Here is a 106,674-nt window from a genome sequence, read left to right on the forward strand (position 1 = left end):
GCGGGCACGGACGCGTTGAACGTCGCGGCCGGCTGCACGACCGGGAGCGCGGATGATCCGCCCAAGGTGTCGTCGCTGGCGAAGGCGAAGTTCGTCATCTTCATCGGCTTCACGCCCGGCAGCGGGCTGTAGGCCTGCGTCGACTCGGAGCCGTCCTCCATCGGCCAGTAGGCGATCAGCGTCGGGTCCGACGGGATGCGACGACGGAGCGTGGAGGCCAGCGGCTTCTTGCCCTGGTTCAGGCGCCGCAGGATGCCGCCGCCCTCGCCCTCCACGGTGATGAGGTGGCCGCCGCGGCCTGCCTTGGTCGGCCAGTCCGAGTACTCCCCGACGAAGCGGATCCGCCGGTTGCTGATCGCCGCGCCGCCCGCCAGCGTCCACGTCAGGCCCGTCGTGTCGACGAAAGTCGTGGGGCCGATGGCCGGGGCGGTGAAGTCGGTGTTCGCCACCAGGGTGGTGTTGTTGCGGAGTTGGAGGGCGTAGACCGACCCGGCCGCCGCGACGCCGGTCACGATCTCGATGTCCCCGACTGTCAGCGGCTGTGTCGAGGAGTTGATGGTGCCGCCCGTGCCGGCGATCGTGCCGCCGAGCTGCGTCCACGGTCCGGCGATCGACGGCCCGGTGTAGTGGGTGGTGACGCCCGTGGAGTTGTTCCACGTGCTGCGCAGGGCGATCCGGCCAGAGGACGGAATGGGAACCGGAACGGTCGAGACGCCCGGCTGAATCGTTGTCCCGTCCAGCGTGAGGCGCATGTTGAGGCGGCCGAGCCCGTCGATGTACATGATCCATGACCGGTCGGGGGCGGTGCCCCACTTGCCGACCAGCTCCAGCACGGTGCCGACGCCAGCGTTGGTGAGGCCGAGGTCGATGCGGACGTCGAGGCTGCCGCTGACGTTGAGCGCGGTGGCGCTCGGCGTGGTGACGCGGGAGCCGTTCCCGTCCGGCAGCATGAGCCGCTGCGTGCCGGACAGGACGGAGACCTCCATTGGCGTGTTCTTGCCGAGGAGCCCGTAGTAGGGCGACCGCGGATTGCGGCGAGCGAACCGTCCGTTGGGGCTCTTGAGGGTGATGGCGCAGGTGGCCGGCGCAACCGCCTCCCGCTCCGCCTTGCGTCCCCGGGTGTGGGCGATCCCGTCCGCCGTCATCGCGTACTGCGTGACGTCGGTCCACACCCCGCCGATCTGGAAGCGGACCATCGTGCCGAGCGGGTCCTCCGGAAACGCCATCAGCCAGACCTCCGTCCGGTCAGTGCCAGGCTGACGTCCTTGCCCGCCGTCTTGCGGATACCGCGCTGGAGGCGGCCCATCAGGTAGTCGTCCTCGGGCCTGCCGGACGAGCGCAGCTCCAGGACGGCCCTCTCCGAGACGCCTGCGCGAGCGCGCGCGGACGCGCTGTCCCACGAGCCGGGAGCCGGGGTGTCGACCAGCGACTGCATCGTGGAGTTGACCGCCCCGCGCTGGCCCTCGACGCCCTTGATGAGGCCCTGCGCGGTGTACTGGCCGACCAGCGCCATGACCCGCGAGGGGGACTTGATGCCGAGCGCCTTGCGGATCGCGGAGGACATGCCCTTCGCGATCTTTAGCATCTGGGACTCGATGGCCTTCTGCTGTGACGCGAGGCCCTTGACCAGGCCTTGTGCGGCGTGGATGCCCGACGCGTACATCGCGTCGCCGGCAGTCGTCCCAGCCTTGTTCGCTGCTGTGACCAGCGCCTTCTGCTGGCTGTTGATCTGCTTCACCTGGGTGGCGTTGGCGTTGGCCAGCGCAGCGGCTGCCGATGAGCCCTGCTCCACTCCCGCCTGCGCGATCTGCGCGACCAGGTCCGCCCGCACACCCTTCTTGCGGAGCGTCGCCAGGTTCTTCGCGAAGACCTGCGCCGCGGCCGTGTCCTGCCGGAGGCCTGCGAGGATCGTCTCCGCGGTCTGGCCCCAGCCGCCCGTCTCCTGCTTGGTGATGTTCGCCGAGTCGAGGACGCCCTTCGCGACGTCCGCGGCGAGCGCCTTCCGTGCCTTGCGGAGGTCGTCCAGTTTCTTCGTCGCCGTCTTCGACTTGGCGGCGAGGGACTCCTCCTGCTTGGCCAGCCTCAGCAACTGCTTTGTGCCGGCGCCGAGCTTGCTGAGCGCTGCCGAGCGCCGCTTACCGGGCTTGAGCGCGTCGGCAATGATGTCCGACAGCTTCATCGACGCAGCCTTGACCTGCTTCGTCGAGCCGGTGAGGCCCTCGATCAGACCGCGTGCGATCCAACGTCCCTGCGCGGTCGTGACCTTGGACGGCGAGTTGATCCCGAGAGCCTTCGCGATCGGGCCAGGGATCGCGCTCTTCGCCCACGACATGAGCTTCGAGCGGATCCAGCCGCCCATCCCCTGGATGCCCACCCAGAGGCCCTGTACGACGTTGCGGCCCTTCTGGGTCAGCAGGCCCGACAGGGAGCCCATCGAGCTGGCGATCCGGGCCGGGAGGCCGTGCATCCAGGCGACGAACTCCACGGCCTTCTTCGCGGACGCGTTCCGGAAGCTGATCCACGCGGTAAGGGCTCGGGCGACGATCGCGGTAGCCAGGCCGGACAGGGCGCCAGACGCGCGCCCGGGCAGGCCGCGCACGGTGCCGATGAACGAGTTCCAGGCGCCACTCACGGGACCCGCGACGTAGTTGGACCACAGGCCGGAGAACCAGTGGCCGATCACGACGCCGAGGACCGACATGACGGTGCCCGCGGTCGCGGACTTCGTGGACACCCATGTGGTGAAGGTGTTCCACCAGCCGGTCAGCTTCTCGTCCGTCGCCTTGATGAGGTGGTCGACGAATCCGCCGATGATCAGGTACGCGGCGGTAAGGAGCAGCCCGGCCATGATGGTCGGCAGGTTGGCGATAACCACCGCCAACGCACCCGCAATCGCCGCCATTTTGAACACGGCCTCGGGGTTCGCCGTCACATAGTCGGCGATTTTCTGGCCCATTCCGATGAGCCCCTCGATCACCTTGGGGCCCATTTCCTTCAACTTGTCGACGAGTCGCTGGCCGATAAGTTCGGCCGTTTTGACGACGCGATCGATGCCCTTTTCGCCGCCCTTACCGGCGTCATCCCATGCGGAACCGAAGGCTTTTCCGACCATGGACCGCAGTCCCGTCAGGGCAGGGAGCACCTGACCGCCGAGGAAATCGACGACCCTCTGCTGCATCCCCCGCTTGAAAGCCTCCAGCTTGGTGCCCGCATTGTCGCGAAGGGTGTTGCCCATCTTGTCGGCAGCGCCGCCGACTTTCCCGAGCGCGTCCGTGGCCGTCGACGGGTCGAGCGCCATGAGCGCCTTCTGCGTGTCTTCACTCTTGGTGGCGAAGAGAGCCATCGCGACGTTATTGCGGTCGACGCCCGGCTTCATCTTCCGCAGGCCGTCGAAGGTCTTGTCGAGAGCGGCCGCAGCCTCCGGGCCGCCCTTGATGAACGCGGCTTGCATGTCCTTGCCGGACAGACCGATCTTCTTGAACGCGGCGTCGACCTTGTCCCCGCCCCCCTGTGTGATCAGGGTGAATTCCTTCAACGCGTCAGCAACGACGTCGGTATCGCGCGCGCCCGCCTTCATTCCCTGAGACAGGAGGCCTGTCGCGGTAGTCGCGTTGAGACCCATCTGCCGGAAAATGGTCGAGTATTCGTTGAAAGTATCGGCGATGTCGTCCGCGCGCGGACCCATCTTCTGAAGCCCGACGGTCAGCGCGTCGACTGCCTCGCCACCGTTCTTGGCGAGCCCCGTTTTGATCATCTGGCCGACAGCATTCGCGGTCTGGCCGAGGTCCAATTCGAAGGTGTTAGCCAGGTCGGCGACGTTCGTGGCGATCGACTGGATCTGAGCATTCGTCGCGCCGGGCGGAGCAATTCCCGCACGCATAGTCACCGAAATGGCGTCGGCCGCGCCCTGGAAATCCTCCGTCACCGCGCTCGCGTAGAGCTGGCCGGCCATCTTGCCGTAGCGCCGGGCCTCCTCCGGGGTCTTCCCGAGCTGCGCGCCCAGGCGCCCGGTGATCTGGCCCTGCTCCATGGCCGTGCCGATCGCGGCCATCAGTGCGGCGCCCGCGGCCGCGCCGACAGCGGCCAGGCCGAGCTTGCTGGCCAGTCCCTCGCGGATGCTGCCGGCGAGGTCGCTCACGCCCGCGGACCCGCGCTCGCGCATCCGCTGCATGAACGACTGGCCACCGCTCTCGCCGGCGTCGCCTGCCGCGTCGTCGACCTCGCCGGAGCCACGCCGTACGCCGTCACCGAGGCCCTCGCCTGCCTGCTGCCCGGCACGGACGAACCGGCCGTTCAGCGTGCGAAGGCGGCCGTCCGCGCCACGGACGACACCTTCCCCAAGGTCTTCGCCAGCCCGCTGGCCAGCTCGCTCGGCGTCGTCGCCCATGGTCTGCCCGGCTGTGCGGATCGCGTCCTCCGCACGGCGCAGGGCAGGGTCCACGGCCCGGTCGTCGACGGAGAGAACGGCATTCAGCTCGCCGACGGTCAGCGCCATGGCTACCTCCTGGCTTTGCGGGTCTTGTCGTCAGGAGGTGGCGCGAAATGCCGGCGCAGGCGGGAGTCGGCCGAGAGCAAGCCGAGGACGCGCGCCTGGAACCAGCGCCAAGTCCGCTCGCGGAGGATGCCGTCGCCGACGTCGATGCCGTACTCGGAGTGGAGGTCGGCCTCGATCAGGGGCCAGAGGCCGAGCAGCATGGCCCAGCTCAGGTCTGACGGGACGCCCTTCCCTGCCCGCCCCTTCGTCGACGGGAGCCCCTCGTACCACTCGTAGAGCCCGGTGACCGGGTCGAATTCGCCGCAGCCGACTCCGAGGTATCGGGCTTCGCCTGCGCTCTGCGGGCCGCCCGATTCGCTTTTCCCGGCTGGTTACCGGTGCGCCAGTACTCGCGCGCGGTGTCCTTGTCAGTGGTCACCCAGAACATGACGGTGAGCGCCACGTGCTTGAACGGACCCCACCGCACCTCCTTGAGGAGCGGCCCGTACGCGGCGCCGAGGCACATGCGGTAGAGGTCCAGCTCCTCCTCGTCGTTGAGGAGCTCGACGCTCGGGGACGCCTTCTGTCCAGCGGCGAGGCGGGCCGCCATCGCAGTGATGCGCTCGATCTTCATGCCGTCCTCGGCCGAGGGATCCTCGATCCGATAGACGCGGGTCTCGCCGTCCTTGCCTAGGACCGGGAGGTCGAGGTACTCGTCGAGGAAGGCGTCGAGCGCGGCGAAGTCCTCGCTGCTCCCGGCCGCCATCAGGCGAGCGGGTTCGTGATCGGGGTGAGCGGGCCGTCACCGGTAAAGGTGATCTCCGTCTCGCCGAGCGCGGTGTACTCGCCGCCCGAGGGCTGCCAGTTGGGGATGGCCTTGCCCTCGTACGCCTCCGGCAGGCCGTTGCGGTTCATGTACCGCAGGTGGACCTTGTTGTCCGCGCCGTACGCGTAGTGAGCCAGGCGGATCTTCTCGTGCACGGGCGAGTAGACCTTGACGCTCTTGTTGGCCTTCCGCCGGATCGTGACGCCCAGCTCCCAAGACTGGCCCGTCTTCTCGTTGCTCGCCCAGCCGTCGCCGTCGTAGTCCGACGCGTCCTCGATGTTCGGCTCGGAGGCCGGCTGGAACTCCCTCACTCCAGGGCAGAGCTGCCAGTCCGGCGTATCGCCGATGGCAGCCATGTTGATCTCCAGCCGCCACTCGCGGGCAAGCTCGGTCTCTTCCGTGGGGGTCGACACAGGGGTCCTCCTAGTCGTTCAGGTGGGATCCGGGCCGCACGGACCGGACGTAGTAGTTGGCGGTCTTCTCCATCCGCCCGCGCGCGTCCTGGCCGATCCAGGCCTCGGAGTTGCGCCAGGAGATCTCCACCCGCACGCCGTGGGCATCCCAGCCCTGCCGGTTGTGCAAGACGGTGAAGACGTCGTTCGCCAGCTGCACCAGGTCGAGCGCGTTCACGCCCGCCCGCATGCGCACCTGGACGGCGGTCACGGAGTCCGTCGAGTCGTCGTCCGAGACCGGATACGGGGTGAGGCCGACGGCACGGTCCGGACCGTCCGGCATTCGGCCGAGGACGATGCCCGTCCCGCCTGCCGGCAGAGCTCCCGTCGGCGAGTAGACGCCGACGCTCTCGGCCGCCAGGAGCTCGGCGACACCGACCAGGAGGTCAGCGTCGTGCGTCTCCCCGCTCACCGCAGGGCCCTCCGGACCTGCGCCGCGATCAGTGCTTGTACAGTCGCCGCGTTCTCGTTGAGCGGGCCTTCCAGGTACTTTGCGGTCCGCCCGGGCGCATGCCGGTAGTCCATCTCCTCGTGCTGCCTGATCGCGTATGGGGTGTCGTACGAGACGACCGCGGTCAGGCTCGCCTCGTCGACGCTCGCCGTGCCCGAGTGCTGGAGCGGTCCCTCGTCCAGCGGCACGACTTCCTGCGCCCGCGCGAGGACGTGCTCCGCTCCGAGGTACAGGCCCCGGGCCGCGCCTGCCCGGATCTCCCGCGCGGCGGCCGTCCCGTCGAAGCGCATCCTGAAGTTCTGCGGCACGCCGATCACCTCATTCGAGCTGGATTTCCAGGTGGTTGGGGGTGCCGAGTCGCTTGCCGTCGCGCCGCTTCGCCTGAATGACGGTGGTCGTGCGGCCATCGGGGAGCGTCACTCGCGACAGGGCCGGCGCCGTCGTGCTGAGGTTGGCGTAGGCCGTCGATGTGCTCGTGACCTGCTCGCCGCCCGGCGTCCGTACCGCCCGGGTCTGCTCGTCGAGCAGGCACGGGACCGGGACCGGCGCCCCGTACAGGGAGCCGGTGCTGGACTCGCCCGCGTACGGCTCCACGGTGACCTCGTGGATCAGGTACCGAGCGGGAAGCCGACCCATCAGCAGCCTCCGGAGTACGCGATCCACCGGAGCTTGTCGCCGGGGATGCTCGCCAGCGCGCGGGTCAGCCCGGGCGCGTAGTAGTCCGGTCCGCTGCGGTTCGCGCCAGCGCCGTACTGGAGCTGGACACTGCCGATGACGACGCCCTGGAGGGGGCCGGACACGTCGGTTTCGACTCCGACCTCGCCCCAGAACTCCACCTGGCTGCAGACCGCGTCGGCGAACGCCGCCTGGACTACGGCGTCGGTCGGCATGCCGTCGTCGTCGACGTCGTAGACCGCGGCCTTTAGGAAGTCCGAGTCGAGGAGCCGAGTCGCACGCTCCAGGAGCTCCACCGCGTCCAGGGGCGGCGCCTTGTGCAGCGCGTTCGCGAGCTGCGTTGTCGTCGCGTAGGAACGGACGTCCGCCATCGTGGCGGGCGCTGGACCAACGGACACCAGCTCGTGCTCGACGCTCGCGCCCGTACCCGTGACGGTCCACGACAGACGCCAGATGCCAGCCACCGTGTAGATGACCGGGGCCGTCCAGGTCGAACCCCCGTCAGCACCCGTCACGACGGGCGTCACGACGACCCCGTCAGGACGCGTCACGACCAGCGTGGCGCCCGTCGTGACGTCCGCCGGATCTACCGCCAGGCGTGCCGTGACGAGGTCTCCCGCATCGGGCATCGTCAGCCTCCTCGTGTGCTGGAGGCCGCCAACCGCGGCCCGCTGGTGGATGCCGTGAGTGACGGCCCGCTCGTGCTCGGGGTGAGCGCAGGCCCGGCCGTGCTCGCGTCGAGGGCGCCCGCCGGCTGCTGCCGGTGGCCGACGAGGACGAGCGCCTGGCCGTGCTCGATCGCCGGGACGAGCCGGACCTTCGGGCCGATCAGGGCCCGGCTCGTCTCGACCGCGATCCCGAGCGCCTGATGCTTGGTCTGCGTGAGCGGCCGCGCGGCATCGTTGCCAGCCGCGGCCGCGAGGGTGCGCCGTTTCAGCCGGCCGAGTGGGAGCCCGGTCGCCGTCTCGACGGCGCGAACGAGGGCGAGCTGCGCGCGCGTGCCGAGGGGCTGCGCCTCCTCGAGGACGCCTGCGCCCGCGAGGGCCTGCGCCTTGGCCGTGCGGATCGGGCGGGCCTCGACGGTCTCCTCGGCCGTGACGAGATGCCCGGGGATGAGGAGCCGCTGCGCCTGGGTCGCCTCCGCGGCCGGGGCCAGGGTCACGCGCTTCGTCCCGGTGAGGGGGCGGGCGGTGACGGTCTCGCCAGCGGTCGGGAGCAGCTCGTGCTTGCGGCCGGTCAGCGACTGCGCAGCCTCGGCCACCACTGCGGCGGTCAGGGCTTGCGTCTTGCGGCCGGTGACCGGCTGACTCGTGGACGTCTCCCCGCTGGGGGAGAGGGTGCTGGTGGATCCACCGGTGAAGCTCAGTGCCTCACTGGTCTCGACCGCGTGCGGGAGCGCCCGCGCCCTCGCGCCCGGGAGGAGACGCGCCGTCCACGTCTCCTCCGCCGGCACGAGGGCGAGGGTCTTGCCGCCGCCCAGCGGTCTTGCGGCGGCAGTCTCGACCGCGAGGCCGAGACTGCGCGCCTTGGCCCGACCGAGTGGCCGGGCCGTACCCACCTCACCCGCCGCATTCCCTGCGGTGGTCTTCACACGGCCCAACGGGCGGGCCGTGCTGGTCTCTTGAGCGCCCTGGAGCCCGGAGGCCGGGGACAGCGTCAGCGCCGTCCCTGTCTCCTCGGCCGTCCCGAGCGTGAGCCTCTTCGCCCGGCCGAGCGGCCGCGCGGTGCTGGTCTCCTCGGCCGGCTGCACTCCGGTGGCCGGGACGAGCGGCATCGCCGTGCTCGTCTCGACGGCCGTCCCGAGCGCGCGCGCCCGGGACAGACCGAGCGGGCGCGCCGTGTCGGTGCCGGAGGCGAGGCTGAGCGGCTGTGCCTTGCGCCGGCCGAGTCCCTGGCCGGCGTCCGCCGCCAACGCCGTGGCCAGCGTGCTGCGCTTGCTGCGGGCGAGGGCCTGGCCCGCGTCCGTCTCGACTGCGACACCGAGCGTCTTGCGCTTCGCCCGGGCGAGCGGCTGTGAGACGTCGCTGCCAGCCGCTACGGCGAGGGCCTGGCGCTTGGCCCGGGTGAGTGCCTGCGCGGTCGACGTCTCAGCGCACCGTGCGAGGACGGCCCGCTTGGCGAGCGGCTGCCCGGTGTCCGTCTCGCCGGCGAGGCCGAGCGTCCGGGTCTTCTGCCGTGCGAGGGCCTGCGCCGTGGCGGTCTCGGCCGCGACGGTGAGGGCCTTCGTCTTCCTGCGGGCGAGCGCCTGCGCGGTGTTCGTCTCGGTCGCGGTGCCGAGGGCCAGGGTCTTGCGGCGGCCGAGGGCCTGCGCCGTCCCGGTCTCCGCGGCGAGGGCGACCGCCTTCGCCTTGACCTTGCCGAGGGCCTGCCCGGTGTTCGTCTCCGAGGAGAGGGTGAGAGCGGCGGTCGTCGGGGGGACGAACTCGACCAGCGCCCACAGCGTACTGACGCGTCGGGCGGTCGACTGGCTGACGTTCGACCGGTACCCGATCTGCGCCGAGTCCAGCGTCGTCGGCGTCCACGCAGTGCTCGTCTGGGGGTTGGTGTACGCGGTGAGCTGGTACGGGAACGGCGAGCCGACCTTGTGGACGGACCACGTGTTGATGGACGCCACCGAGACGGACGCCGACTCGACTGTGGTGCCGCTGGCCTGCCCCTTGATGCGGTAGACGATCGAGGCCGCCGTGGCAGCCGTTGATCCGACCCGGCCCCCGACTTGTACGAGTGTGATGCTGTCGGACGCGCCGATGCCCGCGGATGACGAGGAGGCGATGTTGAAGTCGTCGATCCCCGTTGTGCCGGTCGCCGTGGTGGCGTTGTAGGAGGTCGCGTCGTCGGGTGTGACCTCGGAGACGCGCCCCCAGTTGTTCGCGGCGCCGGCGGTTCCGCCCACGACCGTGGTCCAGAGGTTGTTGTCGCCTGCCGCGTTGGGCCGCAGGTGCACGACGCTGCCGGCGCCCGGGAGTCCGGCCTGGACGCTGCCGGTGGTGTCGTTGACGGCGACGTCGTCGATGTAGATGTCGGTGGTCGCGGCGAGCTGCACGCCCATGCGCACGCGGGAGAAGCCGGTGATGTTGGAGCACAGGGTGTCGGCGAAAAGGGTCCCGTTCAGGTAGCCCTTGAAGGCGGAGAGGCCCGATGCGATGACGCCGCCGTTGTCGACGTCGGTGAAGTCGAGTTCGATGCGGTGCCAGACGCCCGTCGTGAGCGCTGCCGATGTGCCGGTGAGGGTGGTCTCGGTGAAGCCGTCGCGGAGCACCAGCGTGCCGTCGGTCTGGAGCCGGAGCAGGCCAGGGAAGTAGCTCGCCTGCCCGATGCCGTAGACGTTGGTCGCGGTGCTGGGGAGCGTGTCGACGCGCAGGTAGAGCCGGTGCATCGTGCGCATGACGACGCCGCTGGTGAGCTGGTGCTCGACGAACGAGGTGGCGGCGGTGGGGTTGCAGCGCAGGGAGGCCGCTCCGGCACGGTGGACGGAGGTGGAGATCGACGGCGACCCGGTGACGACCGCGCCACTGTTGACCGCGAACTCCAGGCTGGTGCTCTGAAGCTCGAATCCCGTCGTCCACATCCGCGCCATGAGCTGGCCTCCCCGTGGATCAGGCTGCCGAGCTGGACCGCACGAAGTCGGCGATCGTCAGCGTGAAGTCCGACCCGTCGGGCGTCATCGTGACGTCGTGCTTCGTAAGCGGGATCAGGTCCGAGTCGGTCCCGGTCGTCGTGTCCGGGTCGTAGCAGATGACCACCGCCGAGATGGCGTTCCCGGACGCTGCGGTCCACGTGATGTCGGCGGAGTCGATGTTCCACCTGTCATTGGTGTCGTCGACCGCCGAGGTGACAGACGCGAGGGTCTTGCGGCCCATGGTGGTCTGCTCGTTGGACGCGCCCGCGAGGAGCGTGGACAGGTCGTCGTAGTCCCGCATGGTGGCGTCGTTGACGATGCCGGACGTCTCGATCGGCACCATGATCAGTGCGTCGTTGGTGAGGGGCAGGCCAGCGTAGTAGGCGAGCCTGCCAAGGGAGATGTTGAAGACGATGTTCGCCATCGTGTGTCCTCCAGGCATGCGGAAGGGGGCCCCGAAGAGCCCCCTCACCGCAGATGATCCGGCCCTACGCCGAGCAGCCGATGATGTGGATGTCGTAGGTAACGCCGGTCGTGCCACCCGAGTTGGCGATCTTCAGCAGGTCCGCTGTCGTCGCCGTGACCGCGTAGCCCGTGGCGTCCGCGAGCCCCGTGCCGACCGCAACGAACGCGCCCGGCCGCAGAGTCAGCGTGTGCGTCGCGCCGAGCAGCGTGATCCAAGGCGCCGAAGCCGCCGCACCCACGACCACGTTGTTGATGTTGTCCTTCGACGCCGCGATGACCAGGCCCTTGATGCGGGCGAAGGTGATCGCGGTCCCGAAAGCGTCGAGCAGGACGCCAGCGAGGTCGAGGTCCTCGGTGCCCGACGCGGCCAGCGTGCGCCGATCGGAGAACATCCTGTCGGCCTTGCCCGCACCCGTACCCGAGGCGAGCGCCATGGACTTGGACAGGATCTGCTTGGCGCTGCCCGTGCCGAAGTCGAGAGCCTGCGTCAGCTCGCCGGAGGCACTGAGGGCGAGCATCGCTCCTGAGAGAGGCATGTCCGATCCCCGATCAGGTCGCGATGACGAGCGGCACGGCCCGCTTGAAGGCGGGCGTGGCGATCGTCGCCGGGGCGGTGGCGCCGATACCGGAGCCGGACGTCTGGGAGAGGTTGCCCTCGCCCGTGAGGAACGGCTTCGCCCCGGCCGAGCCGACCAGCGTCGGCACCGTGGACGCCGCGATGGAGAGCGCCGCGTAGTAGATGCCCGACTTGGTGACGCGCTGTGCCGTGGCCAGAGCGAAGGTCTTCGCGGTGTCGGCCGCCCACGCCTCCGAGGTCCTGTCCACGGACTGCGCGAGCAGCGTGCCGGCCCCGTTGTAGAGCGCGGCGATCTGGTTCGTCAGCGTGCCGCCGGCCGTCCCTGCCGAGATGAACGTCAGGCTGGAGACGAGGTCGCCGTCCTGAAGGTAGATCGCGACGGAACACATGACGCCAGTGGCGGCCGCGGCGACGTCGTCCAGGCCGGTGCGCGGGAGGTTTGCCCGGTGGAAGACGGCCTCCGGGTCCGGACGGCCTGCCGAGTTGAGCCAGCCGAGCTCGTTGCGGGTGTTCCCCTTGAATGTGCCGAGGAGCGTCACAGTCCGGCACCTCCGTTCTGCTCGGTCTCGGCCGGAGCCGTGGGCGTCTTGGCCGCGAGGATCTCCTCGCGCTTGCTGGTGACGCTGACGCGCGACTTCTTCGCCGCGGCCTCCGCGTCCAGGACGCGGGTCGCCTCCTCGAGGTCCGCCTCGTCGAGGTGGGCCAGGACCTCCTCGACGCTGTGCTGCGCGGGGTCGAACGGCACGGCCGGCGGGATCGGTTCGCGCTGCCCGACGACGACGCTGACGATCTCCAGCGCGTGCTCCTCGTCGCTCTTGCCTTCGGACGGGGCAACGCCGTAGCCCTGCCGGCGGAAGTACTCCAGGGCCGCCCTGCCCTCCTTCGTGGAGTCGTCCACGAAGCCGGTTCCCTTGGTGAACTGGACGCCGACGGACTCGCCGGAGAAGGAGCGGACGGGGGCTTCGATGCGGTACTTGGTCGTCATGGTCACCGGACCTTCACGTTGCGCAGGACGCCGCAGCTCTTGGTGTTGCGGAGGACGGCAGCGACGGGACCCATCTCGATCTCGCCGCTCTTGACGGCGCCGGGCTGGGTGAAGTCCGGCAGGTACGTCTCGACCAGCGGGGAGCCCGCCATCGAGGCGCCGTGGAACGCGTCCAGGCCGAGGCTGACGGCGTAGATGTCGGTGAGGCCCGTGATGGTGCCGCCCGCGCCTCCGCCGTCGGTGTCCGCGGACCGGATCGGGATGATCGGCGCGGAGCCGTCGGAGCGGTCACCGAGGTCGACCAGGACCCAGTCGCCGTACCGCTCAATCAGCATGCCGAGGCTGTTGCGGTCCGAGGTGAACTGGGACGCGCGGCGGGCCAGGGCCTTGATCCGGCTGACGCTCTTGGTGTTGCCGAGGATCGCCTTCACGCCGGCCGGGACCGACCCGTCCGCGCCCGTGTCACCGGACCCCGTCTGCGAGCCCATGATCCGGGCCAGGAAGTCATCGAACGCGTCGAAGGCGCTCATGGCGATGTCTTCGCTGTTGACCGTGGCCGGAGACCAGTCCAGGTATCCGGTCGCGACGCCCTCGGCGAGCGGCAGGTACTCGGTGCTCTGGCCGGTCAGGGCCTTGTCCAGGCCGTCGAAGCCAGCGTCGTCGACGGCGGTGTCGCCGAGGATGAGCTCCTGCTGGAACCGGGTGCGCATCGAGACCAGCTTCTGCGAGAGCTGGAAGCTGATCTCGTTGGACGCGGCCGGCCCGAGGCGGGCCAGCTTGCGGTCGACGGTGAACGAGCCGCCCAGAGGGTGGAGCTCGACCGTCTTCCGCTCGCGGGTCGCCTGGTTGGGGACGTACTCCTCGTTGAACCGGCGGAACGACACCGCGGACGGCGCGAGCAGCCGGGTGTAGCCGTAGGTGAGGGAGCTGTCGCCCGTGCCCGGCGTCGCCGTGTCGTCCCAGACGAAGTTGTTGAACAGCCACGAGTTGCGGCGGAGGTTGTCGATGACGGCGAAGTCGATGTCCGCCTGGGTGTTGAGCTGCGCCTGAGCGAGCGTCACGGGCATGGGGTACTCCTGAGGTCAGTTTCCGTAGTGGTTTTTGACCGCTCCTGCGAGCGATCCGGCGCGCTGCTTCGCGGCGCCTTCGCCGGTCCCGCCGGACAGATCGGCGCCGGACTTGCCCGCGGGCGGGGTCATGGCGAACGCCTTGTTCTCGTCGACGGCGTCCTTGATGGCCTTGTCGAGGGCGGTCTGGAAGCCCTTGTCGGCCGGGTCGAGCTCGGCGATCGCGGCGACGAATGCGCGTGAGTCGAGGAGCGCGCCGGCGCGGGCCTTCAGCTTGTCGGCCCTTCCCCAGACGGCCAGTTCGACGTCCTTCGCGCGCAGGGCCGCGTCCTTCTGGGAGAGCGCGGTGTCCTTCTGTGCGATCGCGTCGGCGAGGGCCTTCGGGTCGGGCGGGGTGTCGTCCTTCACCAGGCCCAGGGCCTTGCCGAGCTTCGCCGTCAGGGCCGATACCGCGTCGTCCGCGGCCTGCTTCTTCGCGTCCGTACGCGCCTTGCCCGCGTCCCGCCGGGCATCGGCGAGTTCCTTCTCCAGCCGCTTCACGGTGGCGGAGAGATCGTCGCCCTTGCCGTCCTTGCCCTGGCCGGTGCCCTTGCCGGCGCCGTCCCCCGAGCCGCCGACGGCTCCGTCTCCGGAGCCGCCGTCACCTCCCGCGCCGTCGCCCCCGTCACCGGTTCCGTCGCCGCCGGATCCGGAGCCGTCGCCGTCCCCTCCGTCCGCGTACAGGTACGGGGAGAAAGGGCCGTGCCCGTAGGGGTGCGCCCAGCCGCCTCCCGCCAGTCGGGGTCGGGGCAGCGTCTTCTTCGGCATGTCGCCCTCCAGGGCATGAGTCGCCCGCGCCTGGCGGGCATTGGAGATCGGGCCGCACCAGGCGTGCCCGTGGTGGTGCCATGCGGCCCGCGCCTGGCGGGCCTCAGGAGTGACCCGCTCCAGGCGGATCGTGTTCTCGGCCCGCACCAGGCAGGCCGAAGTCTGTGGGCTTAACAGGCGCTCTCGACCGCTGCGGCGTACGTTCGGGAGATGAGCCAGAACGAAGGTCAGCGCAGGTGCCCCCTCTGCGGGCAGCCCCTCAAGTACCTCGGCGATGTGGACACGACGGCCATGGGCCATGAAGGCCGTGAGCAGCAGCGTGGCTCGTACAAGTGCGTGACCGAGGAGTGCGACAACTTCGAATCGATCGTGAACGACCCGATCTAGCGGGCGCGTGAGAGCTGCTCGCGGTGACTCTTACGAGGCAGGCCCGTGTCGGCCACCAGCTCGCGGATCCGGCCCTGGTACTCGCGGATCTTGGCGTTGGCCCGGGCCTTCTTTTTGTCGTCGAGCGCCCCGGCCGCCTCGCGCTTCCACCTTCGGACCTGACGTTCCAGGTAGCGCTGTTTCTGCGACTGTTCGTACGTCGCCCGCGAGCGTTGCTCCTTGGGGCCTGGGCCCTTGGTCACGCCGGGCAGGTAGATCGACACGCTATGGCGGCAGTTCGGATGCATGAGCCCGGCCGCACGGGCCTCGGGGAGGGAGCCGGCCACGCTGACGCTGATCATGCGGTCGTCCTCGGTTGCGTGCTCCACCTCAACCCGGCCCGCGCCAGGCTCGCCGTCGCGCCGCAGGACCTTCCCCTCCCAGGGCTTGCAGCGTGGACACTCTTCCGGGGCGTCGGACACCCTGACCAGGTCGATTCCGGCCGCCGCGAGCCGGTCCGTGTGCGCCTCCACGGCCGCACGCCCGAGTGCGGAGCGGGAAGCCATCTCGACATAGCTCGTCAGGTTCCAGGCCCTGCCGCTCCTGTCGACGAAGCCAATCACGCCCTTGCCGGCGAACCGGCCGAGGGCACGCTCGGCTGCCTGCCGCCGCGTTGTCGCGCCGAGGAGCGGCGCTGACGTGGCCTCGGCGATAACCTGCCGATACACGTCCAGGCCAGTCCGCAGGATCCGCATGTGCGTCGCCCCGGTCTCCGAGACGAGCGCCGCGGCCAGGCGGTCCACAGCCGCGGCCGACGGCAGCGCCTCAACTGCGGCGAGCGCCGGGCCGGTGGCCACCGCGCCGAGTTCGAGGATCGCCGCCTGCTGCCCGCGGTCGTACGCCTCCGCGACGGCCTGCCCGATCGCGCCCGATGCGTCGGCCTGGAGGGCAGCGATGATCTCAACGATGGCTGCCTGGAGGTTGCCGAGAGCGGCGACCTTCAACTCCGCCCATAGCGGCGAGTCCAGACCCTCGGCAAGTGCCTGCGTGACCTTCTCGATCAGCGCGAGTTCCGCCTGCTCGTACAGCATGGAGATGGCAGATGCGAGGTCCTCGGCCATGCTCGGGGACACCGGCATGACGACCTCCTGACGTGCAGCGACAGCCGGAAGGTGTGATGCGTACCACAGGTACCCGGCAGTCACGTAAACCGGGCTAGGCCACTAGTAACCGCTTGGTGTATAGGGCCCGTTGGGGACATCGCTGCACCTGAGCGCCCCGTACGGCCTCCGTCGACTCGTTCTGAGGGGCCGACACGCCGAAATCGCAACTCACAAATGAACAACTGTGGCGCGTTTCACACTACTTGCACTGATCACGGAGCCTGCCCGCAAATGGTTTTTGAGGCCGCAGAAAGCCTCCCCGCCGGTCAGCTGCAGCCAACAAACGGCTGCGGCCCCCTGCTACGAACAGGAGGCCGCCGGGTACTCGGATCGACACCCGTAAGGGGCCGCTACCCATGTTTCATCGTAGTGCTGCACGTCGAAAGCGCCAGAGGAACGAGGCGGAGGTCACTCCGCAGCGGGCACAGCGCAACTACGCGGTACGCGCGTCCGTGGTGGGCGGGATAGTCCTCGCAGCCATGACACTCGCAGGCCTGGTCGATACGGACAAGGCGACCGCGGCCGGCACGGTCTTGGGAGTGACAGTCACGGTCGCCCTGGCTAGTCGGAACCGGCCGCAACCGTAGCGTCCGAACCTCCGGGGGTGCCTCCCTGCCCATGCTCCACGGTAGCGGGGGCACCGCCGAAGTCAGGACGATCCGCCCCGAGCGTGAGCGGGTCTTCGACCAGGCGGCCGGTCTCCTTGAGGATCCGGTCGACCTCCTGGCGCTGCTCCCGGTCGTCCCAGTCCGGGTGCAACAGGGCGACCTTTGCCTCCGTGGACGCGGCCTCGGCCTGCTGGAGCAGTGAGGCAGTCTCGGCCAGGGACTTGATGTCGTCCTGGACGCTGTCCTGGAAGGAGACTTCTGGCCGCTCGACCTCGACGCCCTTGATCCCAGGGAACATGCCGTCGGCCTCCATCATGAGGAGGACCTCGACGATGTCCGCGATCCCTACGGCCCCGAGCTCGGTCTTGCGCGCGCGGGTGGACATGCTGCGTGCGGTTCGCGCCTTGATCTCGGTGGCCGTCACCGCGGGCCCGGCGGAGTCGTCGCCGAACGTTCCGCCGCTGTAGCCGGCGTTCCGGATGACCTTGCCCACGAACTCTTCGATCGTGGCCCGGTGTTCCTCGTGCCTGATCATGAACTGGTTCAAGGTGATCTGCTGGTCGGACGTCGGCGGCACGTTCATCGGGGCGTAGACGTCCCGGTCTTCCCAGGTGGCGCCCTGCCCCGGGCCGTTGGTCACGAGGTAGCCGGACGGGACGATGATGCGGGACTTCGCGAGGCGGATGTCCCGCATCCAGCTGGTGTACGTCTCGTCGATCGACGACAGGAAGCCCTCGGCGCCCTGGTAGTCCGACGCTCCGAGGCCGACCGCGCCGGGCAGGTCCCGCCAGTCCCCGGCGATCATCGTGTTCGGGATGTACGTGCAGGCGAGGCGCCTGCCGATCGGCAGCGTCCGGGCCGGCAGCAGGTTCTTCGTCTCGTCGAAGGACTTCAGCCCGATCGGCTTGCCGAGGTTGTCCTCACTGCCCTCGTAGACCTCGTGCAGGATCGTGCCCGGCTCATGTCGCTCGACGTGCCGGATGATCTTCTGTCCGTCGACGTCGAGGACGCGCCAGAAGGTGACTGCACGGAGCTTGTCGCCGTACGCGAACGACGGTGCCGCGCCGTCCGCGTGGACGAGGGACGCCCAGGGACGGTCGGAGATCTCGTCGTCCCAGACCACGCGCAGGTACGCGCCTCCGAGGGCGGCACAGATCTCACCGGACGCGATCAACGTGCGCTTCATGCCCGCGTCCATCAGCGCCTCGAGCCGCTTCTGCGTCTCCTTGTTGCTCGCCTTCAGCGTGGGCGGCTCGGAGTACAGCAGGTCGGACGACGTGCGGGCGATGTCCTTGGCGAGCGGCATGTGCAGGCTGGTGCGCTTCTCGCCGAGCGGAGTCGGCTCGCCCCAGAACCAGCGGGCGACGCGGCCGACCATGCCGCCGCGGTACTGCGACGGCCGGTTCTCGGCGGCCCCGAAGCGGGCGTTGTCGCGGTGCCGGTTGCGGTACCGGTACGACAGCCGGTCGGGGTTCGCGGCGTACCAGGCGGACCAGTCGGCCATGTCTGCCTGGATCGAGGGGTCGATCGGGGGCCAGCGGGTGCCCTTAGCGGGGAGCGGCATCGGGCACTTCCTCCTCGTCGGGCTTCTCAAATGCGTCGGCCAGGTCCCGGAACAGTGCGGGGAGCTCGGTCCGCATCTTGGGCCAGGTGTCGCCCTCGGCCTCGCCGACGACGACAGCGAGTTGCCCCTCGGTCTGGAGCAGCACTTCGACCCTCACGCGGCCACCTCCAGGTTCGCGCGGACCAGGTGCCGCCAGTCGTGAGCAGTGGAGTGGAGGCCGTAGCGGAGGGCGTCGACGGAGTGGTCGTCGACCTTCATCGGCTTGTCCTCGCCGGCGGCCGCGGCCTTCTCGTCCCACGCGTACGAGGGGAGCTCAGCGAGCAGCCCAGTGCACGAGCGGTGAACGTGCAGCAGGTCGGAGCCGAGCGCGACGCTGACGCTGCGGATCCCGTCCTTGACGTCGTTGTTGGCCTTCGCGACGCCCTGCATTCCGTCGGACCACAGCTGCGTCATGAACGATGCGGCACTCGGGTCGACGAAGATCCATTGAGGCTGGACGCCCTCACCGCCGCGGTGCTTGTACGTGGCGAGCCACTGCCGTACGGCGACGCTGTACTGAGCGTCGGTCAGCTGGCGCCGCTCCACGCGGGAGTCGTGCCGGTACTCGGAGGCGACGTACAGCCGGTCGTCGGTCCCGATGCCCACGAGGAGCGCGGAGAACGGGTTGATCGTGCCGTAGTCCAGGCCCACGCACATCCAGTGCCGGATGTCGGGGAGGGTGTCGACGACGTGCTTGGCCTCGTCGAACATGTCGTAGACGACGCCCTCGGCCAGGCACCATTCGCCGAGGACGAACCGCCGGTAGAACAGGCCCTGGTACTCGATCTTCAGGTTCGCGACGTAGGCCGGCGGTAGGTACGGGTTGTCGTGCAGGCTGAAGCTGAACCGGTGGAGGTCGAGGGCCTTCGGGTCCTCGGACATGACCTCGGCCCCGTCGCGCCGTACGTGCAGGCGCGCGCGGTCGAGGAACTTCTTCTTCAGCCAGTGGTTCGGGCCCTCGGGGTTCGTGGTGCCGAACCACTGCGCGCCCTCGACGGAGAGGCGGGTGCCGAGCATCGAGAAGAACGACTCGGGGAAGGTCGTGACCTCGTCCATGTAGGCCCCGGCGAGGGTCAGGCCCTTGATCTTGTCTGCGGCTCTCTCGTCATTGGCGCCGGCCACGTAGATGGTGCGGCCGAAGATGATGACCTCGCCGACGCCGGCCTTGTACTTGCATCGCTTCACGCCGACCATCGCCACGATGACGTCGATGATGTTGCGCTTCAGCGTGCGTTCGGTCTTGCCGACCATGAGGAGCGCGCCCGGGGGACCGGTGCGGATGTACCGCAGCCAGACCATGATCGAGCTGATCGTCTTCGAGGAGCGGACGGCGCCTTCCCACAGGTTGCCGCGCGCGGTGGCGAGCTGCGTCGAGCGGAGCTGCTTGCCCACGAGGGTGTCGTACATGCCGCCCCCTACGTGCCGCCCATCATCCCCTTCAGCCAGGCGTCGACGGCGGCCAGGCCCTCGGTGTCCTGTTCGGCCGGGGACAGCTTCAGCGAGCGGTCAATCGCGGTGGCCACGACGCCGAGCAGCGCGCGCTTGTCGGATGGCGTGGGCTCGGAGGCCTCGTGGGTGTCGAAGTCGTGGTCCTTGCCGCCCCAGTCGAAGTAGACGTGAGGCTGGTTGACCTTCTCCAGCTCGCGTTCGGCGACGTCCTGGAGGCGTTGCGCGAGTGCGGCACGGCGGTCGGCGAGGTCTGCCTGGCGGATCTCGGTGGCCTGTTGGACCTGAGCGGCTCGGGCGAAGGAGAGGCCGAGGCCCTTGGCGATCTCGCTGATCGTGCGACCGGATCGGCCGAGCTCGGCCGCGATTTCGTTGCGGCCTTTGCCTGCGGCGTGCAGTTCGCGGACGCGTTCACGCTCGGCGTCGGTGACGGGGTTGGCGCTGCCCATGGGTGGGTCACCCCCCTGGACATGGCGAAGGCCCGCACGGTGGCGGGCCTCCGGTGCTGCGCTCGATGGCGCCAGCTATGAGTCTGTGGTGTCCGGGCACGCCGGACTTGCGCTCAGAATGCGGCACGCGATCCCGGAATGCAACTACGTCAGATCTCGCTCTTGTGCTTCGGGCAGAGCTGGGCCACGGCTGCGCCGATGAGGTAGCCGGAGTTCGCCTCGCCGATCTGGAGGTTCTCCTCGGCCTTCATGGCGACCGCGAGCGGTGTGTTTCCGGCGTCCATGGCGTCGCAGGAGGTGTGACCGAACTCGAGGAGCGTGGCGTCAGGGATCTTTTTGAGTGCGGGGACCTTGCCGCGGGAGGCGATGAGGAAGGCGTTCTCCGCATTGGTGTGGCTGTCGGCCTTCGCGGAGGGGGACATCTTCGGCTTGGAGTCGGTGGTGTCGGTGTCGACGGTGCAGCCGGTGAGGGCGAGGATGCCGGCGACGCCGAGGGTGGCGACGGTGGTGCGGGTGCGCATGGGTCCCCCTGGGGTGATGGTCACGAGGGGGAATCGTCGCGCTGGCGGTGAGGCTGCGGGCCCCTGTCGCGACACTGTGACGCTGCGTTCGAGGCTTCGGCCGTCGCCTGCGGTGGATCTGTTCGCGGGAGGCGGGGGCATGACGGCACGTCATGAGCCCCTGACCTGCGCGTATTTATGAATGTATGGGGGTGTCGGCGCTACCGGTATGATTTGAGAAGAGACCGAACGGACCCTCCACTGAGCCTGATTGTGGGGGTCGGCTCCTTAGGCCCCGGCCCGCATAGGGCGGGTCGGCCGAGGGAAAGGGAGGTCTCCCGATGTGTAACCCGGCCGAAGAGTCTGAGGAGTCCGACGACTCGATGGATCGTGGCAGGTGGACGAGCTACCAGAAGTGGACGCTCGGCTTGGCCGCGTCGGGGGTGCTTGTCACCATCGTCATCGGTGCGGCGCAGTTCGTGGCCACTCGCTAAGAGTGTGAAGAGTCTTCGGTCGGAGACCGGCAGCTGGCAACAGCGAGCCCGGTCGATGAATGGGCGACCGGGCTCGTGAACTGCGTAGGACGGCCTGGCTCTGGGTGCTACCGGAGCCGGGCCCTCCGTCGCGTGGTCATATGAGCCACGCTGATTTAGCTAAATAGTAGCGCGATGTGTAGTACAGCCTCCACTCATACGCCTGTGATCTGATTAATCCCTGGTCAACGAAGCAGCCTGGGGAACCGCAGCGCCATCGGCGAGCGTCTGCATGACAAGACCGAGCACGGAGCGAGGGGTGGGGCGTGGGCCCGCTGCAGTGGGGCGATGTACCGACGACCGTGGGCGTGGTCTTCGCCGGAGCCGCAGCCTGGTTCGGCTACCAGACGATCAAGAGCCAGCGGCAGCAGATCGGTGAGCAGCGCCAGTTCATCGGCGAGCAGCTCCGGTTCATGTCCGAGCAGCAGCAGAACCTCTCCCTGGAGCGAGCAGAACTGCGTGCCGCTGCCGAGACCCGCCGGTGGGCTCAGGCGCGACAGGTACGGGCGTGGATGCGGAAAGCCAGCTGGCGCGATCAGCGGGGCCACCCGGAGGGCCCGGCAGATCACTGGGAGGTCTCGGTGACGAACGAAAGCGAAGCTCCAATCCATCATGTAGACATCCGCTTTGGGACCGTCTACACGTCATCCGAAGCGTTCCGCAACCCGCCGCGAAGGGACCCAAGTCGGGGTGAACGGACCATTGCCCCAGTGCCCCTCGTAGGCGCCCGTAATGTTGTGGCCTTTGTGTCCCAGCAGTGGGCATCGGCCCCGCTGCACAACAATCGACCCACCCTGTACTTCACGGACGATGCAGGAACCCGCTGGTCGCTGGACTCGTACGGCAAGCTGGAAGAGGTCGCGGCCGACGCGCCGTGACGTCGGTCAGCTCCGGTCGACGTCGACTGCGACCTCGATCTCTTTGATCTTCTGGCTCGTGGACAGTTCGGCGCGGACGGGGTTGTCGCCGGGTACGCCGGCCTTGCGGGCGTCCTCGACGAACTGGGCGAGCTCGTCGAGGGTCAGGTCTTTGTCGTCACCGGTGAAGCGCAGCATGGCGGGCATAGCTCCAGGATGACGCACGAGGGCCCCGTCGCGGGAGTGCGCGACGGGGCCCGGGCGTTCGGTCAGTTGCCGCGGCGGCGGCGCGGCGCGAGCTTGTGCAGCGCAAGCCCGGCGGCGATCAGGGTGGTGACCGCGACGACCGAGGCGAGGACGTTGAAGCCCGCGCCGGTCGCGGCGAGGGCCGCCGTACCAGCCGCGCCCGCTGTGCCACTGCCGATGACTCCGTACATCAGGTGATGCCCTTCTCTGGGTGGGGTGTTCGGGGGTGCCACTGGTCAGGTTGCTGCCCAGTGCTCCTCGCGCCGGAGCGCAAGGTCGTAGAGGGCACGCGCGTACACGGCGTGCTGGAAGAGGTCGTAGGCGAGTTCAACGACCAGTAGCGCGGCGAGGAGTCGTGACCGCCAGCCCGCGCGCCAGACGCTGACCACCTTCTCGACGATGAAGATCAGGCCGATCGTCGACCAGAGGGGAGAGAAGGCGAGGCTGCCGAAGAGGGCCAACTGCCAGGCGGTGAGGCACAGGTAGAGGGCGAAGGCTATGGCGCCCGCGCCCATCATGATCTGCTGGCCGAAGTAGCGGGCGGTGACCTTGGTAAGGCCGTACGAGCGCAGGTTCTCCAGGGCTCCGCGCTGCCAGCGGATGCGCTGGTTCCACAGCTTGGGGAGGCTGGTCATGACCTCGGTCGTGACCGTGCAGCCGGCCGGACTCATGGTGCGGTACCCCAGGGTCTTGACGGCCTTGGTGATCTCGTCGTCCTCGGTGAGGGAGTCGATCGTGTAGTAGCCGCTGCCGCCCGGGAGTCGTCCTGTGAGCCGCGAGGCCTTGACCTGCCGGAGTACGCGCACGCGGAAGAGCGAGGCGGTGCCGGTGAGGACGGTCGCGCGGCCGCCCTTGCGGTCGATCTCCCAGGCGTAGCGCTCGTATTCCATGCGCTGGAGTTGGCCGAGGAGGCCTCCGCCGGGCTCGCCGTAGAAGACGCCTCCGACCGCTCCGACCCTGCGCTTCATCGCGGCCGCGGCGTGCTCGAGGAAGCCTTCGACCAGGACGGTGTCGGCGTCCTGGATGAGGACCAGGTCGTCGTCGCCGAGCTCGGGGAGGATCTCGTCGAGGGCCCGGTTCAGGGCGCCGGCCTTCTTGCCTTCGATGCCGTGGAGGTCGAGGACGGCTGCGCCTGCGTCGCGTGCTGCGATCGCGGTGGCGTAGTCGTCGGTGCAGTTGTTCGTCACCGCGATGATCTCGTCTGGGGCCCGGGTCTGTGCCTGGAGTCCGACGATGGAGGCGGCGATTCGGTCGGCCTCGTTCCGGGCGGGGATCAGGGCGATGATCCGCGGCTGCTCGGGTGCTGTGGCGGTGATCGTGCGGAGCTGCAGGGTGCTGTCGTTCATGAGGTCTGGTCCTTGGCGTGGGCTAGTCGCAGGGGAAGTGGGATGCGGGGTAGTGGCCTCCGCAGTTGGCGCAGTACCAGGTCGTGTGGTCGATGCCGAGGGCGGCGAGGAGGCGTGCGATCACGGCTTGTTCACCTCCCCGGGGCCTGGGTTCCTCTTGGCGATCTCGGCGAGGAAGCGGGTGACGAGGTCCTCAACCGTCGCGTCGGATCGTTCGGGCAGTGAGCCGCGGAGGATGTGACCGCCAGAGTTTTCGATGGGCTCTACACGGATCCCCTCTTCGGTGCCGGGGCCGGATCCGTTGTTGCTGTTGGCGTTGTCGCCTGACCTGCAACAACAACCGTCACCGTGGCTGTGATCGGAAGGGGAGGGGGCGGCCGGGATGTCCTTCACGTGTACGCCCGTGCTGTTCCCGTCTCGGGTGCGCACGCCTTTCCACGGGATGCCGGCGTCGTCGAGGAGCTGCTTGACGGCTTTGGTGTCGTGGAGCTTCAGGTCGCGTTGGAGTCGGGTGAGGAGGACGCCGTTGTCGTCGCCGACCAGACGCCGGAGCGCCTCGCCGACGTCCGGCTGCTCCTCGTCCTCGACTGCCTCGGCCGGCTCCTTGTCGCGCGTCATCAGCTGCCGCGTCTTCTGGACGACGACGGTGCCGACGATCCCCGTGGCGACGTAGGCCACTTCGGGGAAGACGCTGATGATGCGCCACGAGGCGACCGCGCCGACGACCAGGAGGACGACGGTCCGGGCGCGGCCGGTCGACTCCTCGTCCTCGTCGACCGCGTCGTCTTCCGGCTCGGTGTCCGGTTCGCGGGTCACAGGAGGCCCACCACGTAGTCGCCGGCCCACGACACGGAAGGGGCGACGACGACGCCGACCGCTCCGGCGATGCTGGAGGCGAGGCCGAGGGTGACGCCCGCGAGGATCTGGCGAACGAAGTCCCAGCGGAAGCCGCGCTTGCTGCACACCGCGGCGATCACGACAGTGAGGACGATGATCGCCGCGTGTCCGCCGGGGGTGAGCGCCAGGTGAGCCGATCGCGTGACGGTCGGGGTGGGGGCTCCGAGGCCGTAGACGAGGACGATGTCCCCGACCTGGTTCGTGCCCCACAGTGACCAGTCAGCGATGCCGCCGATGATCCCTCCGGCCGAAAGGATCAGGAGGGCGCCGTACGAGAGGCAGAGGAATTGAGGCAGAAGGGCGCTGAGGGCCTTGAGGCTGAAGCGCTTTTTGTGGCTGGTCGCCCAGCGGGTGAAGTCCCAGGCGAACAGGCCGAGTCCGACGGTGACGCCTCCGAGGGAGACGATGCCGTAGACGGGGATGTCGAGGGGCGGCAGAGCCAGAAGCATTGCTGGGTCCTCAGTGGTACATGGCGACGCCGAGCGCCGCGAAAGTCAAGATCAGCGCGACCGATCCGGTGATCCGGGGGACGTCGCTGGGGGCCACGAGGGCCAGACCGGCGAGCGCAAGCAGCGCGCACGCAGCAAAGAACACGCCGAACACGGCGGCCATGGGGCGTGGTTGGCTACGCGCCGATGGAGAACGGGGCGGCTGGCAGGTCCGCGAGGTGGGGTTCGTGCGCCTCGACCTCGTTCCGCAGCGTGCCGCGGATGATCCCGTCGGATCCGGGTGCCTCGAAGCCAGCTGCGAGGAGGGCTTCCTTCATCGCCTTCGTGCCCGGTCGCGAGGGCGGCACGGTGTCGTAGAGGCCACGGATGACGGCGCACCGTGGGTCGCTGTACGTGATGGGTGCGGGCGGGGCCGGCTGCGGTGCGGGCGCGGGGGCCTGCGGGGGCGCGGCAGGGAGAGCGGGCGGGGCGGCGGGGGCTGTGACGGTCGGCGTGACGGGGGGCGTCACCGGGGCGTCGACGGCCCTGTCAACGCTGGTCACGGCCGTCACCGGTGCGGGCTTGTCCAGGTTCTCCAGCCGGACGCGTACGGCGGAACGCAGGGCCTTCCATGCCTGCTTGGGGAACATCACCCAGGCGAGGATCGGGATGTGCGGCATGCGTTCGGCGATCAGGCCGCGGGCGACCCGCTGCTCGTCGCGTACGTCCCGGCGGTGCAGCTCGAAGAGCAGCTCGACCGCGAAGGAGATCGACGCGAGGCCGACGCCGCCCACGAGTCCACCGACCTCCTGGCCGTGCGACCAGTTCAGCAGGCCGGAGACGGTGACGAAGGCGAGGACGGCGAGGCGGGCGAGACCGGCGGGGGTGCCTCGTTCGATGGCGCGGCGCGCGTACTGGGCGCAGAGGAGTCCGGCCAGGTCGAACATCAACGAGAGGGCGAGGGCCGGCCACTTGTCCATGCCCCAGCCCACGAGCTTGGAGCTGATGGACCAGGCGGCTGCGGCGAGCATCATCACGAGGACGATGAACCAGGCTGCGCGTACGGATCCACCGAGGCGGCGAGTGGGGGGTTGGGTGTCCGGATTGGGCACGGACGCCTTAAGGTCTGGCTTAGCCATGAGGAGGTCACTCTCCGACTGGTCAGAGCCTCGGCCGGAGCTGGTATCTCCGCGTTCGGGGCTCGTTTAGTTCGTGGAGGTGACGCCCTGCGTGGGGCATCTGCCGCCTTGACGGTACCGCGTGGCGCTCGTGCGGTGCTACGAGTTCAACGACTGGGCGGTGGCGGGGTGTCGACGGGCGTCGTGACGGGCGTCGTCCACCGTGGCTGAGTCCGCCTGGCCATAAACTGTCACCATGCCCGAAGGACGCCCCGCCATACCTGCCGAGCTCCGCCGCCAAGTCCTCGTCGAAGCTGGCCACCGCTGTGCTGTTCCTACCTGCCGCCAGCACCCTGTCGACATCGAGCACATCGTCGACTGGGCCACAGTGCGGAAGCACGAGTTCGAAAACCTCATCGCCTTGTGCCCCACCTGCCACCGACGTAAGGGCAGCGGACCCGATCAGATCGACCGGAAGGCGTTGCGTCAGTACAAGGCGAACCTTGCTGTCCTCAACAGCCGCTACAGCGACCTTGAACGGCGGATCATCGAGTCGCATGCGGGCCTTTTCCGCAGCGGGGAGGTGAGTCCGGCCAACCCACCTGTAGTCCCACTCAGCACTGGCTCGTGGCTGCACCTGATGTACCTCGTGCAGGACGGCTATCTGGCGCGAGTGCAATGGCGGGGCGCGATCATCGACATGGGTGGTATCCCAGCTCTGGAGGCATACCAACTGACACCTGCTGGCGCCGAGTTCGTCCAACGCTGGGCCGCGGCACAGCCGTTGGATCCCCCGGCCGACGACGAATCGTAGTCCGGTCGGGGGTCGCGCTGAATCCGTAGCAGCCGGAATGCCCATGGTCAGGGGACGTGCTGAGCGGTGCCCGTCCACGCGCGCCCGCAGCCTCGGCAGGTGACGGTCGGGTCTTGGCCGTCTCCGCCCTCGATGCGCAGCTGTCCGCGGCAGTGCGGGCATGGCCGGTCCAGGACCTGCGCGCGGCGGGCCATCTCCAGGGCGTGGTGGATCTGGTCGGCGGCCCATCGGGCGGCGGTGGCGATGGCGTCCTGGTGAATCGGACGGAGCTTCTCGAAGGGGCCCGGTGCCCCGTCGTGACGGGCCAGGAGCCATGCTGCTGCGTACGGTGCGATGCGGCGTCGAGGGTCAGTGAAGCTCCAACGCCGCTCGTCCGCCTCGTCTTTGAGGATCAGCGTTCGCAGGGCCAGGGCGACGTCGTCTCCGGGGCCGGCCACCCGTACGCGGCTTGCGACGGGATCCCGTTGCAAGTGGCTGGCGAGGATGTCGGCTCCGTCGACCATGCGCTGATCGATCGCGGCCATGGTGTCGAGGATCTCGATGCGGAGGGGTGCGGCGGTGGCGCCGATCTGGTCGGGGCTGCGTTCGAGGGCGCGTTGCTCGACGGCCTGGTCGTCGGCCTTGAGGTGGTCGTGGAGGCGTGCGATGCCCATGACGGGGGGCCAGGTGTCGGCCTGGTTGGTGGCGAGGGCGGTTTGGAGGTCGGTCCAGTGGTTGATGACGGTGTGGAGGTTGGCGGCGGTGGTCATCGGGACTCCTGTGACGTCGGGGTACCTTGATCACTGCCGGGGGCGCGCTGGTCTGGCCGGACTGTTAAGCGCGCCCCTTCGTGCTGCTCAGCGGGCGGCGAGGAACGCGAGCACGTGGCCTGTGAGGCTGACCACCCAGGCGGCGATGTTGAGCACAATCAGCTCGCGAGGGATCGTCACGTCACCCATCAGATGCTCCTCTCCGGGAGCAGCGCCGCGAGCGCCTGGTCCCAGTCGGTGAAGCGGACCGCGCGGTCGTCGAGGTACGCGGTCGCCGGCAGCTTCCGGTTCGTCACGAGCAACGGCCCGCGCTCGTTCCAGAACTCGCCGTCGTAGCCGACGCGGACGTGGAAGCCGCGGTCGAGGAGCCAAGCGGCGACCTGGCCGATGTCCCGGGCGGTGAAGACGAAGACGGCGTCCTGGTCCAGGAGCGCGCGGAGCCCTTCGAGGGCGCCGGGCACGGGCGGGTCGTAGATCGTGCCGTCGGCCCAGCCGCGGCTGTAGGCGTGGATCACGCCGTCGAAGTCCACAGCGAGCGTCATGACGGGTCCTTCGACGGGTTGAGGGCGTTGCGGATGGAGCTCGCCCGGACGACGGTGACTGCGTCAGGGCCGGCCATGAACGTCGTGCGCAGGGCCTCGCGCACGCGGTCGATGGTGGCCTTCTGCGCTTCCATCTCGGGGACGATCGTGCGGACATGACGCAGGTTGCCGAGTGCGACGGCGCGCGCGGTGTCGGCTTCCCGCATTTCGGCCCCGACCTGCTGTCGGAGCAGCTCGGCTTGGCTGGCTACGAGGGTCTCGCCGCGGCCGACGAGGTCCAGCTGCTCGCAGATGTTCGCCCTGCGACTGTCGAGGGCCGCGCCGTCACTGCCGACGGGGCACTCAGGGTGTGGGTGGATCTCCTCGCCGTTCTCCTCGTAGCAGAGGCCGCAGGCGAGGAGCGGGGCAGGCTTGGGCGGTGCCGGCTGATCGTTGGGGACGTCGCCGTAGTCGCCCATCCGGAGACGATCGGGCTGGTTGCACTGGGCCGAGGTGCAGGGGGTTCCGGCCTCGGTGTGCCAGCACTGGACGGGCGGGGCGTCAACGCTGGTCACGGCTGCCTTGACGGGTGTACCGACGTTCGTCATGACGGCCGTCGGGCTTGCGATCGTGGTCGGTGGCTGCGCGGGGAGTTGGCCGTCGAGCCAGGCGTTGCCGATCGCGGCCGCCAGGCTCTGCGCCACCTTCTCCAGCGACCCTTCGGCGGTGCCGCCGTTGAGGATCTCCACGGCCGAGGCGAGGCCGGTCATCATGCCGGACATGAACGTCTGCGCGGGCTCGGGCGCGGTGCTGGCCTGGTGCTTGGTCTCCTCGATCAGGGCCTTGATGTGGGTGCGGGCTCGGTCGTCGCCCGTGCGCAGGGGGTTGGGGTGGCTCACGTGGTGCTCCGGGGGTCGGCGATGTGGGCGGTGAGGCGGTGGAACGGGTCAGTGCAGCGGCGGCGGTCGTGCGCTGCGCCCCTGCTGTGGCGTGCGAGGTTGCAGCACGGGTTCAACGGCTCAGGGCACTCGCCGAGTACGTGGCGGCGTTCCCAGTCGTCCTCGGCGGCGCGGCGGCGGGCGACGGCGTAGTAGCAGGTCGCGCACCAGGCGGCGAACGCGGCGACGTACACGGTGGCGAGGGCGAGCCACGGGTGCGCCGGCGCGAGCCAGTAGGTGGCGGCCAGGGCGAGGCCCGCGCCCCCGGTGAAGGCGCGGGCCGTACGACGGTGGCGGGCGGTCACTGCCGGGCCTGCTCGTCCGTGCTCACCGGGTTGCGCTCGGTCCACCAGACGACGATCAGGACGGCCGCGGCGAGGCCGAGGAAGAAGCCCCAGCCGAAGTGTCCGTTGATGATGCCTCGCACGGTCGCAAGGACGGATGCGACGGCGAGCAGGCCGAGCATCGCGCGCTGCGAGAGCCACTTGAGGACGACGCGGAACAGGAACACGGCGACGAAGATCGTGGCTTCGAGGGCGAGGGTGATCGTGTCGTAGGGCTCGGGCACGCGGACTCCTGGGGGGTGTCGTCGGTGTCATGACGGGGCGGTGACGGGTGTCCGGTGACTCGGCGGATGCCGCGCCAGGCCCGCCACACGAGGTAGATCAGGCCGAAAAAGCAGGCGGTGAAGACGGCCGCGCCCGCGACGATCCAGCCGATGAGGGCGCGGGCGAAGCTGTAGAGATCGCCGATCACAACGTGGGCGCAATGCCGAGGATGTGGACGGGGTCCAACGGCGGGCGCCGCTGGGACGGGGCAGGCATGTCGTCGCCGCGCTCCAGGCGCATCTGGGTCAGGTAGGTGAGGAGGTCGAGCGCTTCTTCCCACGCGTCGGTGAGGGCGTCTCGACCGTTGTCGGTCATGAGCGGCGTCCCGTACTTCCGGCGGCCGTACTCGGTGCGTTCGGTGAGGGCCGCGATGAGCACGGCTTGCACTGGCTGTCCTCCGGGGGTGGGGAGGGGCTGGTCGCGTTCGGGGTCGCGGATGTCGGACATCGCTGCTCCTGGGTGGTGGGATGGTGGGGCCGGCCGCCCGCATCTCGACTGCGGGCGGCCGGTGTTGTGTTGGTCAGGTCGTGGCGCCCGGGCAGGCGTCCGCCGGGTGGGACTGCCGGGTGCTCTTGGTGCCGTTGTGCTCGGTGCACTCGGCGGCGACCTCGGCGACCAGGCCGCACGGTGCCTTCGTGCAGGGGCAGGCGTCCTCGAGGTCGTGGCCGGACCACGAGCGGCCGAAGTGATGGCGGCTCGGGGGCGTCGTGACGGGTGCTGACGGGGCGTCGAGGGCGTCGAGGACGGCGGACTGCCAGTGGGTGTCGACGTCGCTCGGTTGGCCAGCAGCGCCCGAGGCTTGGGCGACGGCGGCTTCGGCCTCCGCCGCCATCTTCATCACGGCAGCCGCGCTCCGGGTGCTCGCCAAGCCGGACCGAAGGAGGCTCAGGATGTGGCGCAGCCTGTCTCGCTCTCGCTCCACGTCCTCCAGCTCGACGGCGGTCGTGGCGTACAGGCCGATGGCGTGGGCTGCTCGGCCTTCCCAGGTCAGGGGGAACTTCTCTTGGCCCATGGCGGCGTCGTGGACGTCGCGGGCCCAGCGGGCGTCGCCGAGCGCGGTGTGCGCGGCCGCGGCGGTGGGCGGCTCGACTCCGACGGCGCGGGACAGGACGTGCGTACGCCACGGGAGTGGGCCAGCCTGCTGCGCGCCGATCTTGGCGGCGGCCAACTGGACGATGTCGTACGGCCGGTAGTGCCACTGTGCGCTGCCGGGGCCGAGGAGCTTGCGGAGGAACCGGTCGTCGAAGGCGGGGTTGCTGCCGACCAGGACGGCGCCGGACAGGACGTTGGTGATCGCGGCGACGGCCTCGGTGCGGGTCATCATGACGGCCGGGATGGAACCGGTGAAGGCTGCCTGGTTGGTGCGCGCGGGCAGCTGGCGGCGCTCGTGCCAGCGGCCGATGCGTAGCGCCTCGGGGTCGGCTGTCTCCGGGTTGATGGAGAACTGCCAGACGTATTCGGTGTCGGTGGTCGGGTCGTTGTCGTCGCGGAGGATGACGGCGACCTCCCAGGCCTCGCCGATCTCGGCGGACAGGTGGGTGGTCTCGCAGTCGATGAACGCGGTGGGCGGGGTCATGGTGCTGCTCCTGGCGGTGGTGGTGGGATGGTGACCAGGGCCGCCCCTGAATCGGACAGGGGCGGCCGTGCTCGTGGTCAGGCGCAGATGACGCAGCGGTGGTCCGCGATCTCTGTGTCGTGGCAGCGGGTGACACAGCCGCGGCAGTAGGCGGTGTCGCGGTGCCTGGCAGTTCCGACGGAGCGTGTGTCGGCCGGGTCGAAGGGCTGCCGGCACTTCCCGCACGACTCGGCCGGCTGCTCCGCGGCGGTCGACTCGTCGTACTCGAAGAGGAGTTGCGGCTTGATCGACAGCACGTGCTCGTAGCCCGGTACGTCGTGCATGCGGCCCATCTCGGCGCCGCAATACCGGCCGACGAGGACGGGACGGCCCTCGATGCGCAGCTCCGTGCGCAGGCCTTCCAGCGACGGAGTGCGACCGATGTTCATGAACGCGGCACGGGCATCGGTGAAGTCGTCCGCAGCGGCCGGGATGATGCCGGCGGTGATGGCGGCGCGCACCCACGCGGCGGCTTCGAGAAGGTGGACGTCGCGGGCTCCCTTGCTGAGCCCGTCCCACTGGGGTAGCGACTTGTTCGTGTTCTCGTGGGCTACCTGCTGCCGGGCCTTGGCCAGGGCGAGGATGCGGGGGTCTGGAGTGGGCTCAGGCACTGCGCACCTCCGACACTGTCGTGCCGGCTGTCGACGCCCCGTCACCGATGGCGGTGAGCGCCAGGAGCCGGACGTGGTTGTGCATCCGCTCGTACTTCTGGACCGTGCCGTGGCCGTCCCACTGCGCCCGGACGTCCGTCACGTCGACCTTGGTGACGTGCCTGAAGAGGTGGGCGTCGCGCGGGTGGATGTGCCAGGACATCTGCCAGCCGCCGGCCACGAGGTACAGGAGCTGCCAGCCGTCTTCGTCGACGTCGGGCGACGGGGCGATGACGGCCGTCGACGGGTGCAGTGCGGCGAGCCAGGCGAGCAGCTGCGCCCGCTCCTCGTACGCGCCGTCGCGCTCGCGGGTGCGGTCGGCGAGGGTGTCGACGGTCTCGCGGAGCTCCCTGGCGAACGAGTCGGCGTTCGCCTGGCAGCGCTCGGCCTTGTCCTTGGCGATGCGGAGGGCCTCGCCCATGCGTGCGGCGGCGGCGAGGGGAGCGGCGGGTTCAGCGGCGAGGCCGCGGACCATCGCCTCCCGGGTCTCCGGGCTCGGCCTGCGGAACAGGCGCGCGAACCAGGGGCGAACCGGTTCCGGTTCCTGGTTCCTGTGGGGGCGGTTTGCTGTCGTGGACATGGTGTCTCCGGTGGTTGGCCGGAGGTGGTCACCTGCGTGGGCGACCTGTCCTCGGTGGGCGGGCTGGTCGTTACGGGAGGATTCCGGCGGCCTTCGCGGCGGTGATCCACTGCGCGTATTCGCCGGTGATGGCGTCGTACAGCTGGGCGTCGGAGACGTTGTGGGGGTCGGCGGCGTGGAAGAAGCTGGCGTTGTCGACCTTGCGGCCGCGGAGGTCGTCGAGGCGTTCGAGGAAGCTGACGCGTCCTCCGAAGCCGATGAAGGCCCAGAAGATGGGGAGTCCCGAGGCCTTCTTGAGGAGCTTCTCGACGGCTCGGCGGTTGTCGGGTTCGCCGTCGGTCTGGAAGATGATCAGGCCGGGGTCGGTGGCGCCGGAGTTCTGGTGCTCGTCGATGGCGGCCTGCATGCCGGCCACGTAGTCGGTGGAGCCCCAGTGCACTTTCGGGTGGACGCGCTGGATGATTCCGGCGTAGTTGTCGAGACGGACGTCGTCGTACTGCTCGACGTACGAGCCGAAGAAGATCAGCGGGACTACGCCGTCGTCGTCGAGGTTGACGGAGAGGCCGAGGGCCTGCTCGGCGAGGTGCTGGACGGAGCCGTCGTTGTAGTAGCTGCTCATGCTGCCGGAGTGGTCGAGGACGAGCTGTACGGCTGCGCGCTGCCCGGTGAGGCCGGTCTTCTCCAGGGAAGTGGCGGCGGTCTTGGCGAGGGGGACGAGGCCGGGGGCCTGCTGTTCGAGCTTGGCGAGGTTGATCACTGGGTGTGTTCCTGTCGGGGTTTCGGGAGGGCGTCGAGTGCGTCGCCGATGTCGTTGGCGAGGGTGCGCCAGCGGGTGGCCAGTTCGGGTGCGGTGTCGTCGCGGGCGTCTGCGGCTACGTGGAGGGCTTCGACGAGCTCCGCGGCGTCGGTGCCGGTGGGGAGCTTTAGGAGGGTGGCCATCAGTCGTCGTCGCAGTCGTCGTGGTCGTGGTGGTGTGCGTGGTGTCGGGTGGTGCCGGTCTTGGCCTTCGACTTGTGCTTCGAGGTCTTGGACCGCTTGGGCGGCCTGGGTCGGTCGGGGGCGATCGGTGCGGCCTGCGCGACAGGTGAGGGGCGGAGGGCTGCGCCGTTGCAGTCGACGTCTGCCGGGGGGTCGCAGGCGGTGATGAGAGCCGCGGTGATGATGCCGGCGGCGAGGAGGTGGCCGAGTCTCATGTGCGCTTCCTAGAAGGGGGGTTCGTCGCTGTAGCCCTTGGCGGCGTCGACGGCCCAGGGGTCGTCTGCTGGGGGGTTGGTGGGGCGGGAGCGCTGCGCCTGGCCCTGGGTCTGCTGCTGGGTCTGCGGGGGCCGCTGCCCGCCGCTCTGGCCGTTCTGCTGGCTCTGCGCGTCCTTGGAGACCTTGGCGACGGAGAAGGCGAGGTTCGGGGCGATGGAGCGGATGAACAGGTCAGGTCGCTCGTGCTTGACGCCGTCCTTCTCCCAGGAGCGGGTGCGGATCTCGCCCGTGACGATCACCTCCATGCCCTTGGCGAGGGTCTCGACGACGTTCTCGGCGAGGCGCTCCCAGACGCTGCCGCGGATGAAGAAGACGTCTCCGTCTTCCCACTGCTGGGTCTGCTGGTTGAGGCGCCGGCTGTTGAAGGCGAGCGAGACGTTCGCGACGGCCTTGCCGGATGCGGTGAAGGACATTTCGGGGTCGCCGGTGAGTCGGCCGACGCCGGTCAGGGTGGGCAGCAAGATCAGTTCCCCTTCGTGGTGGTGCTGTCGTTCCAGCGGTCCGTACGAGACCGGTGGGTGTCGTTGCGGCGGGTGCGGGTGCCGCCGTGGCTTGTGCAGAGGTCGCCGGGTGTCGCCTGGCAGGTGGGGCAGTCGACGGCGATCTGGGGCAGGTCGCTCGCGGGGGTCGGTGGGTCGGTCCGGGTGGGCATCTGGGCCTCCGTGGGGAGTTGGGGCTGGATGGGGATGAAGGTCTGTCCGGGGTGGACGCGGGATGTCGTGACGGGCTTGACGGGCGTCGTGACGCGCGGTCGGCGGGGTTCCGGTGGCGGGATGAGGCCGTTTTTCAGGCCGCAGATTGGGCCGTAGCCGCGGTCTGTGGACTCCTTCGTGCGTAGGGGCTGTGGGCAGAAGCAGCACTTCATCGGTGCTTCTTTCGGCGGTGGGCGTCGAGGCTGGTCACTCCGGGCGGGAGTGCGCCGGGGAGGGCGAGTTGCTGGACGCGGCTCGGGCAGGTGGCGACGTGGGGCATGTGGAGTCGCTCCCAGCCGCAGAGGGGGAGCTCGGCCGAGGGGCGGCGGGACCGTACGGAGCCGGTTCCGTCGCGCCAGACGGCGGCGTTCCCGGCGGGGTCGGGGTCGGGGTCGACGGCGAGGCGCTTCCCGGCCTCTGTGACGGTCCAGAGGACGGGGCGGCGGCAGTCGTGGCATGTGGCTTTCATGGCGTGGTGGTGGGGATGCGGGCCGCGGTGATGCGGAGTTGGTGGGCGTTGGGGGCGAGGGTGCAGGGTTGGCCGGCGGGGGCTTGGCAGATGGACTCGGGGCACCGGGTTGACATGACCCTGACCCAGTCGATTTGGCGGGCGGAGTGCACGTCGCGGCGCCGGTCGGTGTTGCCGCGCTGGTTCGTGCACAGCTCGCCGACGCGGGCCCGGCACCACGTGCAGTGGATGGCCATGGGCGCGAACCGGAAGGGGCGGCGCTGCTGCGGGATGGCCGTCATGACGCCTCGACCTCCTGCTCCTGGTCGTCGGTGCCGAGCGCGAGGGCAGCTGCGGAGGCGGCCACGATGCGGGCCTGCTCCGCGTCATGGTCGAGGAGCGGGAGGCCGGCGGCCGCGCGCTTCATGTCCTCCAGGCGTACGGGGTGCGGGTCCTGGAGACGGCGGCCGCTTCTGGTGGTGCAGCTGCTGCCGGGTGTGGCTCCGCAGCGGCGGCAGGCGCGCCCGCGGGGGTCGTGAGCGGCGTCGCGACCAGCGGGCATCTTCCCGATGGACGCTCGGACGGCAGCTGCACGGCCCTCGTACGGGCCATGATCGTCGCCTGGGGGCAGTTCGAGGCGCTCTCCGGCCCCCAGGGCGGTCTGAATGCTGCTGGGGCCTGTGAGGCCGTCTGCAGCGGCTCGGATCAGCTGACGGCGGGTCGCGGCAGACTCGGCGCCGGTCTCCAGCGGGTTGCCGTCGTAGACCAGGTTCGCCAGCTCGATGCGCTCGGCACGGCGGGCCTTGATCTCGGCGATGACGTCGGCCGGCGCCACGAACGGCTGCTGACGGGCGACCACGAGGACGGCGGTACGTGCCTCGTCGAGGGCGTAGGGCTCGAAGAGTTCGCCCCAGACGTCCGGGGTGTGCTCGCCGATGCGCTGGGCGGGGCAGGCTGCGGAGACGTACTCCAGCAACAGGATGGCTTCGTCCTGGGTCACTGGCCCTGTCCTTCCTGGGCGGCGGTGCGGGCGGCCAGGCGGGCACGGGCACGGTCGAAGACTGTGGTGCCGGTGGCCTGGTCGTAGAGGGCGTTGGCGGGCTGTTGGCGTCCTGTCGAGGCGCCTGCGGGCCCGGTGGAGTTCATGACCTCGTTCACGACGCTGGGGAGCGTCGAGGGGTGGAGGCCCTTGCGCATCCAGTGCGCGATGCCGCGTCGGATGGAGTCGGGGTCGATGCCGTCCTCGTCGAGGAGGATCCGGATCTCCTTGGAGACCTGGCCGATCACACGCGACGGGGGCCGCTCGGCGCAGCGGTCGAGCCACTCGCCGACGATCGTCTGCGTGGTGATCGGTGCGTCCGTGGAGTCGGCCTCAGCGTCGTCGACGGTCTCGACCTCGATGACCTCTTCTGGCGCGTCGTCTTGATCGTCAGCCGACGGCGACGGTTCTCCGAACGAGAGAGGTCTTGTAGAGAGAGGAGAGTGAGTAGGCGTCCGGGATTCCCGGACACTGACGTCCGGTGTTTCCGGACACTGAGACTCGTCAGTGTCCGCAGAATCCGGACACTGGGTTTCTGGGTCAGTGTCCGGAGTTTCCGGATGCTGAGGGGGCTCAGTGTCCGGGAATCCCTGACCCTCAAGTTCGGGTCCAGTGTCCGGAGTTCCCGGACGCTGAGGGTCGTCAGTGTCCGCAGAATCCGGACCCTGAGTTTCGTCGTCAGTGTCTGGAAGTTCCGGACTCTGAAGGGCGAGGATCCGGTACTTCGCAGTGCCGTTCTTCTGGCCGGCGGAGACCTTCTCGAGGACGCCCTTCTTCACCAGAGCCTTGATCACTTCGTAGATCTGGGGCCGCGACACCTGTGCACGGCGGAGGATCTTCTCCGACTCGACCGAGGACCAGGTGATCCGCGTCGAGTCGCGGGCGTCGTCCGCCAGCACCGCGAGAGCGAGCTTCTCCCGGTGCGTCAGCGTCGTCGGTGCGTAGTCGAGCACCTCGACGTACAGGCGGCTGCCCACGTGCTGTCTCCTAGGTGGTGGTGACCGGTGACCCGGCTGGTCTCATCCGCCGGGCCCCCGGCATCTACTGGGCCGGCGGGGTCTGCGCGGCACGCCGTTTCGCGAGGGCCACTCGCTGGCCGGGCAGGAGTCCGGCGAAGATCCCGCTCCGGTCGCCCACGCGGAGCCCCTCCTCACGGATCAGAACCGCGTCCAGGCACTCGGCGCGGACGGGGCAGCGTGCGCAAGCGGCCTTGGCCAACGACCTCGTTGCCGGCTCGAAGAAGAGCTCCGGCTCGAGGCGCCGACAGACGGCCCTCGGCTCCCAGTCGCTTTCCGCACCCATCACGAGCCCTCCGTACGGTCGGTCATGATCAAACGAATTCCGGCTGGTAGCGGGTACGTGACGGGTGTCGTCGACGGCCGTCACGCGGCCACGCCCGGGAATCCCACGTAGGTGCCGTGCTTGCGGTAGAAGGCGTCTGCCGCGCGCTTGGCCTGGCGGCACGGTTCGTCCATCGGCTCCTTGCGCTTCTGGTGGCGCATGGCAGCGGCGTAAGTGCCGCAGCAGGCAAGGGGCTTGCGGCCCGGGCGCTTGTGCACCGTGGGGTTCGCCTCCGCGGAGACCTGGGCGCGTGACAGGGCCTCGCCCAGGGGCGTGTCGTCCTTCGGGAACCAGCTGCGGAGGGTCCTGTAGTCCGGTCCGAGTAGCTTCGAGATCGTCAAGCGCTCCACGCCACGTTGGAGCAGCAGGTCGGTGGCGTAGGCGGCCTCGGCCGACGTGAGCTTCCAGCCCTTGCGGAGGCCGTTGACCGCGAGCTCGACGGCGATCAGGTCGAGGCAGATGAGCCCGTCGGGAGTGGCCATCCAGACCGTGGGCACGGCGAGGGGGCTGACGGAGATCCAGTTCCGGCGGCGTCCGAGCGGTGAACCGTACTGACGCTCGCGGTTGCGGGGCTTCACTCGCTCACCGCCGTGACCGTGGAGATCCACGCGAGGGCGGTGTCGTCGAGCTGCTCGCGCGCCCGGGTCACTGCGACGTACGCCAGCCGGCCTTCCTCGCGGGGCAGCACCACCAGGCCGCTCTTCGGGTTGGCCTTCGGCGCCCGGAAGTCCGCGTGAATGCGGACCGTCGGCCACTCCCGGCCCTTGGACCGGTGGGCGGTCGAGACCACCAACTCGGCCTGCTGCTCCGAGCAAAGGGCGTCGGCCGCGGCGAGGATCCGGTCCGTGGTGTGCTCGTCGATCAGCTTCACGAGTACCTTGAGCGAGCCGTCCTCTTCCTCGGCGTACTCGCGGACGGCGTCCCAGGAGGGGAATCCCATGAGCTCCGGGTGATCGGCCGGGCGGCCGTCCTGGAGTGACTTGGCGGCCCAGGCGAGGCGCTTGATGTCGCTGCCGCCGCCCACGAGGGACACTTTCCGTCCGGCGGCGAGGCCCTCCATCACGATGCCCATGGCGCCCGCGTTGGTGCGGCAGAGGATCGCGTCCGGGGAGTCGAGCGGACCGACACTGGACTCCGCGGCTTCCCAGCCGGTGAGGCGGAGCCGTGCGTCGATCGTGCGGAGCCAGATGTTGGCGCGGGCCGCGATGGCCGGCCCGAACCGGAACGACTGGCTGAGGGTGAGCTCCGGGCAGCCGAGCTGGCGGAGGAAGCCTTCGAGTGCGTCGTTGGCGCCGCGCCAGCTGTAGATCTGCTGGGCGGAGTCGCCGACCGCGATGCGCTGCGCGTGGTCCTGGCGGAGGAGGACGTCGGCCAGGACGTCGTTCGTGTCCTGCGCCTCATCGAGGAGAACGACGTCCGTGGGCAGCGTCGGCCTGCTCAGCGCCCACATCTTCAGGTAGTGGTCGTGGGACAGGTTCAGGACGCCGTCCTCGCGGCTCAGGTCCTGCCATGACGCCCGGGCCACAGGCAGTACGAGCGCCACGAGTTCGGCGCGAGCCTTCTTCTTCGTGAGGCCGTCGTACTGCGGGATGTGGCGCGCCTCGATCTCGTCGTCGGCGCTGTGGCACCAGCGGGTCACGGTGTCGAGGGCGGCACGCATGATGATCTTGCCGGTCATGGCGTGCTGGTGGCCGAGGTCGGTGCGGATCGTGGGCGTCGCGCCGATGATCCCGGCGACCTTCTTGACGTCCAGCGCTTGCGAGGCCTGGTGGGCGGTCTGGCGGGGACGTTGGAGCCGGCGGCCGTACCGCGGGTCGAAGGCCAGGCCGTGACCCGTCTTGCAGAGGACGTTCGAGGGGAAACTGCGGCTGGCGTCGGTCGCGATGGACTTGTTGTAGGCGACGTAGGTCATGTGCCTACGCGCGTCCGTCTGCGAAATCATCTTGAGGGTTGCGGACTTGCCGCAGCCTGCGCCGGCCTGGAGGACGAGGTCGAGTCCGTCGCCGTACGAGTCGATCGACTCGCGCTGTTCGATGGTGGGAGTCACCACTGGGGTGCACCTCCTTTCTGGGGGTGCGGGCCCGTCCCGCATGGGGTCGGGGCGGGCCCGCGATCAGTGGTGAATCAGGCGGACTGGCCGGCGGCGACGCCCGCGGACCGGGCGGCTTCGTCCTCCAGGCCCTGGACCATCGCGGCGAACTCGTCCTCCGGGTTCGCCCGGTCACCCCACGTTGTGAGGGTGTCGAGGAGTGTCTGCGCCTCGTCCTTGGTCAGCTCGTTCGCGGACGAGAGCGGGCGGCCGACGATCAGTGCGGTGGCGCTGAGACGCTGCTCCCGAAGGTCCTTGTGACCGAGGCCGACCTTGGCGAAGAGGGCGTGCATCATCCGCATCTGCGGGGCCGTGACGGGCGTCAGCGACGGGCCCGCCCCGGCGCCGGGCGTGGTGCCCGACGGGGTGCCCTGGTCCTGCCCCGTGGGCGTCGACGGGGCGTCAGCGACGGGCTTGACGGCCTGCCCGTACTCCTTGATGACGTCCCCGAGCTTCGCGGGCTCGCCAGTCTTCGGGTGCAGCAGGTCAGCAGGCAGGAGCCGCCGGTTGTCGGCCTGGCTGTACAGCTCCAACGCACGGTCGTACGTCAGGCCGTCGGCGGTCAGCGCGTCGACGATGACCTGGACGGGGTCGACGCCTTGGCCGAGCTGCTCCAAGATCGCCTCGGCGAAGGGCTCGCCGGGGTGGTGGACACAGGCGCCGTCCAGAGCGGTGTACCTGGTCTTCGTCACCGTGCCGGTGCCCGCGATCATGTCGATCAGGACGTCGACCTCATACTCCGCGCCTTCACGCTGGACGGTTTTGACGCCGACCTTCGTGACGGTCTTGCCCTCCATGGAGTAGTCGTTCTTCGTCCGCATGGTGACGATGACGTGGCCGGGGAAGTTCAGCAGCGCGTCGAGCATGTTCTGCTCCAACTCGTTGACCGGGCCCCAGGCGGTGAACTTGCCGCCGCTGCCGCCCTTCTTGGCCTCCTCGTCGACGCGGGCGAGGAGACCGCCCCTGCCCGCCCAGAAGTGGGACCAGCTGTCGACGATCAGGACCGCGATCCGGGCCTCCTCGGCTGCCTTCACCGCGGCGATCAGGTTCTCCGGGGAGCAGAACGCCATCGGCAGGTGAGCGAACTCGTGGGCGTCGATGTCCGGACGACCGGGGACCGGGGCGTACTTGAGGGCGGAGCCGCGCTCGGTGTCGACGACGCCGATCAGGCCGCCGGCCTTGAGTGCCTCGGCCATGCGGAGGGCGGTCTTCGTCTTGCCGGAGCCGCCGGGGCCCTGGATGCCGATGCGTGCCTTTGCGGCCTCGCGGGTCGCCGGGGCGAAGGTAAAGGTCGTCATGACGTGCTCCGGGGGTCGTGCTGGGCGGGAGGGGTGAAGCCGCGCGGGTTGGTGGCGAACTCGCGGATGCGGTTGACGGTGCGGATGGCGGCGCCATAGCGCTGACGCTTGAGCCGGACGCCGCTGCTGCTGCCGGTGCTCTTGGTCTGCTCGTACTCGACGTCGAGAACCTGCACGAGTGCGTCTGCGAGCTCCTGGCCGAACTCCTGGCGCAGGGTGCCGAGAAGAGCCGCAGCCTCGACCTTGCTCAGGGGCCGGCCGCCGGTGAGAGCCTCGTAGGCCCTGCTGTACGCGGTCACTCGGCACCATCCGACTCGCGCAGGGCCTGGGTCGGGGCGAACGTGCGGGTCAGACGGTCCGGCGTTTCGGGGTCGGATCCGATCGGGACCGGCAGGGCTCCGAGTTCACTGACGGCCGTCTCGACGTCGAGGATCGACTCGCCGGGACCTCTTTCAGCGGTGGTGCTGGGGGGGCTCCCATCGGGGCGAATGCCACGGTGGTACTCGTGAAAGTCGATCTTGACGCCGTTCACGTGCCCGGACACGGAGTAGGCCCGGATGATGGTCCCGCCCTCTCCCGGGAGCTCGAAGCTGTCAGTGTGGGCACCACGGATGGCGCGCTTCAGCTCGAAAGCCATCTGGGGAACGATCGAATCGTCAGGGTTCGCGCTGTGGTCGTGGCGGACGTAGATCGCGCCGGACGAACGCAGCTCCCAGAGCAGAGGGAGAGTGCCGAGTGCGGGGCGCTTCGCAGTCAGCATGGCAACGACGGCAGCCTGAAGTGCGGGCGTGACCTTGCTCATGCAGACTCACCGCCCGCGACGGGCGTCGCGACGGGGGTGGCCTGCTGCGACGGGGCGTCGGTGACGGGCGTCAGCGGCCCCGAGTACCGGACGAGGTTCGCGAGGGTGCAGCGGTCCGGCCGTCCGTCCAGCGACAGAAGCGGCATCCCGTCCGGCGTCCGCACGGCCTGGTAGAACCAGGCGTCACCGCTCGCGTCACGCTGCGGGAGGGCCAGGTCGTACACGACGCCCTCGAACTCGTACGGCTCGCGAGCGATCCGAGCGGCGTGTTTCCGGGATTCCGGCAGGTCGTAGGCCACGACTCCGATGCGGACTCCGTATCGGTGGCCGTCTCCGGCGACCATGTACGGGAGCGACGTCTCCTTGTCGTGTGCGATCCCGAAGTACCGGCGCCACTCGGCCCATTGAGCCTGGTCGAGGATGTGGAGCGAGACGAGAATCCGGTCGCGGTCCATCTGGAGGCGCTGGAAGGCGGGGTGTTCGCCGATCTCCCGCTCGATGACCTTGGCCACGCGGCGGGCTTCCGCGCACCGGTCGTCCCACGCGCGGGCCTGCTGCTCCAGCTCGGTCATCGGGCTCGGGTCCGCCGGCGGGGTCTGCTGCGGGAGCGCCTGGTGCTCGACGGGCTCCGGGTGCTGGCGCGCCCACTCGCCGGAGGGAGTGCGCCGCAGGACCGCGCCGAACGTCCGCTCCGGGTCAACGAGCAGCTGCACGCCGTCGAGGGCGTGAGCGATGGCGGCCGCCGGGTCGCTGCCGCTGGACGCCATAGCTGCACGGATGACCTTCACTGCGTGCGGGAGGTTCTTGTTCATGCTGCGACCGCCGTGTCTGCGAGGGCGCGACGCATGTTGGCGATCGCGCGGAAGGTGAGCGTCTTGATGGCGCCGCGTGGCCGGCCGAGCTCGACGCTCGTCTCGTCGATCGACAGCTCCTGGAGGTAGCGGAGCTGTACGCAACGGCGCTGGTGCGGGGTCAGTGCCGCCATGGCGGACTGAATGGCGTCGACGGCGTCGATGGCTGCCAGATCGCGCAGGGCTCCGAGCTCCGCGCTGTCGACGCTCTCGCCCCACTCGTAGAACTCAGCGACCGTCACCTCCAGGCGGACGCGGGAGGTCTTGACGTGGTCGAGGTGCAGGTTCCTGGCGATGGTGACCAGCCAGCCGCCGACGCCTCCGGTGAGGGGGCGTTCGCTGAAGCTGTCGATCCGGCGCAAGGCTCGGACGAACGTCTCCTGCGTCAAGTCCTGCGCGAGCTCCCGGTTCCGGGTGCGGTGGTGGAGGAAGCGGTACACGTCGGCCTGGTGCTCGTTGTAGATGGTGGCGAAGGCGTCGCGGTCACCCGCGGCGGCTCGCGCCACCAGGGCGGCCGTCGCATGGCCTCCCGCAGCGCTGATCTTGGCGTTAGCCTGGGAAGACACAGCCAGATCTCCTTTTCTGTAGGGGCTTTCGGTTTGTGCAGGGAGCCGTTCCGGGTCGCATCCGGGGCGGCTCTCGTCTGTGTCAGGCACGGGCCGGCGAGGGGCGGCCACGGCGGGCAGCGCGCTCCGGCGGTCGGTGCTCGACGGTCGTCCCGCGGTGCGAGGGCCGGTCGCCGGCCATCCGCTCCGCCTCGAAGGCCTCAACCTCGGCCAGCGGGAAGAGAACCCGCTTGCCGCTCTTGAAGCCCTTGGGTGCCTTGCCGCGGTGCCGAGCTACGTAAATGGCCGATTCCGACATGTGCCATCGGGCGGCGAGCTGGGCCACGGTCAAGTGAGTGCCGTCGCTCTCACTCGGTTGGCTTGTCATCAGATGCCTCTTCGCTCTGGGTGATCTCAGCGATGGCAGCCCGGGCTTCGCGTGCTTCTCGAAGCTGGACGGCGATCTTCTTGACGACGCCGGGGCTGGGGCTGGCCTGGTCTCTTTCGATCCGGGACAGGTACGAGGCGGAGATTCCGACGGTTGCGGCGAACTCCGTCAGGCCGTAGCCCGACTTCTCGCGACTGCGCCGGATGGTGTCTCCGTTCGCCTTCACATGGGAAAGATTAGGAAAGATTCAGCAGTGAGGCAAGCGATGCAGGGGAAAGATTAGGAAAGATTGCGAAGTCGCAGGTCGGAGACGCAAACACGCCTGTCGGCACTGCGTGTCATCGCGGTAACTTTGTTGCCTGACGTTTCCTGGCGTTGCCTGCGAAGTGAGTGGAGACCGTGATGGATGACCCCCGTGTGTGGGCCACGCTCGGCCGTGCCATCCGCGCAGACAGAGAGCGGCAGGGCCTGACGCGCGAGCAGCTGGCGGAACGCGTCCGCGAACGAGGCGTGCAGGTGTCCTCGCGCAGCATCACCACCCTCGAAGAGGGGCCGGCGCCCAAGCGCGGGTCGAAGCGCCCCACGCTGGAGCCCACGGTCGCGGCGCTCGGCTGGCGACCGGGGTGGACGGACCGCATCCTGGCGGGCGAGGACGCGAGTGTCGTACTCCAGCGGACGGAGACGACCGAGACTGAAGGATCACCGCGCTCTCACCTGCTCGAACTCGTACCGAGCGTCTACGAGTTCAGCCGCACGGCAGCTGGCCTAGGTGCCCCGGCACAGCTCCGCGACGACTTCGATGAGCTCGTTCAGGAGATCCTCGCCGCCGTGAAGACCGAACGGGGATACGCCCTCGCGGCTTACCGCCCTCACGCGGCCGGTGAAGGGGTGCCGGCGGACGACGCGGCCCGCATCCGGGACGCCCTCGAGGGCTGACCTGCCCCGTACGCCCTTTGTGGGACTTGGCGGTCTACCGCCATACCTGTCGCCATGTCGCTAAATCGCCCGGGTTGGTCACCCCTGCACGGATTCACACCGGTGTGAAGTCAGTTGAAAGATTTCCTACCGTTTCCTTCCCGTGCCTCAGCGTGATCAGGTAAACATGAACATCCGACGCGCTTCCCACTCGTCCACTTCCTTGGGGGGCGCATGTCCGCAGCTCAATTGGTTGCCACTGGTCTCGACTACGCGCCGGCCGCGATCCTCGAAGACCTCGGGATCACTGTCGTTCGTACGTGGCTGCGTGACACATGGGGAGCCTGGTCTCGCGACCACCAGCGGATCGTCATCGCCTCCGGCCTCGGGTACGTGCAGGAACGATCCGTACTGGCACATGAGTTGGAGCACGTCTTCGCCGACGACGCTGAATGCTCCAATCCGGTTGCGAGGATCCGGCAGGAACGCCGCGCGGACCTCCTCGCCTCCCGAAAGCTCATTGCTATCTCGGACCTTGCAGAGGTCGCCCAGTGGGCAGGTGACCCGCACACCGCTGCCGCCGAACTCCATGTGACGCAGCGCCTGTTGGAGGTCCGGCTCGACGATCTGCGAGGGGAGGGCTGGCCGTGGCGTCCACTGGCTGGATTGAGGACCGCTGGCTGAAGAAGCGCAAGGATCCGGACACGGGCAAGCGCGAACGTACGGAGCTCTACAACTCCAAGACGAAGCGATACCGGGTGTGCGGCATTCCTGGTGTCAAGAAGCGCTCGTTCGAGACGCTGGACGAGGCTAAGGAATGGCGCGTCAAGGCAATCTCGGAGACGAGGAAGCGCGAGTTCGTCGACGACCGCCAGGGCGAGATCCTCCTCGGCGACTACGTCCGTGACGAGTGGTGGCCGAAGCGAGACGACGCGGTCAACACCCGCGGCCCCATGAAGTCCAAGGTTTTCGGGCACATCGTCGACAGCCAGCTCGGCCGCATGCCGATGAACATCATCGACGAGGACCACCTCATCGACTGGAAGCGTGAGCTCAAGAGCCGAGGTCTCCAGGACACGACGATCACCGTGATCTGGAACCACCTCTCCAGCATCTTCAAGGCGGCCGTCGGCAAGCGCCTCGCCAAGAACCCGTGCAAGGCCGTGGACAAAGGCGTACGGCCGACCGCTGGCAAGGGATCGAAAGCCCGGGCCTGGACACGGACCGAGGCCCGCTCGATCCGCGCCGCCATGCCCGAGCGATACCAGGTCATCGCGGACCTCGGTATGCACTGCGGCCTGCGGCAGGGCGAGACGTTCGCGTTCAGCCCGGACGACATCGATCGTGAGCTGATGGTCCTGCGCGTGCGTCGCCAGCTGCTGTGGGAGGACGGGAAGCGCGCGTTCTTCAAGCTGCCCAAAGGCGACAAGGAGCGGGAGGTCCCACTCTCGCCCGGCCTGTTGCAGCTGCTCGATACCTACGCCAAGGGCTTCGCGCCGACGAGGGTGACGTTGCCGTGGGAGGGCCCAGGGAACGGAGGGCGGCCCAATGCAACCGTCCGCCTGCTGGTGGTCACCTGGCATGGGAACCGACTGAACCCCGCTGACTACAACAACCGCATCGTGAAACCGGCGCTGGCGAAGGCTGGACTGATCGCCGAGCGCAAGGAAGGGGCGCGCTGGGGGTGGGAAGCGTCGCGGGAGATGATGCACCACCGGTGGCGTCACACCTACGCGAGTGTGCAGCTCGGTGCCGGCGAGGACGTCATCTCGGTATCGCACTGGATGGGCCACGCGTCGCCGGACATCACGCTGAAGATCTACGCGCACTTCATGCCCGACCGTGGCATGCGTGGGCGGACGGCGGTCGACAGGTGGCTGGAGCCGGAGGTGCTCCCCGGCAGGGCGAGGCCGCTCCGGGTCGTCGAGCCAAAGGGGGTCTTGGCCGAGGGAGTTGCGTGAGCCTCGGCTCTAACCCCCTCACAACTCCCTTGAGTTCGCAGTGATCGACGAAGGCCGCCCCCCGGATTGCGGGAGGCGGCCTTCGTCGTGCCGTGACGGCGTTCAATGGCGGAGGCGTTTTGCCTGGTCAGTCGTAGGTGTAGAAGCCCGAGTTGGTCTTGCGGCCGAGGCGGCCGGCGTCGACCATGCGCTGGAGCAGCGGGGGAGCGGCGTACAGCGGCTCCTTGTACTCCTCGTACATGCTGAACGCGACCGAGGCCACCGTGTCGAGGCCGATCAGGTCGGACAGCTTGAGCGGGCCCATGGGGTGGGCGCAGCCCATCTCCATGCCGTTGTCGATGTCCTCGCGGCTCGCGATACCCGACTCGAACATCCGGATCGCGGACAGGAGATAGGGGATCAGCAGCGCGTTGACGACGAAGCCGGAGCGGTCCTGGGCGCGGATCGCGTGCTTGCCGAGCGCCTTCTCGGCGAACAGCTGGGCCCGGCCGATGGTGCCCTCGGAGGTGGTCAGCGCCGGGATCAGCTCCACGAGCTGCTGGACCGGCGCCGGGTTGAAGAAGTGGATGCCGATGACCTGGTCGGGACGCGAGGTGGCGACGGCCAGCTTGACCAGCGGGATCGAGGAGGTGTTGGAGGCGAGGATCGCGTCCGGCCGGGTCACCACCTGGTCGAGCACCTGGAAGATCTCGGTCTTCACCTGCTCGTTCTCGACGACGGCCTCGATCACCAGGTCGCGGTCGGCGAACTCGCCGAGGTCCGTGGTGAAGCTGAGCCGGTTCTGGGTGGCCTCCAGCTCGTCCTCGGAGATCTTGCCGCGCCCGGCGGCCTTGGACAGGGAGTTGAACAGCCGGGTCCGGCCGATCTCCAGGGCCTCGCCGGTGGTCTCGGCGACCTTGACGTCCAGACCGGCGCGGGCGCACACCTCGGCAATGCCCGCTCCCATCTGGCCGCAGCCCACCACTCCGACGCGTTCGATGTCGGTCACATCGTCCCCTTCGCTGATCCGCACGGCTCGGCAGGACCTCCGTTGTTCGGCGCCTGCTCCGGACGTGCACGTTACCGCCAAGTATCGATGATCGATCGCCGGGGTCGGGCATGCTGGGCGGCGGGACGATCCGTGACCGGGCGGATCCACTGCGTAGGGGGTACGGCGATGCGGCGACTGCCACGCCGGGCGTTCGCGGCTGCGGCACTGGCGACACTCACGGGACTGGGCACGGCCGGGGACGCGGCGGCCGTTCCCGCCCCGCTGCGCGGCCCCCGGGCCCCACGCCCCGTACGCGGCATGTGGCTCGCGACCGCCTCCCACCGCGACTGGCCCTCACGCACCGGACTGGACGCCGCCCGACAGCGCTCCGAACTCCTCGCCCATCTCGACACGGCGGTCCGGCGGCGGCTGAACACCGTGTTCTTCCAGGTCCGTCCGTCCGCCGACGCGCTGTGGCCCTCGCCGTACGAGCCGTGGTCGCAGTACCTGACCGGGGTCCAGGGCCAGGATCCCGGCTGGGACCCGCTGGGCACCGCGGTACGGGAGGCCCACGCGCGCGGCCTCGAACTGCACGCCTGGTTCAACCCGTACCGCGTCTCGGGGCAACCGGATCCGGCGCGGCTCGCCGCCACCCACCCGGCCCGCCTCCACCCCGACTGGATCGTCCCGTACGGCGGGAAGCTCTACTACAACCCCGGGCTGCCGCAGGTGCGGACGTTCGTCCGGGCCGCCATGCTCGACGCGGTCGGCCGGTACGCGATCGACGGAGTGCACTGGGACGACTACTTCTACCCCTATCCGGTGGCCGGAGAGGAGTTCGACGACGCCGCCGCCTACGCGGAGCACGGCGCCGACTTCCCGGACAGGGCGGCCTGGCGGCGCCACAACGTCGACAGGCTCGTGCTGGAGATGGCGGCGGGCATCCGGCGGACCCGCCCCGGCGTCCGCTTCGGGATCAGCCCCTTCGGGGTCTGGCGCAACGCCGCGACCGACCCGCTCGGCTCACCGACCGGGGCCGGCGTCCAGACGTACGACGACCTGTACGCCGACACCAGGAAGTGGGTCCGCGAACACTGGATCGACTACATCTGCCCCCAGCTGTACTGGCACATCGGCTTCGAGGCGGCCGACTACGCCGAACTGCTGCCCTGGTGGGCCCGGGTCGCCCGGGGCACCGGCGTGCGGCTGTACGTGGGGGAGGCGCTGTACAAGGCGGGCGCTCCCGGGCAGCCCGCGCGCTGGCAGGACCCGGCCGAACTGTCCCGTCACCTCACCCTCGCCGCCGGGTACCCCGAAGTGGGCGGACACGTCTACTTCTCGGCTACGGAGGTGGCCGAGGACCGCGTCGGCGCGCTGGCCCAGGTGGTCGCCGGCCACTACGGGAAGCGGTCGGGGCGCCCGCGCTGATCCCTGGCTCCGGGCCGGTCAGCCGCGCGCCCGCTGGGTGAGCCCGATGCACACCAGGACGGCCGCCGCCGTCAGCGGAGCCGCGGGTGTCAGCCGTTCACCCAGCAGCAGCACCGACCACACGAGCGTGAGCAGCGGCTGGGCGAGCTGCAGCTGGCTGGCCTTGGGGATGCCGATCGCCGCCATCCCCCGGTACCAGACGACCAGGCCGAGGAACTGCGAACCGGCCGCGACCCACAGCACCCCCGTCACGCTGTGCGCGGTCAGATGCACCGGCTCGTACGACAGCGCGATCAGCGCGCCCGGGACGCTGAGCGGCAGACACAGGACGAGGGCCCAGCCGATGACCTGCCAGCCCGGCATCACGCGGGCGAGCCTGCCGCCCTCGGTGTAGCCCGCCGCGCAGATCAGCAGCGCGCCGAAGAGATAGGCGTCCGCGCCGGTCAGGGCGCCGCCGCTCTGCTGCACGGTGAACGCGATGACGGCGGCCGCGCCCGCGCAGGCCGCCAACCAGAACATCCGTGAGGGCCGGGCGCCGGTGCGCAGGGCCGAGAACAGCGCCGTCGTCAGCGGCAGCAGTCCGACGACCACCGCCGCGTGCGCGGTGGTCGACGTCCGCAGCGCCAGTGTCGTCAGCAGCGGGAAGCCGAGGACGACACCGGCGGCGACGACGGTGAGACCCGCCAGATGCCGACGGGCCGGGACGGGGACCCGCAGCGCGAGGAGACAGCCGCCCGCGATGACCGCGGCGAGGACACAGCGCACGGCCACCAGGGACCAGGGGCCGAAACCCTCCAGGCCCCAGGCGGTGGCGGGGAAGGTGAGGGAGAAGGCGGTGACGCCGAGGGCCGCCTGCAGGGTGCCGGCGCGGCGGTCCGCCCGGGCGGGCACCGACTCGCGGGCTCCGGACGGGGATTCGGTGCTCCCGGCACCGGGTCGGCCGCTCGCGGACCCGGTGCTCCCGGTGCTGTGCGCGGCGCCGGAAGTCTCGGTGGCCGGGCCGTGCGGGCCGGCGGGCGTCCCGCCCCGGGGCCGGTGCGCACGTGCGGCGGAGGCGAATCCCGGGGCCGCCGCGGATGCGTCCGGCGCGGGCTCGGTGCCGCCGCTGACCGCTATCCCGCTGGGCTCGATAGCGCTACTCTCTGCTCTCATGCAAGAGCGTAGCAGTGTGGGGGATCTGGCGAACCGGCTGCGACAGGAGCTGAACCGCTACTCACCTGGAGGAAAGCTGCCGTCGAGCAGAGCGCTCGTCGACCGGTACCGCGTGAGCCCGGTGACCGTGACGCGGGCACTCGCCCAGCTGGCCGCCGAGGGCCTCGTGGTGACCCGGCCCGGAGCGGGCGCCTTCCGCGCGGAGCCCCGGACCACCGCCCCACCCGGCGGGGACACCTCCTGGCAGGAGGTCACGCTCAGCGCGGACGCCGCCGCCGAACCCGTCCCCCGCACCGTGGACGCGTCCGGCGTCCTGGCCTCGCTCGCCGCACCGCCGCCCGGCGTCGTCGAGTTCAACGGCGGCTATCTCCATCCCTCGCTCCAGCCCGAGCGGGCCATGGGCGCCGCCCTGTCCCGGGCGGGCCGGCGCCCCGGCGCGTGGTCCCGCCCGCCCATGGAGGGACTGCCGGAACTGCGCGAGTGGTTCGCTCGGGGGATCGGTGGAGCGGTCGGCGCGGCCGAGGTGCTCGTCACTGCGGGCGGCCAGTCCGGCCTGACCACCGCGCTGCGCGCCCTCGCGCCGCCCGGCGCCCCCGTCCTGGTCGAGTCACCCACGTATCCGGGCATGCTGGCGATCGCGCGGGCCGCGGGCCTGCGTCCCGTGCCCGTCCCGGTGGATCCCGACGGGGTGAAACCCGAGCTGCTCGCCGACGCCTTCCGGGCGACCGGGGCCCGGGTCTTCGTCTGCCAGCCGCTGTTCCAGAACCCGACCGGCGCCGTGCTCGCGCCCGCGCGCCGCGGCGAGGTGCTCCGCATCGCACGGGACGCCGGAGCCTTCGTGATCGAGGACGACTTCGTCCGCCGGCTGGTGCACGCGGACGCGGGCCCGCTGCCGCGTCCGCTGGCCGCCGAGGACCGGGACGGCGTCGTCGTGCACGTGGGTTCGCTGACCAAGGCGACCTCGCCGAGTTTCCGGGTGAGCGCACTGGCCGCCCGCGGTCCGGTGCTCGAACGGCTCCGCGCCATCCAGGTCGTCGACACCTTCTTCGTGCCCCGACCGCTCCAGGAAGCCGCGCTCGAACTCGTCGGTTCGCCCGCCTGGCCGCGCCATCTGCGCACCGTTTCAGCCGAGTTGAAGGCGCGACGCGACGTCATGACCGCCGCACTGCGACTGCGCCTGCCCGAACTCGCCCTGCCACACGTCCCGTTCGGCGGCTACCACCTGTGGGCCCGGCTGCCCGACGGCACCGACGAGTCCGCACTGGTCGCCGCCGCACTCCGCGCCGGCGTGGCCGTCGCCCCCGGCCGTCCCTACTTCAGCGCCGAACCCCCTGCCGCCCACCTCCGGTTGAGCTTCGCGGCGGTGGCCGGAACGGAGGAGATCGCGGAAGGGGTGCGCAGACTGAGGACGGCGTACGACGAGGTCCGGACCTGAACCGTGCCGGGACCGCCCTCCCACCTGCGCGGCCCGGCCTCGGACCCGGCAGGCGCACCGCGACCGGACCGGACCCCAGGGCCGGTGGACAGCGGGCCCACAGGGTGCGGCGGGGAGGTCCGGTGAACTTTAAGACACCCTGAGTAACCCCTATTGACCTGCGGAGTCCCGCGTTCCACCATCTGGCCATGCATCTTCGGGTCACGTTCGTCGCCGCCGCGCGCAGCTCCTCGCTGCTGGCGGAGCGCTTCGAGGACGACCGGCCGCTGGACCAGGCCGGCTGGGAAGAAGTGCTGCGCGCCGCCAACGAGCTGACGCCCCTGGCTGCGGCGGAGCTGCGCTACTGCTCACCGACCCCCCGCAGCCGGGCGACCGGCGACGCGCTCGGCTACGCGCCCCTGGTCCAGCTCGCGCTGCGTGACTGCGACATGGGCCGGTGGCGGGGCTTCACGCTGGGCGAGGCGATGGCCCGTGAGCCCGAGGCGGTGGACGCCTGGCTGGCCGACCCGCGCTCCACGCCCCACGGCGGGGAGTCCCTGCTGTCCTTCATCGGCCGGGTCGGTTCCTGGCTCGACACCCGGCCCGCCGACGACGGCGGCAGCATCGTCGCGGTCGCCGAGCCGGCCGTGGTGCGCGCCGCGCTGGTGTACGCCCTGAAGGCGCCGCCCTCGACCTACTGGAACATCGACGTCCGGCCGCTGTCGGCGGTCTCCGTGACGGGCCGGGCCGGCCGCTGGAGCCTGCGCTTCGACGGCTCCTCCATCCAGCCCACGCGCGCCTAGGGGACGCCCGGCCGGCCTTCCGTGCCGGTGCGCTCGCGTGTGTAGTCGGTGGTGAGCACGAGATCCTTCGCCGGTCCCCGGACGCGCCAGACGGTCCGCCAGTGGTCCTCGTCCCGGACGGTGAACTCCCCGCGGTACAGGTCCGCCGAGCAGGGATGGTCGGCGACGTACCGCCCGGTCGCGAGGTCCAGGTCGTGGAACGGGCGGCCGTCGGAGAACCGTACGAGAGCGGTGCCCTGCTCCGTGCCCGGCAGGAACCGGAGGGTCCGCTCGGCGGGCCGGGCGACGCCCTGCCACACGAACGTGCCGGCCTCGTGATGCAGCAGTCCCCGGTCCCGTAGCGGTCCTCCGGTCTCCGACAGCGTTGGGTCCGCGCCGGAAAGGGGCAGGTCACCGTCCTGGAGCGGCCCGAAGAGCGTGGCGCCGGTGAAGCGCCCCTCGCCGTCGCCCGCGAGGTCCCGGACCGTGCGCCGCACCTGCCAGGTCCCGGCCAGATACGTCAGCGCGTCCCGCACCGGCCAGAACTCGCCCATACCGTCCCGCTCCCCGTCCCGTCCGCCGCGCGCCCCGCCGGCGCACTCCTGCCGTTCCCCATTCTGCCTTCGCCTCCCGCTCAGGCGGCTGCGGTGTCGGCCGCGGGGCCCTGACCGGCAGGGAGCAGTCCGCGCTCGCCGAAGACCTTCTTCGCGACCAGGCTGGCGTTCATCGCCTTCGGGATGCCGCAGTAGACGGCCGAGTGGAGGAGCGCCTCGACGATCTGGTCCGGGGACAGGCCCACGTTCAGCGACGCGTTGACGTGCACCTCCAGCTGGGTCTCGCAGCCGCCGAGCGCGGTGAGCATGCCGAGGGTCACCAACTGCCGGTCGCGCGCGGCCAGTCCGGGCCGGTCGTAGATGTCGCCGAAGGCCCAGGCGATGATCTGGTGGCCCAGTTCGGGATTGATGTCGCTGAGGGCGTCGACGACGCGGTGGCCGGCCTCGCCGTCCACCGCGTCCAGGATCGTCAGGCCGTGCTCGAACCGCTCCTCGCGCGTGGTGGAGGCGGGGTTCTTCGTCGCGTCGCTCATGTCGGGTCGTCCGATCCCGGCTCGGCGAGGAGCCGTTCGTAGTGGTGGATCTTGTCGTCGAGCGCCGCCGCGTTCCGGCGCAGGGCGCGCATCCGGTCCGCGAGGTCGGTGCGGTGCTCGCGGAGCATCGCGAGCCGGTCGGGGACCGAGCCGTCGCCCCGCGAGCGCAGCTCCGCGAACCGCTGCATGTCCGTGATCGACATGCCCGTCCCGCGCAGTCGGATCAGGAACTCCAGCCAGGCCAGGTCGGCCGCCGCGTAGCGCCGCTGGTTGCCGGTGGTCCGGCCGACCCGCTCGATCAGGCCGGCCTTCTCGTAGTACCGCAGCGTGTCGTGGGAGAGGCCGGTGCGCTCGACGACCTGGGCGATCGTGAGCGTGGGTTCCGCCCCTCGCGGGAGGGGCTGTCCGCTGGTCATGAGAAGACCGTAGAACCTGGAGCGCGCTCCAGGTCAAGCCGTGATCGGGAAGGAGGGGTTCTCGCGGGGATCGGCGGCGCGCGGTGTCCAGGGGCGGCGCCTGCCGCGCGTCGCTCAGGAAGGCGCGCCGGTACGCCACCGTGCGCGGCGCCTCGGGGGAGCGGCGTCCGGGTCGGGGGTGCGGGTCGGGGGTGCGGGTCGGGGGTGCGCGGACCGGCGGACGCGGCGGAGTGGGTGCAATGCCACAGGGGCGGGGGGCCTCTCGGCCGCGGACGGCGGCGGCCTGTGGTCCCGGGGTCCACAGCAGCCCGCCCGGGCGCGGAGGCCCGGCCGCCCGTGGTCAGGCGTGCAGGTGGGGCGTGGGGTCAGCCGTGGCGGCGGGGCTTGCCGCGCTTCGCGCCGCCCTTGGGGCCGCCCTTCGTACCGCCGGAGCCACCGCTCCGGGGGTTCTTGCCCGCGGTCCTGCCGCCCGTCTTGCCGGCGGCGGGCTTGCGCCGCGCGCCGCCGCTCGCGTCCCCCTTGCGGGGCGTGGACTTGGCTCCGCTCTTGGACTTCTGCTGATCGGCGGCCGGCGCCGGGGCGCGTCCGCGCGTGCTGTTGACCGTCCGGCCGCGCACGATGCCGATGAAGTCCTCGACCAGATCCGTGGTCCGGTCCTCGGGCCAGGCCAGCGCGACGCGGGACTCGGGAGCGTCCGTGACCGTCCGGTAGGTGAGGTCCTTGCGGTGGTGGAGCCGCGCGAGGGACTGCGGGACGATCACGACACCGATGCCCGCGGCGACCAGGTCGACGGCGTCCGCCGTGGTCGCGGGCCGCTCCAGCGCGGGTCTGCCCGGCAGCTCCGCCCAGTCCAGCGGGTCGTCGAGGGGGTGCAGCACGATGTCGTCGTCGAGGTCCCCGGGGGAGATCTGCTCGACCGCCGCGACGATGTGGTCCTTGGGGACCACGACCACCGTCGTCTCGGTGTACAGGGGGATCGCGCTCAGGTCGTCCCGGTCGACGGGGAGCCGGACGAAGCCCGCGTCGACGTCGCCGCCACGCAGGAGCTCGTAGATCTCGTCCGGGGACGCCGGTACGAGGGACAGGGGCACGTCGGGCAGCCGCTCGTGCCAGACCCGCACCCACTTCGATGGCGTCACCCCCGGAACGTAGGCGAGCCTGAAGGAAGGGGATGCGTCGGAGCCGGTCACCCCGTCAGGTTACCCGGCGCGGCCCGGCGGCCTCACCCGCGATGGTCGGCGGTCGCTCGCGCGCTCGATACCCTGGACCCATGAGTTCGCACCAGACCACCCAGACGATGAAGGCCGCCACGGCGGCGAAGAAGCTGGGTGTGTACCTCGAGGCCACCCCCGCCGAGTTCCAGGAGGGTGTCGTCTCCCGTGCCGAGCTGAACGCGCTGCAGGCCGACCCGCCCGAGTGGCTCCAGGAGCTGCGCCGCAACGGCCCGCACCCGCGTCCGGTCGTGGCGTCCCGGCTCGGCGTCTCCATCGCGGGTCTCGCCCGCGGCGGCGTCAGCGAGGCGCTCACCACCGAGCAGATCGACGCGCTCAGGGACGAGGACCCCGACTGGCTGCGCCGTGAGCGTGACACCCAGGCCGAGGTCCGCAAGGAGGCCGCCCGTATCAAGGAGAAGAACGCGGAGCAGGCCGCCAAGCGCTCCTGACCCGCACCTGACCGGTCCGGCCGCCCTCGTGCGGCGGTCGAGCCCCGGACGACGACCGCCCCTCAGCCGTTGACGGCTGGGGGGCGGTCGTCGTATGCCGGTCATTGATCGCAACAGCGTTGCATAAACGTGCATGGAAACGTATAGTCATGCCATCTAGGAGGAGGGTTCCATGACGGTACGCGCGGCAGTGGCGGGAGCGAGCGGATACGCGGGCGGGGAACTGCTGCGTCTGCTCCTGACACACCCCGAGATCGAGATCGGTGCCCTGACCGGCAACTCCAACGCGGGCCAGCGGCTCGGCGCGCTCCAGCCCCACCTGCTGCCGCTCGCCGACCGCGTCCTCGCGGAGACCACCCCCGAGGTGCTCGCCGGACACGACGTGGTGTTCCTCGCCCTGCCCCACGGGCAGTCCGCCGCCGTCGCCGAGCAGCTCGGCCCCGACGTCCTCGTCGTCGACATGGGCGCCGACTTCCGGCTCAAGGACCCGGCCGACTGGGAGCGGTTCTACGCCTCCGCGCATGCCGGGACCTGGCCCTACGGCCTCCCTGAACTGCCGGGTGCCCGCGCCGCGCTGGAGGGGTCCAAGCGCATCGCGGTGCCCGGTTGCTACCCGACGGCCGCCTCCCTGGCCCTCTTCCCGGCGTACGCGGACGGACTCGCGGAGAACGAGGCCGTGATCGTCGCCGCCTCCGGCACCTCGGGGGCCGGCAAGGCGCCCAAGACGCACCTCCTCGGCAGCGAGGTCATGGGGTCGATGACCCCGTACGGCGTCGGAGGCGTCCACCGGCACACCCCCGAGATGATCCAGAACCTCAGCGCGGCCGCCGGGGAGCGCGTCACCGTCTCGTTCACGCCGACCCTCGCGCCGATGCCCCGCGGCATCCTCGCGACGTGCAGCGCCAAGGCGAAGCCCGGGGTCACCGCCGACGCCGTGCGCGCCGCCTACGAGAAGGCCTTCGCCGACGAGCCGTTCGTGCACCTGCTGCCCGAGGGACAGTGGCCCGCCACCGCGTCCGTCCACGGTTCCAACGCTGTTCAGATCCAGGTCGCGTACGACGCCGCCGCACACCGCATCATCGCGGTCAGCGCCATCGACAACCTGACCAAGGGCACCGCGGGTGGTGCCCTCCAGAGCATGAACCTCGCGCTCGGCCTGCCCGAGGAGCTGGGGCTCTCCACGATCGGAGTCGCACCGTGAGTGTCACGGCAGCACAGGGATTCACGGCGGCGGGAGTCGCCGCCGGAATCAAGGAGAACGGCAACCCGGACCTGGCCCTCGTGGTCAACACCGGGCCCCGCCGCGCCGCCGCGGGCGTCTTCACCTCCAACCGCGTCAAAGCCGCCCCGGTCCTCTGGTCGGAACAGGTCCTCACCTCCGGTGAGCTGACCGCCGTCGTCCTCAACTCCGGCGGCGCCAACGCCTGTACGGGACCTAAGGGCTTCCAGGACACCCACGCCACCGCCGAGAAGGTCGCCGAGGCGCTCGGGGACACCGGCGCCGGCAGCGTCGCCGTGTGCTCGACCGGCCTCATCGGCGTCCTGCTGCCGATGGACCGGCTGCTCCCCGGCGTCGACCAGGCCGTCGCCCAGCTCAGCCCGCACGGCGGCGAGAAGGCCGCCATCGCCATCAAGACGACGGACACCGCGCACAAGACGTCGGTCGTGACGCGGGCCGGCTGGACCGTCGGCGGCATGGCCAAGGGCGCCGGCATGCTCGCCCCGGGCCTCGCCACCATGCTCGTCGTGCTCACCACCGACGCTGACGTGCCCGCCGAGGGCCTCGACCGTGCCCTGCGCGACGCCACCCGCACGACCTTCGACCGTGTCGACTCCGACGGCTGCATGTCGACCAACGACACCGTGCTGCTGCTGGCCTCCGGAGCCAGTGGAGTCACCCCGGAGCACGCGGAGTTCGCCGAGGCCGTGCGCGAGGTCTGCGACGACCTCGGACAGCAGCTCATCCGCGACGCCGAGGGCGCGAGCAAGGACATCAGGATCGAGGTCGTGGGCGCCGCGACCGAGGACGACGCCGTCGAGGTGGGCCGCTCCATCGCCCGCAACAACCTCCTCAAGTGCGCCATCCACGGCGAGGACCCCAACTGGGGGCGGGTGCTGTCCGCGATCGGCACCACGAAGGCGGCCTTCGAACCGGACCGGCTGAACGTCGCCATCAACGGCGTCCGGGTCTGCAAGAACGGCGGTGTCGGCGAGGACCGCGACCGCGTCGACATGCGCTACCGCGAGGTCCACATCGTCGCCGACCTCGCCGCGGGCGACGCCACGGCCACGATCTGGACCAACGACCTCACCGCCGACTACGTCCACGAGAACAGCGCGTACTCCTCATGAGCAATGTGACCCGCAAGCACACCGCTCTGCCCAAGGCGCAGATCCTCATCGAGGCGCTGCCGTGGCTGACCCGGCACCGGGGCAAGACCGTCGTCGTCAAGTTCGGCGGCAACGCCATGATCGACAGCGACCTCAAGGCGGCCTTCGCGCAGGACATCGTCTTCCTGCACCACGCGGGCCTCAAGCCCGTCGTCGTGCACGGCGGCGGCCCGCAGATCAGCGCCGCCCTCGACCGGCACGGCATCGTCAGCGAGTTCAAGGCCGGCCTGCGCGTCACCACGGAGGACGCGATGGACGTCGTCCGCATGGTGCTCGCCGGACAGGTCCAGCGCGAGCTGGTCGGCCTGCTCAACGAACACGGACCGCTCGCCGTCGGCATCACCGGCGAGGACGCGCACACCATCACCGCAACCAAGCACCAGCCCACGATCGACGGCCAGTTGGTCGACATCGGGCGGGTGGGCGAGATCACCGCGATCGACACCGGCGCGATCGAGGCTCTGCTCGCCGACGGCCGCATCCCGGTCGTCTCCTCGATCGCCCGGAGCCAGGACGACGGACATGTCTACAACGTCAATGCTGATACGGCGGCTGCGGCACTCGCTGCTGCACTGGGGGCCGAGACCCTCATGGTCCTCACGGACGTCGAGGGCCTCTACGAGGACTGGCCCGACAGCGACGAGGTGATCAGCCGCCTCACCGCTTCCCAGCTGGAGAAACTCCTTCCCGAGCTGGCCAGCGGCATGGTGCCGAAGATGGAGGGCTGTCTGCACGCCGTACGCAACGGCGTCACGACCGCCCGGGTCATCGACGGCCGGGTCCAGCACTCGATCCTGCTGGAGATCTTCACCGACGAGGGCATCGGCACGATGGTCGTGCCGGACGACGAGGAAGCGGGGGACGCAGCATGACCGGCAGCGCCACGAACGCAGAGCTCACCGAGCGGTGGCAGGGCTCACTGATGGACAACTACGGCACCCCGCGCCTGCCGCTCGTCCGCGGTGCCGGCACGAAACTGTGGGACGCCGACGGCACGCAGTACCTCGACTTCGTCGGCGGCATCGCGGTCAACGCGCTCGGACACGGCCACCCCGCGATCGTCGAGGCCGTCAGCCGGCAGATCGCGGAACTCGGCCACGTCTCCAACCTCTTCGTCGCCGAACCGCCCGTCACCCTCGCCGAAAGGCTGCTCCAGCTCTTCGGCCGCGAGGGCCGGGTGTACTTCTGCAACTCCGGAGCGGAGGCCAACGAGGGCGCCTTCAAGATCGGCCGGTTGACCGGCCGGACCCACATGGTCGCCACCACCGGCGGCTTCCACGGCCGCACGATGGGTGCCCTCGCCCTCACCGGCCAGCCCGGCAAGCAGGAGCCCTTCCTGCCGCTGCCCGGCGACGTCACGCACGTCCCGTACGGGGACCCGCAGGCCCTCGCCGAAGCGGTCACCCCGGACACGGCCCTGGTCATCATCGAGCCCATCCAGGGCGAGAACGGCGTGGTCGTGCCGCCCCCCGGCTATCTGAAGGCGGCCCGCGCGATCACGGCGGCCAACGGCGCGCTGCTCGTCCTGGACGAGGTGCAGACCGGGATCGGCCGCACCGGCCACTGGTTCGAGTACCAGGCCCACGAAGGCGTCCTGCCCGACATCGTCACGCTCGCCAAGGGTCTCGGCGGCGGACTTCCCCTCGGCGCCACCGTCGCGTTCGGCCGCGCCGCCACCCTGCTGAAGCCCGGTCACCACGGCACGACCTTCGGCGGCAACCCGGTGGTGTGCGCCGCCGGACTCGCCGTCCTCGACACGATCGGGTCCGAGGGCCTCCTGGAGAACGTGAAGCGCGCCGGCGAGAAGCTGCGCGACGGAATCGAGGGCACCGACGGCGCGGCCCGCCACCCGCTCGTCGACCATGTCCGGGGTGCGGGCCTGCTCCTGGGTATCGTGCTCACCGAGCCGCTCGCGCCCCAGGTGCAGCAGGCGGCTCAGGACGCCGGTTTCCTGGTGAACGCGCCCGCCCCCGACGTCGTACGGCTGATGCCGCCGCTGAACCTCGGCGATGACGAGGTGGACGCGTTCCTCCAGGCGCTTCCCGGCATCCTCGACGCAGCCAACGGGGACGGATGATCCCGGGAAATGGGACGACGACGATGAGCCAGGCGCAGGACCACGAGCCAGCAGGGCCTGCCGTGCCGCAGACCCGCACCGCACGCCACCGCCGGATCGTGGACATCCTCAACCGGCAACCGGTGCGCTCACAGAGCCAGTTGGCGAAGCTCCTCTCCGACGACGGGCTGAACGTCACACAGGCGACGCTCTCCCGGGACCTCGACGAGCTGAACGCGGTGAAGATCCGCAACAACGACGGCGACCTCATCTACGCGGTGCCGAGCGAGGGCGGTTTCCGTACGCCGCGCGCGCCGCTGGGGGAGTCGGCGAAGGAGGAGCGGATGCGGCGGCTCTCCTCGGAGCTGCTGATCTCCGCCGAGGCCTCGGCGAATCTCGTCGTCCTGCGCACCCCGCCCGGGGCCGCCCAGTTCCTCGCCTCGGCGATCGACCAGGCGGAACTGCACGACATCCTCGGCACGATCGCCGGGGACGACACCCTGCTGCTGATCAGCCGGGGCCCGACAGGCGGCCAGGCGCTCGCCGACCACCTGCTGAGGCTCGCGCAGAACACCCACTGAAGCCGGCGTCGGCCCGTCGGCACGGACACGCGGAAGGAAGGAGGCGCGCCCCGCAGTGGGGCGCGCCTCCTTCCGCGTGGGTCGGCCGGTCAGCCCAGGCGGTGGGCCAGCCCGCCCGTGCACCGGACCTCGTCGCCCGCCGTGATGAGCAGGCCCTCCACGTCCGGCAGCGACTCCAGCCAGTCCAGACCGGCCCGCGATCCCATCGCGAAAGCCGCGGTCGCCCAGGCGTCCACCCAGGTCAGACGGGGGCCCACCACCGTCACGGCCAGCAGGTCGGTGACCGCGGGCCTGCCGGTGCGGGGGTCGACGATGTGCGCACCGCGTTCGGCGGTGCCGGAGGTCGCCACGGCCAGTTCGGCGGCCCCGGCCGCGGAGACGACCGCGGCCAGCGAACCCGGGCGGAGCGGGTCCGACACCCCGATCCGCCAGGGCCGGTGCGAGCCCGGGACACCGCGCAGTTGCACGTCACCGCCGCCGTTGACGCTCACCCCGCTCGCCCCCGCCTCGGTGAGCCGCAGGGCCGCGCGTTCGGCCGCCCAGCCCTTGACGATCCCCGTCGGGTCCAGCCGGCCCTCGTAGCGCGTGCTGAACCAGCCGTCGCTGATCCGCTCCGCCTCGGCGCCCAGGCCGAGCACCTCGGCGACCTCCTCGTCGCACTCCTCGACGGTCAGCTCCCCGCGCACCAGGCGCGAGATCTGGCTGTCGTCCCGGTAGGTGCTGAACACCGCGTCCGCACGGTGCAGTTGGGCGACGGCCTCCTCCAGCGCGGCCCGGACCGCCTCCGGGTCCCCGCCGCGCACGTCGAAGGAGAACACCGTGCCCATGACCTCCTCGGCGTGCCGCAGAGCGGGCGGTGCCTCCTCGGCGGGCTCAGCCACCGGCCTTGTCCAGCGCCGACTGGAGGGACTTCTTGTAGCCGCCGGAGGTGTAGGTCGCGCCGGAGACGGCGTCGATGTCGGCACTGCCCGCCGCGACCGCCTCCTGGTTGAGCTTCGGCACGGCGTCGGCGGTGACCTGCGTGCTGCGCCCGCCGCTCGGCGCCTGGACCGTCTCCGCCTTGGTGATCTTCGTCCCGGCGAGTACGAGGCGGACCTGGACCGGGCCGTACTCGGTCCGGGCGACGTCTCCGGTGATGACGCGGGTCTGCGTTGCGGGTGCCTCCGTGGCCGGCGCCTTCGGTGAGGCCGAGGCTCCCGCGGAACCCGAACCGCCGCCCGTCGCCTTCGCCTTGTCCAGTGCCGACTGGAGGGACTTCTTGTAGCCGCCGGAGGTGTAGGTCGCCCCCGAGACGGCGTCGATGTCGGCGCTCTGCGCGGCGACCGTCGCCTTGTTGAGCTTGGGCACGGCCAGGGCGGTCTTCTGGTCGCTGGTCCCGCCCTGCGGGGCCTGGACCGCGTCGGCCTTGACGATCCTGCCGCCGCTCAGCGACAGCCGGACCTGGACCGGGCCGTACTCGGTCTTCACCACGTCGCCGGTGACGGTCCGCGTGCCGGTCTGCTGAGCGCTGCCGCCCTGCGGCGACTCCTGCCCGGCCACCGTCTGCTGGGGTGCCGCGCCGCCCTGCGCCGACGCGGCGGTCGGATCGCCCGCCGGTTTGAGCGACAGCAGCAGCACGATCCCGGACACGGTGGCGGCGGTGGCGAGCATGGTGCGCCGTATGGGGTGACTCTTCTTCATCGCTCCTGACTCCCGTCGCTCACATCTCGAACGACTCGTGATGGATGCGGCGGGCGGGAACCCCCGCGCCGCGCAGTGCGTCGTACACCTGCTGCGCGAAACCGGGCGGCCCGCACATGAAGACGTCGTGGCGTTCGATGTCCGGCAGCTTGCGGCGCAGGGTGTCCGCCGAGATGTCCGGACGTTCGCCCTCGGGGCTGTTCACCGCGTACATCAGCCGGGCCCCGCGCTCCTTGGAGATCGAGGCCAGCTCGTCCCACAGGGCCAGGTCCTGGGTGCTGTTGGCGCGGTAGAGGAGCGTGATGTCGCCGGACGCGCCGGGGAGGGTCTCGAACAGGGCCCGCATCGGGGTGATCCCCACGCCGCCCGCCACCAGGAGGACCTTGCCGCGGCTGCGCTTGCCGGCGGTCAGCGCGCCGTACGGGCCCTCGGCCCAGACCCGGGTGCCCGGCTCCAGGTCGCGCAGGCCGGCGCTGTGGTCGCCGATCGCCTTGACGGTGATGCGCAGCATGTTCGGGCGGGGAGCCGCCGAGAGCGAGTACGGGTGGGAGCTGAGGCGCATACCGGGCGCCAGGAACCGCCAGCGGAAGAACTGCCCGGCCTCGGCGCCCATCCGGTGCAGCTTGCGCCCGCTGATCAGCACCGACACGATGCCGGGCGTCTCCTCGATGACCGCCTCGACGCGCATCCGGTGCTTCACGTTCAGCCGGATCGGCGAGAGGATCCGGTACCAGAGGACGAGCGCGGTCACCGAGCCGTACAGCCCGTACCAGACGGTCTTGGCGACGGGCTCCACCGCGAAGTCGTTCCCGGTGGACAGCTGGTGCCAGAACGTCAGGAACACCGCTGCGTACGTCAGCAGATGGACGTGGTACCAGGTGTCGTAGGGGATGAGCCGGCGGACCGGGCCGACGGAGATGAAGCCGATGAGCACCAGCAGACCGGTGCCGATCGCCGCCTTGCCCATGTCGGGCAGCTGGTTGACCGAGTCGATCGTCTGCTGGACGACCGCGCCGAGTCCCTTCCCGGACTGCAGGGCGTAGCCCCACATGGTCAGGAAGAGATGGGCGAGGACCAGGGAGATCGTGTAGCGGCCGGTCATCGCGTGCCAGCGCGCCACGCGGTCGGATCCCACCCGGCGTTCGAGTGCGGGGACGCGGGCCATCTGCAGCACCACGAGCGCCATCAGGTACCCGGCGAGCAGGCCGGTGATCCGGCCCGCGTTGAGGATCCTGCTGTTGTCGTCGGCGATGGACGGAGTGTTGTTCCACCACAGCCAGATCACCCCGGCGGCGCCCGCCCAGACGGCGAGCAGCAGGGGGACGGCGGGCGAGCGGCGTGGGCGGATGCGGCGCATGGTCTGGCGCCGCGCGGCGCGGCCACCGGCGATCGTGGACACGGTTCCTCCGTGTTCGTCCGTGGGGACGGGGCGAGGGGAGTGGCCCCCTGGCCCAGAGATACGGTCCACGACGCCCGTGCGTTCAGAGACCTGCGGAGTCGAGTGCGGACTGGAGGGACTGCTTGTATCCGTCGCTGGTGTACGTGGCCCCGGAGACCGAGTCGATCTCCGCGTTCTGGGCGGCCAGTGCCTCCCGCCTGAGCTGGGGGAGCGCATAGCTGTTGATCTCCTGGTCCCGGGGATTCTCCGACGGGTAGGTGACCGCGGTGACCTCGGTGATCGTGCCGTTCCTCACGGTGATCCGCACCTTGACCGGGCCCCAGCGGGTCTGGACGGTGTCGCCGGTGACGGTGCTGGTCCCCGCGGTCTTCGTGCCGCCGGACGATCCGGAGGAATCCCCGGACGAGCCTGCCGAGGGTGTGGACGACGGCTGACTCGCGGACGACGACGCCCGGGCCGGGACCGGCGGGGTGTGCGGCTTCAGCGAGAGCAGCAGGACGACACCGGTGACCGTGGTGGCGGCGGCCAGCGTCACCCGGCGCAGCGGACGGTTCTTCTTCAGGGCGTGCACGGCGGCCTCACAGCTCGAACGACTCGTGGTGGATGGAGCGGTCGGGGACACCCGCGGTGCGCAGCTCCCCATACAACTCCCGCGCCATCGCGGGAGGTCCGCAGAGGTAGACGTCGTGCTCGGCGAGGTCCGGCACGGCCTGGCGCAGTGACGCGGCGTCGAGCTGTGGGCGGGTGCCGTCGGCGGCGTTGACCGCGTACAGGACGCGTGCCCCGCGCCATTGTGCGATGGCCTCCAACTCGCCCCCGAGCGCCAGGTCTTCGGCCGTGCGCGCCCGGTAGAGCAGCGTGAGCCGGCCGGGCAGTTCCTCGAACAGGGCGCGCAACGGCGTGATGCCGACGCCGCCCGCGATCAGCAGGGACTTCGACGCCGTGCTCCGGTCCGCGGTCAGCGAGCCGTACGGGCCCTCCGCCCACACCCGGGTACCGGGCCGCAGCAACCCGACGGCCGTGCTGTGGTCGCCGAGCGCCTTGACGGTGATCCGCAGCCGGTCCGGCCGGAGCGGTGCCGACAGCGAGTACGGGGTCGAGGTCCACCGCATCCCGTCCGCGAGGAACCGCCACCGGAAGAACTGTCCTGCCCGGGCGCCCAGTTCGCCGAGGTGCTGCCCGCCGATCACGACGGAGAAGACTCCGGGGGCCTCGCGGTGCACGGACTCCACGCGCAGCCGGTGCCGCAGGTTGAGCCGCACCGGGGTGAGGACGCGGAACCACAGGACGAGCGCGGCCGTGCCGAGATAGAGCGTGTACCAGGCGGTTCGCGCGGCGGCGTCGCCGACGAAGTCGGAGCCGAGCGCGACCTGGTGGAAGAAGGCCAGGAAGACCGCGGCGTACGTGAGCAGGTGCACGTAGTACCAGAACTCGTGGCTGATCCGGCGGCGGGCCAGGCGCGCCGAGGTGATTCCGACGGCGAGGAGGATGACCGTTCCGGTCGTCGCCTTGAGCATGTCCGGGTAGTCGAGGACCACGCTCAGCGTCTCGTGCGCGATGCCCGCGCCGTCCTGCGCGGCATAGCCGAGGAGGATCAGTGTGACGTGCGCGACCAGCAGGCAGATCGTGTACCGGCCGGCCATCGCGTGCCAGCGCGCCACCCGGTCGGAGCCCACGCGCCGTTCGAGGAGGGGGATCCGGGCCATCAGCGCCACCAGCACGGCGCAGCTGTAGCCGCACAGCAACCCGCCGATCCGGCCCGCGTCCGTCAGCCGGCCGGCCGTACCCACCACCGCCGGGGTGTCGGTCCACCAGAGGGCGAGGACGGCGGCGGCTCCGGCCCACAGCAGAGCCAGCAGCGGCCCGGCGGGCGAGCGCCGCGGCCGCGGGCGTCCTCGTGTCGGGCGCTGCTCCGCCACCCGCTCGTGCACCGTGGTCATGTGTCCGTCCTCAGTCGGGCTGTCCGGGATCACACTGTGCGTCCGGAACTTCTGAGGAGGCTCTGAACGGGCCCGCTCCGCGCGGACTCACAGGAAACCCAGAGCCGGGGGAAGGGAGGACGGGGGAGGCGGCGGCTTCTGGGGAGAGGTGACTCAGAGACGACTCAGAGGAAACTCAGAGCCTGCCGGGGAGAGCGCGGCCGCCGTCAGGGGCGATGCTGGAAGGTGCCATGAACACTTCCACCCCAGATACCGGCGCCTCCCGCTCCCCGGAGCCCGGTGCTCCCGCCACCCGGCGCACCGGCAGGGCGCCCTCGCTCACCCGGTCCGACGGCACCCCCGTCCGCGTCCTCGTCGTCGACGACGATCCCGACCTGGCCGAGGTCCTCTCCGGAGCCCTGCGCTACGAGGGATGGGAGGTCCGGACGGCGGGCGACGGGGCCTGCGCCGCCGCCGAGGCCCGCGCACTGCTTCCAGACGCCGTCGTCCTCGACGTCATGCTCCCGGACACCGACGGCTTCGCCGTACTGCGCGACCTGCACACCGTGCTGCCGGACGTCTGCGTCCTCTTCCTCACCGCGCGGGACGCCGTGGAGGACCGCATCGCCGGTATCACCGCGGGCGGCGACGACTACGTCACCAAACCGTTCAGCCTGGAGGAGGTCGTCGCCCGGCTGCGCGGACTGCTCCGCCGCGCCGGAATGGCCCGCCGGTCGGACGAGGGCCCGCGGCTCGTCGTCGGCGACCTGTCGATGGACGAGGAGGCCCGAGAGGTGACCAGGGGCGGCGACCTGATCGAACTGTCGCCCACCGAGTTCGAGCTGCTCCGCTTCCTGATGCGCAACCCGCGGCGCGTACTCAGCAAGTCCCGGATCCTCGACCGCGTCTGGTCCTACGACTTCGGCGGCCAGGCCCACGTCGTCGAGTTGTACATCTCCTACCTGCGGAAGAAGGTGGACGCCGGCCGGGAACCCATGATCCACACGGTGCGCGGCGCCGGATACGTGATCAAACCGGTGGCGGGCCGATGAGGTCACACCGGTGGGCGCTCCGCCGGCGCCGGCGGTCCCGGGGCGTCGGCGCCGCCCGGGTCCTGTGGCGTCCGCGAACGATGCGGGCCCGCCTCACCGCCGGGCTCGTGGTGCTGCTCGCCGTGAGCTGCTCCGCTGTCGGCGTGGCCGCCGTGTACGAACTGAACGGCTTCCTGACGGGCCGCCTGGACGAGCAGTTGCGGGAGGCCGGGGAGCGTTTCCCGGCGAGCCTGGAACACGGTTCGCCGAAGCCCTCCGACCACGATGGCGACGAACGCGGCGACACCCGCCGGCAGAGCACCGGCACCTTCGGGGCACGCCTGGTCGGACAGGTGGTCACCAACGCCGCGGTCGTGCCCTCGGGCACCACCGCCGCCGTCCGGAAAGTGAAGCCGAGCGACCACGACGTGGCGGCCCTGGCCGCTGTTCCCCTCGACGGCCGCGGTCACACGGTCCTCCTGTCGTCACTGGGCGACTACCGGGTGCTGGCCACGCGCGGCCGGGACGGCGACGTGCTGATCACGGGACTGCCCACCGAGCCCGTCCAGGCCGCCGTCCACCGGCTGGAACTCGTCGCCTCCCTGGTCTTCGGTGTGGCCCTCGTGGTCACCGGAGTCGCCGGGGCCCTGTGGGTGCGCTGGTCGCTCCGGCCGCTGAACCGGGTCGCCGCGACCGCCACTCGGGTGAGTGAACTCCCGCTCGCCAGCGGCGAGGTGGCACTGCCCCCGCGAGTACCCGAGTCCGACCCGCACAGCGAGGTGGGCCGCGTCGCCAGTGCCTTCAACCGCATGCTGGGCCATGTCGAGGACGCGCTCACCAAACGGCACGCCGGCGAGGAGCGGCTGCGCACCTTCGCCGCCGACGCCAGCCACGAACTGCGAACCCCGGTCGCCACCGTCCGCGGCCACGCCGAGCTCGCACTGCTGCACCCGGGACCCGTGCCCCCCGAGGTGGAACGCGCCCTGGAACGCATCAGCGCCGAGTCGGCGCGGATGGGCGAGATGGTCGACGAACTGCTCCTGCTCGCCCGCCTCGACGCGGGCCGCCCTCTGGAGCGGCTTCCCGTCGACCTGACCCACCTCGTCCTCGACTCGGTCACCGACGCCCGTGCGGCGGGCCCCGGCCATCGCTGGGTGCTCGAACTGGCGGAGGAGCCGGTGACCGTGACGGGCGACGCCCACCGGCTCCAGCAGGTGCTGGCCAACCTGCTGTCCAACGCGCGGGCACACACACCCGTCGGCACCCGCGTGACCGTGTCCCTGGAAGGCGTCGGTACGTCGGCCGTGCTGAGGGTCCATGACGACGGACCCGGGGTCGCCGAGGACGTCCGGCCCGGCGTCTTCGAACGCTTCACCCGGGCGGACCGTCGTCGCCCGGACGGCGCCGGCACCGGGGCGGGGCTCGGCCTGTCGATCGTGGCGGCCGTGGTGGAGGCGCACGGCGGCACGGTCACCCTGGACAGCGGCAGCGGAGCGACCACCTTCACGGTCCGGCTCCCCGCCGTCTGAGTGACGTCAGTACCGGGTGACCGCCGTCACCCCGCTCGCGGTGCCGATGGCGATGTGCGGAGCGCGGGCCGGGTCCGCCCAGGTGAGCAGGCGCCGCATCGTGGCCGCCGGCACGGACACACAACCGGCCGTCGGCCCGCTCCCGTTGACGTGCAGGAAGATCCCGGCGCCGCGTCCGCGCACCGGGCGCGCGTAGTTGAACCCGATGACGAAGGCGTGCGCGTACTGCTTCTCGTAGGCGACCAGATGCTCGGACTCGGCGGCCCGGCAGTCCGCAGGACGCGGTTCGGTCCACCGGTTGTACGACCGGGACGCGTTGTCCTGGCACCACCAGGAGTCCTGCCGCACCGGGCGGTAGGGCACCGAGGTCCGGCCCGGCGCGGTGCTGGTCCCGAAGGCGTACGGCAGGTCGTACAGGCCGGTGGGGGTCGTGTTCGTGCCCTGGCGCCGCGCGCCGCCCTCGACGAGTCCGTTCGCCCCGAAGCGGGCGGTGGCGGAGCCCGCCCGCACCCAGCGCCCGTCCCGCCGGTCCCACCAGCTGAGCGTTCCCGACGTGGCGTTGGCGCGCGGGGCCCGGGCGGTGATGAGCTGGGTGCCGCCGCCGGTGTCGGTCATCAGCTCCGGCAGTTCGCGCGGCGGCGGCCCGCCCGGGGCCAGGGCGAGCAGGGACGCGGACGCGAGGGCGACGGCTCCGAGGCGCATGGCTCAGACCGTACTGGGGGGCAACGGCAGCGGCAGCCCGGGAAGGCCGTCCAGGCTCGTCGCGATGTGCTCCTTCTTGGTGAAGTACGCGTCCAGGGAGGCGTCGTCCTCGCGGGCGAACCGCCTGCCGTGCAGATCGCGGTCCTCCTCGTACGCCATGAAGGGCACGGCGTAGCCGCAGGAGTCGCGGACGTGTTCGGCGGTCACGACGATGATCGCGCGCAGGCCGTGCAGGGTGGGGTCGATGCCGGGGAAGTGCGCGAGCAGGTCCCCGAAGCGCGGGTCGTCCCGGAACACGGGTTCGCCGTGGCCGTGCACCCGGACGATGTTGGGCGGCCCCTGGAAGGCGCACCACATCAGCGTGATCCGGCCGTTCTCGCGCAGGTGCGCGATGGTCTCGGCGGTGCTCCCCGCGAAGTCCAGATAGGCGACGGTCAGCTCGTCGAGCACGACGAAGGAACCGGTGAGGCCCTTGGGGGACAGGTTGACCGTGCCGTCGCCGGACAGCGGTGCGGTGGCGGTGAAGAAAAGGGGCTGTGCCTCGATGAAGGTGCGGAGGCGGCCGTCGATGCGCTCATAAGTCTTTCCCATGGCTAACGATTATGGCGGAAACTCCTTCGTTCGCCTAAGGAATTTTCCGTTCCGTCGTACCGGGTTCGAGGCGTCGACGTTGACGAACCATGCAGAGTGCTGCATACTCATGCATGTCAGCGAATGCACTGTGAGGAGAATCCCGTGACCGAGCGCGTCGTACTCGCCTACTCAGGCGGTCTGGACACCTCCGTCGCCATCGGCTGGATCGCCGAGGAGACGGGCGCCGAGGTCATCGCCGTCGCGGTCGATGTCGGCCAGGGTGGCGAGGACCTGGACGTCATCCGCAAGCGCGCCCTCGCGTGCGGCGCCGTCGAGGCCGAGGTCGCGGACGCCAAGGACGAGTTCGCCGACGAGTACTGCCTCCCGGCGATCAAGGCCAACGCCCTCTACATGGACCGCTACCCGCTGGTCTCCGCCCTCTCCCGGCCGACGATCGTCAAGCACCTCGTCGCCGCCGCGCAGAAGCACGGTGCGACCACGGTCGCCCACGGCTGCACCGGCAAGGGCAACGACCAGGTGCGGTTCGAGGCCGGCATCGTCGCCCTCGCGCCCGACCTCAAGTGCATCGCCCCGGTCCGCGACTACGCGATGACCCGGGACAAGGCGATCGCGTTCTGCGAGGAGAAGCAGCTCCCGATCGCGACCACCAAGAAGTCCCCGTACTCCATCGACCAGAACGTCTTCGGACGCGCGGTCGAGACGGGCTTCCTGGAGGACATCTGGAACGCGCCGATCGAGGACATCTACGAGTACACCTCGAACCCCGCCGAGCAGCGCGAGGCCGACGAGGTCGTCATCTCCTTCAAGGAGGGCGTCCCGGTCGCGATCGACGGCAAGCCCGTCAGCGTCCTCCAGGCCATCCAGCAGCTCAACGAGCGCGCCGGCGCCCAGGGCATCGGCCGGATCGACATGGTCGAGGACCGGCTCGTGGGCATCAAGTCCCGTGAGGTGTACGAGGCTCCGGGCGCGATCGCGCTGATCACCGCCCACCAGGAGCTGGAGAACGTCACCGTCGAGCGTGAACTCGCCCGCTACAAGCGGCAGGTCGAGCAGCGCTGGGGCGAGCTGGTCTACGACGGCCAGTGGTTCTCCCCGCTCAAGCGCGCCCTGGACGGCTTCATCACCGAGGCCAACCAGCACGTCAACGGCGACATCCGGATGATCCTGCACGGCGGCCGCGCGGTCGTCACCGGCCGGCGCTCGCAGACCTCGCTCTACGACTTCGACCTCGCGACGTACGACACGGGCGACACCTTCGACCAGGCCGCGGCCAAGGGCTTCATCGACATCTACAGCCTGTCGTCGAAGATCGCCGCGAAGCGCGACCAGGCCTGAGGAACAAGGGACTTGGCGGGCCGGTCGTGTCCGCCGTTCCCGAGCAGCCCACCCACTAGCCTGACAGCCGCCTCCTCACCCGCGTGAGGAGGCGGTGGCACATCCGACCCCTGCGAGGAGCAACGCAAGTGAGCAGCAACAGCGGTGACGTCCGGCTCTGGGGCGGACGGTTCGCCGACGGTCCCGCCGAGGCCCTGGCCAAGCTGTCCGCGTCGGTCCACTTCGACTGGCGCCTCGCGCCGTACGACATCGCCGGATCGCGTGCCCACGCGCGCGTGCTGCACCGGGCGGGCCTGCTCACCGAGGACGAGCTCACGCGCATGATCGAGGGGCTCGGCCGGCTGGAGGCCGACGTCGCCGACGGCTCGTTCGTCGGCACCGTCGCCGACGAGGACGTCCACACCGCCCTGGAGCGCGGCCTGCTGGAGCGGCTCGGCGCGGACCTCGGCGGCAAGCTGCGTGCCGGCCGCTCCCGCAACGACCAGGTGGCCACGCTCTTCAGGATGTACCTGCGCGACCACGCCCGGATCGTCGGCGGCCTGATCGCCGACCTCCAGGAGGCGCTGATCGGTCTCGCGGAGGCCCACCCGGACGTGGCGATGCCCGGGCGTACCCACCTGCAGCACGCCCAGCCGGTGCTCTTCGCCCACCATGTCCTCGCCCACGTCCAGTCCCTGTCCCGGGACGCGGAGCGGCTGCGCCAGTGGGACGAGCGGACCGCCGTCTCGCCGTACGGCTCCGGCGCCCTGGCCGGCTCCTCCCTCGGCCTCGACCCGGAGGCGGTCGCCGAGGACCTCGGCTTCGAGCACGGCAGCGTCGCCAACTCCATCGACGGCACGGCCTCCCGCGACTTCGTGGCGGAGTTCGCCTTCATCACCGCGATGATCGGTGTGAACCTCTCCCGGATCGCCGAGGAGGTCATCATCTGGAACACGAAGGAGTTCTCCTTCGTCACCCTCCACGACGCCTTCTCCACCGGCTCGTCGATCATGCCGCAGAAGAAGAACCCGGACATCGCCGAGCTCGCGCGCGGCAAGTCCGGCCGTCTGATCGGCAACCTCACCGGCCTGATGGCGACGCTCAAGGCGCTGCCCCTCGCGTACAACCGCGACCTCCAGGAGGACAAGGAGCCGGTCTTCGACTCCTGCGACCAGCTGGAGGTCCTGCTCCCCGCCTTCACCGGCATGATGGCGACGCTGACCGTGCACCGCGAGCGCATGGAGGAGCTGGCCCCGGCCGGCTTCTCGCTCGCCACCGACATCGCCGAGTGGCTGGTCAAGCAGGGTGTGCCGTTCCGTGTCGCGCACGAGGTCGCCGGCGAGTGCGTGAAGGTTGCCGAGGCGGACGGCAAGGAGCTGGACGAGCTGACCGACGAGCAGTTCGCCAAGATCTCCGCGCACCTGACGCCACAGGTGCGGTCCGTCCTGAACGTACCCGGCGCCCTCGCCTCCCGCGACGGCCGGGGCGGTACGGCGCCCAGCGCGGTCGCCGTCCAGCTCGCCGACATCAAGGCGGACGTCGCGGACCAGCAGCGCTGGGCGCGGGCCAAGCGGAAGAAGTAGCCCGGGCGCGGGTGAGCTCCGCTGGCGGGTGTCGCGTACGGGAGTGGGTGCCGTACGACGGAGGGCGTCGCGGGTTACGTTGGTCCGGAGCCGTAGAGGAGCCGACCGAAACGGAGCCGCGATGCCCTTCGCCCGCCTCGCCTCAGCCACGACGCCCACCGCCCGCATCGGTCTGGGCCTCGCCGCCGTCGGCCGCCCCGGCTACATCAACCTCGGCCGCGAGGAGGACCTCCCGGGCGACCGCAGTGTCGACGCCCTGCGCGAGCGCACCCACGAACTCCTCGACGCCGCCTACGCCCAGGGCGTCCGCTACTTCGACGTGGCCCGCTCCTACGGCCGCTCCGAGGAGTTCCTCGCCGACTGGCTGCGCGACCGCCCCGGCGTCGACGATGTCGTCGTCGGCAGCAAGTGGGGCTACACGTACACGGCGGACTGGCGCACCGACGCCGAGGCGCACGAGGTCAAGGACCACGGCCTCGCCACCTACGAGCGGCAGCGCGCGGAGACCGCCGAGCTGCTCGGCGACCGCCTCGACCTCTACCAGATCCACTCGGTGACCCCGGACAGCCCGGCCCTCACCGACAAGCAGTTGCACGCCGCGCTCGCCGAGGCGGCCGCCGGCGGACTGTCGATCGGCTTCTCCACCAGCGGGCCCGCGCAGGCCGACGCGATCCGCGCCGCGCTCGCCGTGACCGTCGACGGCGAACCGCTCTTCCGCACCGTCCAGTCCACGTACAACGTCCTGGAGACCTCGGCCGCGCCCGCACTCGCCGAGGCGCACGACGCCGGACTGACCGTGATCGTCAAGGAGGGCATGGCCAACGGCCGGCTCGCGGAGCCCCATGCGCCCGAGGTGCTGCGCGCCGTCGCCGTCGAGACAGGCCTGGGCTGCGACGCGGTCGCCCTCGCGCTCGTCCTGCGGCAGCCCTGGGCCGGCGTGGTGCTCTCGGGCGCCGCCACCGCCAACCAGCTCGCCTCGAACCTGCACGCGGCCGTCGTCGACCTCGGGGACGACCAGCTCCACCGGCTCGACACCCTCGCCGAGGAGCCCCGGGCGTACTGGGAGCGGCGCGGGCAGCTGCCCTGGCACTGACACCCCTCGCTCCCATCGCCGGGGCACGTATCCGGCACCCCTCTCTCTCCGCGCACGGCGTGCCGATGAGACACTTGTGCCCAAGGTGAGACATGTGTGTCTCATCTGAGGTACTCTTGTCTCATGGCTGTCGATCGTGACCACGTGCTGCGCAGCGCAGCCGCCCTGCTGACCCGGAAATCCACCGCGACCATGGACGAGGTCGCGAAGGCCGCCGGGATCAGCCGGGCCACGCTGCACCGCCAGTTCGCCGGGCGCGACGCGCTCGTACGGGCGCTGGAGGCCCTCGGCATCGAGGAGTGCGAGGCGGCCCTGGACGCCGCCCGCCTGGACGAGGACACCGCCCAGGAGGCCGTGCGCCGCCTGGTGAAGGAGCTGGAGAAGGCGGCAGGACTGCTCGCCTTCCTCTACACGGAGAACCAGCTGTTCGAAGGGGATGGGCAGCACGAGGGCTGGGCCCGGCTCGACGCCCGGATGGCCGCGCTGTTCCGGCGCGGCCAGGAGAGCGGCGAGTTCAGGATCGACCTCACACCTCCCTGGCTCACCGAGGCGCTCTACGGCCTGATGGCCTCCGCGTCCTGGGCCGTCACCGAGGGCCGGATCGCCGCCAACGACTTCCACCACATGATCGTCGAGCTGCTGCTCGGCGGAGCGCTACGGAGAGAGGAACCATGACCAGCACCCTGCAGCCGGCCGTCGCGGCGGAGGTGGAGAAGCGCCCGGGCCGCTGGCTCGCGCTCTCCGTCCTCGTCCTCGCCGTGCTGTTGGTGGCCATCGACGCGACCGTCCTCGGCCTCGCGACCCCGTACATCAGCGAGGACCTGAAGCCCTCGGGCACCCAGCTCCTGTGGATCGGGGACGTCTACTCCTTCGTCATCGCCGGCCTGCTCGTCTCGATGGGCAGCCTCGGCGACCGCATCGGCCGCAAGAAGCTGCTGCTCGTCGGCGCGACCGCGTTCGGCCTCATATCCGTGCTCAACGCCTACGCGACGACACCCGAGATGATGATCCTGGCGCGGGCGCTGCTCGGTGTCGCGGGCGCGACCCTGATGCCCGCCACCCTCGCCCTGATCCGGAACATCTTCCACGACCCGCGCGAGCGCAGTCTCGCCATCGGCGTCTGGGGCGCGACGGCCTCCGCCGGTACCGCCGTCGGCCCGGTGGTCGGCGGATTCCTGCTCGAACACTTCTGGTGGGGATCGGTCTTCCTCATCAACCTTCCGGTGATGGTGGTCCTCGTCCTCGTCGGCATCAAGGTGCTCCCCGAGTCGAAGAGCCCCAGCCACGGTCCCTGGGACCTGATCAGTGTGGCACTGTCCCTTCTCGGCGTGATCGGCGTGGTGTACGCGGTGAAGGAGGCCGCCGCGCACGGCCCGAGCGGCGCGGCGTTCGCCACCGGTCTGCTCGGCGCGGCCGCGCTCGTCTGGTTCGTGCGCCGCCAGCTGACGCTGCCCGCACCCCTGCTGGACGTCCGCCTCTTCCGCCACCGGGGCTTCTCCGGTGCGGTGCTCGCCGACCTGTTCACCGTGCTCGGCCTGTCCGGGCTGGTGTTCTTCCTCTCCCAGTACCTGCAACTGGTGCAGGGACGCGGCCCGTTCGAAGCCGGGCTCGCCGAGATCCCGGCCGCCGTCGGCGCCGTCGCCGCCGGTCTGGCCGCGGGCCGCTACGCCCGCCGGTTCTCCGTGCGCGTCGTCGTCTCCGGCGGCCTCGCCGCGGTGGGCCTCGCACTCGGCACGCTCACCGTGCTCGGCCAGTCGACGGGCTACCCGGTGCTCGGCGCCGCCCTGCTGGTCGTCGGCATCGGTGCCGGCTTCTCGTTCACGGTGACCGCCGACGTCATCCTGTCGACCGTGCCCAAGGACCAGGCGGGCGCCGCGTCCGCGGTCTCCGAGACGGCGTACGAACTCGGCGCGGCCCTCGGTATCGCCCTGCTCGGCTCCGTCGTGACCGGCGTCTACGCCGGCTTCACCGGACCGCCGGGCACCCCCGCCGCGGCGCACGACTCGCTGGGCGGAGCGGTGGAGGCCGCCGGGAGCCTGCCCGCGCCGGCCGCCGAGGCGATGCTGAACGCGGCCCGCGAGGCCTTCGTGGACGGCCTGGCACTGGCGTCCGGAGCGGGAGCCGTCGTGCTGCTCGCCACCGCGGTGGCGGCCTGGTTCCTGCTGCGCGGCCAGAAGCTGGAGGCGTGAGAAGGCGGACACGAACGGGGTGGGCCCCGGCCGAACACTGCCGGCCGGGGCCCACCCCGTGTGCGATGTCGTGCGGGCGAAGCCCTAGGCGGCCTTCGCCTTCGTGGCGTACATGTCCACGTACTCCTGGCCGGACAGCCGCATGACCTCGGTCATCACCGAGTCGGTCACGGCGCGCAGCACGTACCGGTCGCGGTCCATGCCCTCGTACCGGGAGAACTCCATGGCGGGGCCGAAGCGGACGGTGACCTTGCCCGGGCGCGGGATGCCCGCGCCGCCCGGCTGGAGCTTGTCGGTGCCGATCATCGCGAACGGCACGACCGGGGCCCCGGTCATCAGGGTGAGGCGGGCGATGCCGGTGCGGCCGCGGTACAGCCGGCCGTCGGGGGAGCGGGTGCCCTCGGGGTAGATGCCGAAGACCTTGCCCTCCTCCAGGATGCGGCGGCCGGTCATCAGCGCCGCGACACCGCCGTTGGCGCCGTCCCGGTCCACCGGGATCATGCCGACGCCGGTGAAGAACCACGCCATCAGACGGCCCTTGAAGCCCTTGCCCGTGACGTACTCGTCCTTGCCGATGAACAGCACCTGCCGGTCGCAGACCAGCGGAAGGATCATCGAGTCGATGAACGTGAGGTGGTTGCCGGCCAGGATCACCGGACCGTCGCCCGGAATGTGCTCCACGCCCTCCACCCGAGGACGGAACATCAGGCGCATGATCGGTCCGAGCGCTGCCTTGATGAGCGCGAAGCGGGACAACGGGCCCTCCGGTGTCAAGGGGTCGGTATGGAGTCTGTGCAGGTGAGGACGATACTCGCGGTTCCCGGGTGATTGCACATCGGGTTCACCGACTGGATACGCACTGTTGACGCACGTTTACCTGCGGTGGCACGCCCGTGGGCGGCCGACATCGGGGCGACACGATGTGACGGACATCGCGCGTCGCACCGGCGAACGGGTGATCCCGCCATGGTTCGCCGCCCACTCGCCGCTGTCTTTCGGGTACCCCCGCCGCACGAACCGAAGCGGACGGACCGTCAGGTTCCGCATACCGGACGTCCACCCGAGTCATCGACTGTTCCGCCGCAGGCCTCCCTCCCGTCACACGGGGACACCTACGATCGTCCCGCTCGACAGGCAGGGCACCTACGGCGGGAGGAACGCTCATGGGAGTGCAGGAGCCGAACGGTCAGGAGCGGGGCACGGCGCGGCGGACGCTGCTCGGGGCCGCGGTACTCGGAGCCGGGGGAGCGGTCCTCGGACTGCCCGGCGTGGCGAGAGCCGACGAGCGCCACGGGGACGGCGGCTACCGGAGCCTGCCCAAGCCCACCGTCATCGGACACCGCGGCGCCAGCGGCTACCGGCCGGAACACACCTTCGGCTCGTACCAGCTGGCCCTCGACCTCGGCGCCGACGTCGTCGAGGCCGGCGACCTCGTCCCGACCCGGGACGGTCACCTCGTCTGCCGTCACGAACCGGAGATCGGCGGGACCACCGACGTCGGCACGCACCCCGAGTTCGCCGCGCGCAAGACCACCAAGGTGCTGGACGGCATCCCCACCACCGGCTGGTTCACCGAGGACTTCACCCTCGCCGAGCTGAAGACGCTGCGAGCCGTCGAACGCATCCCCGCCAACCGCCCGCACAACACCCTCTACAACGGGCGCTGGGAGATCCCCACCTTCGAAGAGGTGCTCCGCTGGCAGGACGAGCAGACCCGCAAGCGCGGCAAGCAGGTCTGGATCTACCCCGAGACCAAGCACCCCACCTACTTCCGGGCGCTGGGCCTCGGCCTGGAGGAGCGCGTCGCCAAGCTCCTGCGCAGGTACGGCAAGGACAAGAAGGACTCGCCCGTCATCCTCCAGTCCTTCGAGCCGACCAGCATCGAGCGGTTGAACAAGCTCGTGGGCAACCCGCTCGCCGTGCTGCTCTCGGGCGCTGACACCCGCCCCTGGGACTTCGTCGCCACGGGCGACCCGCGCACCGTCGCCGACCTGATCACGCCCGAGGGCCTGAAGTGGATCGCCTCGTTCGCGCAGGGCATCGGCCCCACGCTCGACCTCGTCATCCCCAAGGACGCGGCCGGGAACCTCACCACGCCGACCACGCTCGTCGCCGACGCGCACCACGCGGGCCTCGTCCTGCACCCGTACACGATGCGCAACGAGAACCCGTTCCTGCCGGCCAACTTCCGCAAGGGCACGGACCCGACCGCCTACGGGGACGCCTTCGGCGCGTTCAAGGCGTACTTCGCGACGGGCATCGACGGCGTCTTCTCGGACAACGCCGACACGGCGCTGCTGGCCCGCGCGGACTTCCTCGGCGGCTGAGCCGCCGGCCGGACCGTCAACCGGCGCCCCCGCCACCCCGGATGGGGTGACAACCGGCCGTCCCGGCAACCTCATGCCGGGGCGGCCGCGTCGTGCCGCACATGAACCACGACATGGTTTCCGCGCTCCGGCCGCTGCTCGCCGCCGAGGCGTCGGCCGAGGCCCACGCGTCCGGCACCGAGCAGAACGATCTGGAACAGGCCGTCTGGCTCCGCCTCCTGGAGCGGCTGAACACCGCGGGCCCGCCCGCCGACCCGCCGGGATGGCTGCGCCGCGCGGTGCGTTCCGAGGCCCGCCGCAGCCGCCGTACGGCACGCGCCGAGCAGCCGTACGCCGTCGAGCCCGCGGACGACCGGCGGCACGGCCCCGAGCAGCAGGCGATGACCGCGGACCGGCGCCGTGAACTGCACGCGGCCGTGCGCCGGCTGCCCCGCCGCTGCCGCGGCCTGATGGCCGCGCTGCTCTCCCCGGAAGACCTCACGTACCGGGAGATCGCAGGCGAGTTGGGTATCTCACAGGGCAGCCTGGGTCCGGAACGTTCCAGATGCCTGGGATGTCTGCGGCGAATGCTTGCGGTGGAGGTTGCGGCCCACTGACGACGGGGATAGGAGTGGGGGACGACCGGTGAACAGGTGAGCGGGAGGCATGCACACATGGGCATGAGCGTGACCATCTCGGCGGCGACCGAGCAGGACGCAGAACAGATCCTGAAGCTGCAGTACCTCTGCTACCAGAGCGAGGCCGAGCTGTACGGCGACTACGGCATCGAGCCGCTCACCCAGCCGCTCGACTCCCTCAGGGCGGAACTCGCGGACGGCACGGTCCTGGTGGCCCGGCTCGGCGACGAGGTGGTGGCCTCCGTGCGGGGCGCCGTCGACGCCGACGGGACGGCCCGGATCAACAAGCTCATCGTGCACCCGCGTATGCAGCGGCACGGCCTCGGCGGACGGCTGCTCGCCGCGATCGAGACCCGGCTCGGCGCCGACGGCGCGGCCAAGTCCTTCCAGCTCTTCACCGGCCACCGCAGCGACCACAACCTGCGTCTCTACCGCAAGCACGGCTACGCGCCCGTCTCCCGGGAGCAGGTCGACGAGCGGCTGACCCTGGTGACCCTTGCGAAGGGCGCCGACACCGTCGCGTACGCCACCAGCGCCTGACGGCCACGGCCGTCGGCCGGCATCCCGCCCGACGGCAGGAGCCGGGTCCGGCGGCCGCCGCTGTCGCTAGCCGGCGGTCGTCCGCGCCTTGCGCAGCCAGTACATCGCCGACAGCGGCAGCAGGACCGGGATGAAGAGATAACCCATGCCGTAGTCCGACCACACCGTGGCGTCGGGGAAGGCGGACGGCTCCACGAGCGTCCAGGTCCCGACGATCAGCACACCCGCGAGCTCGGCGGCGCAGCACACCAGCGCCGCCCTGCGCGCCTTCTCCCCGCCCCGCACGAGCGAGTACGTGATGAAGCCGTAGACGAGACCGGCGACCGCGGAGAGCGAGTAGGCGAGCGGCGCCTTGTCGAACTCCGTGGAGATCTGCACGGCCGACCGCGAGACCGCGCCGACCACCATCACCCCGTACAGCCAGACCAGCAGCATGCCCGGGCCGCTGATGAGGCGGGTGCGCCCGGTGGCCGCCGGCTCCTCGCGCACCGTGTCGTCCCGCTCGTCCCGAGGCACGCTCGCGTTCTCCTCCGTGGCCGTCATCTCAGCCTCCCCAGATGTCATAGAGCCGCACTTCGAGCACGGCGAGGACGATGCCGCCCGCCGCCACGGTGACCGAACCCCAGCGGGTGCGCTCCGCCAGCGACATGAATCCCACGGCGGGGACGCACGCGAAGGCGCCGAGCAGATACGCCACGAAGATCGTCGTGCCCTGCTCCGGCTTCTCGCCGCGTGCCAGCTGGGCCACGCCGACCACCAGCTGGACCACCGCGAGCAGCGACACCACGGCCATGCCGATGAAGTGCCAGTCCTTCGTCGGCTGGTCACGGAAGGCGGCCCAGCCGCACCAGGCGGCGAGCGCGAGCGCGGCGACGGCCGTCGCGACCGTCAGGGCATCAAGCATGCCGCGACCCTATTACGGGCCAAAAGACCTGATGCGCTCGCCCCCGGGGTGCCCCGTAGGGTCGAAGGCATGAAGATCCACGCTGACGCCCTCCTGTTCGACAACGACGGCACCCTCGTCTCGTCCCTGGACTCGGTGAACCGCTGCTGGACCCGCTGGGCGCAGGAGTACGGCATCACCGCCGAGGACTTCGCCCGCATCGAACTGCACGGCCGCCCCGCCGCCGAGATCGTCGCCGACCTGCTGCCTGCCGAGACCGCCCCCGAGGCCCTCGCCAGGGTCGAGCAGCTGGAACTCGAGGACGTCGCGGGCGGGGTCGTCCCGCTGCCCGGCACCCTCGCCCTGCTCGCCGCCCTGCCCGCCGAGCGCTGGGCCGTCGTCACCTCGGCCACCCGCCGGCTCGCCGAGGCCCGCCTGGCCGAGGTCGGCATCCTTCCCAAGACGCTGATCGCCGCCGACGACATCACCCGCGGCAAGCCCGACCCGGAGCCCTACCTGCTCGCCGCCCGCCGGCTGGGCGTCGACCCGGCCCGCTGCGTCGTCTTCGAGGACGCCCCGGCCGGACTCCAGTCGGGCCGCGCCGCCGGGATGACCACCGTGGCGTTGGCCACAACGCACCAGGCCCACGAGCTGGACGCCGACCACGTCGTCGAGGACCTCTCCGCCCTGTCGGTACTGGTCACCGACGGGGGCGTGGAGCTGTCCACCCGGGACTGAACCCTGTCCACCGCTGTCCGCTATACGGACAGCGGTGGCGGATCCCCACTTGGCGTCTGCTTTACTTCATCCCATGACCACGACGAGCAGCCGCATCCTTGCGACCGAGGCGACCATGACGCCCGGTGCTCGCTGTATGTGTCGAATGCGCGCCTTCTAGAGGGCCCCCGCACCACCGCCTGATCCCGCGCCCCGAAGCGGGATCGCCGCGCCCTGTGTCCGTACCGCGTACGTGACCGGGCTGCCCCGCGCACCTGTTCTCCCTCCGGTTCCATCGCCATCGCGAGAACCCGTGTCGCGTTCCCGCCCGCATGCACCCGTGCCCGGCGTACACCCACGCCCGCACTCGACAGTGACGGAATCCCCCCAGTGATCACGACAACGGGCCTCACCAAGGTCTACCGCTCGCGCGGCCGTGAAGTGACCGCCCTCGACGGCGTCGATCTGCATGTCCGCGAAGGCGAGGTGTACGGCGTCATCGGTCAGTCCGGCGCCGGCAAGTCCTCCCTCATCCGCTGCGTCAACCTCCTGGAACGCCCCACCGCCGGCACGGTCACCGTCGCCGGACAGGACCTCACCGCTCTCGCCGGGCGCGGCCCGCGCGCGAGCCGCGAACTCCGCCAGGCGCGCAGCCGGATCGGCATGGTCTTCCAGCACTTCAACCTGCTGTCCTCGCGCACGGTCCAGGACAACGTCGAGCTGCCGCTCGAGATCCTCGGCGTCTCGGGGAAGCGGCGGTCCTCCAAGGCGCTCGAACTCCTCGACCTGGTCGGCCTGTCCGACAAGGCCAAGGCCTACCCCGCGCAGCTCTCCGGTGGTCAGAAGCAGCGCGTCGGTATCGCCCGCGCCCTGGCCGGCGACCCCAAGGTGCTGCTCTCCGACGAGGCGACCAGCGCGCTCGACCCGGAGACCACCCGCTCCATCCTCCAGCTGCTGCGCGACCTGAACCGCCAGCTGGGGCTGACCGTCCTGCTCATCACGCACGAGATGGACGTGGTCAAGTCGATCTGCGACTCGGCCGCCCTGATGGACCGGGGCCGTGTCGTCGAATCCGGCACCGTCAGCGAACTCCTCGCGACGCCCGGCTCCGAACTGGCCTCCGCGCTCTTCCCGGTCAGCGGCGACGTGTCGGGCGACGACCGCACCGTCATCGACGTCACCTTCGTCGGTGAGGCGGCGACCCGGCCGGTCATCTCGCAGCTCTCGCGCACCTACAACATTGACATCTCGATCCTCGGCGCCGCGATGGACACCGTCGCGGGACGCCAGGTCGGCCGGATGCGCATCGAACTGCCCGGCGGCTACGAGGAGAACGTCGTACCCATCGGCTTCCTCCGCGAGCAGGGCCTGCAGATCGACGTCGTCGAACAGGCCGCCCAGGAGTCCGTGCTGGTGAAGGAAGGTGCCAAGTGACCTGGTCCGAGATGCAGCCCCTGCTGTCCCAGGCGTGTTGGGACACGCTCTACATGGTCGGCTGGTCCACGCTGATCGCGATCGTCGGCGGTCTCCCGCTCGGCGTCCTGCTCGTCCTGACCGACCGGGGCGGACTCCTGCAGAACGTGGTCGTGAACAAGATCGTCGGGCAGGTCGTGAACGTCGCCCGCTCGCTGCCGTTCATCATCCTGATGGTCGCGCTGATGAGCTTCACGCGCACGATCACCGGGACGACCATCGGACGCGAGGCGGCCATCGTGCCGCTCGCCGTCGGGGCGATCCCGTTCTTCGCGCGTCTGGTCGAGACGGCGGTCCGTGAGGTGGACGGCGGACTCGTCGAAGCCGTGCAGGCGATGGGCGGCAACACCTGGACCGTCGTCCGCCGGGTCCTCGTACCCGAGTCGCTGCCCTCGCTGATCTCCTCGGCGACCACCACGATCGTCGCCCTCATCGGCTACTCGGCGATGGCCGGCACCGTCGGCGCGGGCGGCCTCGGCGACATCGCGATCCGCTACGGCTACCAGCGGTTCGAGACCGGAATGATGTGGATCACGGTCGCCATCCTCGCGGTCGTCATCTCCGTCATCCAGTTCGCCGGCGACTACGCCGCCCGCGGACTGCACCGGCGCGGCGGCCAGTCCGGCGCCGCTCCGAAGCTCCGGTTCCTGAAGTCCCGGGAGCCCTCGGCCGCGGACGTCGGCAAGGTCGCCTGAGACACCGGCGGGCCTTCGCCGCCCGCGGCCACCCACCCCCTCGTTTTCCCCGTCCGCCTCATGACGGGGCAGCACCACCCATAAGGAAAGGCACTTTTCGTGCGTAACACCGCCAAGATCACCACCGCTGTCCTCGCCGCCGGAGCCCTCACCCTCGGCCTCTCCGCCTGCGGCTCCGACAAGGACTCCGCGTCCTCCTCCGACAAGAGCGGCCCGCTCGTCGTCGCCGCCAGCCCCGTCCCGCACGCCGAGATCCTCGACTTCGTCAAGAAGAACCTGGCGAAGAAGGCGGGCCTGGACCTGGAGGTCAAGGAGTTCCAGGACTACATCGTGCCGAACACGGCGACCGAGGACGGCTCGGTGGACGCCAACTACTTCCAGAACCAGCCGTACCTGGACGACTTCAACAAGAAGCGCGGCACCCACATCGTGCCCGTCGTCACGGTGCACCTGGAGCCGCTCGGCCTCTACTCCCACAAGGTGAAGAGCTCCGACGCCCTGAAGAGCGGTGCGACCGTCGCCGTCCCCAACGACGCGGTGAACGAGGCGCGTGCCCTGAAGCTGCTCGCCACCAAGGGGCTCATCACCCTCAAGGACGGCACCGGTACCGAGGCCACCCCGCAGGACATCTCCAAGAACCCGAAGAACCTGAAGTTCAAGGAGGTCGAGGCGGCGCTGACCCCGCGCGCCCTGGACGACGTGGACGCCGCGGTGATCAACGGCAACTACGCCATCTCCGCCGGCCTCAAGCCCGCCAAGGACGCCCTCGTCCTGGAGTCCGCGACGAACAACCCCTACGGCAACTTCCTCGCCGTCAAGAAGGGCAACGAGAACGACCCGCGCGTGAAGAAGCTCGCGAAGCTCCTCACCTCGCCCGAGGTCAAGAAGTTCATAGAGGACAAGTACGCCGGCTCCGTCATCCCCTCCTTCAAGTAGGCGCGGAGCGGCAGTTCACCGACCGCGGGGCCGCACGGCCTCCCCGGTCACCGCACGGGGTCCACTCCATTACCGGGAGTGGACCCCGTTGTGCGGTTCGGTGGTTTCATGCTGCATGCTGGGCAGTTCAGCGGAGCTGGCGCCACATCAGGTCCGAAGTCCCCGACGGTTACGGAGCGTCGTATGACGAGCACCTTCCCCGACATCTCCATCAGCACGGAGCGGTTGGTCCTGCGTGCGCTCGACGAGGACGACGTCGCTCCGCTGGCCGAGATGATGAACGACGAGATGGTGGCGGCCTGGACGTCGATCCCGCAGCCGTTCTCCGAGGACGGCGCCCGTCACTGGATCACCGACTACGCGCCCACGGAACGCGCGGAGGGCCGTGGACTCGACCTCGCCGTCACCGAGTTCCTCACTCAGCGACTCGTGGGCGTCATCCAGCTCGGCAAGACGAACTGGCGCGTCCGTTCCACCGAGCTCTCCTACATCGTCGCCCCCTGGGCACGCGGCGAGGGCTACGCCTCCGAAGCGGCGCTCGCCACCGCCCGATGGCTCTTCCGGGACCAGAAGTTCGAACGCCTCGAACTCCGTACGGCCGCCGACAACACCGCCTCCCAGCAGGTCGCGCAGAAGATCGGCTGCATCAGTGAGGGCGTGCTGCGCAACGCCTGCATAGCGCGTACCCGGACCGAGGACGGCACCTGGGTCGACCTGCGCACCGACTTCATCGTGTGGAGCCTGCTGCCCGAGGACCTGGACGACGTCGGCGACCACCACGCCGACGCCGGCGGCTTCACCTCGTACAACGACTGGAACTGAGCGGGGCGGGCAGAGGGAGGGCAGTCCGCGCGCCGGAAGCGTCGGCGCACGGGAGTCCGCGCGTCGCCCCGTCCGGACCGGCACGGCGCCGTCCGGGCACACCAGGTACCCTCACGGAGCCCGCTCGGGCTGCACCTGAGGACCCGCGACGACCTTCTGGAGACTGACGACGATGGCCGACCGGGTCACGGTGATCGGCTGGGACGGCTCGCCCCTGACCGCCGCGGCGCGCTCCGCCCTCGGCGCCGCCACGCTCGTGGCGGGCGCGGCCCATCATCTCGCGCTCCCCGAGGTGCCCGAGCGCGCCGAACGCATCCGCCTCGGCAGCGTCGGGCTCGCCGCCCGTCGCATCGCCGGCCACCGCGGCACCGCCGTCGTCCTCGCGGACGGGGACCCGGGGTTCTTCGGCGTCGTCCGCACCCTGCGCGCTCCCGAGTTCGGCCTGGAGGTCGAGGTCGTCCCCGCCGTCTCCGCGGTGGCCGCCGCCTTCGCCCGCGCCGGGATGCCCTGGGACGACGCACAGGTGGTCGTCGCCCACGGCCGTACGCTGCGCCGCGCGGTGAACGTGTGCCGCGCCCACACCAAGGTCGCCGTCCTCACCTCGCCAGGCGCCGGCCCCGCCGAACTCGGCCTGCTGCTCGGCGGCGTGCACCGCACCTTCGTCATCTGTGAGGAACTCGGCACGTCCGACGAACAGGTCACGATGCTGACCTCGGACAAGGCGGCCGACCACACCTGGCGCGACCCCAACGTCGTGATCGTCATCGGCGGATTCGTGGCCACCGCCGAAGGGGGCGGCTGGATCGCGGGCCGGGAGCCCGGCGCCGGACCGCGCGGCTGGGCGCTGCCCGCCGAGGCGTACGGCGGAGCGCTCGGCGAAGGCGAAACGGATCTGCTGCGGGCCGCCCAACTCGCCCGCCTGGGGCCGCGCGTCGGCGACCTCGTCTGGGACATCGGCTGCGGCAGCGGGGCCTTCGCCACCGAGGCCGCCCGTACCGGCGCCGCCGTCATAGCGATAGACCGCAGCCCGGGCTCCTGCGCCCGCACCGAGCACGCCGCCCGGCGCTTCGGCGTCCAGATGCAGGTCGTGCACGGGACCGCGCCGCACATCCTCGAAGACCTGCCCGAACCGGACGTCGTCCGCATCGGCGGCGGGGGAGCGGCGGTCGTCTCGGCCGTCGCCGACCGCCGTCCCCAGCGCATCGTCGCGCACGCGTCCACCCGTGACGCCGCCGAACTGATCGGCCGCGACCTGACCGAACACGGTTACGAGGTCGAGTGCGCCCTCATCCAGTCCGTCGAACTCGACACGAGGGCCTGGACGGAGAAGGAGCGGAGCGTCGCGTTCCTGCTCAGCGGCCGTCTGCCGGATCGCGCCCCGTGATCCTGTTGTCGTACTGCGCGCGGTAGGCTGGCCGATCGTTGTACCGCTCCCGTGGGGTCGGCCTTTCGTAGGCCAATGTCCGGAAAACCCGCCCGTTTTGAGGCGTGTGTGGTACGGCAGAACCGGAGGACGCGCAACGTGGCGTAGTCCACAGCGGGCACTCGCGGATCATGCAGCCGCGAGGGCGGAACGACCGGGACAATGCCAGTTAATGGCTTTGTCGTCTTTGTTGGCGGGTCGTTCGTGCCGCTGGGCACGCACGCTCGTTCTTGACTACGGGGCGGTCGGTGCGCCGTCCCGGGCGAGCTGGACTTGGAAGCACTAACCGATGGGCGAGGGGTACGCATGACCGACACCGGCCAGGTCCCGGGCGAGGGAATGCCGGAGAGCGCAGGCATGGTGGAGCAGCCGGGCGTCGCCGCGCCGGGCGCGTACACCTACCTCGACCCCTCCGTGAGCCCCGCCGAGGACGACGACCTGCTTCTGCTGCCGGGCGCCCCCGGTGCCCAGGGCGCGTGGGGCAACGAGGTGCCGCCGCCGGCCCCCATGCCGTTCGCCCACGAGCCCGGCCCGCACGAGACGGCCGGACGTGACACCGGCTCGGTCGAGCTGGGCGCCGTCCGTACGGGCGGCCAGGTCCCCGCTCCGCAGTCCGTGCCGCCACGGCGCCCGCTGCACCTCGGACCGCCCACGCCCGACGGCTCCTCCAGCCCCGTACGCTCGTTGGCCGACCGCGGGCCCGCGGGCTCCCGGCCCGGCCCCATGGCCGCGCCGGTCGCCCCGCCGCGGCACGCGGGGCCGCCGACCGTGGGACCCGAGTACCTCGACGTGCCGCCCGCGGAGGACACCTCGCCGCAGGGCGCCGTGCCGTGGGGCGCTCCGCAGGCGGGTCCCGAGGTCCCGGCTGCAGAAACGGTCGTCCCGGAGCAGGCCGCGGCCCCCGGGACCGCCGCCGACGCCGAGGCGCCGAACGACGCGGGTGCCGGGCAGGAGCCGGAGTTCCCGGCCGCCCCCTTCGACCACGGCCAGGCCCCGGAGACCGCACAGGCGCCCGCGCCCCAGGCCGGCGAAGCAGCGTTCGACCTCCAGGACGTCGACTCCCAGGACGTCGATTCCCCGGACGTCCTCCAGGCACCGACGGCGAGCCTCGTCGCCGAGACCGCGCCCGCGACGGACGCCCCGACGGCAGCCCAGGTCTCCGACGCCCCGCAGTTCCCGGACACCCCGCTGACCCTCGGTACGCCGGACTCCGTCCAGGAACCCCAGCCGGTGCTGCCTACGGACACCGACCCCTCTGTGTTCGCGGCGGACGTTCCCGCGCAGGCGGACGTCGAGCCCTTCGCGCCCGAGCCGTACCCGGCGCCGGTCGAGGACCTCGTCGCCGCGCAGGCCCCGCAGGAGACCGCCGAGCAGGACGTGTACGAGGCGCACCCCGCCCAGTTCGCCGAGCAGAACGGTCATCTGCCGGACCCGGCCGTCGCGTTCGCGGAAGAGGCACCCCCGGCGGACGCCGAGCAGCCCGGCGCCCAGCACGGCTTCGACGCGTCCGAGTCCGCCCTGTCGGCCCTCACCGCGCACACCGCCGACGCCTCGCACGGCCGTCCCGTCGACGGTCTCGACGACTTCCAGGCACAGCAGTTCACGGAGCCGGCCACGTTCGCCGACGCCTCCTTCACCTCGAACGGCGCCGCCCTGCGGGTGGACGGAGCCTTCGCGCCCGACGGCGTCGCCTACGCCGAGGACGCCGCGGCGCACGCCCCGCACGGCGTCCCGGTCGGGGTGGCCGCGCACGCGGACGCCCCCCACCCGGCGCCGGGCCACCCGCACGGCGAACGGCACTACCAGGACGCGACGGGCGCCCCCGGATTCGCCGGAGCTCCCCCGGAGCCCTCGGCGGACCACTCCCTCGGCCGGTTCGTGCCGGTGGAGGGCCAAGTGCCGACCACGCCGCACCTGGCGCCCACCCCGCCGCACGCCATGACCGTGCCGCCGCTTCCCGTGGAGGAGGAGCAGCCGCCGCTCCAGGAGCCCGAGTTCGTCGCGGCGCCCGTACCGGCGGAGGAGCCGGCCGGCGAGATCGTGGACGCGGACGCGGAGCCCGTCGCGCAGGCGGCCGTTCCCGCGCCGCGCGAGGCGGAGGCCGCCGGGGAGACCGCTGATCCCGGTCTGCTCGATGTGGAGCCGGAACCCGTCGCAGCGCAGCTCGCGGAGGACCTGGACACCCGGGTCGCCGACCAGGAGGAGAGCACGGCCGCAGTGGAAGACGTACGAGAGTCCAGCGGCCCGGCGGCCCCCGGCTACGACGACGCCGAGCGTGAGGCGGTGCTGCGGGTGATGCGCGAGCGCCGTGACATCCGCAACGGCTTCCGCAGCGACCCGATCCCGCACGACGTGCTCCTGCGGGTCCTGGAGGCCGCGCACACCGCGCCGTCCGTCGGCCACTCCCAGCCCTGGGACTTCGTCGTCATCCGCTCCGCCGACACCCGGCGCAGCATGCACGAACTCGCCCAGCGTCAGCGCGAGGCCTACGCCAAGTCGCTTCCCAAGGGCCGCGCCAAGCAGTTCAAGGAACTGAAGATCGAGGCCATCCTCGACACCCCGGTGAACATCGTCGTCACGGCCGACCCGACCCGCGGCGGCCGGCACACCCTGGGCCGGCACACCCAGCCGCAGATGGCCCCGTACTCCTCCGCCCTCGCGGTCGAGAACCTGTGGCTCGCCGCCCGCGCGGAGGGCCTCGGCGTCGGCTGGGTCAGCTTCTTCGACGAGCGCGAGATGGTCCGTGCCCTCGGGCTCCCCGACCACCTGGAGGTCGTCGCCTACCTGTGTGTCGGGTACGTCGACGAGTTCCCTGACGAACCCGAGCTGATGCAGGCCGGCTGGTCCAAGCGCCGCCCGCTGTCCTGGGTCGTGCACGAGGAGACGTACGGCCGCCGCGCGCTGCCCGGCGAGGAGCCGCACGACCTGCTCGCCGAGACGGTCTCCAACATCCGCCCCCTGGACGCCAAGGCGCTCGGCGAGGCGTGGGAACGCCAGAAGCGGATGACCAAGCCCGCGGGCGCCCTCGGCATGCTGGAGATCATCTCCGCACAGCTGTCGGGCCTGTCCCGGATGTGCCCGCCGCCGATCCCCGAGCCGGCCGCCGTCGCGATCTTCGCCGGTGACCACGGGGTGCACGCGCAGGGCGTCACGCCCTGGCCGCAGGAGGTCACCGGGCAGATGGTGGCCAACTTCCTGGGCGGCGGAGCGGTCTGCAACGCCTTCGCCAACCAGGTGGGCGCCGAGGTCTGCGTCATCGACGTGGGCGTCGCCTCCGACCTGCCGGCCACTCCTGGCCTGCTGCCGCGCAAGGTCCGCGCGGGCACCGCCGACATGACGACCGGTCCGGCCATGACCCGGGAGGAGGTCGTGGCGGCCCTTGAGGTGGGCATCGAGACGGCCCGAGACCTCGTCGCCGCCGGCAACAAGGCGCTGCTCACCGGTGAGATGGGCATCGCCAACACCACCGCGTCGGCCGCCCTGATCGCCGTCTACACCGGCGCCGACCCCTCCGAGGTCACGGGACGCGGTACCGGCATCAACGACGAGACCCTGGCCCGCAAGACCGAGGTCGTCCGCCGGGCCGTCGAGCTCCACCAGCCGGACCCCGCCGACCCCATCGGCGTCCTCGCGGCCGTCGGTGGACTCGAACACGCGGCCATGGTGGGCCTCCTCCTCGGCGGCGCGTCCCTGCGCACGCCGGTGATCCTGGACGGCGTCAGCGCCGGCGCCGCCGCCCTGGTGGCCCGCGCGATCGCCCCGGAGGTCCTCGCCGCCTGCATCGCCGGCCACCGAAGCGCCGAGCCCGGTCACGTGGCCGCCCTGAACAAGCTGGGTCTGCGCCCGCTGATCGACCTCGACCTGCGCCTCGGCGAGGGAACCGGCGCCCTGCTGGCCCTCCCGGTGGTGCAGAGCGCGGCCCGTGCCATGCACGAGGTCGCCACGTTCGACTCGGCCGGTGTGACCGAGAAGTAGGTCCACCGGCAGCGGACCGGGTGGGCAGGCGTTCCACGCCGCCCACCCGGCTCCGCCGTAGGCTGGACGCGCACCTAAGATCCCCACGTCAGGGCAGCTCCGATGTCGCAGCGCGCCCGTCCGTACCGCCTGCCCGTACGAGGAGCCGCACCTCCATGGCCGAACACCCCGCCTACCCCGTGGGCCTCCGCCTGACCGGACGTCCTGTCGTCGTCCTCGGCGGCGGCCAGGTGGCCCAGCGACGGCTCCCGGCGCTCATCGCGGCAGGCGCGGACATCCACCTCGTGTCACCGGGGGCGACCCCGTCGGTCGAGGCGATGGCGGACGCCGGCGAGATCACCTGGACCCGACGCGCGTACCAGGAGGGCGACCTCGCCGACGCCTGGTACGCGCTGATCGCCACGACCGACGAGGACGCCAACACCGCCGCGTCCGCCGAGGCGGAGCGCCACCGTGTCTGGTGCGTCCGCGCCGACGACGCCGACCGGGCGACCGCCTGGACCCCGGCCACCGGCCACAGCGAGGGCGTGACCGTCGCCGTCCTCACCACGGACGCCAAGGGCCGCGACCCCCGCCACACCGCCGCGATCCGTGACGCCGTGGTCGAGGGGCTGCGCGACGGCACCCTCGTGGCGCCGCACCACCGCACCCGGACCGCCGGTGTCGCCCTGGTCGGCGGCGGACCCGGCGACCCGGACCTCATCACGGTCCGCGGCCGCCGCCTGCTCGCCGAGGCCGACGTGGTCATCGCCGACCGGCTCGGCCCCCGCGACCTGCTCGCCGAACTCCCGCCGCACGTCGAGGTGATCGACGCGGCGAAGATCCCGTACGGCCGTTACATGGCCCAGGAGGCCATCAACAACGCGCTCATCGAGCACGCGAAGCAGGGCAAGTCCGTGGTCCGGCTGAAGGGCGGCGACCCGTTCGTCTTCGGCCGCGGCATGGAGGAGGCCCAGGCGCTCGCCGAGGCGGGCATCGCCTGCACGGTCGTCCCCGGCATCTCCAGCTCGATCTCGGTCCCGGGCGCGGCCGGCATCCCGGTCACCCACCGGGGTGTCGCACACGAGTTCACCGTGGTCAGCGGCCATGTCGCCCCGGACGACGAGCGCTCGCTCGTCGACTGGCCCGCGCTCGCCCGGCTCCGCGGCACCCTCGTCGTCCTCATGGGGGTCGACAAGATCGGCAGGATCGCCGAGACCCTCATGGCGCACGGCAAGCCGGCCGACACCCCCGTCGCCCTCGTCCAGGAGGGCACGACGGCCGCCCAGCGCCGCGTCGACGCCACCCTGGCCACCGTGGCCGAGACCGTCCGCGCCGAGGACGTGCGGCCGCCCGCGGTCATCGTCATCGGCGAGGTCGTCAACGCGGGCCCCGGAACCCCTCAGTAACCACGGGTAACCCAACCCGTTCCCAGCCGTTGGCACCACACCCAGGACAAGGCAGTATCACCCTGTGGCCGATCTCATCACCGTCGATAACCCCGACGACCCGCGTCTGAGCGACTACACGGGCCTGACCGACGTGGAACTGCGCCGCAAGCGCGAACCCGCGGAGGGCCTGTTCATCGCCGAGGGCGAGAAGGTCATCAGACGTGCCAAGGACGCCGGGTACGAGATGCGCTCCATGCTCCTGTCGGCCAAGTGGGTCGACGTCATGCGCGACGTCATCGACGAACTCCCGGCGCCCGTCTACGCGGTCAGCCCGGAGCTCGCCGAGCAGGTCACCGGCTACCACGTGCACCGCGGAGCCCTCGCCTCGATGCAGCGCAAGCCGCTCCCCACCTCGGACGAACTCCTGCGCACCGCGCGCCGGGTGGTCGTCATGGAGTCGGTCAACGACCACACGAACATCGGCGCCATCTTCCGCTCCGCCGCCGCCCTCGGCATGGACGCGGTCCTGCTCTCGCCGGACTGCGCGGACCCCCTCTACCGTCGCTCCGTGAAGGTCTCGATGGGCGCGGTCTTCTCCGTCCCGTACGCCCGGCTGGACGCCTGGCCGAGGAGCCTGGACTCGGTCCGCGACGCCGGATTCAGCCTGCTCGCCCTCACTCCGGACGAGAAGGCCAGGTCCCTCGACGAGGCGGCCCCGCACCGCATGGACCGGGTCGCGCTGATGCTCGGCGCGGAGGGCGACGGGCTCTCCACCCGCGCCCTGATGGCGGCCGACGAGTGGGTCCGCATCCCGATGGCCCACGGGGTCGACTCCCTGAACGTGGGAGCGGCGGCGGCGGTCGCCTTCTACGCCGTGGCCACCGGCCGCCCCGAGAGCTGACGGCCACGCGCGGACGGCCACCGGCCGCCCGCGCGCTCAGCCGTCCAGGTGCATGTCACCGCGGTACGTGTCGGCCATGAGGTCGTCCGTGGGCAGCGGTGTGAACGACGGCTGCTCCCGGCGCACGTCCCTGCCGGGGTCCCCGCCGTCCAGCCCCCGGGCCGGACCCTGGCACCCCTGGGCGACCGCGATACCCAGCGCGACCAGCAGCGTCACCACGACGAAGACGAACAGGCGCTGGCGCAGCAGCCGCGGGTTGGCGGGCCGCCGGCCCGTGCCGGTCGTCCGCGGCCCCGGCCGCCCGGCGCCGCTCCTGGGCGCGGGCCTGCTGCCGGAACGCCCGGTGTTGCGGGCCGGAGCGGGACGCGCCCCCGACCGTGATCCGCCGCTCGTCCCTCCGGTGCGCGGCGGGGGAGTGCCCTGCGGGCGCCGCTGGGTGCGCTGCTCGGCGTACTGCTCGGCCAGCCGGCCCGACGGACGGTCCGGGTCGTTGCGGGGCGCCGGCGGCCGTACGTCCGGCATGCCCTGCGCCTCGCGTGCCGCGATCTCCTTGAGCCGCAGCGACAGTTGGAGCGTGCTCGGCCGCTCCTCGGGGTCCTTCGCCAGGCAGGCGCGGACGAGCGGCGCGAGCGCGTCCGGCACACCCTGCAAGTGGGGCTCCTCGTGCACCACCCGGTAGAGCATGACCTCGGAACTGCCCTGTCCGAAGGGCGAGTCCTGGGTCGCTGCGTACGCCAGGGTGGCCCCGAGCGCGAACACGTCCGTGGCCGGGGTGACGGCCGCGCCGCGCACCTGCTCGGGTGCCAGGAAGCCGGGTGAGCCGACGGCCGTACCGACGTGCGTGAGCGTGCTGGCCCCGGTCGCCCAGGCGATGCCGAAGTCGATGATCCGCGGCCCCTTCGGGGACAGCAGGATGTTCGAGGGCTTGAGGTCGCGGTGGACCACGCCCGCCTCGTGCACCGCGACGAGCCCCTCGGAGAGGGCGGCACCGACGGCGGCCACGTCGGCGGCCGACAGAGGCCCTTCTTCCGCGACCTTGTCGTGCAGGGAGGGGCCGGGCACGTACTGCGTGGCGAACCACGGCCGGTCGGCCTCCAGGTCGGCGGCGACGAGCCGCGCCGTGCAGCCGCCCCTGATCCGACGGGCCGCCGAGACCTCGCGGGCGAACCGCGAGCGGAACTCCTGATCCTCCGCCAGATCCGGCCGGATCACCTTCAGTGCGACGCGCTGTCCGCGCCGGTCGGAGCCCAGGTAGACAACGCCCATCCCGCCCGCGCCGAGCCGTCGGTGAAGCCTGAACGAGCCGACGACACGCGGGTCCTCGCGCCTCAGGCGCATCATCGCCATGTCCATCCCCGCTGCCCGGTCCGTTTGACGAGCCACAGCTTACGTTTCCGCGGCCGGGTGCGCGCAGAGGCCGCGCCCTCTCGTCCCGATCGATTGTCAGTGCCGGGTGGGAAACTTGAAAGGTGGTCAGGGAGCGTGCGCCCAGGACCTCTTTGGGGAGCTCGTGATCCCAACCACCTGTCGCAGAAGGGGGATTGAGCCCATGAAGGGTGACCGCGTGGAGATAGTCGTGGACGCAGGGGACACGACGCGTACGTACGAGGTGGTGGCCAGCAGGGCGGGTCGCCGGGTGGAGACGGCGGTGCGCCGAGGGGTGGTGGAAGTGAGCGAAGTCACCCGAAGCGGATCAGTGGTGCGGACCGCCCGCTTCATGGCGACTCGGGTGCTGGCGCTCGTCGAGCAGCCGGTGCCCCGCGAGGACAGCTCGGAACAGTAGGACACTTCGGACACCCTCTCCGGGAAGACCCTGAGACCTAGGTCCTCGTCTCCACCCAGGGGAGTAGTCCGCAGGTCATCGCTCATCCTCCGGGAGGCCCGGCAATCGGTACGAGGGCATGACGACCTGTCCTCGCCGCGCCCCTAGATTTGAGGTCAAGCGGCGGGTGCAGCACTCGTCCCCCGAGGTCAAGCACCCGCCGCTGCCAACCACAACAGAAGCTCGGTCAGGAGAGGGACCATGGCCCCGACGGCACCGCGGACAGCGCTCCGCACGCAGGGACGCAGGGCGTACGGCGCAGCGTTCGGCACCCGTCGTCAAGGGCAGCGCCACCCCTTGGTGGCGACAGCGATGGTTCTTCCTCTGGCGGCCCTGCTCGTGGTCGTCTTCGGCGGCTGGGAAGCAGTGGTCACACAGGCGTCGTCCGTGGGCGTGATGCTGGGGCGCTGAGCGGCGCCCCAGGCCCGGAAGAGCGGTCCGGGCGGGGACATCCGGCCATGAAACCCCGTGGGGACGGGGGTGCGGCGGACGGCACGAGGAATGCCCGCGCAGCTGGGGAGCTGCGCGGGCATTCTTCATTTCCCGCCGCAGGCGTAACGCCCGGCGCCCCGGGGCACGGTCCCGCGAGGCGCGGTCCGGGCCCTCCACCCTTCCCTCACCTGCGTACGCTCACCGGCAGACGTCGTACTACCTCAGGGGGACCCGTGACCGCAGACACCCTGCTGCCCGCGCTCACCGCCAGCGCCCGGCACGCGGCCCACCCCGCGACGGACCCGGACTGCTCCTGCGCGGCCGAGGACACGCTGCTCGCGGACCGGGACGACGGCACCGTGGTCCGGCACGGCGAGACCGTCGCCAAGGCCCACGCCCCGGACACCGACCCCGCCGCGCTCGCCCGCCGCCTGTCCGTGGCCGCGGCACTCCCCGGCGTCCTCCTGCCTCCGCTGGACAGCACCCCCGCCGGCCTCCTCGGCCGCCAGGTGACCCTCTGGCCGTACGGCAGTCCCGTCGACCCCGACACCCCCGACGCGGCCCCGTGGGAGGCTGCCGCGACCCTGCTGGCCCGACTGCACCGGGCTCCCGTCCCCGGCGGCCTGCCGCCCATGCGGGGGCCGCTCAAGGCCGCCCGCGCGATCGCCCGCCTGCGCGCCGCCGGCTCGCACCCGGGTGCCGCTCCCGTGCTGCGGGCCTGGGCCGGCCTGCCCGACTGGGCCCGCGCGCGGGCCCCGATGACCGCCACGACGCTCTGCCACGGCGACCTGCACCTCGGACAGCTCGTCCGCCATCCCGCGCCGGACGGCCCCTGGGTCCTCATCGACGTCGACGACCTCGGAGCCGGCGACCCCGCCTGGGACCTGGCCCGGCCGGCCGCCTGGTACGCCTGCGGACTGCTCCCGCCCGACGAGTGGCTCCGCTTCCTGAGCGCGTACCAGGACGCGGGCGGCCCGGCCGTCCCCGCCGTGGGCGATCCCTGGCCCTCCCTGGACGTCGCCGCCCGTGCCCTCACCGTGCAGACGGCGGCCCTGGCCGTCGCCAAGTCCGTAGCGGCGGACCGGCCGTTGGACGAGGTGCAGCAGGCAGTCGTCGACGCCTGTGACCGAATGAGTGGCGAACCACCCGAGTTGGGTCAAGGTTTCGCGACGTAGGGTGCAACCGACCGAAGCCGGGCAGTGTCTGTCCTGGCGGAAGCAGTACCGACCGGCGAGGAGTTGAGCCGAGCATGCAGTGTCCGAAATGCCATGCGCCGATGCACACGTACAACCGCAATGGCGTCCAGATCGAGCAGTGCAGCGGCTGCCGCGGGATATTTCTCGACTACGGCGAGCTGGAGGCGCTGACGCGCGTGGAGTCGCAGTGGTCGCAGCCCGCGCCGCCGCCCCAGGGTGCCCCGCAGGCGTACCCGTCCGCCCCCGCGCCCGCGTGGGGAGCCCCGCAGCACGGCGGCCACGGCGGTGGCCACTACGGCGGGCACGGCGGCCATCAGCGTCACAAGAGCTTCGGCCACATGCTCTTCTCGTCCTGAACGACCGAAGGGGCCCCTCCGAAACGGAGGGGCCCCTTCGCCGTGCGCGCCCCGGCACGCCGTCACGGCCGGAGCACGACGAAGCCCCCGACCGTACGAGACGGTCGGGGGCTTCGGGTGGTGCGCGATACTGGGATTGAACCAGTGACCTCTTCCGTGTCAGGGAAGCGCTCTCCCGCTGAGCTAATCGCGCAGGTCACGCGGTGATGAGCCACGCTTGCTGCGGATACTGCGTGCGCGATACTGGGATTGAACCAGTGACCTCTTCCGTGTCAGGGAAGCGCTCTCCCGCTGAGCTAATCGCGCGGGGATCCTTGCGGACCAGTGGACGATACTGGGATTGAACCAGTGACCTCTTCCGTGTCAGGGAAGCGCTCTCCCGCTGAGCTAATCGTCCTTGGAGGTGGAGACGGGATTTGAACCCGTGTAGACGGCTTTGCAGGCCGTTGCCTCGCCTCTCGGCCACTCCACCAGGAGTGCGGGGGTTCGGGAAGATCCCCCACTTCCTGCGAGCGGACGACCAGGTTCGAACTGGCGACCTCAACCTTGGCAAGGTTGCGCTCTACCAACTGAGCTACGTCCGCTTGTCGTTTCCGTTCCGCTTGCGCGGCCCGGCGACGAGTTGAACTCTAGCGGATTCCCGGGCCAGCACAAAAACGCGTTTGTGCAGCGTGCTGCGCTCTGTCCACCCGAGGACACGGTCAGGGCACCCGCAGGACACCCGCTCTAGACTCGGCTGCGTGCTCGACCTCCCTCCTCTCGCCCGCTTCGGCGGTCTCGTCGCGACCGGCCTCCTCGACGTCACCAGTGATCCCGCCGCCCTGGACTCGGCCGGTTTCTGGGCCGTCGCGGCCGACTTCGAGGGGCGCCTGACCTGCGCCCGCTTCCGCGACGTACGCCGGGAGCCGGTACCCGCGCCGGTGCCCGGCCGATGGCACGGACCCGGGGCCGGTGACTGGACGTCGTCCCTCGACCGCGCCGCGTACACGGCGGGTGTACGCCGCATCCGCGAGCACATCGCCGCCGGCGAGGTCTACCAGGCGAACCTCTGCAGGGTCCTGTCCGCGCCCGTCCCGCCCGACGCGGACGTGGACGCGCTGACCGCCCTGCTGGCCCGCGGCAACCCGGCCCCGTACGCGGGAACGATCCGGCTGCCCGCCCACGGCGTGGAGATGGCCACGGCCTCTCCGGAACTCTTCCTGCGCCGCGCGGGCGGTGTGGTCGAGTCCGGGCCGATCAAGGGCACCGGACGCACCGAGGCTGACCTCCTGGAGAAGGACTACGCCGAGAACGTCATGATCGTGGACCTCGTCCGCAACGACATCGGCCGGGTCTGTGTCCCCGGCAGCGTGACCGTGCCGGACCTGTGTGTCGTCGAGAAGCACCCGGGACTCGTGCATCTCGTGTCCAGCGTCCACGGCGAGCTGCGCGCGGACGCCGGCTGGCCGGAACTCCTCGGGGCCGCCTTCCCGCCCGGTTCCGTCACCGGAGCGCCGAAGTCCAGCGCCCTGCGGATCATCGACACCCTGGAGACCGTGCCTCGCGGCCCGTACTGCGGGGGCATCGGCTGGGTCGACGCCGACCGCGGCACCGGCGAGCTGGCCGTGGGCATCCGCACCTTCTGGATCGACCGGGCCGACGCCGTCCTGCGCTTCGGCACCGGAGCCGGCATCACCTGGGGCTCCGACCCCGAGGGGGAGTGGCGGGAGACCGAGCTGAAGGCGTTCCGGCTGCTCGCGGTAGCGTCGGGAGAGTACGACGCGGGTGACGGGACTGCCACCCCCTGAGCCGGGCCCGGGGCACCGCACACACCACCGGGGCGACGACGCCACGCCGGACGACGTGTCCGGCACTCTCATGCGAGGTAACCAGTGAAGCTTTGGCTCGACGGCGGGCTGCAGGACATCGACACCGCCCGCGTCTCCGTCTTCGACCACGGGCTGACCGTGGGTGACGGCATCTTCGAGACCGTGAAGGCCGTCCACGGCCGGCCGTTCGCGCTGACCCGTCACCTCGACCGGCTGGCCCGCTCCGCGCGCGGCCTCGGGCTGCCCGAACCCGACGCCGACGAGGTGCGCCGCGCCTGCGCCGCCGTCATCGACGCCAACCCGATGCCGCTCGGACGGCTCCGCATCACCTACACCGGCGGCCACGGCCCGCTCGGCTCCGACCGCGGAGATCAGGGACCGACCCTCGTCGTCGCACTCGGCGCCTCCGACCGGCGGCCCGACGCGACCGCCGTCGTCACCGTCCCCTGGACCCGCAACGAACGCGGCGCCCTGACCGGCCTCAAGACCACCTCGTACGCCGAGAACGTCGTCGCCCTGGCCCGCGCGCGTGAACACGGCGCGTCCGAGGCGCTGTTCGCCAACACGGTGGGCCGACTCTGCGAGGGCACCGGGTCGAACGTCTTCGTCGTGCTCGACGGAGAGATCCACACCCCGCCCGTGGCCTCCGGCTGTCTCGCCGGCATCACCCGCGCCCTCGCCGTCGAATGGACCGGCGCCCGGGAGACCGACCTTCCGCTGGACGTCCTGGAGCGCGCCGACGAGGTCTTCCTCACGTCCACCCTGCGCGACGTGCAGGCCGTGCACCGGGTCGACGGACGTGAACTGCCGGGCGCGCCGGGCCCGGTGACCGCCAAGGCGATGCGGGTCTTCGACGAGCGCGCGGGCGACGACCTCGATCCCTGACCGGTCCGCGGCGGCCATCCGCCCCTGATCGTGGGGTAATTCGGCTGACCTCGCACGCCGCAGGGGGTACAACTCCTCTGATGACCACCACCCTGCGGCCGACCGAGCCGCTTCAGCTCGCCGACGACGGGACGCGTTCACGCCGCTACCAGGTGTGCGTGAACAGTCGCCCGGTCGGTGCGGTCCACCTGGCGACGAGCCCCGAGCTCGGGCCGGCCTTCGCCAAGATCCACGATCTCCGCGTCGAGGAGTCCGACCGGGGTCGCGGCCGGGGCACCGTGGCCGCGCTGGCCGCCGAGGAGGTGGCACGCGGCTGGGGCTGCCGGCAGATCGAGGTGGCCGTCCCCGGCGACGCCCCCCGGGCACTCGGGCTGACGCGGGCGCTCGGATATGTCCTGCGCAACCGCGCCATGGAGAAGGCTCTCGACGGCACGGCGCCCGCCCTGCCGCCGGGCAGTGCCGAACGGCCCATGAACCACGTCGAGTACGAGGTCTGGGACCGGACCGGCCGGCAGGAGTACGCGCGGGACTGGGTGAGACGCGGCCTGCCCGAGAGCGAGGCGCGTACCAAAGCGGACCGGGACTTCGGCCGCGCGCTGCCGCAGGGTCCGGACACCGCAGGGGCGCGCCTGACCGTGCTGGAGCACGAGGGCGCCCCGGTGGGTGAACTGTGGCTGGGCCACCGGGACGAGCGCGCCTTCGTCTACGACGTCGCCGTCCGTGAGGACCACCGCGGCCACGGCCACGGCCGGACGCTCATGCTGCTCGCCGAGGCGCAGGCGGCCGCCGCCGGATTCCGTCGCCTCGCGCTGAACGTCTTCGCGGGCAACCTCCCGGCCGAGCGGCTCTACGAGTCCCTCGGCTACGCGACGACGGAGTACTACCTCTACAAGGACCTGTTGTAGCCGGCCGGGTGGCAGCCGGCCGCGAGAACCGTCCGGCCCCGGGCCGGCACGCCAAGTCACCCTCGGCGTAGGCCCGTTGGGCGGTCCCGGGCGGGTCGTCAGGCCTGTTCGGCGAGCAGCCGGTCGGTGATCTCCTCGATGCGCTCGCGCAACCCCTCCTGGCTCTTGCCGCCGTCCAGCCGCTCCCCGTCGATGACGTACGTCGGTGTCCCGGTGACGCCGATCGCCTTGCCCTCGGCCTGGTCCGCGTCGACGATCAGGATGTGCCGGCCGTCGATCAGCGCCGTGTCGAACTCCTCGGCGTCCAGGCCGAGTTCCCGGGCGATCTCGATCAGGAGGGGTTCGCCCTTGCGGTCCAGCTCCGCCGCACGGGCGAGCACGGCCTCGACGTACGGCCACGCGCTGCCCTGCTCGGCGGCCTCCTCGGCGGCCTGCGCCGCGGCGAACGCGTGCTTGTGCTTCTCCAGCGGGAAGTGCCGCAGCCGCAGCTCCAGGCGGTCGCCGTAGCGGGCGCGCAGGGCGCGCAGATCGGCGAGGGCGTCACGACAGTCGGCGCACTGCAGCTCGCACCACACGTCCAGGACGACGGGGGCCGGAGGCTGGGCGGAGGAGGCGGGGGAGTCGTTCATGGGTCCAGTCTTCCAGCCCCGGAAGGGGGCGGACCAACCGGGACCTGGGGAGGAGGGCATCCCCGAGATGTCCCTGAGGTTGGCTCGGGGCGTGGCCCCGGGGGTGGGTGACGGTGCAGGATGGAAGGGACGAACCGCCCGTTCGACCGAGCCCTGCCTGGAGGACCGGATGATTGCAGAGACCGTCTGTTCAGCCGTCTCCGTCGCCGGCCTCGGCATCGCCGCGGTCACGGCCTACCGCAAGCGTTTCCTGTCGGCGGCCCGGATCGCCGCGTACTCGCTGGTGCCGATCGGCCTGGTCATGACCGGTGTGGTCGGCTGGCTGGCCGACACCGCCTTCAGTCCGACCGCGTGGGCCGGCTTCGTGGTGCTCGGCGGAGCCTGGCTCCTCTTCATGATCACCCGTGCCGTGGAGCGGCGCGGCGGCGGGACGCGCAAGGAGCGCAAGGCGGCGAAGGCGGCCGCGGAGCGTGACGCGGTCGCTCCGGCCGCCTCGGCTCCGTCCCTGGGCCAGGCCTCCCGGCCGGCGGCCCAGCCCGCGGCCCGGCCCGCCGCGCAGCCGCGGCGCTCCGAGGGCTCCGGCGACGACTTCAGCGACATCGAGGCGATCCTGAAGAAGCACGGCATCTGAGAGCACGGCACCGGCGAAGCGGCCCGTCAGGGCGGCACTCCGTCCGATCCGTCCGATCCGGGAAGCGCGGTGCCGGAGCGGTACGGCAGCCGGGGGCCGACCTGCCACAAGATCGCACGCGGGGCGCACGGAACGTACGGAACCGTTCAGGTTCGGGCACGCCCGTCACATGATCCAGCGAACTCCCGTATATTCCGTGCGTGTTGATCGCGCAGCGGGTGCTGCCTGCGTCATCATCGCCCGCGAGATGCTGGACACAACACCGAGCGACACCGCCGCCCCGCCCAAGGAGCGGCGAGGTTGTCTCTTCGCGCTCTCCCAGCCGCCGCTGATGATCTTCCTGACAGTGATCGGCTGCCTGCTACTCATGGCTTCGCTGCACGACCTGCTGCTGCTCTGAGCTGTACACGGAGCCCCTGGCGTCACCCGCCGAGGGCTCCGTCGGTCCGGTCCCCCCGATAAGGACGGCCGGCCCTCGTGTCCCGCCGTCTCGCCCGCTCCACCCGTTCCCGGTGCCTCGGGCATGACCCGAGAGCCCCGAGGCGCGGCTCAGCCCGCGGCCTCCTTGCGGCGCGCCCGGTATGCGGCCACGTGGAGCCGGTTCCCGCAGGTACGGCTGTCGCAGTAGCGGCGCGAGCGGTTGCGGGAGAGATCGACGAAGGCCCGCCGGCAGTCCGGGGCCTCGCAGCGGCGCAGCCGCTCCTGTTCCCCGGCGACCACGAAGAAGGCCAGCGCCATCCCGCAGTCGGCCGCGAGATGGTCGGCGACCGAGGCGCCCGGCGCGAAGTAGTGGACATGCCAGTCGTAGCCGTCGTGGTCCGTCAGACGGGGCGTGGTGCCGGCGGTGGCGATCAGCTCGTTGATGAGGGAGGCGGAGGTCCGGGGATCGTCGGCCGCGAAGATCGCGGCGAACCGGCCGCGGATCCGGTGCACGGCGGCGAGATCGTCCGCCGACAGCACCCCGACATCACTGATCTCGTGCTTTCGTACGAAATCCGCGAGGCGCGGGACGTCCGCGAGCCCGTCGGTCGTCTCGTCCTCCGGCGCGGTGTTCACCAGATCCACCACGGTGTCGAGTGAGCACCGGGTGTCGTGGGTGATCAGCACGATTCGCTCCCTGGCCTGGGGCCGGGCGAGGGCGCCCGTCCGATGCTGGCCGATCGTAGTGCTTCCCGGCCGGACGGAGACGGGCGTGGGGCCCCGGACACGCACCGGCGCCGCCGCCGCGGACTTTCCGCGACGCCGGCGCCGGTGTCATCCCTATGCGGTTGTCTAGGCCCGAGCCGTCTCCCCGAGTGGACGGCGCCGGGCGGCTCTGTGGAGACGCGTCAGCTCTCGGCCAGGATGTGTGAGAGCTCCGTGTCGAGGTCGAAGTGCCGGTGTTCCGTACCCGGGGGCACGGCTGCGTCCGTTCGCTTCAGGAAGGATTCCAGGGCCCTCGCGGGGGCTTCGAGCAGGGCTTCACCCTCCGGGGAGCTCAGGGCGATGCATACGACGCCCTGGCCGTGGCTACGGGACGGCCAGACTCGGACGTCGCCGGTACCGGTGGGCCGGTGCAGGCCCTCGGCGAGGAGGTCGCGGGCGAACACCCACTCGACGGTTTCCTCGGCTCCGGTGTGGAAGGTGGCGTGCACGGCGTAGGGATCGGCCGTGTCATACCGCAGTCCTGCGGGTACAGGCAGTGAGGACTCGCTCGACACAACGAGGCGCAGGTGCAGCTCGCAGCTGACCGTGGTGTTCATAAGCGCCAGGGCCTTTCGCTCAGTGTGCGCTCGGGGATTCGCACGTCGGCGAAATCGACATGCCACCTACGGTGCCGTTGTAAACCCCTCTGAGGGTTTTGCGTGTCTTTATGTAACTCATCCGGCCGAGGGTGCCTTCGCCGGATAGGGCCATTCCGGTGACCGGTTTCTCTCGGGTAGGGTTTGGTCGTATGAATACGGGGAGTGACGAGCCGGGCGAGGTCGCCATGGCGGACGACGAGGCGGAGAATGAACGAGCGCTCGGTTCGCGGGCGCCGGAATTCATCAAGGCGCGGCGCGCCCTGCATGTGAGCTGGCAGGTCGGCGTTTTCGTCGTGGGGCTCGCGGTGGTCGGCGCGGGCGTGGTCATGCTGCCGCTGCCGGGCCCCGGCTGGCTGGTGATCTTCGGCGGCATGGCGATCTGGGCGACCGAGTTCGTCTGGGCCCAGCTGGTGCTCCGCTGGACGAAGCGCAAGGTCACGGAGGCCACCCAGCGGGCGCTCGACCCCAGGGTCCGGCGTCGCAACATCATCCTGACGGCGATCGGCCTCGTGATCGTGGCCGTCCTCGTCGGCGTGTACGTCTGGAAGTTCGGCTTCGAGATGCCCTGGAACATCAAGGAGTGACCGGGCGGGACCGGGCCCCCGCGGGGCGTCCGCGCTGGTCGAAGCCATCCCCTGACATGGGGTAATGTTCTCTCTGCGCCCGGGCGATTAGCTCAGCGGGAGAGCGCTTCGTTCACACCGAAGAGGTCACTGGTTCGAACCCAGTATCGCCCACTTGTACGAAACGGCTCCGGTCCACGACATCGTGGACCGGAGCCGTTCTCGTTGTCACGAGGGGAGCCCGCCGTACGCGGCGGCCGCGGCCCGCGCCGGAGCCGACGCCGAGCGAATGTGCCCAGGTCATCTGCCTCGGTCCTGCCCTGGACCCGGCCGGGGCCTCCGGGTGGTCGGCCCGTGGCGCTCCGCGCCGGAGCGCACGGACCCCGCCGGTTCACGCGGGACGAACTGATCGAGGGCGGCGGGGGCTGGGCGCGGCCCCCGCCGTCCTCGATCCGCGCGCGACCCGAGGGCGTCGTCCGGCCCGTTCGGATCGGCCGTTCCGCGCCTCGCCTCCCGCTTTCGCGGGTGCGGCGTCCGCCGAGCGTCGAGTCCCCCTCCTCACGCTCCGTTCCGAGGTGCTTCGCCAACGCCGCCGACGGCCGTATGTTTTCGGCCGTGCGCCCCCTCCGCCCCATGATGCGAAAGATGTTCGATCAATCGATCGTGTGCGCCCGACCTGCGGAGTCCCGTCCGTCGGTGCCGGCCTCGTCGCACGGTCGTGAGAACGCGGACAGGGTGGGGCGCATCCCGGTCCTGTCCGAATCACCGGTGGGCTCCACCGTGACGCGGCGGACAGTGGCGGTTCCAGGAACGGACCGTGACGGTCCGTTATGTGAGGCGGTGTCTGCCGGGGTCGGCCGAGGTGGCAGGAGGTCCGTGACCCGTCCCTCCGGGAACAAGCGGAAGCTTCCGAAGGGCTGGGGAAGCGGACTTCCCGGATTATGGGGACTTCCCAGGAGACTTCTTGTGCCCGGAACTCCGTGGAATGTGGTGTGCGCATTTCGGAACGCCATCTGATTTCTGCGGAAGTACGACAAGAACGGGAGTCCGTTCGGCTCAATTCGCGGATATGTGTGGGAAATATTATTCGGCTCGTAAAATCGCCCAACCGGAGTTGAGAAGGGCGGACCCGACGGACGGAAAACAGTTCGGTATTCCGGGCCTTCCCGACGCCGTGTCACTTCTCCACGGCGGGGCGGCGCTTGGGGGTGAGCGGGCGCCGTCAGGGGGAGGGGTTGAGTGGCGGCCGAATCTTCGTGGCGTACCCAAGGCGATCCGTGGCGCGTTCGTCAAGCACCCGCCGCCCGACGCGCCGGAGATACGCCCTGGTGGCCCCGGTGCGGAAATGCGTCGGGGTCGGGGAGCGGCCGTCGGCCATCTCTCGCCGGCCCGGTGGACTGGGAGCTTCCGCCGTCGGGCGACGGGCGCGACAGCCGCCCGGCGCTCCCGTGCCAATACCGGCGACAGCGTTCCGAATTCCCGGAAGCGGTACCGGGCGGTTCTGTCTCGACAGCTACACCGAGATGTCCGACGGCGCCGGTGGCCGAGGGCCGACCGGCGCCGCGGTGGCGGATCGCCCGCTCGTCGTTCAGTCCATCCGTCCCAGCACGTCCCGCACGCGCCGGGCGTCGCGGATCCGCTGCTCGTACGTGGCGCCCAGAGCGAGGAGCAGCACACCGGCGAGCGCGGGTGCCACCCAGCGGGGGAGTGCGTCGACCATCTGCACGATGTAGGGCGCGAGTTCGTGCAGCGCGTCCAGGGTGAGCGCCGTGCCGCCGAGCAGCAGCGGCGCCTGGAGGCGGTGCCGGGCGCCCAGCAGTGTCACGGCGAGCGCCGCCGCACCGAGCAGCAGGGGGCGCAGCGCCTGCGGATCGGCCCAGGTGGCCAGGAGGCTCGGGAAGAGGCTCACGGACAGGCCCGGCGCGTACGCGGTCCAGGACGACACCGCCGGGTCCTCGCGGCGCCGAAACACGCCCACGAGCAGCGCCGGGACGGTCACCGGCAGCGTGTAGGCCTCCGGGGACGTCACGTCCCAGGCCGCCAGCCGCACCCAGGTGGCCAGCACGAACAGGGCGGCAGCCGCGTAGCCGACGGACCGACGGTCCTCCCGTACGGCCGTGCCCGCGGCGATGACCCCGCACAGTGCGAGGACCGTGGCCAGCATCGGCGGGTCGGTGACGGCGAGCGTGACGGCGAGCAGTGCCGTGACGGCTCCGGTGATCTCGACCGACACCGTCGTCGGCACGTCGGCGAGGCGTGCCGCGAGCAGGGCGGCCACGACGGGGACCGCCAGTACGAGCAGGGCCGTGTGCTGAGGCTGCCAGCCGAGGGACGCGCCCACCGCGCAGGCCGAGGCGGCGAGGTGACCGAGGGCGGCGGGCGCCCCGACCGGACCGAGACCGGGCTGTCGGGCGGTGACCGCGAACAGGACGGCCAGCGCGGCGAACACGGACAGGGTGGCGGTCTCGGAGGCCAGCGCCAGGAACGCGAGATCGACGGAGGTGACCAGGGCCAGGACCACGGAGATCACCGGAGGACGGGTGCGGCGGGCGAGCGCCAGCAGGGCCACCGTCGTCAGTCCGTGGACGGAAAGGCCTGCCGCATAAGGGAGTTCGAGGGCGGCCGGGAGCGAGAGAGCCGTCGACCACGCCAGGACCAGAGCGCCCGTCAGAGCCCGCGGACGCCACGCCGCGGAGCGGACCGTGACCACCAGGACGGCTGCGACGAGGCCGAGGACGAGCGGTGCCGTGAGCGCGTCCCGCGGCCAGGGCAGACCGCTCGTCACCGCGTCCCGCGCGGTCGCCGGGGCACCTGACCAGACCCCGCCGGCCTGGGCGAGCGGTCCGACGAGCGAGACCACGACCACGGGCAGCGCCCAGAGCACGGCGAGCGCCTGCACGGAGCCGGAGGCGGCGGCGATCCCGCGGCGCACCGGCTCCGGGAGCCCGGGCCGAACGGCCGCCAACAGGGCCAGCCCGCACACCAGATGGGCGGGGACGGTCCACTCACCGGGCAGGACCGTGCGCAGCACACCGCCGAACGCGACGACCGTGATCAGCCCGGCGGCCGTGGCGGTGCCGGTCGCGACGGCCGGCCTCGCGGCGGCCCACGCCGTCGAGAGGGCGATCGAGGCGGCGAGGAGCAGCAGCGCGGCCGCTCGTGCCGCACCGCTCGGTCCGTCGGCCGTCCAGGACAGATAGCAACCGGCGAACGTGCCCCAGCCGCCCAGACCGAACGCGCCGGCGGCGGCGACGACCCGGACGACCGTCGAAGGCGCGCGCAGGGCGATCACGGCGTCGAACGCGGCCGTCACCAGCAGGGCGGCCGTGATGGCGTGCGCTCCCGCGCCGACGGCGGCCGCCCAGAGGATGAGCGGGAACTGGGCGGCTACCACGGCGGCCGGGACAGGCAGCCGCAGGCCGAGCACGGCCCCACGCCGTACCGCCCCGGACGCGGGGTGCGCAGCACGGCCGCCCGACGCTGCCTCCCCGCTCGCGGGGCGCGCAGCACGGCCGCCCGACGCGGCCTCCCCGCTCGCCCGCCCGGCGCCGGACTCCTGTCGGCCGGTATCCGCGCCGGACCCCTCCGCGCCGGACCCCTCCGGGCCGGACCCCTCCGCGCCGGACCCCTCAGGGCCGGCACCGCTCGCGGCGGGCTCCTGCCCGAGGCCTGCCGGCGTGAGCCCCTCGGTGCTCACCCCGACCGACTGCCGGCCCGGGGCGCCGCGCCGCGCGCCGACCGTGAGCCCGTACGCGGCCCACCCGGCGGCCAGGGTCGCCGAGGCGAGCGCCGCGAACCCGACACCGTCGGTGTCCGGGAGCGCGACCGTGTGCAGGGCGTACGCGTCCAGGACCGTCAGGACGAGGCCGAGTCCGGCCAGCGACTCGGCGGTCGACCGCAGGCCCCGACGCAGGAGCGGCACGGGCGAACCGAGCGCGGCCAGCGTCACCGCGCC

122 protein-coding genes and 6 tRNA genes (2 of these 128 cut by a window edge) are annotated in these 106,674 nt (G+C 71.0%); 45 read left to right on the plus strand and 83 right to left on the minus strand.

Going from position 1 to position 106,674, the window contains the following annotated elements:
• From ACIRQH_RS19735 to ACIRQH_RS19810, 16 genes are all read right to left on the minus strand, one after another.
• Positions 1-1,226 carry the 5' portion of a hypothetical protein gene (locus tag ACIRQH_RS19735; RefSeq protein WP_404226662.1) on the minus strand. 2,125 nt of this gene lie to the left of the window's left edge, so 1,226 of the gene's 3,351 nt are visible here — the first part of the coding sequence; it begins with the start codon at positions 1,224-1,226; the stop codon falls past the left edge of the window.
• The gene (locus tag ACIRQH_RS19740; RefSeq protein ID WP_404226663.1) at positions 1,226-4,495 is read right to left on the minus strand and encodes a phage tail tape measure protein; all 3,270 of its coding nucleotides are present in this window, start codon (positions 4,493-4,495) and stop codon (positions 1,226-1,228) included. Before ACIRQH_RS19740 ends, ACIRQH_RS19735 begins: the two co-directional genes overlap by 1 nt.
• A gap of 2 nt (positions 4,496-4,497) precedes the next feature.
• On the minus strand, positions 4,498-4,695 hold the full coding sequence (locus ACIRQH_RS19745; protein WP_404226664.1) for a hypothetical protein: 198 nt from the start codon (positions 4,693-4,695) through the stop codon (positions 4,498-4,500).
• Between the two features lie 8 nt (positions 4,696-4,703).
• Positions 4,704-5,240: a hypothetical protein gene (locus tag ACIRQH_RS19750; RefSeq protein ID WP_404226665.1), complete on the minus strand. Its 537-nt coding sequence runs from the start codon at positions 5,238-5,240 to the stop codon at positions 4,704-4,706.
• A complete protein-coding gene (locus ACIRQH_RS19755; RefSeq protein WP_404226666.1) occupies positions 5,240-5,713 on the minus strand; it encodes a phage tail tube protein in 474 nt (157 codons plus the stop codon). The genes ACIRQH_RS19750 and ACIRQH_RS19755 overlap by 1 nt, the downstream gene beginning before the upstream one ends.
• A 10-nt stretch (positions 5,714-5,723) precedes the next feature.
• Positions 5,724-6,164, minus strand: coding sequence for a minor capsid protein (locus ACIRQH_RS19760; protein ID WP_404226667.1), 441 nt, complete (start codon positions 6,162-6,164; stop codon positions 5,724-5,726).
• On the minus strand, positions 6,161-6,511 hold the full coding sequence (locus tag ACIRQH_RS19765; RefSeq protein ID WP_404226668.1) for a hypothetical protein: 351 nt from the start codon (positions 6,509-6,511) through the stop codon (positions 6,161-6,163). Before ACIRQH_RS19765 ends, ACIRQH_RS19760 begins: the two co-directional genes overlap by 4 nt.
• A 10-nt stretch (positions 6,512-6,521) precedes the next feature.
• Positions 6,522-6,839, minus strand: a complete 318-nt coding sequence (locus ACIRQH_RS19770) for a hypothetical protein (protein WP_404226670.1) — start codon at positions 6,837-6,839, stop codon at positions 6,522-6,524.
• Positions 6,839-7,507: a hypothetical protein gene (locus ACIRQH_RS19775; protein ID WP_404226672.1), complete on the minus strand. Its 669-nt coding sequence runs from the start codon at positions 7,505-7,507 to the stop codon at positions 6,839-6,841. The genes ACIRQH_RS19770 and ACIRQH_RS19775 overlap by 1 nt, the downstream gene beginning before the upstream one ends.
• A 2-nt stretch (positions 7,508-7,509) precedes the next feature.
• Positions 7,510-10,455: a hypothetical protein gene (locus ACIRQH_RS19780; protein WP_404226673.1), complete on the minus strand. Its 2,946-nt coding sequence runs from the start codon at positions 10,453-10,455 to the stop codon at positions 7,510-7,512.
• Positions 10,456-10,474: 19 nt separating this feature from the next.
• Positions 10,475-10,921 carry a hypothetical protein gene (locus tag ACIRQH_RS19785; protein WP_404226674.1) on the minus strand — a complete coding sequence of 149 codons (447 nt, stop codon included), beginning with the start codon at positions 10,919-10,921 and terminating at the stop codon, positions 10,475-10,477.
• 64 nt (positions 10,922-10,985) lie between these two features.
• Positions 10,986-11,498 carry a hypothetical protein gene (locus ACIRQH_RS19790; protein WP_404226675.1) on the minus strand — a complete coding sequence of 171 codons (513 nt, stop codon included), beginning with the start codon at positions 11,496-11,498 and terminating at the stop codon, positions 10,986-10,988.
• A 13-nt stretch (positions 11,499-11,511) separates the two neighbouring features.
• Positions 11,512-12,078, minus strand: coding sequence for a hypothetical protein (locus ACIRQH_RS19795; RefSeq protein ID WP_404226676.1), 567 nt, complete (start codon positions 12,076-12,078; stop codon positions 11,512-11,514).
• Positions 12,075-12,524: a hypothetical protein gene (locus ACIRQH_RS19800; protein WP_404226677.1), complete on the minus strand. Its 450-nt coding sequence runs from the start codon at positions 12,522-12,524 to the stop codon at positions 12,075-12,077. Before ACIRQH_RS19800 ends, ACIRQH_RS19795 begins: the two co-directional genes overlap by 4 nt.
• A 2-nt stretch (positions 12,525-12,526) precedes the next feature.
• A complete protein-coding gene (locus ACIRQH_RS19805; RefSeq protein WP_404226678.1) occupies positions 12,527-13,591 on the minus strand; it encodes a major capsid protein in 1,065 nt (354 codons plus the stop codon).
• A 15-nt stretch (positions 13,592-13,606) separates the two neighbouring features.
• Positions 13,607-14,545 carry a hypothetical protein gene (locus ACIRQH_RS19810; RefSeq protein ID WP_404226679.1) on the minus strand — a complete coding sequence of 313 codons (939 nt, stop codon included), beginning with the start codon at positions 14,543-14,545 and terminating at the stop codon, positions 13,607-13,609.
• A gap of 63 nt (positions 14,546-14,608) precedes the next feature.
• Between ACIRQH_RS19810 and ACIRQH_RS19815 the strand changes: the two genes are divergently transcribed.
• Positions 14,609-14,785 carry a hypothetical protein gene (locus ACIRQH_RS19815; RefSeq protein WP_404226680.1) on the plus strand — a complete coding sequence of 59 codons (177 nt, stop codon included), beginning with the start codon at positions 14,609-14,611 and terminating at the stop codon, positions 14,783-14,785.
• Here ACIRQH_RS19815 and ACIRQH_RS19820 read toward each other — a convergent pair.
• From ACIRQH_RS19820 to ACIRQH_RS19845, 6 genes are all read right to left on the minus strand, one after another.
• The gene (locus tag ACIRQH_RS19820; protein ID WP_404226681.1) at positions 14,782-15,885 is read right to left on the minus strand and encodes a phage minor capsid protein; all 1,104 of its coding nucleotides are present in this window, start codon (positions 15,883-15,885) and stop codon (positions 14,782-14,784) included. The genes ACIRQH_RS19815 and ACIRQH_RS19820 overlap by 4 nt on opposite strands.
• Before the next feature lie 603 nt (positions 15,886-16,488).
• Entirely contained in the window at positions 16,489-18,099 is a 1,611-nt protein-coding gene (locus ACIRQH_RS19825; protein ID WP_404226682.1) for a capsid protein, read from the minus strand.
• Positions 18,083-18,256 (minus strand): hypothetical protein, encoded by a 174-nt coding sequence (locus ACIRQH_RS19830; RefSeq protein WP_404226683.1) that lies wholly within the window; start codon positions 18,254-18,256, stop codon positions 18,083-18,085. The genes ACIRQH_RS19825 and ACIRQH_RS19830 overlap by 17 nt, the downstream gene beginning before the upstream one ends.
• A complete protein-coding gene (locus ACIRQH_RS19835) occupies positions 18,253-19,545 on the minus strand; it encodes a PBSX family phage terminase large subunit (RefSeq protein WP_404226684.1) in 1,293 nt (430 codons plus the stop codon). Before ACIRQH_RS19835 ends, ACIRQH_RS19830 begins: the two co-directional genes overlap by 4 nt.
• 8 nt (positions 19,546-19,553) lie before the next feature.
• Complete coding sequence (locus ACIRQH_RS19840) at positions 19,554-20,033, minus strand: helix-turn-helix domain-containing protein (protein ID WP_404226685.1); 480 nt, start codon at positions 20,031-20,033, stop codon at positions 19,554-19,556.
• A gap of 149 nt (positions 20,034-20,182) precedes the next feature.
• Entirely contained in the window at positions 20,183-20,554 is a 372-nt protein-coding gene (locus ACIRQH_RS19845) for a DUF732 domain-containing protein (RefSeq protein ID WP_404226686.1), read from the minus strand.
• A gap of 778 nt (positions 20,555-21,332) precedes the next feature.
• Between ACIRQH_RS19845 and ACIRQH_RS19850 the strand changes: the two genes are divergently transcribed.
• The gene (locus ACIRQH_RS19850) at positions 21,333-21,944 is read left to right on the plus strand and encodes a hypothetical protein (RefSeq protein ID WP_404226687.1); all 612 of its coding nucleotides are present in this window, start codon (positions 21,333-21,335) and stop codon (positions 21,942-21,944) included.
• Between the two features lie 6 nt (positions 21,945-21,950).
• Here ACIRQH_RS19850 and ACIRQH_RS19855 read toward each other — a convergent pair whose 3' ends face one another.
• The 7 genes from ACIRQH_RS19855 to ACIRQH_RS19885 all read right to left on the minus strand — a co-directional run bounded on the left by ACIRQH_RS19855 (position 21,951) and on the right by ACIRQH_RS19885 (position 25,979).
• Complete coding sequence (locus ACIRQH_RS19855) at positions 21,951-22,130, minus strand: hypothetical protein (protein WP_404226688.1); 180 nt, start codon at positions 22,128-22,130, stop codon at positions 21,951-21,953.
• A gap of 62 nt (positions 22,131-22,192) precedes the next feature.
• A complete protein-coding gene (locus ACIRQH_RS19860; protein WP_404226689.1) occupies positions 22,193-22,360 on the minus strand; it encodes a hypothetical protein in 168 nt (55 codons plus the stop codon).
• A gap of 45 nt (positions 22,361-22,405) precedes the next feature.
• Entirely contained in the window at positions 22,406-23,515 is a 1,110-nt protein-coding gene (locus tag ACIRQH_RS19865) for a glycosyltransferase family 2 protein (protein WP_404226690.1), read from the minus strand.
• Positions 23,516-23,635: 120 nt separating this feature from the next.
• Positions 23,636-24,331 (minus strand): hypothetical protein, encoded by a 696-nt coding sequence (locus ACIRQH_RS19870; protein WP_404226691.1) that lies wholly within the window; start codon positions 24,329-24,331, stop codon positions 23,636-23,638.
• Entirely contained in the window at positions 24,328-24,861 is a 534-nt protein-coding gene (locus ACIRQH_RS19875) for a hypothetical protein (protein ID WP_404226692.1), read from the minus strand. The genes ACIRQH_RS19870 and ACIRQH_RS19875 overlap by 4 nt, the downstream gene beginning before the upstream one ends.
• Positions 24,862-24,871: 10 nt before the next feature.
• The gene (locus tag ACIRQH_RS19880) at positions 24,872-25,024 is read right to left on the minus strand and encodes a hypothetical protein (RefSeq protein WP_404226693.1); all 153 of its coding nucleotides are present in this window, start codon (positions 25,022-25,024) and stop codon (positions 24,872-24,874) included.
• A 13-nt stretch (positions 25,025-25,037) separates the two neighbouring features.
• Complete coding sequence (locus tag ACIRQH_RS19885) at positions 25,038-25,979, minus strand: DUF2637 domain-containing protein (protein WP_404226694.1); 942 nt, start codon at positions 25,977-25,979, stop codon at positions 25,038-25,040.
• Positions 25,980-26,214: 235 nt separating this feature from the next.
• On the opposite strand from ACIRQH_RS19885, the gene ACIRQH_RS19890 reads away from it, so the two are divergent.
• Positions 26,215-26,772: an HNH endonuclease gene (locus ACIRQH_RS19890; protein WP_404226695.1), complete on the plus strand. Its 558-nt coding sequence runs from the start codon at positions 26,215-26,217 to the stop codon at positions 26,770-26,772.
• A gap of 47 nt (positions 26,773-26,819) precedes the next feature.
• Here the strand turns inward: ACIRQH_RS19890 and ACIRQH_RS19895 are convergent, their stop codons facing one another.
• The 28 genes from ACIRQH_RS19895 to ACIRQH_RS20030 form a co-directional block, all read right to left on the minus strand.
• Positions 26,820-27,521: a hypothetical protein gene (locus tag ACIRQH_RS19895; RefSeq protein ID WP_404226697.1), complete on the minus strand. Its 702-nt coding sequence runs from the start codon at positions 27,519-27,521 to the stop codon at positions 26,820-26,822.
• A gap of 188 nt (positions 27,522-27,709) precedes the next feature.
• Positions 27,710-28,063: a hypothetical protein gene (locus ACIRQH_RS19900; protein ID WP_404226698.1), complete on the minus strand. Its 354-nt coding sequence runs from the start codon at positions 28,061-28,063 to the stop codon at positions 27,710-27,712.
• Complete coding sequence (locus tag ACIRQH_RS19905) at positions 28,060-28,941, minus strand: hypothetical protein (protein WP_404226699.1); 882 nt, start codon at positions 28,939-28,941, stop codon at positions 28,060-28,062. Before ACIRQH_RS19905 ends, ACIRQH_RS19900 begins: the two co-directional genes overlap by 4 nt.
• Positions 28,938-29,285: a hypothetical protein gene (locus ACIRQH_RS19910; protein ID WP_404226700.1), complete on the minus strand. Its 348-nt coding sequence runs from the start codon at positions 29,283-29,285 to the stop codon at positions 28,938-28,940. The genes ACIRQH_RS19905 and ACIRQH_RS19910 overlap by 4 nt, the downstream gene beginning before the upstream one ends.
• Positions 29,282-29,548: a hypothetical protein gene (locus tag ACIRQH_RS19915; protein WP_404226701.1), complete on the minus strand. Its 267-nt coding sequence runs from the start codon at positions 29,546-29,548 to the stop codon at positions 29,282-29,284. Before ACIRQH_RS19915 ends, ACIRQH_RS19910 begins: the two co-directional genes overlap by 4 nt.
• A gap of 184 nt (positions 29,549-29,732) precedes the next feature.
• Positions 29,733-30,035: a hypothetical protein gene (locus ACIRQH_RS19920; RefSeq protein ID WP_404226703.1), complete on the minus strand. Its 303-nt coding sequence runs from the start codon at positions 30,033-30,035 to the stop codon at positions 29,733-29,735.
• Between the two features lie 73 nt (positions 30,036-30,108).
• Entirely contained in the window at positions 30,109-31,164 is a 1,056-nt protein-coding gene (locus ACIRQH_RS19925) for a hypothetical protein (RefSeq protein ID WP_404226704.1), read from the minus strand.
• 77 nt (positions 31,165-31,241) lie between these two features.
• Complete coding sequence (locus ACIRQH_RS19930; RefSeq protein WP_404226705.1) at positions 31,242-31,814, minus strand: hypothetical protein; 573 nt, start codon at positions 31,812-31,814, stop codon at positions 31,242-31,244.
• Positions 31,807-32,433: a hypothetical protein gene (locus ACIRQH_RS19935; RefSeq protein ID WP_404226706.1), complete on the minus strand. Its 627-nt coding sequence runs from the start codon at positions 32,431-32,433 to the stop codon at positions 31,807-31,809. Before ACIRQH_RS19935 ends, ACIRQH_RS19930 begins: the two co-directional genes overlap by 8 nt.
• 70 nt (positions 32,434-32,503) lie before the next feature.
• Positions 32,504-33,190 carry a VWA domain-containing protein gene (locus ACIRQH_RS19940; protein WP_404226707.1) on the minus strand — a complete coding sequence of 229 codons (687 nt, stop codon included), beginning with the start codon at positions 33,188-33,190 and terminating at the stop codon, positions 32,504-32,506.
• Positions 33,187-33,372 (minus strand): hypothetical protein, encoded by a 186-nt coding sequence (locus ACIRQH_RS19945; protein ID WP_404226708.1) that lies wholly within the window; start codon positions 33,370-33,372, stop codon positions 33,187-33,189. Before ACIRQH_RS19945 ends, ACIRQH_RS19940 begins: the two co-directional genes overlap by 4 nt.
• Positions 33,372-33,626 (minus strand): hypothetical protein, encoded by a 255-nt coding sequence (locus ACIRQH_RS19950; RefSeq protein WP_404226709.1) that lies wholly within the window; start codon positions 33,624-33,626, stop codon positions 33,372-33,374. Before ACIRQH_RS19950 ends, ACIRQH_RS19945 begins: the two co-directional genes overlap by 1 nt.
• A gap of 9 nt (positions 33,627-33,635) precedes the next feature.
• Positions 33,636-34,148, minus strand: coding sequence for a single-stranded DNA-binding protein (gene ssb / locus ACIRQH_RS19955; RefSeq protein ID WP_404226710.1), 513 nt, complete (start codon positions 34,146-34,148; stop codon positions 33,636-33,638).
• A gap of 2 nt (positions 34,149-34,150) precedes the next feature.
• On the minus strand, positions 34,151-34,339 hold the full coding sequence (locus ACIRQH_RS19960; RefSeq protein WP_404226800.1) for a hypothetical protein: 189 nt from the start codon (positions 34,337-34,339) through the stop codon (positions 34,151-34,153).
• Between the two features lie 209 nt (positions 34,340-34,548).
• Entirely contained in the window at positions 34,549-34,848 is a 300-nt protein-coding gene (locus ACIRQH_RS19965) for a hypothetical protein (protein WP_404226711.1), read from the minus strand.
• Entirely contained in the window at positions 34,845-35,129 is a 285-nt protein-coding gene (locus tag ACIRQH_RS19970; protein WP_404226713.1) for a hypothetical protein, read from the minus strand. The genes ACIRQH_RS19965 and ACIRQH_RS19970 overlap by 4 nt, the downstream gene beginning before the upstream one ends.
• The gene (locus ACIRQH_RS19975) at positions 35,126-35,827 is read right to left on the minus strand and encodes a hypothetical protein (RefSeq protein ID WP_404226715.1); all 702 of its coding nucleotides are present in this window, start codon (positions 35,825-35,827) and stop codon (positions 35,126-35,128) included. Before ACIRQH_RS19975 ends, ACIRQH_RS19970 begins: the two co-directional genes overlap by 4 nt.
• Positions 35,824-36,843, minus strand: coding sequence for a hypothetical protein (locus ACIRQH_RS19980; RefSeq protein ID WP_404226717.1), 1,020 nt, complete (start codon positions 36,841-36,843; stop codon positions 35,824-35,826). The genes ACIRQH_RS19975 and ACIRQH_RS19980 overlap by 4 nt, the downstream gene beginning before the upstream one ends.
• 64 nt (positions 36,844-36,907) lie before the next feature.
• Complete coding sequence (locus tag ACIRQH_RS19985; RefSeq protein WP_404226718.1) at positions 36,908-37,168, minus strand: WhiB family transcriptional regulator; 261 nt, start codon at positions 37,166-37,168, stop codon at positions 36,908-36,910.
• Positions 37,169-37,248: 80 nt separating this feature from the next.
• On the minus strand, positions 37,249-37,785 hold the full coding sequence (locus ACIRQH_RS19990; RefSeq protein WP_404226720.1) for a hypothetical protein: 537 nt from the start codon (positions 37,783-37,785) through the stop codon (positions 37,249-37,251).
• On the minus strand, positions 37,782-39,257 hold the full coding sequence (locus ACIRQH_RS19995; protein ID WP_404226722.1) for a UvrD-helicase domain-containing protein: 1,476 nt from the start codon (positions 39,255-39,257) through the stop codon (positions 37,782-37,784). Before ACIRQH_RS19995 ends, ACIRQH_RS19990 begins: the two co-directional genes overlap by 4 nt.
• A 74-nt stretch (positions 39,258-39,331) precedes the next feature.
• On the minus strand, positions 39,332-40,594 hold the full coding sequence (locus ACIRQH_RS20000; RefSeq protein WP_404226723.1) for an ATP-binding protein: 1,263 nt from the start codon (positions 40,592-40,594) through the stop codon (positions 39,332-39,334).
• Positions 40,591-40,893 (minus strand): hypothetical protein, encoded by a 303-nt coding sequence (locus tag ACIRQH_RS20005; RefSeq protein WP_404226724.1) that lies wholly within the window; start codon positions 40,891-40,893, stop codon positions 40,591-40,593. Before ACIRQH_RS20005 ends, ACIRQH_RS20000 begins: the two co-directional genes overlap by 4 nt.
• Positions 40,890-41,396, minus strand: a complete 507-nt coding sequence (locus tag ACIRQH_RS20010; RefSeq protein ID WP_404226725.1) for a hypothetical protein — start codon at positions 41,394-41,396, stop codon at positions 40,890-40,892. Before ACIRQH_RS20010 ends, ACIRQH_RS20005 begins: the two co-directional genes overlap by 4 nt.
• Entirely contained in the window at positions 41,393-42,208 is an 816-nt protein-coding gene (locus ACIRQH_RS20015; RefSeq protein WP_404226726.1) for a BN159_2729 family protein, read from the minus strand. The genes ACIRQH_RS20010 and ACIRQH_RS20015 overlap by 4 nt, the downstream gene beginning before the upstream one ends.
• Entirely contained in the window at positions 42,205-42,813 is a 609-nt protein-coding gene (locus ACIRQH_RS20020) for an RNA polymerase sigma factor (protein ID WP_404226727.1), read from the minus strand. Before ACIRQH_RS20020 ends, ACIRQH_RS20015 begins: the two co-directional genes overlap by 4 nt.
• An 82-nt stretch (positions 42,814-42,895) precedes the next feature.
• Positions 42,896-43,180: a helix-turn-helix transcriptional regulator gene (locus tag ACIRQH_RS20025; protein WP_404226728.1), complete on the minus strand. Its 285-nt coding sequence runs from the start codon at positions 43,178-43,180 to the stop codon at positions 42,896-42,898.
• Positions 43,161-43,406: a helix-turn-helix domain-containing protein gene (locus tag ACIRQH_RS20030; protein ID WP_404226729.1), complete on the minus strand. Its 246-nt coding sequence runs from the start codon at positions 43,404-43,406 to the stop codon at positions 43,161-43,163. Before ACIRQH_RS20030 ends, ACIRQH_RS20025 begins: the two co-directional genes overlap by 20 nt.
• 176 nt (positions 43,407-43,582) lie before the next feature.
• Here ACIRQH_RS20030 and ACIRQH_RS20035 point away from each other — a divergent pair, with 176 nt between their 5' ends.
• The 3 genes from ACIRQH_RS20035 to ACIRQH_RS20045 all read left to right on the plus strand — a co-directional run bounded on the left by ACIRQH_RS20035 (position 43,583) and on the right by ACIRQH_RS20045 (position 46,056).
• A complete protein-coding gene (locus ACIRQH_RS20035; protein ID WP_404226730.1) occupies positions 43,583-44,116 on the plus strand; it encodes a hypothetical protein in 534 nt (177 codons plus the stop codon).
• Between the two features lie 213 nt (positions 44,117-44,329).
• Positions 44,330-44,779 carry an ImmA/IrrE family metallo-endopeptidase gene (locus ACIRQH_RS20040; protein ID WP_404226731.1) on the plus strand — a complete coding sequence of 150 codons (450 nt, stop codon included), beginning with the start codon at positions 44,330-44,332 and terminating at the stop codon, positions 44,777-44,779.
• Complete coding sequence (locus tag ACIRQH_RS20045) at positions 44,743-46,056, plus strand: tyrosine-type recombinase/integrase (protein WP_404226732.1); 1,314 nt, start codon at positions 44,743-44,745, stop codon at positions 46,054-46,056. Before ACIRQH_RS20040 ends, ACIRQH_RS20045 begins: the two co-directional genes overlap by 37 nt.
• A gap of 127 nt (positions 46,057-46,183) precedes the next feature.
• Here the strand turns inward: ACIRQH_RS20045 and ACIRQH_RS20050 are convergent, their stop codons facing one another.
• Positions 46,184-47,044, minus strand: coding sequence for a 3-hydroxybutyryl-CoA dehydrogenase (locus tag ACIRQH_RS20050; protein ID WP_404226733.1), 861 nt, complete (start codon positions 47,042-47,044; stop codon positions 46,184-46,186).
• Positions 47,045-47,212: 168 nt separating this feature from the next.
• Here ACIRQH_RS20050 and ACIRQH_RS20055 point away from each other — a divergent pair, with 168 nt between their 5' ends.
• Positions 47,213-48,454: a glycoside hydrolase family 10 protein gene (locus ACIRQH_RS20055; RefSeq protein WP_404226734.1), complete on the plus strand. Its 1,242-nt coding sequence runs from the start codon at positions 47,213-47,215 to the stop codon at positions 48,452-48,454.
• Positions 48,455-48,472: 18 nt separating this feature from the next.
• Here the strand turns inward: ACIRQH_RS20055 and ACIRQH_RS20060 are convergent, their stop codons facing one another.
• Complete coding sequence (locus tag ACIRQH_RS20060) at positions 48,473-49,606, minus strand: DMT family transporter (RefSeq protein WP_388930380.1); 1,134 nt, start codon at positions 49,604-49,606, stop codon at positions 48,473-48,475.
• Between ACIRQH_RS20060 and ACIRQH_RS20065 the strand changes: the two genes are divergently transcribed.
• Together ACIRQH_RS20065 and ACIRQH_RS20070 are read left to right on the plus strand one after the other, a co-directional pair.
• On the plus strand, positions 49,605-51,041 hold the full coding sequence (locus tag ACIRQH_RS20065) for a PLP-dependent aminotransferase family protein (protein WP_404226735.1): 1,437 nt from the start codon (positions 49,605-49,607) through the stop codon (positions 51,039-51,041). The genes ACIRQH_RS20060 and ACIRQH_RS20065 overlap by 2 nt on opposite strands.
• A 188-nt stretch (positions 51,042-51,229) precedes the next feature.
• Positions 51,230-51,823: a histidine phosphatase family protein gene (locus ACIRQH_RS20070; protein WP_358817181.1), complete on the plus strand. Its 594-nt coding sequence runs from the start codon at positions 51,230-51,232 to the stop codon at positions 51,821-51,823.
• On the opposite strand, the gene ACIRQH_RS20075 is transcribed toward ACIRQH_RS20070, so the two are convergent.
• From ACIRQH_RS20075 to ACIRQH_RS20090, 4 genes are all read right to left on the minus strand, one after another.
• Positions 51,820-52,356, minus strand: coding sequence for a DUF6314 family protein (locus tag ACIRQH_RS20075; protein ID WP_388930382.1), 537 nt, complete (start codon positions 52,354-52,356; stop codon positions 51,820-51,822). The two genes, ACIRQH_RS20070 and ACIRQH_RS20075, sit on opposite strands and share 4 nt — an antisense overlap.
• An 80-nt stretch (positions 52,357-52,436) precedes the next feature.
• Complete coding sequence (locus tag ACIRQH_RS20080; protein WP_358817183.1) at positions 52,437-52,889, minus strand: carboxymuconolactone decarboxylase family protein; 453 nt, start codon at positions 52,887-52,889, stop codon at positions 52,437-52,439.
• Positions 52,886-53,305: a MerR family transcriptional regulator gene (locus tag ACIRQH_RS20085; protein WP_388930384.1), complete on the minus strand. Its 420-nt coding sequence runs from the start codon at positions 53,303-53,305 to the stop codon at positions 52,886-52,888. Before ACIRQH_RS20085 ends, ACIRQH_RS20080 begins: the two co-directional genes overlap by 4 nt.
• A gap of 365 nt (positions 53,306-53,670) precedes the next feature.
• A complete protein-coding gene (locus ACIRQH_RS20090; protein WP_404226737.1) occupies positions 53,671-54,495 on the minus strand; it encodes a LysR family substrate-binding domain-containing protein in 825 nt (274 codons plus the stop codon).
• An 80-nt stretch (positions 54,496-54,575) separates the two neighbouring features.
• On the opposite strand from ACIRQH_RS20090, the gene ACIRQH_RS20095 reads away from it, so the two are divergent.
• The 6 genes from ACIRQH_RS20095 (at position 54,576) to ACIRQH_RS20120 (ending at position 59,996) form a co-directional block, all read left to right on the plus strand.
• Complete coding sequence (locus tag ACIRQH_RS20095; protein ID WP_358817186.1) at positions 54,576-54,968, plus strand: DUF5997 family protein; 393 nt, start codon at positions 54,576-54,578, stop codon at positions 54,966-54,968.
• A 172-nt stretch (positions 54,969-55,140) separates the two neighbouring features.
• Positions 55,141-56,169 carry an N-acetyl-gamma-glutamyl-phosphate reductase gene (gene argC / locus ACIRQH_RS20100; RefSeq protein WP_404226739.1) on the plus strand — a complete coding sequence of 343 codons (1,029 nt, stop codon included), beginning with the start codon at positions 55,141-55,143 and terminating at the stop codon, positions 56,167-56,169.
• Positions 56,166-57,320 carry a bifunctional glutamate N-acetyltransferase/amino-acid acetyltransferase ArgJ gene (gene argJ / locus ACIRQH_RS20105; RefSeq protein ID WP_358817188.1) on the plus strand — a complete coding sequence of 385 codons (1,155 nt, stop codon included), beginning with the start codon at positions 56,166-56,168 and terminating at the stop codon, positions 57,318-57,320. The genes argC and argJ overlap by 4 nt, the downstream gene beginning before the upstream one ends.
• Positions 57,317-58,231: an acetylglutamate kinase gene (argB, locus tag ACIRQH_RS20110; protein WP_358817189.1), complete on the plus strand. Its 915-nt coding sequence runs from the start codon at positions 57,317-57,319 to the stop codon at positions 58,229-58,231. The genes argJ and argB overlap by 4 nt, the downstream gene beginning before the upstream one ends.
• Positions 58,228-59,436: an acetylornithine transaminase gene (locus tag ACIRQH_RS20115; RefSeq protein ID WP_358817190.1), complete on the plus strand. Its 1,209-nt coding sequence runs from the start codon at positions 58,228-58,230 to the stop codon at positions 59,434-59,436. The genes argB and ACIRQH_RS20115 overlap by 4 nt, the downstream gene beginning before the upstream one ends.
• A gap of 23 nt (positions 59,437-59,459) precedes the next feature.
• Positions 59,460-59,996, plus strand: a complete 537-nt coding sequence (locus tag ACIRQH_RS20120; RefSeq protein WP_358817191.1) for an arginine repressor — start codon at positions 59,460-59,462, stop codon at positions 59,994-59,996.
• 89 nt (positions 59,997-60,085) lie between these two features.
• On the opposite strand, the gene ACIRQH_RS20125 is transcribed toward ACIRQH_RS20120, so the two are convergent.
• From ACIRQH_RS20125 to ACIRQH_RS20145, 5 genes are all read right to left on the minus strand, one after another.
• Positions 60,086-60,877, minus strand: a complete 792-nt coding sequence (locus tag ACIRQH_RS20125; RefSeq protein ID WP_388868651.1) for an FAD:protein FMN transferase — start codon at positions 60,875-60,877, stop codon at positions 60,086-60,088.
• Entirely contained in the window at positions 60,870-61,676 is an 807-nt protein-coding gene (locus tag ACIRQH_RS20130) for an FMN-binding protein (protein ID WP_388868648.1), read from the minus strand. Before ACIRQH_RS20130 ends, ACIRQH_RS20125 begins: the two co-directional genes overlap by 8 nt.
• 19 nt (positions 61,677-61,695) lie before the next feature.
• Positions 61,696-63,033 (minus strand): ferredoxin reductase family protein, encoded by a 1,338-nt coding sequence (locus tag ACIRQH_RS20135; protein ID WP_358817241.1) that lies wholly within the window; start codon positions 63,031-63,033, stop codon positions 61,696-61,698.
• A gap of 124 nt (positions 63,034-63,157) precedes the next feature.
• The gene (locus ACIRQH_RS20140) at positions 63,158-63,646 is read right to left on the minus strand and encodes an FMN-binding protein (protein WP_358817194.1); all 489 of its coding nucleotides are present in this window, start codon (positions 63,644-63,646) and stop codon (positions 63,158-63,160) included.
• Between the two features lie 7 nt (positions 63,647-63,653).
• The gene (locus ACIRQH_RS20145) at positions 63,654-65,015 is read right to left on the minus strand and encodes a ferric reductase-like transmembrane domain-containing protein (protein WP_388930390.1); all 1,362 of its coding nucleotides are present in this window, start codon (positions 65,013-65,015) and stop codon (positions 63,654-63,656) included.
• A 230-nt stretch (positions 65,016-65,245) separates the two neighbouring features.
• On the opposite strand from ACIRQH_RS20145, the gene ACIRQH_RS20150 reads away from it, so the two are divergent.
• The gene (locus tag ACIRQH_RS20150) at positions 65,246-66,046 is read left to right on the plus strand and encodes a response regulator transcription factor (RefSeq protein WP_404226742.1); all 801 of its coding nucleotides are present in this window, start codon (positions 65,246-65,248) and stop codon (positions 66,044-66,046) included.
• Between the two features lie 80 nt (positions 66,047-66,126).
• Positions 66,127-67,554 carry a sensor histidine kinase gene (locus ACIRQH_RS20155; protein WP_404226743.1) on the plus strand — a complete coding sequence of 476 codons (1,428 nt, stop codon included), beginning with the start codon at positions 66,127-66,129 and terminating at the stop codon, positions 67,552-67,554.
• A gap of 6 nt (positions 67,555-67,560) precedes the next feature.
• Here ACIRQH_RS20155 and ACIRQH_RS20160 read toward each other — a convergent pair whose 3' ends face one another.
• Entirely contained in the window at positions 67,561-68,256 is a 696-nt protein-coding gene (locus tag ACIRQH_RS20160; protein ID WP_404226744.1) for a L,D-transpeptidase, read from the minus strand.
• Positions 68,257-68,259: 3 nt separating this feature from the next.
• Positions 68,260-68,847, minus strand: a complete 588-nt coding sequence (locus tag ACIRQH_RS20165) for a pyridoxamine 5'-phosphate oxidase family protein (RefSeq protein WP_404226746.1) — start codon at positions 68,845-68,847, stop codon at positions 68,260-68,262.
• 144 nt (positions 68,848-68,991) lie between these two features.
• Between ACIRQH_RS20165 and ACIRQH_RS20170 the strand changes: the two genes are divergently transcribed.
• From ACIRQH_RS20170 to ACIRQH_RS20190, 5 genes are all read left to right on the plus strand, one after another.
• Positions 68,992-70,185: an argininosuccinate synthase gene (locus tag ACIRQH_RS20170; RefSeq protein WP_358817199.1), complete on the plus strand. Its 1,194-nt coding sequence runs from the start codon at positions 68,992-68,994 to the stop codon at positions 70,183-70,185.
• A 128-nt stretch (positions 70,186-70,313) separates the two neighbouring features.
• On the plus strand, positions 70,314-71,747 hold the full coding sequence (argH, locus tag ACIRQH_RS20175) for an argininosuccinate lyase (RefSeq protein WP_388868632.1): 1,434 nt from the start codon (positions 70,314-70,316) through the stop codon (positions 71,745-71,747).
• Between the two features lie 121 nt (positions 71,748-71,868).
• On the plus strand, positions 71,869-72,840 hold the full coding sequence (locus ACIRQH_RS20180) for an aldo/keto reductase (RefSeq protein ID WP_358817201.1): 972 nt from the start codon (positions 71,869-71,871) through the stop codon (positions 72,838-72,840).
• Between the two features lie 123 nt (positions 72,841-72,963).
• Positions 72,964-73,515 (plus strand): helix-turn-helix domain-containing protein, encoded by a 552-nt coding sequence (locus ACIRQH_RS20185; protein WP_358817202.1) that lies wholly within the window; start codon positions 72,964-72,966, stop codon positions 73,513-73,515.
• Positions 73,512-75,029, plus strand: coding sequence for an MFS transporter (locus ACIRQH_RS20190; protein ID WP_404226748.1), 1,518 nt, complete (start codon positions 73,512-73,514; stop codon positions 75,027-75,029). The genes ACIRQH_RS20185 and ACIRQH_RS20190 overlap by 4 nt, the downstream gene beginning before the upstream one ends.
• An 84-nt stretch (positions 75,030-75,113) precedes the next feature.
• Here the strand turns inward: ACIRQH_RS20190 and ACIRQH_RS20195 are convergent, their stop codons facing one another.
• Positions 75,114-75,785 (minus strand): 1-acyl-sn-glycerol-3-phosphate acyltransferase, encoded by a 672-nt coding sequence (locus ACIRQH_RS20195; protein WP_081223413.1) that lies wholly within the window; start codon positions 75,783-75,785, stop codon positions 75,114-75,116.
• 407 nt (positions 75,786-76,192) lie between these two features.
• Between ACIRQH_RS20195 and ACIRQH_RS20200 the strand changes: the two genes are divergently transcribed.
• The 3 genes from ACIRQH_RS20200 to ACIRQH_RS20210 all read left to right on the plus strand — a co-directional run bounded on the left by ACIRQH_RS20200 (position 76,193) and on the right by ACIRQH_RS20210 (position 78,513).
• Positions 76,193-77,356 (plus strand): glycerophosphodiester phosphodiesterase, encoded by a 1,164-nt coding sequence (locus ACIRQH_RS20200; RefSeq protein WP_388868628.1) that lies wholly within the window; start codon positions 76,193-76,195, stop codon positions 77,354-77,356.
• 101 nt (positions 77,357-77,457) lie between these two features.
• Positions 77,458-77,952 carry a sigma-70 family RNA polymerase sigma factor gene (locus tag ACIRQH_RS20205; RefSeq protein WP_388868625.1) on the plus strand — a complete coding sequence of 165 codons (495 nt, stop codon included), beginning with the start codon at positions 77,458-77,460 and terminating at the stop codon, positions 77,950-77,952.
• 57 nt (positions 77,953-78,009) lie between these two features.
• The gene (locus ACIRQH_RS20210; protein WP_358817206.1) at positions 78,010-78,513 is read left to right on the plus strand and encodes a GNAT family N-acetyltransferase; all 504 of its coding nucleotides are present in this window, start codon (positions 78,010-78,012) and stop codon (positions 78,511-78,513) included.
• Between the two features lie 66 nt (positions 78,514-78,579).
• Here the strand turns inward: ACIRQH_RS20210 and ACIRQH_RS20215 are convergent, their stop codons facing one another.
• A complete protein-coding gene (locus tag ACIRQH_RS20215) occupies positions 78,580-79,056 on the minus strand; it encodes a hypothetical protein (protein WP_358817207.1) in 477 nt (158 codons plus the stop codon).
• A 1-nt stretch (position 79,057) separates the two neighbouring features.
• Positions 79,058-79,417, minus strand: a complete 360-nt coding sequence (locus tag ACIRQH_RS20220; protein ID WP_404226751.1) for a hypothetical protein — start codon at positions 79,415-79,417, stop codon at positions 79,058-79,060.
• A gap of 69 nt (positions 79,418-79,486) precedes the next feature.
• On the opposite strand from ACIRQH_RS20220, the gene ACIRQH_RS20225 reads away from it, so the two are divergent.
• From ACIRQH_RS20225 to ACIRQH_RS20265, 9 genes are all read left to right on the plus strand, one after another.
• Positions 79,487-80,134, plus strand: coding sequence for an HAD family hydrolase (locus ACIRQH_RS20225; RefSeq protein WP_404226752.1), 648 nt, complete (start codon positions 79,487-79,489; stop codon positions 80,132-80,134).
• Between the two features lie 369 nt (positions 80,135-80,503).
• Positions 80,504-81,547: an ATP-binding cassette domain-containing protein gene (locus tag ACIRQH_RS20230; RefSeq protein WP_358817210.1), complete on the plus strand. Its 1,044-nt coding sequence runs from the start codon at positions 80,504-80,506 to the stop codon at positions 81,545-81,547.
• Positions 81,544-82,281 carry a methionine ABC transporter permease gene (locus ACIRQH_RS20235; protein WP_355865950.1) on the plus strand — a complete coding sequence of 246 codons (738 nt, stop codon included), beginning with the start codon at positions 81,544-81,546 and terminating at the stop codon, positions 82,279-82,281. Before ACIRQH_RS20230 ends, ACIRQH_RS20235 begins: the two co-directional genes overlap by 4 nt.
• 99 nt (positions 82,282-82,380) lie before the next feature.
• Positions 82,381-83,217 carry a MetQ/NlpA family ABC transporter substrate-binding protein gene (locus ACIRQH_RS20240; protein WP_358817212.1) on the plus strand — a complete coding sequence of 279 codons (837 nt, stop codon included), beginning with the start codon at positions 82,381-82,383 and terminating at the stop codon, positions 83,215-83,217.
• 183 nt (positions 83,218-83,400) lie between these two features.
• Positions 83,401-84,039: a GNAT family N-acetyltransferase gene (locus ACIRQH_RS20245; protein ID WP_358817213.1), complete on the plus strand. Its 639-nt coding sequence runs from the start codon at positions 83,401-83,403 to the stop codon at positions 84,037-84,039.
• 172 nt (positions 84,040-84,211) lie between these two features.
• A complete protein-coding gene (gene cbiE, locus ACIRQH_RS20250; protein ID WP_358817214.1) occupies positions 84,212-85,423 on the plus strand; it encodes a precorrin-6y C5,15-methyltransferase (decarboxylating) subunit CbiE in 1,212 nt (403 codons plus the stop codon).
• A 345-nt stretch (positions 85,424-85,768) separates the two neighbouring features.
• Positions 85,769-89,437, plus strand: coding sequence for a nicotinate-nucleotide--dimethylbenzimidazole phosphoribosyltransferase (gene cobT / locus ACIRQH_RS20255; RefSeq protein ID WP_404226754.1), 3,669 nt, complete (start codon positions 85,769-85,771; stop codon positions 89,435-89,437).
• Between the two features lie 155 nt (positions 89,438-89,592).
• On the plus strand, positions 89,593-90,825 hold the full coding sequence (gene cobA, locus ACIRQH_RS20260) for a uroporphyrinogen-III C-methyltransferase (protein ID WP_404226756.1): 1,233 nt from the start codon (positions 89,593-89,595) through the stop codon (positions 90,823-90,825).
• 64 nt (positions 90,826-90,889) lie between these two features.
• Entirely contained in the window at positions 90,890-91,708 is an 819-nt protein-coding gene (locus ACIRQH_RS20265; RefSeq protein WP_358817217.1) for an RNA methyltransferase, read from the plus strand.
• Positions 91,709-91,744: 36 nt separating this feature from the next.
• Here ACIRQH_RS20265 and ACIRQH_RS20270 read toward each other — a convergent pair whose 3' ends face one another.
• Complete coding sequence (locus ACIRQH_RS20270) at positions 91,745-93,061, minus strand: serine/threonine-protein kinase (RefSeq protein ID WP_404226797.1); 1,317 nt, start codon at positions 93,059-93,061, stop codon at positions 91,745-91,747.
• Between the two features lie 196 nt (positions 93,062-93,257).
• Here ACIRQH_RS20270 and ACIRQH_RS20275 point away from each other — a divergent pair, with 196 nt between their 5' ends.
• From ACIRQH_RS20275 to ACIRQH_RS20290, 4 genes are all read left to right on the plus strand, one after another.
• Positions 93,258-93,491, plus strand: a complete 234-nt coding sequence (locus ACIRQH_RS20275; RefSeq protein ID WP_081223398.1) for a hypothetical protein — start codon at positions 93,258-93,260, stop codon at positions 93,489-93,491.
• Between the two features lie 240 nt (positions 93,492-93,731).
• Positions 93,732-93,941 (plus strand): hypothetical protein, encoded by a 210-nt coding sequence (locus ACIRQH_RS20280; protein ID WP_358817218.1) that lies wholly within the window; start codon positions 93,732-93,734, stop codon positions 93,939-93,941.
• A gap of 254 nt (positions 93,942-94,195) precedes the next feature.
• Positions 94,196-95,137: an aminoglycoside phosphotransferase family protein gene (locus tag ACIRQH_RS20285; protein WP_404226758.1), complete on the plus strand. Its 942-nt coding sequence runs from the start codon at positions 94,196-94,198 to the stop codon at positions 95,135-95,137.
• Positions 95,138-95,211: 74 nt separating this feature from the next.
• On the plus strand, positions 95,212-95,514 hold the full coding sequence (locus tag ACIRQH_RS20290) for a zf-TFIIB domain-containing protein (RefSeq protein WP_358817220.1): 303 nt from the start codon (positions 95,212-95,214) through the stop codon (positions 95,512-95,514).
• 118 nt (positions 95,515-95,632) lie between these two features.
• Here ACIRQH_RS20290 and ACIRQH_RS20295 read toward each other — a convergent pair.
• From ACIRQH_RS20295 to ACIRQH_RS20315, 5 genes are all read right to left on the minus strand, one after another.
• A tRNA-Val gene (locus ACIRQH_RS20295) sits at positions 95,633-95,707 on the minus strand.
• Between the two features lie 41 nt (positions 95,708-95,748).
• Positions 95,749-95,820: transfer RNA gene (locus ACIRQH_RS20300), tRNA-Val, on the minus strand.
• Between the two features lie 19 nt (positions 95,821-95,839).
• A tRNA-Val gene (locus ACIRQH_RS20305) sits at positions 95,840-95,911 on the minus strand.
• Between the two features lies 1 nt (position 95,912).
• Positions 95,913-95,986: transfer RNA gene (locus ACIRQH_RS20310), tRNA-Cys, on the minus strand.
• Between the two features lie 39 nt (positions 95,987-96,025).
• A tRNA-Gly gene (locus tag ACIRQH_RS20315) sits at positions 96,026-96,098 on the minus strand.
• Positions 96,099-96,254: 156 nt separating this feature from the next.
• Here ACIRQH_RS20315 and ACIRQH_RS20320 point away from each other — a divergent pair.
• The 3 genes from ACIRQH_RS20320 to ACIRQH_RS20330 all read left to right on the plus strand — a co-directional run bounded on the left by ACIRQH_RS20320 (position 96,255) and on the right by ACIRQH_RS20330 (position 99,112).
• Positions 96,255-97,301 carry a chorismate-binding protein gene (locus ACIRQH_RS20320; protein ID WP_388868604.1) on the plus strand — a complete coding sequence of 349 codons (1,047 nt, stop codon included), beginning with the start codon at positions 96,255-96,257 and terminating at the stop codon, positions 97,299-97,301.
• An 84-nt stretch (positions 97,302-97,385) separates the two neighbouring features.
• Positions 97,386-98,207: an aminodeoxychorismate lyase gene (locus tag ACIRQH_RS20325; RefSeq protein WP_358817222.1), complete on the plus strand. Its 822-nt coding sequence runs from the start codon at positions 97,386-97,388 to the stop codon at positions 98,205-98,207.
• An 80-nt stretch (positions 98,208-98,287) separates the two neighbouring features.
• The gene (locus ACIRQH_RS20330; protein ID WP_404226760.1) at positions 98,288-99,112 is read left to right on the plus strand and encodes a GNAT family N-acetyltransferase; all 825 of its coding nucleotides are present in this window, start codon (positions 98,288-98,290) and stop codon (positions 99,110-99,112) included.
• Positions 99,113-99,210: 98 nt separating this feature from the next.
• Here ACIRQH_RS20330 and ACIRQH_RS20335 read toward each other — a convergent pair whose 3' ends face one another.
• Positions 99,211-99,741 carry a DsbA family protein gene (locus tag ACIRQH_RS20335; protein WP_358817224.1) on the minus strand — a complete coding sequence of 177 codons (531 nt, stop codon included), beginning with the start codon at positions 99,739-99,741 and terminating at the stop codon, positions 99,211-99,213.
• Between the two features lie 169 nt (positions 99,742-99,910).
• Between ACIRQH_RS20335 and ACIRQH_RS20340 the strand changes: the two genes are divergently transcribed.
• Both ACIRQH_RS20340 and ACIRQH_RS20345 read left to right on the plus strand, forming a co-directional pair.
• Complete coding sequence (locus tag ACIRQH_RS20340; protein WP_358817225.1) at positions 99,911-100,372, plus strand: hypothetical protein; 462 nt, start codon at positions 99,911-99,913, stop codon at positions 100,370-100,372.
• Positions 100,373-100,619: 247 nt separating this feature from the next.
• Positions 100,620-100,772, plus strand: a complete 153-nt coding sequence (locus ACIRQH_RS20345) for a hypothetical protein (protein ID WP_179165490.1) — start codon at positions 100,620-100,622, stop codon at positions 100,770-100,772.
• Between the two features lie 149 nt (positions 100,773-100,921).
• Here the strand turns inward: ACIRQH_RS20345 and ACIRQH_RS20350 are convergent, their stop codons facing one another.
• Together ACIRQH_RS20350 and ACIRQH_RS20355 are read right to left on the minus strand one after the other, a co-directional pair.
• Positions 100,922-101,479, minus strand: coding sequence for a CGNR zinc finger domain-containing protein (locus tag ACIRQH_RS20350; protein ID WP_358817226.1), 558 nt, complete (start codon positions 101,477-101,479; stop codon positions 100,922-100,924).
• Between the two features lie 221 nt (positions 101,480-101,700).
• A complete protein-coding gene (locus tag ACIRQH_RS20355) occupies positions 101,701-102,114 on the minus strand; it encodes an SsgA family sporulation/cell division regulator (RefSeq protein ID WP_003959770.1) in 414 nt (137 codons plus the stop codon).
• Positions 102,115-102,305: 191 nt separating this feature from the next.
• On the opposite strand from ACIRQH_RS20355, the gene ACIRQH_RS20360 reads away from it, so the two are divergent.
• The gene (locus ACIRQH_RS20360) at positions 102,306-102,740 is read left to right on the plus strand and encodes a TIGR02611 family protein (protein ID WP_358817227.1); all 435 of its coding nucleotides are present in this window, start codon (positions 102,306-102,308) and stop codon (positions 102,738-102,740) included.
• Between the two features lie 81 nt (positions 102,741-102,821).
• A tRNA-Val gene (locus tag ACIRQH_RS20365) sits at positions 102,822-102,893 on the plus strand.
• A gap of 1,414 nt (positions 102,894-104,307) precedes the next feature.
• Here ACIRQH_RS20365 and ACIRQH_RS20370 read toward each other — a convergent pair.
• Positions 104,308-106,674, minus strand: the 3' portion of a protein-coding gene (locus ACIRQH_RS20370; protein ID WP_404226762.1) for an SCO7613 C-terminal domain-containing membrane protein. The gene runs 297 nt beyond the window's last position; only the last 2,367 of its 2,664 coding nucleotides appear in the window; its start codon lies off the right edge, out of view — the gene reads right to left on this strand; it ends in the stop codon at positions 104,308-104,310.

It is taken from the genome of Streptomyces sp. NPDC102279, assembly GCF_044766365.1.
Taxonomy (GTDB): Bacteria; Actinomycetota; Actinomycetes; order Streptomycetales; family Streptomycetaceae; genus Streptomyces.

Bases quoted from the DNA above. Each gene is read 5' to 3' on its own strand.
- ACIRQH_RS19740 (WP_404226663.1), bottom strand. From the start codon at position 4,495: ATGGCGCTGACCGTCGGCGAGCTGAATGCCGTTCTCTCCGTCGACGAC.
- ACIRQH_RS19745 (WP_404226664.1), bottom strand. From the start codon at position 4,695: ATGCTGCTCGGCCTCTGGCCCCTGATCGAGGCCGACCTCCACTCCGAG.
- ACIRQH_RS19750 (WP_404226665.1), bottom strand. From the start codon at position 5,240: ATGGCGGCCGGGAGCAGCGAGGACTTCGCCGCGCTCGACGCCTTCCTC.
- ACIRQH_RS19770 (WP_404226670.1), bottom strand. From the start codon at position 6,839: ATGGGTCGGCTTCCCGCTCGGTACCTGATCCACGAGGTCACCGTGGAG.
- ACIRQH_RS19775 (WP_404226672.1), bottom strand. From the start codon at position 7,507: ATGCCCGATGCGGGAGACCTCGTCACGGCACGCCTGGCGGTAGATCCG.
- ACIRQH_RS19780 (WP_404226673.1), bottom strand. From the start codon at position 10,455: ATGGCGCGGATGTGGACGACGGGATTCGAGCTTCAGAGCACCAGCCTG.
- ACIRQH_RS19785 (WP_404226674.1), bottom strand. From the start codon at position 10,921: ATGGCGAACATCGTCTTCAACATCTCCCTTGGCAGGCTCGCCTACTAC.
- ACIRQH_RS19790 (WP_404226675.1), bottom strand. From the start codon at position 11,498: ATGCCTCTCTCAGGAGCGATGCTCGCCCTCAGTGCCTCCGGCGAGCTG.
- ACIRQH_RS19800 (WP_404226677.1), bottom strand. From the start codon at position 12,524: ATGACGACCAAGTACCGCATCGAAGCCCCCGTCCGCTCCTTCTCCGGC.
- ACIRQH_RS19805 (WP_404226678.1), bottom strand. From the start codon at position 13,591: ATGCCCGTGACGCTCGCTCAGGCGCAGCTCAACACCCAGGCGGACATC.
- ACIRQH_RS19815 (WP_404226680.1), top strand. From the start codon at position 14,609: ATGAGCCAGAACGAAGGTCAGCGCAGGTGCCCCCTCTGCGGGCAGCCC.
- ACIRQH_RS19820 (WP_404226681.1), bottom strand. From the start codon at position 15,885: ATGGCCGAGGACCTCGCATCTGCCATCTCCATGCTGTACGAGCAGGCG.
- ACIRQH_RS19825 (WP_404226682.1), bottom strand. From the start codon at position 18,099: ATGCCGCTCCCCGCTAAGGGCACCCGCTGGCCCCCGATCGACCCCTCG.
- ACIRQH_RS19835 (WP_404226684.1), bottom strand. From the start codon at position 19,545: ATGTACGACACCCTCGTGGGCAAGCAGCTCCGCTCGACGCAGCTCGCC.
- ACIRQH_RS19840 (WP_404226685.1), bottom strand. From the start codon at position 20,033: ATGGGCAGCGCCAACCCCGTCACCGACGCCGAGCGTGAACGCGTCCGC.
- ACIRQH_RS19845 (WP_404226686.1), bottom strand. From the start codon at position 20,554: ATGCGCACCCGCACCACCGTCGCCACCCTCGGCGTCGCCGGCATCCTC.
- ACIRQH_RS19855 (WP_404226688.1), bottom strand. From the start codon at position 22,130: ATGCCCGCCATGCTGCGCTTCACCGGTGACGACAAAGACCTGACCCTC.
- ACIRQH_RS19860 (WP_404226689.1), bottom strand. From the start codon at position 22,360: ATGTACGGAGTCATCGGCAGTGGCACAGCGGGCGCGGCTGGTACGGCG.
- ACIRQH_RS19865 (WP_404226690.1), bottom strand. From the start codon at position 23,515: ATGAACGACAGCACCCTGCAGCTCCGCACGATCACCGCCACAGCACCC.
- ACIRQH_RS19875 (WP_404226692.1), bottom strand. From the start codon at position 24,861: ATGCTTCTGGCTCTGCCGCCCCTCGACATCCCCGTCTACGGCATCGTC.
- ACIRQH_RS19880 (WP_404226693.1), bottom strand. From the start codon at position 25,024: ATGGCCGCCGTGTTCGGCGTGTTCTTTGCTGCGTGCGCGCTGCTTGCG.
- ACIRQH_RS19885 (WP_404226694.1), bottom strand. From the start codon at position 25,979: ATGGCTAAGCCAGACCTTAAGGCGTCCGTGCCCAATCCGGACACCCAA.
- ACIRQH_RS19890 (WP_404226695.1), top strand. From the start codon at position 26,215: ATGCCCGAAGGACGCCCCGCCATACCTGCCGAGCTCCGCCGCCAAGTC.
- ACIRQH_RS19895 (WP_404226697.1), bottom strand. From the start codon at position 27,521: ATGACCACCGCCGCCAACCTCCACACCGTCATCAACCACTGGACCGAC.
- ACIRQH_RS19900 (WP_404226698.1), bottom strand. From the start codon at position 28,063: ATGACGCTCGCTGTGGACTTCGACGGCGTGATCCACGCCTACAGCCGC.
- ACIRQH_RS19920 (WP_404226703.1), bottom strand. From the start codon at position 30,035: ATGTCCGACATCCGCGACCCCGAACGCGACCAGCCCCTCCCCACCCCC.
- ACIRQH_RS19925 (WP_404226704.1), bottom strand. From the start codon at position 31,164: ATGACCCCGCCCACCGCGTTCATCGACTGCGAGACCACCCACCTGTCC.
- ACIRQH_RS19935 (WP_404226706.1), bottom strand. From the start codon at position 32,433: ATGTCCACGACAGCAAACCGCCCCCACAGGAACCAGGAACCGGAACCG.
- ACIRQH_RS19945 (WP_404226708.1), bottom strand. From the start codon at position 33,372: ATGGCCACCCTCCTAAAGCTCCCCACCGGCACCGACGCCGCGGAGCTC.
- ACIRQH_RS19950 (WP_404226709.1), bottom strand. From the start codon at position 33,626: ATGAGACTCGGCCACCTCCTCGCCGCCGGCATCATCACCGCGGCTCTC.
- ACIRQH_RS19960 (WP_404226800.1), bottom strand. From the start codon at position 34,339: ATGCCCACCCGGACCGACCCACCGACCCCCGCGAGCGACCTGCCCCAG.
- ACIRQH_RS19965 (WP_404226711.1), bottom strand. From the start codon at position 34,848: ATGAAAGCCACATGCCACGACTGCCGCCGCCCCGTCCTCTGGACCGTC.
- ACIRQH_RS19970 (WP_404226713.1), bottom strand. From the start codon at position 35,129: ATGACGGCCATCCCGCAGCAGCGCCGCCCCTTCCGGTTCGCGCCCATG.
- ACIRQH_RS19985 (WP_404226718.1), bottom strand. From the start codon at position 37,168: ATGGGTGCGGAAAGCGACTGGGAGCCGAGGGCCGTCTGTCGGCGCCTC.
- ACIRQH_RS20000 (WP_404226723.1), bottom strand. From the start codon at position 40,594: ATGACGACCTTTACCTTCGCCCCGGCGACCCGCGAGGCCGCAAAGGCA.
- ACIRQH_RS20010 (WP_404226725.1), bottom strand. From the start codon at position 41,396: ATGAGCAAGGTCACGCCCGCACTTCAGGCTGCCGTCGTTGCCATGCTG.
- ACIRQH_RS20015 (WP_404226726.1), bottom strand. From the start codon at position 42,208: ATGAACAAGAACCTCCCGCACGCAGTGAAGGTCATCCGTGCAGCTATG.
- ACIRQH_RS20025 (WP_404226728.1), bottom strand. From the start codon at position 43,180: ATGACAAGCCAACCGAGTGAGAGCGACGGCACTCACTTGACCGTGGCC.
- ACIRQH_RS20035 (WP_404226730.1), top strand. From the start codon at position 43,583: ATGGATGACCCCCGTGTGTGGGCCACGCTCGGCCGTGCCATCCGCGCA.
- ACIRQH_RS20040 (WP_404226731.1), top strand. From the start codon at position 44,330: ATGTCCGCAGCTCAATTGGTTGCCACTGGTCTCGACTACGCGCCGGCC.
- ACIRQH_RS20055 (WP_404226734.1), top strand. From the start codon at position 47,213: ATGCGGCGACTGCCACGCCGGGCGTTCGCGGCTGCGGCACTGGCGACA.
- ACIRQH_RS20065 (WP_404226735.1), top strand. From the start codon at position 49,605: ATGCAAGAGCGTAGCAGTGTGGGGGATCTGGCGAACCGGCTGCGACAG.
- ACIRQH_RS20060 (WP_388930380.1), bottom strand. From the start codon at position 49,606: ATGAGAGCAGAGAGTAGCGCTATCGAGCCCAGCGGGATAGCGGTCAGC.
- ACIRQH_RS20070 (WP_358817181.1), top strand. From the start codon at position 51,230: ATGCATCTTCGGGTCACGTTCGTCGCCGCCGCGCGCAGCTCCTCGCTG.
- ACIRQH_RS20075 (WP_388930382.1), bottom strand. From the start codon at position 52,356: ATGGGCGAGTTCTGGCCGGTGCGGGACGCGCTGACGTATCTGGCCGGG.
- ACIRQH_RS20080 (WP_358817183.1), bottom strand. From the start codon at position 52,889: ATGAGCGACGCGACGAAGAACCCCGCCTCCACCACGCGCGAGGAGCGG.
- ACIRQH_RS20085 (WP_388930384.1), bottom strand. From the start codon at position 53,305: ATGACCAGCGGACAGCCCCTCCCGCGAGGGGCGGAACCCACGCTCACG.
- ACIRQH_RS20095 (WP_358817186.1), top strand. From the start codon at position 54,576: ATGAGTTCGCACCAGACCACCCAGACGATGAAGGCCGCCACGGCGGCG.
- argC (WP_404226739.1), top strand. From the start codon at position 55,141: ATGACGGTACGCGCGGCAGTGGCGGGAGCGAGCGGATACGCGGGCGGG.
- argB (WP_358817189.1), top strand. From the start codon at position 57,317: ATGAGCAATGTGACCCGCAAGCACACCGCTCTGCCCAAGGCGCAGATC.
- ACIRQH_RS20115 (WP_358817190.1), top strand. From the start codon at position 58,228: ATGACCGGCAGCGCCACGAACGCAGAGCTCACCGAGCGGTGGCAGGGC.
- ACIRQH_RS20120 (WP_358817191.1), top strand. From the start codon at position 59,460: ATGAGCCAGGCGCAGGACCACGAGCCAGCAGGGCCTGCCGTGCCGCAG.
- ACIRQH_RS20130 (WP_388868648.1), bottom strand. From the start codon at position 61,676: ATGAAGAAGAGTCACCCCATACGGCGCACCATGCTCGCCACCGCCGCC.
- ACIRQH_RS20135 (WP_358817241.1), bottom strand. From the start codon at position 63,033: ATGCGCCGCATCCGCCCACGCCGCTCGCCCGCCGTCCCCCTGCTGCTC.
- ACIRQH_RS20145 (WP_388930390.1), bottom strand. From the start codon at position 65,015: ATGACCACGGTGCACGAGCGGGTGGCGGAGCAGCGCCCGACACGAGGA.
- ACIRQH_RS20150 (WP_404226742.1), top strand. From the start codon at position 65,246: ATGAACACTTCCACCCCAGATACCGGCGCCTCCCGCTCCCCGGAGCCC.
- ACIRQH_RS20155 (WP_404226743.1), top strand. From the start codon at position 66,127: ATGCGGGCCCGCCTCACCGCCGGGCTCGTGGTGCTGCTCGCCGTGAGC.
- ACIRQH_RS20160 (WP_404226744.1), bottom strand. From the start codon at position 68,256: ATGCGCCTCGGAGCCGTCGCCCTCGCGTCCGCGTCCCTGCTCGCCCTG.
- ACIRQH_RS20165 (WP_404226746.1), bottom strand. From the start codon at position 68,847: ATGGGAAAGACTTATGAGCGCATCGACGGCCGCCTCCGCACCTTCATC.
- ACIRQH_RS20180 (WP_358817201.1), top strand. From the start codon at position 71,869: ATGCCCTTCGCCCGCCTCGCCTCAGCCACGACGCCCACCGCCCGCATC.
- ACIRQH_RS20185 (WP_358817202.1), top strand. From the start codon at position 72,964: ATGGCTGTCGATCGTGACCACGTGCTGCGCAGCGCAGCCGCCCTGCTG.
- ACIRQH_RS20190 (WP_404226748.1), top strand. From the start codon at position 73,512: ATGACCAGCACCCTGCAGCCGGCCGTCGCGGCGGAGGTGGAGAAGCGC.
- ACIRQH_RS20200 (WP_388868628.1), top strand. From the start codon at position 76,193: ATGGGAGTGCAGGAGCCGAACGGTCAGGAGCGGGGCACGGCGCGGCGG.
- ACIRQH_RS20205 (WP_388868625.1), top strand. From the start codon at position 77,458: ATGAACCACGACATGGTTTCCGCGCTCCGGCCGCTGCTCGCCGCCGAG.
- ACIRQH_RS20210 (WP_358817206.1), top strand. From the start codon at position 78,010: ATGGGCATGAGCGTGACCATCTCGGCGGCGACCGAGCAGGACGCAGAA.
- ACIRQH_RS20215 (WP_358817207.1), bottom strand. From the start codon at position 79,056: ATGACGGCCACGGAGGAGAACGCGAGCGTGCCTCGGGACGAGCGGGAC.
- ACIRQH_RS20220 (WP_404226751.1), bottom strand. From the start codon at position 79,417: ATGCTTGATGCCCTGACGGTCGCGACGGCCGTCGCCGCGCTCGCGCTC.
- ACIRQH_RS20225 (WP_404226752.1), top strand. From the start codon at position 79,487: ATGAAGATCCACGCTGACGCCCTCCTGTTCGACAACGACGGCACCCTC.
- ACIRQH_RS20245 (WP_358817213.1), top strand. From the start codon at position 83,401: ATGACGAGCACCTTCCCCGACATCTCCATCAGCACGGAGCGGTTGGTC.
- cbiE (WP_358817214.1), top strand. From the start codon at position 84,212: ATGGCCGACCGGGTCACGGTGATCGGCTGGGACGGCTCGCCCCTGACC.
- cobT (WP_404226754.1), top strand. From the start codon at position 85,769: ATGACCGACACCGGCCAGGTCCCGGGCGAGGGAATGCCGGAGAGCGCA.
- cobA (WP_404226756.1), top strand. From the start codon at position 89,593: ATGGCCGAACACCCCGCCTACCCCGTGGGCCTCCGCCTGACCGGACGT.
- ACIRQH_RS20270 (WP_404226797.1), bottom strand. From the start codon at position 93,061: ATGGACATGGCGATGATGCGCCTGAGGCGCGAGGACCCGCGTGTCGTC.
- ACIRQH_RS20275 (WP_081223398.1), top strand. From the start codon at position 93,258: ATGAAGGGTGACCGCGTGGAGATAGTCGTGGACGCAGGGGACACGACG.
- ACIRQH_RS20280 (WP_358817218.1), top strand. From the start codon at position 93,732: ATGGCCCCGACGGCACCGCGGACAGCGCTCCGCACGCAGGGACGCAGG.
- ACIRQH_RS20290 (WP_358817220.1), top strand. From the start codon at position 95,212: ATGCAGTGTCCGAAATGCCATGCGCCGATGCACACGTACAACCGCAAT.
- ACIRQH_RS20330 (WP_404226760.1), top strand. From the start codon at position 98,288: ATGACCACCACCCTGCGGCCGACCGAGCCGCTTCAGCTCGCCGACGAC.
- ACIRQH_RS20335 (WP_358817224.1), bottom strand. From the start codon at position 99,741: ATGAACGACTCCCCCGCCTCCTCCGCCCAGCCTCCGGCCCCCGTCGTC.
- ACIRQH_RS20340 (WP_358817225.1), top strand. From the start codon at position 99,911: ATGATTGCAGAGACCGTCTGTTCAGCCGTCTCCGTCGCCGGCCTCGGC.
- ACIRQH_RS20345 (WP_179165490.1), top strand. From the start codon at position 100,620: ATGCTGGACACAACACCGAGCGACACCGCCGCCCCGCCCAAGGAGCGG.
- ACIRQH_RS20355 (WP_003959770.1), bottom strand. From the start codon at position 102,114: ATGAACACCACGGTCAGCTGCGAGCTGCACCTGCGCCTCGTTGTGTCG.
- ACIRQH_RS20360 (WP_358817227.1), top strand. From the start codon at position 102,306: ATGAATACGGGGAGTGACGAGCCGGGCGAGGTCGCCATGGCGGACGAC.